The sequence below is a fragment of the Pseudomonas sp. SA233 genome (genome assembly GCF_054792385.1).
This window is the reverse complement of sequence record NZ_CP096449.1, coordinates 3943909-4058623: the sequence shown is the minus strand read 5'-3', so window position 1 is coordinate 4058623 and position 114715 is coordinate 3943909. Positions and strand designations below refer to the sequence as shown.

General features: G+C 63.1%; 98 protein-coding genes, 1 other RNA gene and 1 pseudogene (2 of these 100 running past the window's edge). 43 read left to right on the top strand and 57 right to left on the bottom strand.

Annotation, left to right across the window (positions count from 1 at the left end; genetic code table 11):
- From M1D87_RS18700 to M1D87_RS18630, 15 genes are all read left to right on the top strand, one after another.
- Positions 1 to 34, top strand: the end of a protein-coding gene (locus M1D87_RS18700; protein WP_012273476.1) for a heme ABC transporter permease. It extends 734 nt beyond the left edge of the window; the window shows 34 of its 768 coding nt (coding positions 735-768); its start codon lies off the left edge, out of view; it ends in the stop codon at positions 32 to 34.
- The gene (ccmD, locus tag M1D87_RS18695; protein ID WP_003257324.1) at positions 31 to 207 is read left to right on the top strand and encodes a heme exporter protein CcmD; all 177 of its coding nucleotides are present in this window, start codon (positions 31 to 33) and stop codon (positions 205 to 207) included. The genes M1D87_RS18700 and ccmD overlap by 4 nt, the downstream gene beginning before the upstream one ends.
- Positions 204 to 659, top strand: coding sequence for a cytochrome c maturation protein CcmE (gene ccmE, locus M1D87_RS18690; protein ID WP_123083718.1), 456 nt, complete (start codon positions 204 to 206; stop codon positions 657 to 659). Before ccmD ends, ccmE begins: the two co-directional genes overlap by 4 nt.
- A gap of 11 nt (positions 660 to 670) precedes the next feature.
- Entirely contained in the window at positions 671 to 2644 is a 1974-nt protein-coding gene (locus M1D87_RS18685; protein WP_015271186.1) for a heme lyase CcmF/NrfE family subunit, read from the top strand.
- Positions 2641 to 3177: a DsbE family thiol:disulfide interchange protein gene (locus tag M1D87_RS18680; RefSeq protein WP_013973559.1), complete on the top strand. Its 537-nt coding sequence runs from the start codon at positions 2641 to 2643 to the stop codon at positions 3175 to 3177. The genes M1D87_RS18685 and M1D87_RS18680 overlap by 4 nt, the downstream gene beginning before the upstream one ends.
- Positions 3174 to 3662: a cytochrome c-type biogenesis protein gene (locus tag M1D87_RS18675; RefSeq protein WP_003257333.1), complete on the top strand. Its 489-nt coding sequence runs from the start codon at positions 3174 to 3176 to the stop codon at positions 3660 to 3662. Before M1D87_RS18680 ends, M1D87_RS18675 begins: the two co-directional genes overlap by 4 nt.
- Positions 3655 to 4845, top strand: coding sequence for a c-type cytochrome biogenesis protein CcmI (gene ccmI, locus M1D87_RS18670; protein ID WP_123083717.1), 1191 nt, complete (start codon positions 3655 to 3657; stop codon positions 4843 to 4845). The genes M1D87_RS18675 and ccmI overlap by 8 nt, the downstream gene beginning before the upstream one ends.
- Positions 4846 to 4857: 12 nt before the next feature.
- Positions 4858 to 5274: a hypothetical protein gene (locus M1D87_RS18665; protein ID WP_013973557.1), complete on the top strand. Its 417-nt coding sequence runs from the start codon at positions 4858 to 4860 to the stop codon at positions 5272 to 5274.
- A gap of 640 nt (positions 5275 to 5914) precedes the next feature.
- Entirely contained in the window at positions 5915 to 6127 is a 213-nt protein-coding gene (locus tag M1D87_RS18660) for a hypothetical protein (protein WP_421091853.1), read from the top strand.
- A 38-nt stretch (positions 6128 to 6165) separates the two neighbouring features.
- On the top strand, positions 6166 to 7104 hold the full coding sequence (locus M1D87_RS18655) for a 2-hydroxyacid dehydrogenase (protein ID WP_123085405.1): 939 nt from the start codon (positions 6166 to 6168) through the stop codon (positions 7102 to 7104).
- A gap of 50 nt (positions 7105 to 7154) precedes the next feature.
- The gene (locus M1D87_RS18650; RefSeq protein WP_123085406.1) at positions 7155 to 7943 is read left to right on the top strand and encodes a PhzF family phenazine biosynthesis protein; all 789 of its coding nucleotides are present in this window, start codon (positions 7155 to 7157) and stop codon (positions 7941 to 7943) included.
- A 174-nt stretch (positions 7944 to 8117) separates the two neighbouring features.
- Positions 8118 to 8525 carry a GFA family protein gene (locus M1D87_RS18645; RefSeq protein ID WP_039614455.1) on the top strand — a complete coding sequence of 136 codons (408 nt, stop codon included), beginning with the start codon at positions 8118 to 8120 and terminating at the stop codon, positions 8523 to 8525.
- 112 nt (positions 8526 to 8637) lie between these two features.
- The gene (locus M1D87_RS18640) at positions 8638 to 8976 is read left to right on the top strand and encodes an FKBP-type peptidyl-prolyl cis-trans isomerase (protein ID WP_003254365.1); all 339 of its coding nucleotides are present in this window, start codon (positions 8638 to 8640) and stop codon (positions 8974 to 8976) included.
- 289 nt (positions 8977 to 9265) lie between these two features.
- Positions 9266 to 9772, top strand: a complete 507-nt coding sequence (locus M1D87_RS18635; RefSeq protein ID WP_061305962.1) for a hypothetical protein — start codon at positions 9266 to 9268, stop codon at positions 9770 to 9772.
- 238 nt (positions 9773 to 10010) lie between these two features.
- A complete protein-coding gene (locus M1D87_RS18630; protein WP_123085407.1) occupies positions 10011 to 10673 on the top strand; it encodes a histidine phosphatase family protein in 663 nt (220 codons plus the stop codon).
- Between the two features lie 203 nt (positions 10674 to 10876).
- Here the strand turns inward: M1D87_RS18630 and M1D87_RS18625 are convergent, their stop codons facing one another.
- The 3 genes from M1D87_RS18625 to M1D87_RS18615 form a co-directional block, all read right to left on the bottom strand.
- On the bottom strand, positions 10877 to 11605 hold the full coding sequence (locus M1D87_RS18625; protein WP_123085408.1) for an aspartate/glutamate racemase family protein: 729 nt from the start codon (positions 11603 to 11605) through the stop codon (positions 10877 to 10879).
- 16 nt (positions 11606 to 11621) lie between these two features.
- Positions 11622 to 13154: an NCS1 family nucleobase:cation symporter-1 gene (locus M1D87_RS18620; RefSeq protein WP_039614451.1), complete on the bottom strand. Its 1533-nt coding sequence runs from the start codon at positions 13152 to 13154 to the stop codon at positions 11622 to 11624.
- Between the two features lie 557 nt (positions 13155 to 13711).
- The gene (locus tag M1D87_RS18615) at positions 13712 to 14149 is read right to left on the bottom strand and encodes an Lrp/AsnC family transcriptional regulator (RefSeq protein ID WP_003260363.1); all 438 of its coding nucleotides are present in this window, start codon (positions 14147 to 14149) and stop codon (positions 13712 to 13714) included.
- Between the two features lie 134 nt (positions 14150 to 14283).
- On the opposite strand from M1D87_RS18615, the gene M1D87_RS18610 reads away from it, so the two are divergent.
- Complete coding sequence (locus M1D87_RS18610; protein WP_039614450.1) at positions 14284 to 15177, top strand: DMT family transporter; 894 nt, start codon at positions 14284 to 14286, stop codon at positions 15175 to 15177.
- A gap of 148 nt (positions 15178 to 15325) precedes the next feature.
- Positions 15326 to 16252, top strand: coding sequence for a class I SAM-dependent methyltransferase (locus tag M1D87_RS18605; protein WP_123085418.1), 927 nt, complete (start codon positions 15326 to 15328; stop codon positions 16250 to 16252).
- A gap of 124 nt (positions 16253 to 16376) precedes the next feature.
- Here the strand turns inward: M1D87_RS18605 and M1D87_RS18600 are convergent, their stop codons facing one another.
- Positions 16377 to 17378: a sulfate ABC transporter substrate-binding protein gene (locus tag M1D87_RS18600; protein WP_023661740.1), complete on the bottom strand. Its 1002-nt coding sequence runs from the start codon at positions 17376 to 17378 to the stop codon at positions 16377 to 16379.
- 362 nt (positions 17379 to 17740) lie between these two features.
- Between M1D87_RS18600 and M1D87_RS18595 the strand changes: the two genes are divergently transcribed.
- Positions 17741 to 18688 carry an RHS repeat-associated core domain-containing protein gene (locus M1D87_RS18595; protein WP_461241460.1) on the top strand — a complete coding sequence of 316 codons (948 nt, stop codon included), beginning with the start codon at positions 17741 to 17743 and terminating at the stop codon, positions 18686 to 18688.
- 48 nt (positions 18689 to 18736) lie between these two features.
- Here the strand turns inward: M1D87_RS18595 and M1D87_RS18590 are convergent, their stop codons facing one another.
- The 7 genes from M1D87_RS18590 to gcl all read right to left on the bottom strand — a co-directional run bounded on the left by M1D87_RS18590 (position 18737) and on the right by gcl (position 27285).
- Positions 18737 to 19585: an ion transporter gene (locus M1D87_RS18590; protein WP_421091855.1), complete on the bottom strand. Its 849-nt coding sequence runs from the start codon at positions 19583 to 19585 to the stop codon at positions 18737 to 18739.
- A gap of 45 nt (positions 19586 to 19630) precedes the next feature.
- Positions 19631 to 20503 (bottom strand): urea transporter, encoded by an 873-nt coding sequence (locus tag M1D87_RS18585; protein ID WP_123085409.1) that lies wholly within the window; start codon positions 20501 to 20503, stop codon positions 19631 to 19633.
- Positions 20504 to 20715: 212 nt separating this feature from the next.
- A complete protein-coding gene (gene pyk, locus M1D87_RS18580; RefSeq protein WP_013973542.1) occupies positions 20716 to 22131 on the bottom strand; it encodes a pyruvate kinase in 1416 nt (471 codons plus the stop codon).
- Positions 22128 to 23402: a glycerate kinase type-2 family protein gene (locus M1D87_RS18575; RefSeq protein WP_039614445.1), complete on the bottom strand. Its 1275-nt coding sequence runs from the start codon at positions 23400 to 23402 to the stop codon at positions 22128 to 22130. Before M1D87_RS18575 ends, pyk begins: the two co-directional genes overlap by 4 nt.
- Positions 23403 to 23583: 181 nt before the next feature.
- Entirely contained in the window at positions 23584 to 24477 is an 894-nt protein-coding gene (locus M1D87_RS18570; protein ID WP_003259509.1) for a 2-hydroxy-3-oxopropionate reductase, read from the bottom strand.
- Positions 24478 to 24658: 181 nt separating this feature from the next.
- Entirely contained in the window at positions 24659 to 25441 is a 783-nt protein-coding gene (gene hyi / locus M1D87_RS18565) for a hydroxypyruvate isomerase (RefSeq protein ID WP_003259508.1), read from the bottom strand.
- A gap of 68 nt (positions 25442 to 25509) precedes the next feature.
- Positions 25510 to 27285, bottom strand: coding sequence for a glyoxylate carboligase (gene gcl, locus M1D87_RS18560; RefSeq protein ID WP_015271168.1), 1776 nt, complete (start codon positions 27283 to 27285; stop codon positions 25510 to 25512).
- 257 nt (positions 27286 to 27542) lie between these two features.
- Here gcl and M1D87_RS18555 point away from each other — a divergent pair, with 257 nt between their 5' ends.
- Positions 27543 to 27983 (top strand): GlcG/HbpS family heme-binding protein, encoded by a 441-nt coding sequence (locus tag M1D87_RS18555; RefSeq protein ID WP_013973539.1) that lies wholly within the window; start codon positions 27543 to 27545, stop codon positions 27981 to 27983.
- Positions 27984 to 28105: 122 nt separating this feature from the next.
- Here M1D87_RS18555 and M1D87_RS18550 read toward each other — a convergent pair whose 3' ends face one another.
- Positions 28106 to 28717 (bottom strand): TetR/AcrR family transcriptional regulator, encoded by a 612-nt coding sequence (locus M1D87_RS18550; RefSeq protein WP_013973538.1) that lies wholly within the window; start codon positions 28715 to 28717, stop codon positions 28106 to 28108.
- Positions 28718 to 28849: 132 nt separating this feature from the next.
- Between M1D87_RS18550 and M1D87_RS18545 the strand changes: the two genes are divergently transcribed.
- On the top strand, positions 28850 to 29764 hold the full coding sequence (locus M1D87_RS18545; RefSeq protein ID WP_015271166.1) for a DUF808 domain-containing protein: 915 nt from the start codon (positions 28850 to 28852) through the stop codon (positions 29762 to 29764).
- 83 nt (positions 29765 to 29847) lie between these two features.
- On the opposite strand, the gene M1D87_RS18540 is transcribed toward M1D87_RS18545, so the two are convergent.
- From M1D87_RS18540 to puuE, 8 genes are all read right to left on the bottom strand, one after another.
- Entirely contained in the window at positions 29848 to 31176 is a 1329-nt protein-coding gene (locus tag M1D87_RS18540) for an IS110 family RNA-guided transposase (protein ID WP_461241459.1), read from the bottom strand.
- A gap of 423 nt (positions 31177 to 31599) precedes the next feature.
- Entirely contained in the window at positions 31600 to 32382 is a 783-nt protein-coding gene (locus M1D87_RS18535) for an outer membrane protein OmpK (protein ID WP_003259506.1), read from the bottom strand.
- A 351-nt stretch (positions 32383 to 32733) separates the two neighbouring features.
- Positions 32734 to 33519 carry an outer membrane protein OmpK gene (locus M1D87_RS18530; protein ID WP_015271165.1) on the bottom strand — a complete coding sequence of 262 codons (786 nt, stop codon included), beginning with the start codon at positions 33517 to 33519 and terminating at the stop codon, positions 32734 to 32736.
- Between the two features lie 140 nt (positions 33520 to 33659).
- Positions 33660 to 35015: a nucleobase:cation symporter-2 family protein gene (locus M1D87_RS18525; protein ID WP_123085411.1), complete on the bottom strand. Its 1356-nt coding sequence runs from the start codon at positions 35013 to 35015 to the stop codon at positions 33660 to 33662.
- 209 nt (positions 35016 to 35224) lie between these two features.
- Positions 35225 to 36553: a urate hydroxylase PuuD gene (locus M1D87_RS18520; protein WP_061551043.1), complete on the bottom strand. Its 1329-nt coding sequence runs from the start codon at positions 36551 to 36553 to the stop codon at positions 35225 to 35227.
- A gap of 59 nt (positions 36554 to 36612) precedes the next feature.
- The gene (locus M1D87_RS18515; RefSeq protein ID WP_003259500.1) at positions 36613 to 37116 is read right to left on the bottom strand and encodes an ureidoglycolate lyase; all 504 of its coding nucleotides are present in this window, start codon (positions 37114 to 37116) and stop codon (positions 36613 to 36615) included.
- 56 nt (positions 37117 to 37172) lie between these two features.
- Positions 37173 to 37688: a 2-oxo-4-hydroxy-4-carboxy-5-ureidoimidazoline decarboxylase gene (gene uraD / locus M1D87_RS18510; RefSeq protein WP_013973532.1), complete on the bottom strand. Its 516-nt coding sequence runs from the start codon at positions 37686 to 37688 to the stop codon at positions 37173 to 37175.
- Positions 37688 to 38614, bottom strand: a complete 927-nt coding sequence (gene puuE, locus M1D87_RS18505) for an allantoinase PuuE (RefSeq protein ID WP_013973531.1) — start codon at positions 38612 to 38614, stop codon at positions 37688 to 37690. Before puuE ends, uraD begins: the two co-directional genes overlap by 1 nt.
- Before the next feature lie 398 nt (positions 38615 to 39012).
- Between puuE and uraH the strand changes: the two genes are divergently transcribed.
- Positions 39013 to 39366: a hydroxyisourate hydrolase gene (uraH, locus tag M1D87_RS18500; protein WP_003259496.1), complete on the top strand. Its 354-nt coding sequence runs from the start codon at positions 39013 to 39015 to the stop codon at positions 39364 to 39366.
- A 60-nt stretch (positions 39367 to 39426) separates the two neighbouring features.
- Here the strand turns inward: uraH and M1D87_RS18495 are convergent, their stop codons facing one another.
- Both M1D87_RS18495 and M1D87_RS18490 read right to left on the bottom strand, forming a co-directional pair.
- Positions 39427 to 40170, bottom strand: coding sequence for an RHS repeat-associated core domain-containing protein (locus tag M1D87_RS18495; RefSeq protein ID WP_052261085.1), 744 nt, complete (start codon positions 40168 to 40170; stop codon positions 39427 to 39429).
- A gap of 166 nt (positions 40171 to 40336) precedes the next feature.
- A complete protein-coding gene (locus M1D87_RS18490) occupies positions 40337 to 41686 on the bottom strand; it encodes an NCS2 family permease (RefSeq protein ID WP_013973528.1) in 1350 nt (449 codons plus the stop codon).
- Positions 41687 to 41968: 282 nt separating this feature from the next.
- On the opposite strand from M1D87_RS18490, the gene M1D87_RS18485 reads away from it, so the two are divergent.
- The gene (locus M1D87_RS18485) at positions 41969 to 42724 is read left to right on the top strand and encodes a GntR family transcriptional regulator (protein WP_003259493.1); all 756 of its coding nucleotides are present in this window, start codon (positions 41969 to 41971) and stop codon (positions 42722 to 42724) included.
- Positions 42725 to 42960: 236 nt separating this feature from the next.
- Positions 42961 to 43659 (top strand): aquaporin Z, encoded by a 699-nt coding sequence (aqpZ, locus tag M1D87_RS18480; protein ID WP_013973527.1) that lies wholly within the window; start codon positions 42961 to 42963, stop codon positions 43657 to 43659.
- On the opposite strand, the gene guaD is transcribed toward aqpZ, so the two are convergent.
- From guaD to xdhA, 4 genes are all read right to left on the bottom strand, one after another.
- Complete coding sequence (guaD, locus tag M1D87_RS18475) at positions 43656 to 44960, bottom strand: guanine deaminase (protein ID WP_123085413.1); 1305 nt, start codon at positions 44958 to 44960, stop codon at positions 43656 to 43658. The two genes, aqpZ and guaD, sit on opposite strands and share 4 nt — an antisense overlap.
- Positions 44961 to 44970: 10 nt before the next feature.
- A complete protein-coding gene (gene xdhC, locus M1D87_RS18470) occupies positions 44971 to 45816 on the bottom strand; it encodes a xanthine dehydrogenase accessory protein XdhC (protein ID WP_039614440.1) in 846 nt (281 codons plus the stop codon).
- Positions 45817 to 45934: 118 nt separating this feature from the next.
- A complete protein-coding gene (gene xdhB / locus M1D87_RS18465; protein WP_123085414.1) occupies positions 45935 to 48334 on the bottom strand; it encodes a xanthine dehydrogenase molybdopterin binding subunit in 2400 nt (799 codons plus the stop codon).
- Positions 48327 to 49781, bottom strand: a complete 1455-nt coding sequence (gene xdhA, locus M1D87_RS18460; protein WP_123085415.1) for a xanthine dehydrogenase small subunit — start codon at positions 49779 to 49781, stop codon at positions 48327 to 48329. The genes xdhB and xdhA overlap by 8 nt, the downstream gene beginning before the upstream one ends.
- A 271-nt stretch (positions 49782 to 50052) precedes the next feature.
- Here xdhA and M1D87_RS18455 point away from each other — a divergent pair, with 271 nt between their 5' ends.
- From M1D87_RS18455 to ffs, 5 genes are all read left to right on the top strand, one after another.
- Positions 50053 to 50712: a GntR family transcriptional regulator gene (locus tag M1D87_RS18455; protein ID WP_013973522.1), complete on the top strand. Its 660-nt coding sequence runs from the start codon at positions 50053 to 50055 to the stop codon at positions 50710 to 50712.
- Positions 50713 to 50715: 3 nt separating this feature from the next.
- Positions 50716 to 54204: a chromosome segregation protein SMC gene (gene smc / locus M1D87_RS18450; RefSeq protein WP_322491997.1), complete on the top strand. Its 3489-nt coding sequence runs from the start codon at positions 50716 to 50718 to the stop codon at positions 54202 to 54204.
- Positions 54205 to 54409: 205 nt separating this feature from the next.
- Positions 54410 to 55300: a cell division protein ZipA gene (gene zipA / locus M1D87_RS18445; protein ID WP_015271153.1), complete on the top strand. Its 891-nt coding sequence runs from the start codon at positions 54410 to 54412 to the stop codon at positions 55298 to 55300.
- 238 nt (positions 55301 to 55538) lie between these two features.
- Positions 55539 to 57869: an NAD-dependent DNA ligase LigA gene (gene ligA / locus M1D87_RS18440; RefSeq protein ID WP_039614437.1), complete on the top strand. Its 2331-nt coding sequence runs from the start codon at positions 55539 to 55541 to the stop codon at positions 57867 to 57869.
- 329 nt (positions 57870 to 58198) lie between these two features.
- Positions 58199 to 58295: signal recognition particle sRNA small type (gene ffs, locus M1D87_RS18435), an RNA gene on the top strand.
- A gap of 154 nt (positions 58296 to 58449) precedes the next feature.
- On the opposite strand, the gene M1D87_RS18430 is transcribed toward ffs, so the two are convergent.
- The 3 genes from M1D87_RS18430 to M1D87_RS18420 all read right to left on the bottom strand — a co-directional run bounded on the left by M1D87_RS18430 (position 58450) and on the right by M1D87_RS18420 (position 60098).
- Positions 58450 to 59007, bottom strand: coding sequence for a hypothetical protein (locus M1D87_RS18430; RefSeq protein ID WP_259677116.1), 558 nt, complete (start codon positions 59005 to 59007; stop codon positions 58450 to 58452).
- 106 nt (positions 59008 to 59113) lie between these two features.
- Positions 59114 to 59539: a hypothetical protein gene (locus M1D87_RS18425; RefSeq protein WP_015271150.1), complete on the bottom strand. Its 426-nt coding sequence runs from the start codon at positions 59537 to 59539 to the stop codon at positions 59114 to 59116.
- 136 nt (positions 59540 to 59675) lie between these two features.
- Entirely contained in the window at positions 59676 to 60098 is a 423-nt protein-coding gene (locus M1D87_RS18420; protein ID WP_123085902.1) for a helix-turn-helix domain-containing protein, read from the bottom strand.
- Between the two features lie 82 nt (positions 60099 to 60180).
- On the opposite strand from M1D87_RS18420, the gene M1D87_RS18415 reads away from it, so the two are divergent.
- Together M1D87_RS18415 and M1D87_RS18410 are read left to right on the top strand one after the other, a co-directional pair.
- Positions 60181 to 60669: a DUF2938 domain-containing protein gene (locus M1D87_RS18415; protein ID WP_123085903.1), complete on the top strand. Its 489-nt coding sequence runs from the start codon at positions 60181 to 60183 to the stop codon at positions 60667 to 60669.
- Positions 60670 to 61037: 368 nt separating this feature from the next.
- Positions 61038 to 61313 (top strand): hypothetical protein, encoded by a 276-nt coding sequence (locus tag M1D87_RS18410; protein WP_013973508.1) that lies wholly within the window; start codon positions 61038 to 61040, stop codon positions 61311 to 61313.
- A 181-nt stretch (positions 61314 to 61494) separates the two neighbouring features.
- Here the strand turns inward: M1D87_RS18410 and M1D87_RS18405 are convergent, their stop codons facing one another.
- On the bottom strand, positions 61495 to 62262 hold the full coding sequence (locus M1D87_RS18405; protein ID WP_322491673.1) for a substrate-binding periplasmic protein: 768 nt from the start codon (positions 62260 to 62262) through the stop codon (positions 61495 to 61497).
- Positions 62263 to 62385: 123 nt separating this feature from the next.
- On the opposite strand from M1D87_RS18405, the gene dnaX reads away from it, so the two are divergent.
- The 3 genes from dnaX (at position 62386) to recR (ending at position 65752) form a co-directional block, all read left to right on the top strand.
- Positions 62386 to 64458 (top strand): DNA polymerase III subunit gamma/tau, encoded by a 2073-nt coding sequence (dnaX, locus tag M1D87_RS18400; protein ID WP_123085904.1) that lies wholly within the window; start codon positions 62386 to 62388, stop codon positions 64456 to 64458.
- Positions 64459 to 64522: 64 nt separating this feature from the next.
- Positions 64523 to 64858 (top strand): YbaB/EbfC family nucleoid-associated protein, encoded by a 336-nt coding sequence (locus M1D87_RS18395; RefSeq protein ID WP_003259671.1) that lies wholly within the window; start codon positions 64523 to 64525, stop codon positions 64856 to 64858.
- Between the two features lie 291 nt (positions 64859 to 65149).
- Positions 65150 to 65752 (top strand): recombination mediator RecR, encoded by a 603-nt coding sequence (gene recR, locus M1D87_RS18390; RefSeq protein ID WP_003259670.1) that lies wholly within the window; start codon positions 65150 to 65152, stop codon positions 65750 to 65752.
- Positions 65753 to 65893: 141 nt separating this feature from the next.
- Here the strand turns inward: recR and M1D87_RS18385 are convergent, their stop codons facing one another.
- The 16 genes from M1D87_RS18385 to ccoN (M1D87_RS18310) form a co-directional block, all read right to left on the bottom strand.
- Entirely contained in the window at positions 65894 to 66442 is a 549-nt protein-coding gene (locus tag M1D87_RS18385; RefSeq protein WP_009683910.1) for an adenine phosphoribosyltransferase, read from the bottom strand.
- Positions 66443 to 66497: 55 nt separating this feature from the next.
- Entirely contained in the window at positions 66498 to 67232 is a 735-nt protein-coding gene (gene fnrA, locus M1D87_RS18380; protein WP_015271145.1) for a Crp/Fnr family transcriptional regulator FnrA, read from the bottom strand.
- A gap of 184 nt (positions 67233 to 67416) precedes the next feature.
- The gene (hemN, locus tag M1D87_RS18375; RefSeq protein ID WP_015271144.1) at positions 67417 to 68799 is read right to left on the bottom strand and encodes an oxygen-independent coproporphyrinogen III oxidase; all 1383 of its coding nucleotides are present in this window, start codon (positions 68797 to 68799) and stop codon (positions 67417 to 67419) included.
- 157 nt (positions 68800 to 68956) lie between these two features.
- A complete protein-coding gene (locus M1D87_RS18370) occupies positions 68957 to 69640 on the bottom strand; it encodes a sulfite exporter TauE/SafE family protein (RefSeq protein ID WP_013973502.1) in 684 nt (227 codons plus the stop codon).
- On the bottom strand, positions 69633 to 69848 hold the full coding sequence (gene ccoS, locus M1D87_RS18365) for a cbb3-type cytochrome oxidase assembly protein CcoS (protein WP_013973501.1): 216 nt from the start codon (positions 69846 to 69848) through the stop codon (positions 69633 to 69635). Before ccoS ends, M1D87_RS18370 begins: the two co-directional genes overlap by 8 nt.
- Complete coding sequence (locus M1D87_RS18360; RefSeq protein ID WP_421091802.1) at positions 69827 to 72301, bottom strand: heavy metal translocating P-type ATPase; 2475 nt, start codon at positions 72299 to 72301, stop codon at positions 69827 to 69829. The genes ccoS and M1D87_RS18360 overlap by 22 nt, the downstream gene beginning before the upstream one ends.
- A gap of 150 nt (positions 72302 to 72451) precedes the next feature.
- Entirely contained in the window at positions 72452 to 72976 is a 525-nt protein-coding gene (locus tag M1D87_RS18355; protein WP_123085925.1) for a FixH family protein, read from the bottom strand.
- Positions 72977 to 72991: 15 nt separating this feature from the next.
- Positions 72992 to 74407, bottom strand: coding sequence for a cytochrome c oxidase accessory protein CcoG (gene ccoG, locus M1D87_RS18350; protein WP_015271140.1), 1416 nt, complete (start codon positions 74405 to 74407; stop codon positions 72992 to 72994).
- A gap of 321 nt (positions 74408 to 74728) precedes the next feature.
- A complete protein-coding gene (gene ccoP, locus M1D87_RS18345) occupies positions 74729 to 75709 on the bottom strand; it encodes a cytochrome-c oxidase, cbb3-type subunit III (RefSeq protein WP_038410021.1) in 981 nt (326 codons plus the stop codon).
- The gene (locus M1D87_RS18340) at positions 75706 to 75897 is read right to left on the bottom strand and encodes a cbb3-type cytochrome oxidase subunit 3 (protein WP_123085926.1); all 192 of its coding nucleotides are present in this window, start codon (positions 75895 to 75897) and stop codon (positions 75706 to 75708) included. The genes ccoP (M1D87_RS18345) and M1D87_RS18340 overlap by 4 nt, the downstream gene beginning before the upstream one ends.
- A 5-nt stretch (positions 75898 to 75902) precedes the next feature.
- Positions 75903 to 76511, bottom strand: a complete 609-nt coding sequence (gene ccoO / locus M1D87_RS18335) for a cytochrome-c oxidase, cbb3-type subunit II (protein ID WP_013973496.1) — start codon at positions 76509 to 76511, stop codon at positions 75903 to 75905.
- A complete protein-coding gene (gene ccoN / locus M1D87_RS18330) occupies positions 76511 to 77953 on the bottom strand; it encodes a cytochrome-c oxidase, cbb3-type subunit I (protein WP_015271137.1) in 1443 nt (480 codons plus the stop codon). The genes ccoO (M1D87_RS18335) and ccoN (M1D87_RS18330) overlap by 1 nt, the downstream gene beginning before the upstream one ends.
- Positions 77954 to 78413: 460 nt before the next feature.
- The gene (gene ccoP / locus M1D87_RS18325; RefSeq protein WP_015271136.1) at positions 78414 to 79355 is read right to left on the bottom strand and encodes a cytochrome-c oxidase, cbb3-type subunit III; all 942 of its coding nucleotides are present in this window, start codon (positions 79353 to 79355) and stop codon (positions 78414 to 78416) included.
- Positions 79352 to 79546, bottom strand: coding sequence for a cbb3-type cytochrome oxidase subunit 3 (locus M1D87_RS18320; protein WP_023661030.1), 195 nt, complete (start codon positions 79544 to 79546; stop codon positions 79352 to 79354). The genes ccoP (M1D87_RS18325) and M1D87_RS18320 overlap by 4 nt, the downstream gene beginning before the upstream one ends.
- A 5-nt stretch (positions 79547 to 79551) precedes the next feature.
- On the bottom strand, positions 79552 to 80160 hold the full coding sequence (gene ccoO / locus M1D87_RS18315) for a cytochrome-c oxidase, cbb3-type subunit II (protein WP_013973492.1): 609 nt from the start codon (positions 80158 to 80160) through the stop codon (positions 79552 to 79554).
- Between the two features lie 13 nt (positions 80161 to 80173).
- Positions 80174 to 81598 carry a cytochrome-c oxidase, cbb3-type subunit I gene (gene ccoN, locus M1D87_RS18310; protein ID WP_013973491.1) on the bottom strand — a complete coding sequence of 475 codons (1425 nt, stop codon included), beginning with the start codon at positions 81596 to 81598 and terminating at the stop codon, positions 80174 to 80176.
- 50 nt (positions 81599 to 81648) lie between these two features.
- On the opposite strand from ccoN (M1D87_RS18310), the gene M1D87_RS18305 reads away from it, so the two are divergent.
- The gene (locus M1D87_RS18305; protein WP_232881338.1) at positions 81649 to 82341 is read left to right on the top strand and encodes an alpha/beta family hydrolase; all 693 of its coding nucleotides are present in this window, start codon (positions 81649 to 81651) and stop codon (positions 82339 to 82341) included.
- Between the two features lie 112 nt (positions 82342 to 82453).
- Here M1D87_RS18305 and ppnP read toward each other — a convergent pair whose 3' ends face one another.
- Both ppnP and M1D87_RS18295 read right to left on the bottom strand, forming a co-directional pair.
- A complete protein-coding gene (gene ppnP / locus M1D87_RS18300) occupies positions 82454 to 82738 on the bottom strand; it encodes a pyrimidine/purine nucleoside phosphorylase (RefSeq protein ID WP_003259920.1) in 285 nt (94 codons plus the stop codon).
- 73 nt (positions 82739 to 82811) lie between these two features.
- Positions 82812 to 83363 carry a 3'-5' exonuclease gene (locus M1D87_RS18295; RefSeq protein ID WP_421091801.1) on the bottom strand — a complete coding sequence of 184 codons (552 nt, stop codon included), beginning with the start codon at positions 83361 to 83363 and terminating at the stop codon, positions 82812 to 82814.
- A gap of 172 nt (positions 83364 to 83535) precedes the next feature.
- On the opposite strand from M1D87_RS18295, the gene M1D87_RS18290 reads away from it, so the two are divergent.
- Positions 83536 to 84336, top strand: a complete 801-nt coding sequence (locus tag M1D87_RS18290) for a substrate-binding periplasmic protein (RefSeq protein WP_123085344.1) — start codon at positions 83536 to 83538, stop codon at positions 84334 to 84336.
- Between the two features lie 63 nt (positions 84337 to 84399).
- Positions 84400 to 85413 (top strand): GNAT family N-acetyltransferase, encoded by a 1014-nt coding sequence (locus tag M1D87_RS18285; protein ID WP_123085343.1) that lies wholly within the window; start codon positions 84400 to 84402, stop codon positions 85411 to 85413.
- 134 nt (positions 85414 to 85547) lie between these two features.
- Here M1D87_RS18285 and M1D87_RS18280 read toward each other — a convergent pair whose 3' ends face one another.
- The gene (locus M1D87_RS18280) at positions 85548 to 86078 is read right to left on the bottom strand and encodes an RNA polymerase factor sigma-70 (protein WP_015271130.1); all 531 of its coding nucleotides are present in this window, start codon (positions 86076 to 86078) and stop codon (positions 85548 to 85550) included.
- Between the two features lie 342 nt (positions 86079 to 86420).
- Here M1D87_RS18280 and M1D87_RS18275 point away from each other — a divergent pair, with 342 nt between their 5' ends.
- A complete protein-coding gene (locus M1D87_RS18275; protein ID WP_421091800.1) occupies positions 86421 to 99374 on the top strand; it encodes a non-ribosomal peptide synthetase in 12954 nt (4317 codons plus the stop codon).
- Between the two features lie 190 nt (positions 99375 to 99564).
- On the opposite strand, the gene M1D87_RS18270 is transcribed toward M1D87_RS18275, so the two are convergent.
- The 5 genes from M1D87_RS18270 to dsbD form a co-directional block, all read right to left on the bottom strand.
- Positions 99565 to 100293 carry an ATP-binding cassette domain-containing protein gene (locus tag M1D87_RS18270; protein WP_123085341.1) on the bottom strand — a complete coding sequence of 243 codons (729 nt, stop codon included), beginning with the start codon at positions 100291 to 100293 and terminating at the stop codon, positions 99565 to 99567.
- A 1-nt stretch (position 100294) separates the two neighbouring features.
- On the bottom strand, positions 100295 to 101047 hold the full coding sequence (locus M1D87_RS18265) for a hypothetical protein (RefSeq protein ID WP_232881335.1): 753 nt from the start codon (positions 101045 to 101047) through the stop codon (positions 100295 to 100297).
- 709 nt (positions 101048 to 101756) lie between these two features.
- Positions 101757 to 102515 (bottom strand): thiol:disulfide interchange protein DsbG, encoded by a 759-nt coding sequence (dsbG, locus tag M1D87_RS18260; protein ID WP_123085340.1) that lies wholly within the window; start codon positions 102513 to 102515, stop codon positions 101757 to 101759.
- A 1-nt stretch (position 102516) separates the two neighbouring features.
- Positions 102517 to 103353 (bottom strand): TlpA disulfide reductase family protein, encoded by an 837-nt coding sequence (locus tag M1D87_RS18255; protein ID WP_039614419.1) that lies wholly within the window; start codon positions 103351 to 103353, stop codon positions 102517 to 102519.
- The gene (dsbD, locus tag M1D87_RS18250) at positions 103353 to 105068 is read right to left on the bottom strand and encodes a protein-disulfide reductase DsbD (protein ID WP_123085339.1); all 1716 of its coding nucleotides are present in this window, start codon (positions 105066 to 105068) and stop codon (positions 103353 to 103355) included. Before dsbD ends, M1D87_RS18255 begins: the two co-directional genes overlap by 1 nt.
- 560 nt (positions 105069 to 105628) lie before the next feature.
- On the opposite strand from dsbD, the gene M1D87_RS18245 reads away from it, so the two are divergent.
- Genes M1D87_RS18245 through M1D87_RS18225 form a run of 5 tightly spaced genes read left to right on the top strand, consistent with a single transcriptional unit; the run spans position 105629 to position 111741 of the window.
- Entirely contained in the window at positions 105629 to 108460 is a 2832-nt protein-coding gene (locus M1D87_RS18245) for a xanthine dehydrogenase family protein molybdopterin-binding subunit (RefSeq protein WP_039615121.1), read from the top strand.
- A complete protein-coding gene (locus M1D87_RS18240) occupies positions 108453 to 108989 on the top strand; it encodes a (2Fe-2S)-binding protein (protein WP_123085338.1) in 537 nt (178 codons plus the stop codon). The genes M1D87_RS18245 and M1D87_RS18240 overlap by 8 nt, the downstream gene beginning before the upstream one ends.
- Positions 108990 to 108991: 2 nt before the next feature.
- The gene (locus M1D87_RS18235) at positions 108992 to 110203 is read left to right on the top strand and encodes a cytochrome c (protein WP_123085337.1); all 1212 of its coding nucleotides are present in this window, start codon (positions 108992 to 108994) and stop codon (positions 110201 to 110203) included.
- Positions 110204 to 110206: 3 nt separating this feature from the next.
- Positions 110207 to 111178: an XdhC family protein gene (locus tag M1D87_RS18230; protein WP_123085336.1), complete on the top strand. Its 972-nt coding sequence runs from the start codon at positions 110207 to 110209 to the stop codon at positions 111176 to 111178.
- Positions 111175 to 111741, top strand: a complete 567-nt coding sequence (locus M1D87_RS18225) for a nucleotidyltransferase family protein (RefSeq protein ID WP_013973474.1) — start codon at positions 111175 to 111177, stop codon at positions 111739 to 111741. Before M1D87_RS18230 ends, M1D87_RS18225 begins: the two co-directional genes overlap by 4 nt.
- Positions 111742 to 111757: 16 nt before the next feature.
- On the opposite strand, the gene M1D87_RS18220 is transcribed toward M1D87_RS18225, so the two are convergent.
- From M1D87_RS18220 to M1D87_RS18210, 3 genes and pseudogenes are all read right to left on the bottom strand, one after another.
- Positions 111758 to 112384 (bottom strand): GAD-like domain-containing protein, encoded by a 627-nt coding sequence (locus M1D87_RS18220; protein ID WP_123085335.1) that lies wholly within the window; start codon positions 112382 to 112384, stop codon positions 111758 to 111760.
- Positions 112385 to 112408: 24 nt separating this feature from the next.
- The gene (locus M1D87_RS18215) at positions 112409 to 113020 is read right to left on the bottom strand and encodes a GAD-like domain-containing protein (protein WP_123085346.1); all 612 of its coding nucleotides are present in this window, start codon (positions 113018 to 113020) and stop codon (positions 112409 to 112411) included.
- A gap of 19 nt (positions 113021 to 113039) precedes the next feature.
- Positions 113040 to 113749, bottom strand: a pseudogene (locus tag M1D87_RS18210) (polymorphic toxin type 15 domain-containing protein).
- A gap of 298 nt (positions 113750 to 114047) precedes the next feature.
- On the opposite strand from M1D87_RS18210, the gene M1D87_RS18205 reads away from it, so the two are divergent.
- Positions 114048 to 114715: the 5' portion of a response regulator gene (locus tag M1D87_RS18205; protein ID WP_123085906.1), read on the top strand. It continues 16 nt past the right edge of the window; the window shows 668 of its 684 coding nt (coding positions 1-668); its start codon is at positions 114048 to 114050; its stop codon lies beyond the right edge, outside the window.

Below are 114715 nucleotides of genomic sequence, written 5' to 3'. Positions count from 1 at the left end.
ATTGAACAGCCTGGGGCGGAGGGCCGCACAATGAGTTTCGCCACCTTCGGTGACTTTCTCGCCATGGGCCACCATGGCCTGTACGTGTGGACGGCCTATGGCATCTGCCTGGCGGTGCTGGCGCTGAATGTCGCCACGCCCGTGCTGGCCCGCCGTCGCTACCTGCAAGATGAGGCGCGCCGTTTGCGCCGGGAGAACAACCAGTGAATCCGCAGCGCAAGAAACGCCTGTTGCTCATCGTCGGCCTGCTGGGCGGCGTCGGGGTTGCCGTCGGCTTTGCCTTGAGCGCATTGCAGCAAAACATCAACCTGTTCTACACCCCGACCCAGATCGCCAACGGCGAAGCGCCGCTGGACACCCGCATCCGCGCCGGCGGCATGGTCGAGAAAGGTTCGGTACAGCGTTCGTCCGATTCGCTGGACGTGCGCTTCGTGGTCACCGACTTCAACAAGTCGGTGCCGATCACCTACCGTGGCATCCTCCCCGACCTGTTCCGCGAAGGGCAGGGCATCGTCGCCCTCGGCAAGCTCAACGCCGATGGCGTGGTGGTGGCCGATGAAGTACTGGCCAAGCACGACGAGAAGTACATGCCGCCCGAGGTTACCAAGGCCCTGAAGGAAAGCGGCCAGGCCGCCACCGGCGGGGAGGCCAGGCCATGAACGCGGCGCTGGTGATCCCCGAACTCGGCCAGCTGGCGATGATCCTGGCCATCTGCTTTGCTGCCGTGCAGGCCAGCGTGCCGCTGCTCGGCGCCTGGCGTGGCGACAGCCTGTGGATGAGCCTGGCGCGGCCGGCGGCCTGGGGGCAGTTCGCCTTCCTGGCCTTTGCCTTCGCCTGCCTGACCCATGCCTTCATGACCGACAACTTCTCGGTCGCCTATGTGGCCAGCAACTCCAACAGCGCCTTGCCCTGGTACTACAAGTTCAGTGCCGTGTGGGGGGCGCACGAAGGTTCGCTGCTGCTGTGGGCGCTGATCCTCGGCGGCTGGACCTTCGCCGTATCGGTGTTCTCGCGGCAGTTGCCGCAGGTGATGCTGGCCCGCGTGCTGGCGGTAATGGGCATGATCAGCGTGGGCTTCCTGAGCTTCCTGATCATCACTTCCAACCCGTTCCAGCGCCTGCTGCCGCAGGTGCCGACCGATGGCCGCGACCTCAACCCGCTGTTGCAGGACTTTGGCCTGATCGTCCACCCGCCGATGCTGTACATGGGCTACGTCGGGTTCTCGGTGGCCTTCGCCTTCGCCATCGCCGCCTTGCTCGGTGGCCGCCTGGACGCCGCCTGGGCGCGCTGGTCGCGGCCCTGGACCATCGTTGCCTGGGCCTTCCTCGGTGTCGGCATTACCCTGGGTTCGTGGTGGGCCTACTATGAACTGGGCTGGGGTGGCTGGTGGTTCTGGGACCCGGTGGAAAACGCCTCGTTCATGCCTTGGCTGGTGGGTACGGCGCTGATCCACTCGCTGGCGGTGACCGAAAAGCGCGGGGTATTCAAGAGCTGGACCGTGCTGCTGGCGATCGCCGCGTTCTCGCTGAGCCTGCTGGGTACCTTCCTGGTGCGCTCCGGTGTCCTGACCTCGGTGCATGCGTTTGCCGCCGACCCGTCGCGGGGTATTTTCATCCTGATCTTCCTGCTGTTCGTGGTCGGTGGTTCGCTCACTCTGTTCGCCCTGCGCGCACCGGTGGTAAAGAGCCAGGTCGGCTTTGCCCTGTGGTCGCGCGAGACCCTGCTGCTGGCCAACAACCTGGTGCTGGTAGTGGCGGCCTCGATGATTCTGCTCGGCACCCTCTACCCGCTGGTGCTCGATGCGTTGACCGGTGCCAAGCTGTCGGTCGGCCCACCGTATTTCGACGCCTTGTTCCTGCCGCTGATGGCGCTGCTGATGGTGGTGCTGGGCGTGGGCGTGGTGGTGCGCTGGAAAGACACCCCAGGCAAATGGCTGGCCAGCATGATGACCCCGGTGCTGCTCGGCAGCGCCATCCTTGCGCCGGTGGCAGGCTTTATCGTCGACGACTTCGACTGGCCGACCCTGACCGCCTTCGCCCTGGCCGCCTGGGTGGTGCTTGGCGGGCTGCGCGACATTCTCGACAAGACCCGCCACAAAGGCCTGCTCAAGGGCCTGCCTGGCCTGGGCCGCAGCTACTGGGGCATGCAGCTGGCGCACCTGGGCCTGGCGGTGTGCGCGCTGGGCGTGGTGCTGTCGAGCAACAACAGCGCCGAACGCGACCTGCGCATGGCACCGGGCGAGAGCGTGGAACTGGGCGGTTACCACTTCCTGTTCCAGGGGGCCCGGCACTTCGAAGGGCCGAACTTCATTTCCGACAAGGGCACCGTGGTGGTCAGTCGCGATGGCCGTGAAGTGACCACCCTGCACCCGGAGAAGCGCCTGTACACCGTGCAGCAGTCGATGATGACCGAAGCCGGCATCGACGCCGGCTTTACCCGCGACCTGTACGTCGCCCTCGGCGAGCCGCTGGAGAACGGCGCCTGGGCAGTACGCGTGCATATCAAGCCTTACGTCCGCTGGATCTGGCTGGGCGGTCTGCTGACCGGCCTGGGCGGGTTGCTGGCGGCCCTCGACCGGCGCTATCGCGTCAAGGTCAAGACCCGGGTGCGTGATGCCCTGGGCGTGTCTGGAGCAGCTGCATGAAGCGTTGGATCATGGTAGTCCCCCTGGCGGTATTCCTGCTGGTGGCGGTGTTCCTCTACAAAGGGCTGTTCCTCAAGCCCGACGAGCTGCCCTCGGCAATGATCGGCAAGCCGTTCCCGGCGTTTTCCCTGGCCTCGACCCAGGGCGACCGTACCCTGACCGAGGGCGACTTGCGTGGCCGCCCGGCACTGGTCAACGTGTGGGCCACCTGGTGCCCGTCGTGCAAGGTAGAGCACCCGTACCTGAACCAGCTGGCCCAGCAGGGCGTGGTGATCCACGGCGTCAACTACAAGGACGACAATGCGGCGGCCCTGAAGTGGCTGGCCGAGTTCCACAACCCGTACCAGCTGGACATTCGTGACGAGCAGGGCAGCCTGGGCCTGGACCTGGGCGTGTATGGCGCGCCGGAAACCTTCCTGATCGATGCCAAGGGCATCATCCGCTACAAGCACGTGGGCGTGGTCGATGCCACGGTCTGGCGTGAGCAGCTGGCGCCGCTGTACCAGGGCCTGGTCGACGAGGCCAGGCCATGAAGCGGGGGCTGGCAGCTGCCGTGCTGGGGCTCTTCATGGGGTTGAGCCTGGCAGGCGTGGCCAAGGCGGCCATCGACACCTACCAGTTCCGCGACGATGCCGAGCGTGAGCGCTACCAGCAGCTGACCAAAGAGCTGCGCTGCCCCAAGTGCCAGAACCAGGACATCGCCGACTCCAACGCGCCGATTGCCGCCGACCTGCGTCGGGAAATCTTCCGCATGCTCGGCGAGGGCAAGAGCAACCAGCAGATCGTCGACTTCATGGTCGACCGCTATGGCGACTTCGTGCGCTACAAGCCGGCGCTCAGCGGGCGTACCTGGCTGCTGTGGTTCGGCCCGGGGATTTTGCTGGCTGGTGGTTTCGTGGTGCTGGCGCTGATCGTGCGCCGGCGCCGCAGTGCGGCCGTGCAGGGCGCCAATGAGTTGTCCGCCGAAGAACGCGAGCGTCTCGCCAAATTGCTGGAAAAAGAACAGACCCATGATTGAATTCTGGCTTAGCGCGGGCCTGCTGCTGCTCGCTGCCCTCAGCTTCCTGCTGATCCCGATCCTGCGTGGCCGTGGCCGCCAGCAGGAAGAAGACCGCACCGCCCTGAACGTGGCCCTGTACCAGGAGCGCGTCGCCGAACTGGCTGCCCAGCAGGCCGCTGGCGTGCTCGACGAGGCGCAAATGGCCAAGGGCCGCGACGAGGCCGCCCGTGAGCTGCTGGCGGATACCGAAGGTGCCGAGGCCCCGCGTCAGGGCCACTTGGGCAAGGCCCTGCCGTTGCTGGCGGCGCTGCTGGTGCCGCTGCTGGCATTGGGGCTGTACCTGCATTTCGGCGCGGCCGACAAGGTTGAGCTGACCCAGGAGTTTGCCGAAGCGCCCAAGTCGATGGAAGAAATGACTGCCCGCCTGGAACGGGTGGTGCAGGCCCAGCCGGATTCGGCCGAGGCCATGTACTTCCTGGGCCGAGCCTACATGGCCGAGCAGCGCCCCGCCGATGCCGCGCATACCTTCGAGCGTGCCGTGGCCCTGGCCGGTCGCCAGCCCGAATTGCTCGGGCAGTGGGCACAGGCGCTGTACTTCGCTGCCGACAAGAAATGGAGCCCGCAGCTGCAGGCGCTGACTGACGAGGCGCTGAAAGCCGACCCCAACGAAGTGACCAGCCTGGGGCTGCGTGGTATCGCTGCCTTCGAGGGCGAGCGTTACCAGGAAGCCATCGAATACTGGAAGCGCCTGCTGGCGCAGCTGCCGGAAGGTGATGCCTCGCGTGCGGCGCTGCAGGGTGGTATCGACCGCGCTGCCGAGCGCCTGGGCGGTTCGCCGGGGCAGGCTGCGGCGCCCGTGGCGGCTCGCTTGAAGGTGCGCGTGGAACTGGCTGCGGCGTTGAAAGACAAGGTCAAGCCTGACGACACGGTGTTCATCTTCGCCCGCGCCAGCAATGGCCCACCCATGCCGCTGGCGGCCAAGCGGGTGACCGTGGCGCAGTTGCCCATCGAGGTGGAACTGTCCGATGCTGACGCCATGATGCCGCAGATGAAACTGTCGGACTTTGCCGAAGTCCAACTCGTTGCACGTGTATCACGCGCTGGCCAGCCAACCCATGGTGAGTGGATTGGCCAGGGCACGCCATTGCCCAGCGCCACCCAGGCCATCCAGCACCTGACCATCGACAGCCCCGACCCGTAAGAGAGCAATGCCATGCACAGCATCGTCCGCCTGACCCTGATCACCCTGGCCCTGGGTTTGTCTGCGTGTACGGTGCATGAGCCGTACGAGCAGCCCGAACCACCGATCGAGCGCCTGCCGCCGCCGGGGCCGGCGGTCAAGCCCTTGCCGGACAGGCAGCCGGCCCCCGCGCCGAGCAAGCCCGCGGCCACGCCCAAGCCGATGCCTCGCACCTCGGCCAGCTTCGCGCCGCCACCTGGCGGGGCGAGCCATTGGGACCCGAAGCTGGGTGTGTATGTGCTGGAGAAGAAGCCCAATACCTTCTACCGCCAGCGGACCTACTACCGCTTCAACAACGGCTGGAGCTGGTCGCTGAGCCCGGATGGACCGTGGCAGGAGACTGACAGCAGCGGTGTGCCGGGTGGGCTGGGGCGTGCGTTCGCCCAATAATTGCAACGTTGCCGTTGCCGTTGCTTTTGCTTTTGCTTTTAAGCGCGCGGTAGTCCAGGCGCCGCCGATTGCGACTTCAGGAGGCCGAGCGAAGGGACTGCGGAGGGAGGTGACGGGCATGGATGCCCGTCAAGCGCTGAGGCCCCATGGATGGGGCCTGCAGCGCGTACTCCCGGGAGCAGGCCCGTAGCGAGGGAACCCCGGAGCGCAGCGTAGGGGCCGGATGATGGGAGCGCAGCGTTTTTTGGTTACTTTTTGTCGCGTTTGACAAAAAGTGACCCGCCGTAAGGGCGGAAAGGTGAATAAGCGCCACCTTCGAAAATGAATGTTGACCTTGTTGTTGATGCCCACGCTTGAAAGCGAAGAGCGAAGAGCGAAGAGCGAAGAGCGAAGAGCGAAGAGCGGAAAAGTACCGGTCTTGATCTCGCGCATAGTCCATTTACGATGGCGACGCTTACTCACCTTTTCGCCCTTACGGCGAGTCACTTTTTGCCAAACGCGGCAAAAAGTAACCAAAAAACGCTGCGCTCCCATCATCCGGCCCCTGCGCTGCGCTCCGGGGTTCCCTCGCGCCGGTCTTGCTCCCGGGAGTACGCGCTGCAGGCCCCATCCATGGGGCCTCAGCGCTTGACGGGCATCCATGCCCGTCACCTCCCTCCGCAAGACCTCTGCTCGGCCTCCTGAAGTCGCGAAGATCAAGATCAAGATCAAGATCAAGATCAAGATCAAGATCAAGATCAAGATCAAGATCAAGATCAAGATCAAGATCAAGATCAAGATCAAGAGCAGAGCAGAGCAGAGCAGAACAGTGCAGTTTCACCTCTTTATTTCGGTTGACTGTACTGGCCGGTGACTCCGCATAATGTCGCCTCGAACTGACCCGGAGGTGGCATGCACAAGACAGTCCTGGTGCTGGTGGAAACCGTCGATGATTACCTGCCCATGCTGGAGCAGGCCGGCTACCGTTTGATCCGTGCCCCTTCGCCGCAACTGCGGGCCGAGGCCATCCAGCGCCATGGCCATGAAATCGATGCCGTGCTCACCCGCGGCCCGCTGGGCCTGACTGCCAGCGAAATCGACACGCTGTCCAAACTGCAGATCATCTGCGTGATCGGTGCCGGCTACGAGCAGGTCGACCTGGCCGCGGCCGCTGCGCGCGGCATCACTGTCACCAACGGCGCCGGGGCCAATGCCGAAGCGGTCGCCGACCACACCCTTGCCCTGCTGCTGGCGTTGTTGCGCGACATTCCCCGCGCCGATGCCAGTATCCGCCAGGGCGAATGGAACCGGGTGATCAACCCCTCGGTGAGTGGCAAGCGCCTGGGCATTCTCGGCCTTGGTGCGGTGGGCCTGGCCATTGCCAGGCGCGCCCATCTGGGCTTCGCCATGCCCGTCAGTTACCACAGCCGCACGCCGCGCCAGGATGTGCCCTACACCTGGTACGACAGCCCGCAGCACCTGGCCGACGCCGTCGACATCCTGGTGGTGGCAACCCCCGGGGGAGCCAACACTCGTCACCTGGTCGATGCACAGGTGCTCGAGGCGCTGGGGGCCGAGGGCTACCTGGTGAATATCGCCCGAGCCAGCGTGGTCGACACCCAGGCCCTGGTGGCCGCGCTGCAGCATGGCCAGCTGGCTGGTGCGGCACTGGATGTGTTCGACGACGAGCCGGCTGTACCCGATGCCCTCAAGGCCCTTGGCAACACCGTGCTCACCCCCCACGTGGCTGGCCAGTCGCCGGAGGCGGCGCGCGACACGGTGACCCTGGTGCTGCGCAACCTGCAGGCGTTCTTTGCCGGCGAAGCCGTGTTGACTCCGGTACGCCAGTAACCCTTTTCATACATCTGCCTGGCAGCGATCGGGCAACAAGGAGTGTGTGCATGCAACTTGAAATCTTCCAGGTCGATGCGTTTTCCGCCGAGCCGTTCGGGGGCAACCCGGCGGCAGTGATCCCACTGAAAAGCTGGCTGCCGGACGACGTGCTGCAGCGCATTGCCGAAGAGAACAACCTCTCGGAAACCGCCTACTTCGTGCGCAACGGCGAAACCTTCGACCTGCGCTGGTTCACCCCGACCGTGGAAGTCGACCTGTGCGGCCATGCCACCCTGGCCTCGGCCTATGTGCTGTTCGAACAGCTGGGCGAGCAGGCGCAGGTGCTGCGTTTCAACACCCGCAGTGGCGAGCTGCGGGTAAGCCGCAACGCTGACGGGCTGCTGGCCATGGACTTCCCGGCCAAGCATCCGGTCGCCGTGGACATGCTGCCGGGCCTGTTGCAGGCGCTGGGCCTGGGCCAGGCACAGGCGCTGTACCGCAGTGACGACTATGTGGTGGTGATCGATGACGCCCTGTTGCTCGACACCCTGAAGCCGGATTTCGTTGCGCTGTCGGCCTTCGATGTGCGCGGTATCGCCGTTACCGCGGCAGGCCGTGGCTTTGATTTCGTCACCCGCTGGTTCGGCCCGCGGGTCGGCGTGAACGAAGACCCGGTGACTGGCTCGGCGCACACCTCGCTGGCGCCGATATGGGCCGAGCGTCTGGGTAGGAACGTGCTGAGCTGCGAGCAGGGTGGGGTGCGCAAAGGGCAGCTGCAGTGCGAAGTGCCGGGTAATGGCCGGGTGATCATCAGCGGGCGGGCGGCGTTGTACCTGCGCGGTACGGTGTACATCTGACCTTGGGCAACTGTCTTGTGCTGCCTGTGCCGGCCTCATCGCCGGCAAGCCGACTCCCACCCCGACCGCGCCGTTCTCAGGCCAGTGCAGTACCTGTGGGAGCTGGCTTGCCGGCGATGAGGCCGGTACAGGCATCTATACTTGCTGGCCCATCTTCCGCTCAAGGAGCCAGCCATGGCCCTGGAAAAACACGGCACCTGCCTGTGCGGCGCCACCCGGCTCAAGGTCACCGTCGACAATACCCATATCAGCGCCTGCCACTGCAGCATGTGCCGCAAATGGACCGGCGGCCCATTGCTGGTGGTGCATTGCAGCCAGCCACCGGTGATCGAAGGGCGCGCACCCAGCGTCTATGAGTCTTCCGATTGGGCCCAGCGCGGCTTCTGCGGCCAGTGCGGCACGCACCTGTACTACCGGCTCAAGGCCAATGACTTCCACGCCGTGCCGGTCGGCCTGCTCGACGGCGACCAGGAATGGCATTTCGACTTGCAGATCTTCGTCGAACAGAAACCCGCCTGGTATTGCTTCGCCAACCAGACCAAGGAACTGACCGGCCAGGAAGCCTTCGAGCAGCTCGGCTGATTCAGGCGGCGTGCTGTGATCGATGCGCCAGCACGAAACGCCACGCGAACTTGCCAAACCGGTGCATTCCTGAGAAAAGGGCGGCTTTGTTTCCAGCGTTGGAGTATGCCCCGTGAGCCAAGAACTGCAGATCATCGACCTTGTGGAGGGGGATGGCAAAGCCGCCGTCAAAGGCGCCCTGATCACCACCCAGTACACCGGCTGGCTGGCCGACGGCAGTGAGTTCGACTCGTCCTGGTCGCGCGGCAAGCCGTTCCAGTGCGTAATCGGCACTGGTCGGGTAATCAAGGGGTGGGATCAAGGCCTGATGGGCATGCGCGTTGGCGGCAAGCGCAAGTTGCTGGTACCGGCGCACCTGGGCTATGGCGAACGCAGCGTGGGGGCGATTCCGCCGAATTCGGATTTGACCTTCGAGATCGAATTGCTGGAAGTGCTGACACGGGATGATTGAGGAAAAGGACTACACGCGCTGTCGGCCAGTGTCTGATTGAGGTGCCGCCCGGGTATGGCTAACCTTGCAGACTCACTGAGTGAAGAGGGTAGCCTATCCATGAAATCGCATTTTTCCTCACGGGTGGTACGCAAAGCGAACGCGCTGTTGGTGGCATCAGGCGCGCGAATGGAAATCTCGTTACCACGCGAACTGGCGAGTGTGGTTACCAACTCCCGAAAAACCCGTTCGGAACTGAAGGCAGCATTCGCGGCTGCGTATTCCCGCCTGCGCAAAGGGTAAGAGCCATATGGCCGATGGCTGTTACAACCACATATACTCGGTGCTTGTGGAGAATGAGCAAGATACACTCGGTATCATTGCCTATTCGTTGTACAAGAGGCAGAAAATCGAGTTTATCCAGGCTTTCAAGATAAAGCATGACCGGGAGCCGAAGGATGAAGACTTGGCCCCTTTCCATGATGTCAGCAACAGCCCCTCGCAGATCGAGAGCTACCGCAATCAGGCCAGCCAGCTTGCTCAAGGCTTTCTTGATGCCTCGATCGCGGCGCAAGCAGTGGAGCTTGAACAGTACTATTCCGATAAAGCAAGCAGCGAAGTCAGGCAGGCCAAGCCAGGATTTTGGTCGGGTGTGGCACAAAGTCTCGTGGGCTCGATTCTCTTCGTGTTCTTGCTGGGCTTTCTGGTGTTCTTCACCTGGAGCCTGAATCAAGGCCCCAAGCAGGTTATCGAGCAGGTATTTGATGTAACCATTCTCGACTCTGTCTCTATGGAACAAGCAGCCGGGCCACCGTAGCGGTAATCAGCGAGAGCAACGAGTAACGAACGGACACATTTCAGCAACACCCATCCTTTAATCTAAGCCTTGCCTAGGGAACGGCATCCACCTCCAGGGAGGAACCAAACGGGTTCAGGGCACTCTCACCCTGACTCGTTGCCAAGGACGGCATTCACTACAAGGATGCCCCGCGGTGCTGTTGGCGGGGTGATGTGGCGGGTCTACCCGATTCTTTCTGCCACATGGGCCTGTCTTGATGAAGTTGCCAACATTCTTCCGCCGTCGTCGTCACTGGTTGCTGAGCCTGACGCTTGCAGCCATAGCCGTGCCGCTGGCGCTGGAAGCTGTCGAAAGCCGGGCGCAACCGGTGGATGGCACCCAGACCCTTGTGTTCCTGCGCCACGCCGAGAAGCCGGGCGAGGGGCTGGGCCAGTTGAACTGCCAGGGCCTCAACCGTGCGCTGGACCTGGCGACCGTGCTGCCCGAGCGCTTTGGCAAGGCTGACTACGTGTTCGCTGCCAACCCCTCGCGGCATGTCGAGGAAGGCAGCAAGGACCAAAGCTACAGCTACATTCGCCCGCTGATGACCATCACCCCCAGCGCCATTCGCCTGGGCCTGCCGGTAAACATCGACTATGGCGCCAACGACACCGACGCGCTGGCCGAAGAGCTGCTGCGCGACAAGTACCGTAACGCGACCGTGTACACCGCCTGGTCGCATGGCTACCTCCCTGACCTGATCAATGCCGTGGCTGGCAAGGCCCTCGGTGAGGAGCGGGTGATCACCGACGACTGGAGCGGCGACGACTTCGACACCCTCTACGTCCTGACCCTGACCTGGCACGACGGCAAGGCCAGCCTGCTCAGCCGCAACGTGCGTCAAGGCTTGAATGATGGTGCGCATAGTTGCCCGACCTGATCCGCTGGTACTGTTCTGCCGGGAAGCCTGTACAGAGTGACGATGAAGTTGTGTACACAGCGGTTGACCAGAATGATGCTTCGACAGGACCGGCCTCTTCGCGGGTAAACCCGCTCCCACAAGTACTGCGCAGGCCTTGAGAGCAATGCGGTCCCTGTGGGAGCGGGTTTACCCGCGAAGAGGCCAGGACAGGCGAAAGACTCCTAACGCCCGAACCGCATCGGCCAACCCACCACTTTCTTCACCCGTGGCGTGGCAAAGGTACGGACCTTGGAGGTACTCAAGCCCATGCGCACCAGCGATTCGGCCATGGTCACCGCCGCGCTCACGCCATCGACTACTGGCACGCCGGTGCGCTGGCGGATCTGCTCGTCCAGCCCGGCCATGCCGCCGCAACCCAGGCAGATCACCTCGGCCTTGTCGTCACGCACGGCGCGTTCTGCCTGCTCGACAATCGCCTCCACGGCGCGCTGTGGGTCGGCTTCAAGCTCCAGCACCGCCAGCCCGCTGGCCCGCACCGATGCGCAGCGGTCATACAGGCCGGAGAGCTTCAGGCGGTCTTCGATCAGCGGCACGGTGCGGTCCAGGGTGGTCACCACCGAGTAGGCATGGCCCAGGTACATCGCCGTGCTGGCGGCTGCATCGGTGATGTCCACCACCGGTACGTTCAGCAGTTCCTGCAAGCCTTCGCGGCCATGTTCGCCGTAACCCGCCTGGATCACGGCGTCGTAAGGGCCTTCGTAGGCCAGCACCCGGTCCATCACCGCGATGGCGGCCAGGTAACTTTCGAAGTTGCCTTCCACCGACTCGGCACCGAACCATGGGGTGAGGCCGATGATTTCGGTGCCGGGCGCTGCCACCGCACGGGCCTGTTCGGCAATGGCTTCGGTGATGGCTTCGGTGGTGTTGACGTTGGCGATCAGAATGCGCATGGGTAGTCCTCCCTGGTCAATGGCTGCTGTGGTCCACGGCGATGCATTCGCCGCTGACGTCCTGGTATTGGTGTTTGCGTGGGGCGATCAGCAGGTAAAGTGCGGCGGCGATGCCGGCACCGATCAGCCAGGAGAATGGCGCCACGCCATGGAAGTTGGGCACCAGGGCCAGGACGATGGCCAGCAGGGCGGCCGGCACGAAGGCGGCCACGGCGCGCAGGTTGATGCCCTTGGTGTAGTGGTAGGCGCCAGCCGGGTCTTCGCTGTACAGCTGCGGCACGTTGATGCAGCCTTTGCGCAGCAACCAGTAGTCGGACATGATCACCCCGTACAGCGGGCCGAGCAGGGCACCCAGGCCGGACAGGAAGTACACGATCACCAGCGGGCTGTTGTACAGGTTCCACGGCAGGATCAGCACCGCCAGAGTGGCGCTGATCAGCCCGGCGCGGCGGAAGTTCAGGTGACGCGGTGCCAGGTTGCTGAGGACGAAGGCCGGGGCGACGAAGTTGGCCATGATGTTCACCGCCACCGTCACGATCAGGAAGGCCAGGCAGCCCAGTACCAGGAACGCTGTACTAGGGATGGCCGCGACGATCTGGGTCGGGCTGTCGATGATCTGGCCGTTGATCTGGAACTGCGCGCCGCACAGCACCACGGTGATCACGGCGAACACCAGGATGTTCACCGGCAGGCCCCAGAAGTTGCCGACGCGGATGGTCTTGCGGCATGGCGAGGAGCGGGCGAAGTCACAGAAGTTCAGCACCAGGGTGCCGTAGATCGCCAGCCACAGTGCGCCGCCGGCAAATATGTTGCGCCACATCTCGTAGCCGGTCAGCGGTTCGGCAACTGACCAGGCGATGCGGGCGTCGGCCTTGAAGTACATGAACACCGCCAGAGCGGCGACGGTCAGCAGGATCACCGGGCCGGCAAAGGCCTCGTAGCGGCGCACCATCTCCATGCCATAGGCCAGGATCACCAGCTGTACCAGCCAGATCGACACGAAGCACACCCAGCCCAGGCTCGACAGGCCGAGGATGCTGTCGTGGTCGTAGGCTGCCATCTGCGGCCATACAGCGGTGAGCAGCACGCGCAGCACCACCGAAGCCAGGTAGGTCTGGATGCCGAACCAGGCGATGGCGATGACCGCACGAATCAGCGCCGGAATCTGCGCACCATGGATGCCGAAGGCGATGCGGCTGATGACCGGGAACGGTACGCCGGTCTTCTGCCCCATGTAGCCGGACAGGTTCATGAAGAAGTACACCAGCGCCGCGCCGATGGCCAGCGACAGCAGGATCTGCCAGCCACCCAGGCCGAGGGCGAACAAGCCCATGGCGAACGAGTAGTTGGCGATGTTGTGCACATCGTTGGTCCACAGCGCAAAGATGCTGTAGCCGCCCCAGCGGCGGCCTTCGATGCGCGTCGGGGCGAGGTCGCGGTTATGCAGGCGCGGGCTCAGGGCAAGTTCCGGCTGGCTGCCGGCGAGAGTGGACGCGGGGTGGGTGCTGGCGACGGATAGTTCAGGGGCAAGGTCGAAGCTGGTACTCATTCCGGCGGGCTCCTGATGCACGTGGACTGCGATGAGCGGGCATGCGCACGGGCTCGCCATCTCGTCGGTGCAGCGTTGGCATCTCAGGGTTTGGGGCGCGGCGGCCGATGTTGGGTCGGCGTCGCGGGTTCTTGTGTATTTATGTTTTGTTTGGTTTGTATACAAAACACGAACACACAAAAGCGAGTTCCGTGCCAAGGAAAAAGCGAACTTCAGTTGGCCATCATTTCGAATCTATCTTGTTGAAATATAAGTTGATGAAATGAAGGGGATATAAGTTGACCAAATGAACAGGTTTAAATTTTTCGAAGATGATTTAGTTGATCATTTGGTCAGAATAAGTTGTGGGAAGTGTGTAACGTATTGGGGCGTGATCTTGGAAAGTGCACACAAAAACGGCACTTATGGTTACATTATTGTGTACAAAAAATAGTCAGCTTTTTCCTGTGCTGGCCTCTTCGCGGGTAAACCCGCTCCCACAAGTACCCCGTAGCATTCAGGTCGGTCGAAATCCTGTGGGAGCGGGTTTACCCGCGAAGAGGCCCGCACAGGCAGATTCAATCCATCGGCGGCAACCGCCGCTTGACCGGTGTCTTCTTGATGATCGCCGTATTGGTCTCGGCCACCGTATAGAGGCGGTCGAGCAGGGTGTCCAGTTGCTCCATCGAGCGAACATGCAGGCGGGCAATGAAGCAGTCTTCGCCAATTACCTTGTCGCACTCGGTGAATTCGGGAATGGCGATGATCTGCCGCTCCACCTCCTGCAGCTTCCCGGGTAGCGGACGGATGCGCACGATGGCCTGCAGCTGGTAGCCAAAGGCGCGTGGGTCGACCTCTACGGTGTAACCGCGCAACACGCCGCGTTCTTCCAGGCGGCGCAGGCGTTCGCTGACGCTGGGTGAAGACAGCCCGCTGATCTGCGCCAGGGCTTTGAGTGAGCGGCGCGAGTCTTCCATCAGCGCGTTGATCAGCAGTTGGTCGATGGCATCGGTCATGGTCACCTCAATCAGGTTATTCGCGTGATTTGCCTTGATAGTAAAGGCAAACTGGCCAATTTTCCTTCGTTATGCGCTGGAGGGCTCACCGACAACCTTTGCATACTGTCGCCATCGTCAACAGGAGGTTTGAGATGGACAGTTCATTGCGTCGTGGCTCGCTGGAAATGGTTGCCGCCATGCTGATTTCCGGGACCATCGGCTGGTTCGTGCTGGTGTCAGGCCAGCCGGTGCTCGAGGTGGTGTTCTGGCGCTGCGTGTTCGGTGCCGTGACCTTGCTGGCGATTTGCGCGGGGTTCGGCTTTCTGCGGCCGGGCGTGATCAGCCGCACGGCGTTCCTGCTGGCGATTGCCAGCGGTGTGGCCATTGTCGGCAACTGGGTGTTGCTGTTCGCCTCCTACTCGCGGGCGTCGATTGCCATCGGCACGGCGGTGTACAACGTGCAGCCGTTCATGCTGGTGGGGCTGGCGGCGGTGTTCCTGGGCGAGAAGATCACCCTGGCCAAAGTTACCTGGCTTAGCGTGGCGTTCCTCGGCATGCTGGCCATCGTCAGTGCCCATGGCGCGGGGCAGGGTGGCGGTGAGGACTATTTGCTGGGCATTGCGCTGGCGCTGGGGGCGGCCTTCCTGTATGCCATCGCGGCGTTGATCATCAAGCGCCTGAGTGGCACGCCACCGCACCTGATCGCGCTGATCCAGGTGGCCACGGGTGTGCTGTTGCTGGCGCCGTGGGTCAAGCTTGGCGGGTTGCCGGGTGAAGTGCCGGCGCTGGCCAGCCTGGTGACCTTGGGCATGGTGCACACCGGCTTGATGTATGTGTTGCTGTACAGCGCCATCCAGCGCTTGCCCACGGCGTTGACCGGCGCGCTGTCGTTCATCTACCCGATTGCGGCGATTCTTGTGGACTGGGTGGCGTTCGGGCACCGGCTGGCACCGTTGCAGTGGCTGGGGGTGGCGTTGATCCTGCTGGCGGCGGCGGGGATGCAGCAGGGGTGGTGGTTCCGGCCAGCGCGGGTTGTGGCCGAGTAAAGAGATGGTCTTGCGGGCCCTTTCGCGGGTAAACCCGCTCCCACAGGATCATTACAGGCCCGAACCGTGCGCAGCATCTGTGGGAGCGGGTTTACCCGCGAAAGGGCCCGCAAGGTAGAATGCCGCTTTTGCCAGCTTGCGACCCATGATGACTTCGCCGATCCAGACCCTGGAGCAACACCTGCTCGCCGCCCTCGACCCTGCCCCGCAGGAAACCCGCCGCCTGTTCCACGGCCGCGGCCGCTGCTGGGCGGGCCTGGAGCAGGTCACAGTCGACTGGCTGCAAGGCGTGCTGTCGGTCGCTCTGTTCCGCGAGCCGGCGGAAGGCCAGCTGGCCGAACTGGAGGCCATGCTGCGCACAATCGCCGAGCGCCCGCAGTGGACTGGTCAAGCCATCCTTCTCCAGCATCGCTACCTGCCCGACAGCCCCGGCCAGTGGCTGCTGGGCGAACCGTGCCAGCAGCGCGAGGTGGTCGAGGATGGGCTGACCTACCTGCTGGACCTGGGCGTGCGGCAGAACAATGGCCTGTTCCTCGACATGCGCTATGGTCGGCGCTGGGTTCGCGAGCAGGCGGCGGGCAAGCGCGTGCTGAACCTGTTCGCCTACACCTGCGGTTTCTCGGTGGCGGCGATTGCCGGTGGCGCCGAGCAGGTGGTTAACCTGGACATGGCCAAGTCGGCGTTGTCCCGGGGCCGCGACAACCACCGCCTCAATGGCCACGATGCGTCGCGGGTGGCCTACCTGGGGCACGAGCTGTTCAAGTCATGGGGCAAGGTGCGCAAGTACGGGCCTTACGACCTGATCATCATCGACCCGCCGACCTTCCAGCGCGGCAGCTTTGTGCTGACCCAGGATTACGCGAAGATCCTGCGGCGCCTGCCGGAGTTGTTGAGCGAGGGCGGAACGGTGCTGGCATGCGTGAACGATCCGGGCATCGGGCCAGAGTTTCTGATCGAGGGGATGGTGGAGCAGGCGCCGTCGCTGAAATTCGTCGAGCGGCTGGAGAACCCACCGGAGTTTCCTGACGTGGACCCGGCGGGGGGCTTGAAGGCTCTGGTGTTCCGTCAGGCCTGATGTTGCCCTTGCTGGCCTCTTCGCGGGTAAACCCGCTCCCACAAGTACAGTGCAAAACCTGAGGGCTGTGGGGTTCCTGTGGGAGCGGCTTTAGCCGCGAAGAGGCAGGTAAGGCTTACATCAATTACTGATTGTTGGTGTAGATCTGGTCAAACACCCCACCATCATTGAAGTGGGTCTTCTGCACGGTGCGCCAGTCACCAAAGGTCTTCTCCACCGACAGGAAGTCCACTTTCGGGAAGCGGTCGGTGTACTTGGCCAGTACCGTCGCATCACGCGGGCGCAGGTAGTTCTGTGCGGCGATTTCCTGGGCGGCTGGCGACCAAAGGTACTTCAGGTATTCCTCGGCCGCGGCCTGGGTGCCTTTCTTCGCCACTACCTTGTCGACCACGGTGACCGGTGGCTCGGCTTCGGCCGACACGCTCGGGTAGACCACTTCGAACTGGTCGCGGCCGAACTCGCGGGCGATCATTTCGGCTTCGTTCTCGAAGGTCACCAGCACGTCACCGATCTGGTTGGTCATGAAGGTGGTGGTGGCGGCGCGGCCACCGGTGTCCAGCACCGGCGCCTGCTTGAACAGCTTGCCGACAAAGTCCTTGGCCTTGTTTTCATCACCGCCTTGCTTGAGCACATAACCCCAGGCCGACAGGTAGGTGTAGCGGCCGTTACCCGAGGTCTTTGGGTTGGGCACGATTACCTGTACGCCATCCTTGAGCAGGTCGGGCCAGTCTTTCAGCGCCTTGGGGTTACCCTTGCGCACGATGAACACAGTGGCCGAGGTGAATGGCGCGCTGTTGTTCGGCAGGCGGCTGACCCAGTTGTCCGGCACCAGTTTGCCGTTGTCGGCCAGGGCGTTGATGTCGGTGGCCATGTTCATGGTGATGACATCGGCCGGCAGGCCATCGATCACCGCTCGCGCCTGCTTGCTCGAGCCGCCGAACGACATCTGCACGTTGACCTTCTCGTTGTGCTCGGCTTCCCAGTGCTTCTGGAAGGCCGGGTTGTAGTCCTTGTAGAAGTCGCGCATCACGTCGTAGGAAACGTTGAGCAGGGTGGGGGCAGCCTGGGCGAAATTGCCCAGGGCAAGGCCTGCGGCGAGCAGCGAGGCGGTGAAGAGTTTTTTCACGTTGCTTCCTTGTTATCGAGAAGGTGTTGGCAGTTTGCCTGCGACTATAGCGGGTGGAGTAGTGGTAGTTAAAGAACAAAAAATACTTTGTTTATGCCAACAGCAGCGCTGCTGTTGAGGTCAGTCACGTTGATCGCATGGAACTTAAACCATACGCGATCTTGGTAAGGATGGCGTGCTGGCGACAGGCGCTGGGCTGAGGGCTTTGGCATAAGACCTGATAAATTTACCAGTAGCCAGGTCAAATAAAAAGTGCCCAGAATAGGCCTGAAACTGCGATTGGAGTTAATGGGGCGGTTTGATGTCATTGCGACAATCAAGGCAGAATTATTGTGTAGAATTAAAGGCTTTAAGGGGGATTTGTGAGAAGGGTTCGATTTTTTTATTGTAAAAATAGGTTGGTAGTCGAAGAGGGTGAGAAAAACCTGAATTTTTTCTCTGTATCAAGATGGCCGCTTGCGTCGTTGGGGGCCAGCACCAAGCTGCTAATGAGTAGTGATACAGGGACAGTGTATGGGGAGGTTGCCAATGAAATTAATGAACTCTCATATACGCCCTACGGATTTGGCGCGTACAATGATATGGAGGGTAGGAAAGCTTTCAATGGTGAAAAACTGGATTTTGTAACAAGTGGTTATCTTCTAGGAAACGGGCATCGTCAGTTTGCGCCAAGACTTATGCGCTTCCTTTCCCCTGATAATTTAAGTCCTTTCAATAAAGGCGGTATCAATAGTTATGTCTACTGTGCCTCTGATCCGGTCAATGGTTTGGATCCTTCAGGTCGCGTAAATATTACAAAGCTTTTCATGCCGAGGCTTCGAACTGGTACAACCGGCTTCATGAAAGAAAAAAGTTTGCCGACGGGGCTTTTGAAAAAGCTGCTAAAAAAGAAATCTGCTGATGAACGTAGAAGTATTTATGTATATGAGGCTCAGGATGATGGTTACAAACACTACGGGTTGGCTCGGGGAGAGGCTCCGGAACTGTTGCCGAGGACAGCCACTCATGAGAACTTTGCCGGGCGCGAGATTTATGTTAAGGGTGGGTTGATAATTGATCTGAAAGGCGATTCAATGAAGGATTACAATTTTTCTGCCACTGATCGTGTTGCTGGGAATTATGGTTTCGTCAGAGTGCGCTCAAAGCCGATTGCAATAACTACTTTCGAACCCAATGAGGCTGGGGCTGCTGCGCTGGAAAAAGAGATGCAAAGTTGGTTTACAGCTGAAGAGTGGAATGGGAGCGGCGCTCCGGGTTTCAATAGCAATCAGGACGGACTGAATGCAGAAATTAGACAAATTCGTCGATAGTCAAAGCGTGCGATGGTCGGCTGCGGCTCACAGCCACAGCCGCCAACATCACAGCTTTGGAAACAGTCCGCTTCCGCACCGGGAACAGAACGCCGCGCCGTGCTCGTGAGTCTTCTTGCTGCAGTTCGGGCAGGAGTGCTGCAGCTGCTCCCCGCGCATGGCATTGGCCAGCTCGGCGGTAAAGATCCCGGTCGGCACGGCAATGATCGAATAACCGGTAATCATCACCAGCGACGACAGCACTTGCCCCAGCGGGGTCTTCGGCACGATGTCGCCAAAGCCTACCGTGGTCAGGGTAACGATGGCCCAGTAGATGCCCTTGGGAATGCTGGTAAAGCCATGCTCAGGCCCTTCGATCACATACATCAAGGTGCCGAACACCGTCACCAGGGTCGATACCGTCACCAGGAACACGATGATCTTCTGCTTGCTGCCGCGCAGCGCCTCCATCAGGTAATGGGCCTGCTTGAGGTACGGGCTGAGCTTGAGCACGCGGAAGATCCGCAGCATCCGTATCACGCGGAAGATCCGCAGCATCCGTATCACGCGGATTATCAGCAGGTACTGGGCGTCGCTGTAGTACAGCGCGATGATCCCCGGCACGATCGCCAGCAGATCGACCAGGCCATAAAAGCTGAAGGCATAGCGCAAAGGCTTGGGCGAGCAGTACAGGCGGGTGAGGTACTCGGCCAGGAAGATCGCGGTAAAGCCCCACTCGATGCCGGCCAGCAGGCCGGCGTAGCCCTGGTGCACCTCGTCGATGCTGTCGAGGATCACCGTCACCAGGCTGGCCAGGATGATCAGCAGGAGGATCTTGTCGAAGCGTCTTCCAGCCACGGTATCGGTCTGGAAGACGATGATGTAGAGCTGCTCGCGCAGGCTCGCAGGGTTGTTCATTGGCTCGTTCCACAAAAGCGATGGGCTGAGCCTAGGGGTTGCATTTCAGCTGTGCAAGCGGCTGACGTCACGCTGCCTGGGCTGGGCCAGATGATTACCCAGGTGCATCAGCCAGCAGGCGGCGACGAAGGGCGCGGTCAGGCCGGGCACCGGTAGCAGCTTGAACAGCGGTTGCAGTAGCAGGGCCAGGGCGATGGCCAGCACTGTCAGCCACGGCTTTTCACCTTGTCTACTGAACGCGAGTGCCGCCAGCGCAGCGTTGAAACCGTAAAGGCCCATCCACGCTGCCTGTGCCTGGTCCGCGAGCAGCGCTACACCGCCCCCAATGGCCGAGCCGATCACCGCCCAAATTGCGGCATAAGGGTTTGCGATGAACATGCCGATGACGATCAGCAGGCCGGCCAGGGGCTGGTCGAGCAGGAAGATCTGGCCCACGCCGCGCGCCAACGCGTACAGCGGCTGGGCTTCGACGAAGCCGCTGGGCGAGGGGCTGGCGATCAGCAATACGGCCCAGCCAAGCAGGACGAAGGGTGCGGTGTAGGCGATCAGCAGCTTGCCGCCGCGCTTGCGCCACTGGTGGGTGATGATGCTGGACAGGCCGCCAGCGGCGATGATCAGTGGCGGCAGGATGACCGACCAGGGCAGCACGGCGCTGATCAGGATGCCGATCAGCACGCCGTTGTAGCTGTACAGGCCGGCTTGGCGGTCGGCACGGTCGTAGCCGCGAGCCTGGGCGGTGAGCAGGCCGGCCAGGGCGCCGAGCAGGGCGCCACCGACCAGGCCGGGGGCGGTCAGCAGGATGGCCAGCAGGCAGCACAGGCCGCACAGGGGGTTGCGCAGCAGCAGCACCTGGCTGAAGCCGTTGAGTAACGCCGTGGCCCAGTCGGGGCACGGGTTGACGAAATTTTTGGTGTACATCGGGGCAGTCAGTGAGGTTGATGGGGCGCGGTGGGCCTCTTTGGGCCTCGGGTTTTCCGCAGTTGTGATGTTTCTGTGTACGAGGAGGGCTTTGCCCTCCATTCGCAGCACAAGGCTGCTCCTACAAAGGGACCGCGCAGCGGGAGGTTTTCGCGGTCCCTTTGTAGGAGCAGCCTTGTGCTGCGAATGGGGCGCAAGGCGCCCCCGAAATCTCAGATCAAGGTCTCGATCCGCAGCGTGTTAGTCGACCCCGGTTTGCCGAAAGGCACACCGGCAGTGATCAGTAGCGTGTCGCCACGGCTGGCCATGCCTTGTGCCTGGGCAATCTCCAGTGCGGTGGATACAACCTCGTCCACCTGGCGCAGGCGGTCGTTGACCACCGAGTGCACGCCCCACGCCACGCTCAGGCGACGCGCGGTGGCCAGGTTCGGGGTGAGGTTGAGGATCGGTGCCCGTGGCCGCTCGCGTGCCGCGCGCAGGGTCGAGGCGCCCGACTCGCTGTAGTTGACCAGCACCGCCACCGGCAGAATGCCGCTGATACGGCGGATGGCGCAGCTGATGGCGTCCGATACGGTGGCCTCGGCCTTCGGCCGACCAACGTCGAGCTGGGCCTGGTAGTCCGGGCCGTTCTCCACCTGGCGGATGATCTTGCTCATCATCTGCACGGCTTCCAGCGGGTACTCACCCGAGGCAGTCTCGGCCGACAGCATCACCGCATCGGCACCTTCGGCCACGGCGTTGGCCACGTCGGTGACTTCGGCGCGGGTCGGCGCTGGCGAGAAGCGCATGGATTCGAGCATCTGCGTGGCCACCACCACCGGTTTGCCCAGTTGGCGGCAGGTGCCGATGATGCGCTTCTGGATTTGCGGTACGCTTTCGGCCGGCACTTCCACGCCCAGGTCGCCACGGGCCACCATGATTGCATCCGCAAGTTCCGCGATGGCTTGCAACTGTTCGACCGCCGATGGCTTTTCGATCTTCGCCATCAGGTAGGCACGGTCACCGATCAGCTGGCGTGCTTCGGTGATGTCTTCGGGGCGCTGCACGAACGACAGGGCCACCCAGTCCACGCCCAGCTCCAGGCCGAAGGCCAGGTCGCGGCGGTCTTTCTCGGTGAGCGGGGAGAGGTCGAGCACCGCTTGCGGCACGTTGACACCCTTGCGATCGGACAGCTCGCCACCGGCCAGCACTTCGGTGTCGATGGCGTCGCTGTGCTTGGCGGTGACGCGCAGGCGCAACTTGCCGTCGTCCAGCAGCAGGTCCATGCCCGGCTCGAGGGCGGCGATGATCTCAGGGTGCGGCAGGTTGACCCGGCGGCTGTCGCCCGGGGTGTTGTCCAGGTCCAGGCGCAGGGCCTGGCCGCGTTGCAGCTGCACCTTGCCGTCGGCAAAGCGGCCGACGCGCAGCTTCGGCCCCTGCAGGTCCATGAGGATACCCAGCGGGTAGTTCAGTTGCTGCTCGACTTCGCGGATCCACTGGTAGCGCAGGGCGTGGTCGGCGTGCTCGCCGTGGCTGAAGTTGAGGCGGAAGATGTTCACCCCGGCTTCTACCAGTTGGCGGATGTCGTCGATGCCTTTGATCGCAGGGCCGAGGGTGGCGAGGATCTTTACTTTTTTATCAGGCGTCATGATTGGGCAGTCTCGAGGATCAGGATGGCGCGGAAATCGTTGACGTTGGTGCGGGTCGGCTCGGTGACGATCAGCGCATCCAGGGCGGCGAAATAGCCGTAGCCGTTGTTGTTGTCCAGCTCGTCGCTGGCCGACAGGCCCAGGGCTTCGGCACGGGCGTAGCTGGCCGGGGTCATGAAGGCGCCGGCGTTTTCTTCCGAGCCATCGATACCGTCGGTGTCACCGGCCAGGGCGTACACGCCCGGCAGGCCTTTCAGGCTTTCGGTGAGGCTGAGCAGGAATTCGGCGTTGCGCCCGCCACGGCCATTGCCGCGCACGGTCACGGTGGTTTCGCCGCCGGACAGGATCACGCAGGGTGCCTTCAGTGGCTGGCCGTGCTGGACGATCTGCCGGGCGATACCGGCGTGCACCTTGGCCACTTCGCGTGATTCGCCTTCCAGGTCGCCGAGGATCAGCGGGCTGAACCCGGCCTGGCGGGCTTTGACCGCGGCGGCTTCGAGCGACTGCTGGGGCTTGGCGATCAGCTGGAAGTGGCTGCGGGCCAGGGCCGGGTCGTCGGCCTTGACGGTTTCCGAGGCTGGGTTGTTGAGCCAGTCGATAACCGCCTTGGGTGCTTCGATGTTATAGCGTTTGAGGATGGCGAGGGCGTCGGCCGAGGTGCTCGGGTCGGCCACGGTAGGGCCGGAGGCGATCACCGTGGCGAGGTCGCCCGGGACATCGGAAATGGCATAGGTATACACCGTGGCCGGCCAGCAGGCCTTGGCCAGGCGGCCGCCCTTGATCGCCGAGAGGTGCTTGCGCACGCAGTTCATCTCGCCGATGGTGGCGCCGGATTTCAGCAGCGCCTTGTTGATCTGCTGCTTGTCGGCCAGGGTCAGGCCTTCGGCGGGCAGGGCCAGCAGCGCTGAGCCACCGCCGGACAGCAGGAAGATGACGCGGTCGTCTTCACTGAGGTTGCTGACCAGTTCCAGCACGCGTTTTGCCACGGCCAGGCCGGCGGCATCGGGGACCGGGTGGGCGGCTTCGACCACCTCGATCTTTTGGCAGTTGGCACCGTGACCGTACCGAGTGACAACAAGCCCGGAGACTTCGCCCTGCCAGCACTTCTCGACCACTTCGGCCATGGCGGCTGCGGCCTTGCCGGCACCGATGACGATGACCCGGCCGCTGCGGTCGGCGGGCAGGTAGGGTTCGAGGACTTGACGGGGGTGGGCGGCGGCGATGGCTGTGTCGAACAGCTCGCGGAGAAGGTTTTGCGGATCGACCGACATGGCAGGCTCCCAATTATTGTTGTTCTGCAGAATCAAAAACGCCCCTGGAACTGCCTCCGTGCAGGCCGAACCAGGGGCGGGTGTTGCTCGGTGCCACCGTTGAACCTGTGGTCGCAGGTTCAAAGGTGTTGGCTTCTTCGCGGGCTTGCCCGCGAACAGGCCGGTGAAGGCTAAAAATTACTTACTTGTCGTCGCGGATCGAGAAGTTGGCCATGTGCTCCAGGCCTTTGATCAGCGCCGAGTGGTCCCAGTTGCCGCCGCCCAGGGCCTGGCAGGTGTTGAACACTTGCTGTGCATTGGAGGTGTTGGGCAGGTTGATGCCCAGTTCCTTGGCGCCTTGCAGGGCCAGGTTCAGGTCCTTCTGGTGCAGGTTGATGCGGAAGCCTGGGTCGAAGGTGCCCTTGATCATGCGCTCGGCGTGCACTTCGAGGATCTTCGACGAGGCGAAGCCGCCCATCAGGGCTTCACGTACCTTGGCCGGGTCGGCACCATTCTTGGCGGCGAACAGCAGGGCTTCGGCAACGGCCTGGATGTTCAGGGCAACGATGATCTGGTTGGCCACCTTGGCGGTCTGGCCGTCGCCATTGCCACCGACGCGGGTGATGTTCTTGCCCATGGCTTCGAACAGCGGCAGGGTGCGCTCGAAGGCTTTCGGGCAGCCACCGACCATGATGCTCAGGGTCGCGGCTTTGGCACCGACTTCGCCGCCGGACACCGGGGCGTCCAGGTAGGCAGCGCCGGTAGCCTTGATCTTCTCGGCGAAGGCTTTGGTGGCGGTAGGGGAGATCGAGCTCATGTCGATCACGACCTTGTTCGGGCCCACGCCTTCGGCCACGCCGTTGTCACCGAACAGGACGCTCTCGACCTGCGGGGTGTCGGGGACCATGACGATGATGAACTCGGCTTCCTGGGCAACTTCCTTCGGGTTGGCCAGGGCCACGGCACCGGCGGCGATCAGGTCGGCCGGGGCAGCGTCGTGGTGGGTGGAAATGAAGATGCTGTGACCTGCTTTCTGCAGGTTCTGAGCCATGGGCTTGCCCATGATGCCGGTGCCGATGAAACCAATTTTAGCCATGAGAGATTACCTCGTTGTATTTGTTGAATCTCGATGGAGCAGGCTGCACAGGCCCCCCTTGTTGGACACAAAACTCTGTGGGAGCGGGTTTACCCGCGAAAGCGGCAGTGAAGCCAACATCGCATTCGCGGGTGAACCCGCTCCCACAGGGTCAGGCATGTGTCACGGGACCCGATCAGCCTTAGATTGCGTTATGGGTCTTCAGCCAGCCCAGGCCCGCTTCGGTGGTGGTCAGCGGCTTGTACTCCGCGCCCACCCAGCCCTGGTAGCCGATGCGGTCCAGGTGTTCGAACAGGAAGCGGTAGTTGATCTCGCCGGTACCTGGCTCGTTGCGGCCGGGGTTGTCGGCCAGCTGGATGTGGTTGATCAGTTTCAGGTTGGCTTCCATGGTGCGAGCCAGGTCACCTTCCATGATCTGCATGTGGTAGATGTCGTACTGCAGGAACAGGTTGTCGCTGCCAACCTCGGCCTGGATTTCCAGGGCCTGTTTGGTGGTGTTCAGGTAGAAGCCGGGGATGTCGCGGGTGTTGATCATTTCCATGACCAGGCGGATCCCGGCGGCTTTCAGCTTGTCGGCGGCGTAGCGCAGGTTTTCCACGAAGGTCTTGCGCACGGTGGCGCAGTCCGGGCCTTGTGGGCGAATGCCGGCCAGGGCGTTGACCTGGGTGTTGCCCAGCACCTTGGCGTATTCGATGGCCTTGTCGACACCGGCGCGGAATTCCTCGACGCGGTCAGGGTGGCAGGTGATACCGCGCTCCCCCTTGGCCCAATCGCCCGCCGGCAGGTTGAACAACACCTGGGTCAGGCCGTTGGCGTCCAGCTGCTGCTTGATCTCGGCAGCGCTGAAATCGTACGGGAAGAGGTACTCTACGCCGCTGAAACCAGCATCGGCGGCAGCCTTGAAGCGGGCCAGGAAGTCCTGTTCGGTAAACAGCATGGACAGGTTGGCAGCGAAGCGAGGCATGTTGTGTCTCCTTGCGATGAAGGCCCCCGGCGCCCTCAGGTAGGGGCCGGCACGGGGGCGTCAGGCGATCAGTCCAGCAGCGAGATGGCGGTTGGCGCGTCGTTGCCGACCAGAGCCAGGTCTTCGAACTCGTTGACCGCGTTGATCTCGGTGCCCATGGAAATGTTGGTCACACGTTCGAGAATCACTTCGACCACCACCGGTACGCGGAACTCTTCGGCCATCTTCTGTGCCTTGAGCAGGGCAGGGGCGATCTCGGCCGGCTCGAATACACGGATGGCCTTGCAGCCCAGGCCTTCGACCACGGCGACATGGTCGACACCGTAGGTGGCGGCGTCGGTCGAGTTGATGTTCTCGAACGCCAGTTGTACACAGTAATCCATGTCGAAGCCACGCTGTGCCTGACGGATCAGGCCCAGGTAGGCGTTGTTCACCAGCACGTGCACGTACGGCAGGTTGAACTGTGCGCCCACCGCCAGCTCTTCGATCATGAACTGGAAGTCGTAGTCACCCGACAGCGCGACCACCTTGCGCTTCGGATCGGCCTTGACCACACCGAGGGCGGCAGGGATGGTCCAGCCCAGCGGGCCGGCCTGGCCGCAGTTGATCCAGTGGCGTGGCTTGTACACGTGCAGGAACTGCGCGCCAGCGATCTGCGACAGGCCGATGGTGCTGACGTAGCAGGTGTCCTTGCCGAATACCTGGTTCATTTCTTCGTAGACGCGCTGCGGCTTGACTGGCACGTTGTCGAAGTGGGTCTTGCGCTGCAGGGTGGCCTTGCGCTCCTGGCAGTCTTCCAGCCAGGCCTTGCGGCACTTCAGCTTGCCAGCGGCTTTCCACTCGCGGGCCACTTCGAGGAACACGTCCAGTGCCTTGCCGGCGTCGGAAACGATACCCAGGTCCGGGGTGAACACGCGGCCGATCTGGGTCGGCTCGATGTCCACGTGCACGAACTTGCGGCCTTCGGTGTAAACGTCGACGGAACCGGTGTGGCGGTTGGCCCAACGGTTACCGATACCGAACACCAGGTCGGATTTCAGCAGGGTGGCGTTGCCATAGCGGTGCGAAGTCTGCAGGCCGACCATGCCGACCATCTGTGCGTGGTCGTCCGGGATGGTGCCCCAGCCCATCAGGGTTGGAATCACTGGTACACCGGTCAGTTCGGCGAACTCGACCAGCTTGTCGCTGGCGTCGGCGTTGATGATGCCGCCACCGGCTACCAGCAGCGGGCGTTCGGCGTCATTGAGCAGGGCCAGGGCTTTTTCGGCCTGTACGCGGGTAGCGGACGGCTTGTGCACTGGCAGCGGTTCGTAGGCGTCGATGTCGAATTCGATTTCGGCCATCTGCACGTCGAACGGCAGGTCGATCAGTACCGGGCCTGGGCGGCCGGTGCGCATTTCATAGAAGGCCTTCTGGAAGGCGTAAGGCACCTGGCCTGGCTCCAGAACGGTGGTGGCCCACTTGGTGACCGGCTTGACGATGTTGGTGATGTCGACGGCCTGGAAGTCTTCCTTGTGCAGGCGGGCACGTGGGGCCTGGCCGGTGATGCAGAGGATCGGGATGGAGTCGGCGGAGGCACTGTACAGGCCGGTGACCATGTCGGTGCCGGCTGGGCCGGAGGTGCCGATGCACACGCCGATGTTGCCTGGGTTGGCACGGGTGTAACCCTCGGCCATGTGCGAGGCGCCTTCGACGTGACGAGCGAGGACGTGATCGATGCCACCGACTTTCTTCAGGGCCGAGTACAACGGGTTGATGGCAGCCCCCGGGATGCCGAACGCGGTATCTACACCTTCACGGCGCATGACCAGAACGGCTGCATCGATTGCTCTCATTTTGCTCATGGTTTGTGCCTCATCGATTTTGTAATTGTATACAACTTGCTTTGTGCCAGAGTGTATTCACGGCTGGCCGCTCAGGTCAACGGGTTTTCGTCGGACGAGGTCGCTTTCGTTCAAGCGCCCGTGAAAACGGGTGTTTGCAATCTCGCATACGATCGTTCCAATATATTGTATACAAAAAAAGATTTAGTTGTGTTCTATTGGCTTATCGGTTTTTCACCTGCCCTCAGGGCTTCTCACAACAAGAAGAGGACCTTTCCATGAACGCTTTGAACCTGAAAGTCGCGGTCAGCCTGGTGAATGCCGCGCTGGCGGCGGGCCGCAAGATCAACGCCGCGCCACTGACCGTGGCGGTGCTGGATGCCGGCGGCCACTTGCTGGCGCTGCAGCGCGAGGATGGCGCCAGCCTGATCCGGCCGGAGGTGGCTACCGGCAAGGCCTGGGGGGCTATTGCCCTGGGCAAGGGGTCGCGCCTGCTGGCGCTGGACGCGCAGCAGCGGCCGGCATTTTTTGCCGCGCTGAACGGGTTGGGCGAGCGACCGGTGGTGCCGGCGCCGGGTGGTGTGCTGGTGCGTGATCAGGACGGCAAAGTGTTGGGTGCGGTAGGGATCAGCGGGGATACGTCGGATATCGACGAGCAGTGCGCGATCAGTGCGATCGAGGAGGTGGGGTTGAAGGCGGATGCGGGTGTAGCAGCCTAAATCTCTGTTGCCTGTTCCGGCCTATTCGCGGGTGAACCCGCTCCCACAGGATCATCACAGGCTTGAAGCTCGTGGTGTCCCTGTGGGAGCGGGTTCACCCGCGTAGAAGCCAGCGCCGGGGGTCAGGCTACCTCGGGCTCGCAGCCCTTGAGCACCATGCGGATGATGGTCTCGGCTGCGGCGTCATAATCGCTGTCGGCCAGCTTGGCCTTGCCGGTCACGGCAGAGATCTGCCAGTCGAAATCGGCATAAGTCTGGGTCGCTGCCCAGATGCTGAACATCAGGTGATGCGCATCCACATGGGCGATTTGCCCGCGGTCGATCCAGCGCTGGATGCACTCGATGTTATGGCGCGCCTGCTCGTTCAGCTGCGCTACCTGGTTCGGCGACAGGTGCGGGGCACCGTGCATGATCTCGCTGGCGAACACCTTGGACGCATGCGGCAGGTCGCGCGAAATGCGGATCTTCGAGCGGATGTACGCACTCAGCACTTCCTTCGGGTCACCGTCGGCATTGAACGGGGTCGACGCCTGCATGATCGGCGCGATGATACTCTCCAGGACCTCGCGGTAGAGGTTGTCCTTGGATTTGAAGTAGTAATACACGTTCGGCTTGGGCAGGCCGGCCTTGGCCGCGATATCGCTGGTCTTGGTGGCGGCGAAGCCCTTGTCGGCGAATTCCTCGCTGGCCGCGCGCAGGATCAGTTCCTTGTTGCGCTCGCGAATGGTGCTCATGGTCAGGGATCTTCCTCGTGTCTGGCCACCTCTAAGAGGGATCGGGCATGGTAGCACCGGGCTCGACGGGCGCTCAAGGCAGCGGCTTTGGGCTAGAATCCTGGACACTCACTCTTCTGGATGCAGGCAAACATGGCAGGAAGCAGTCTACTGGTACTGATCGACGACATCGCCACTGTGCTCGATGACGTCTCGGTGATGACCAAGGTGGCGGCAAAAAAGACCGCAGGCGTGCTGGGCGATGACCTGGCGCTGAATGCCCAGCAGGTCACCGGGGTACGTGCCGAGCGCGAGATCCCTGTGGTGTGGGCAGTAGCCAAGGGCTCGATGGTGAACAAGGCCATCCTGGTGCCGGCGGCGCTGCTGATCAGTGCGTTCATTCCCTGGGCGGTGACGCCGTTGCTGATGCTGGGCGGTGCCTACCTTTGCTTCGAGGGCTTCGAGAAGCTGGCGCACAAGTTCCTGCACAGCAAGGCCGAAACTGACGCCGAGCACGAAGCGCTCAAGGAGGCGGTGGCCGATGCCAATGTCGACCTGGTGGCGTTCGAGAAAGCCAAGATCAAGGGCGCGGTACGTACCGACTTCATCCTGTCGGCAGAGATCATCGCCATCACCCTGGGCATCGTTGCCGACTCGCCGTTGACCCAGCAGATCGTCGTGCTGTCGGGCATCGCGGTGGTCATGACCATCGGCGTGTACGGGCTGGTGGGCGGTATCGTCAAGCTCGATGACCTGGGGCTGTGGATGACGCGCAAGGCATCACGCCTGGCCAGGGCGGTGGGTAACGGCATTCTGCGTGCCGCGCCATACATGATGAAGAGCCTGTCGGTGATCGGCACGGCGGCCATGTTCCTGGTTGGTGGCGGGATCCTGGTGCATGGCATCGCACCTCTGCATCATGCGATCGAGGCATTTAGCGAAGGGCGTGGCGGGGCGTTGACCGTGGCACTGCTGAACGGCGGTGTTGGGGTTGTGGCCGGTGCCGTGGTGCTGGCCGTGGTGGGCATTGCGGGGAAATTGTGGCGGGCGGTTCGGCCGGCCACCTGATTTGCATGGCCGGGGCTTTGCCCCGGTTCGCAGGCAAGGCCGCTCTCATCAAACAAAATGCAACCCGCTGTTTTTTAAGCACCTTAGGCTGCCACCAATTGATATCCCAGCTTTCGGGCTTTGCGAAGCAAAGCCCGAAGCTGTCGGTCTTGGCTTTTGGCTTCGAATGCTTCGAGCCCCTGTTCAACATAAGTCTGTTTTTTTGTCAGCAGTGTGTAGACCAGTCGAGCCAGTTGGTGTGCAGTGGCTTTGATGGCGCAACTGGTGTCCATGCGAGTCAATCTGGCTCGATGCGATGCCCCGATGAAACCCTTGTCGTTGCGTGCATTTGAAGCGGCCTGCTTGAGCGCCTGTGCCGCTCGGTTAATGACCTTAGGACCGCCCCCTGATAGCTGGCGGCCGCCTGAGATACGAGTCGGCGGGGCCAACCCTAGCCAGGAGCAAAAGTGCTGGGATGATGGAAATCGTGAGAGATCAGAGCCGATCTCTCCCGCCAGCACCAGGGCGGTGTCCACGCCAATTGTTGGAATAGCGGTCAAATCGACCCCTAGCACCTGCCAGAGGGCTTGGTGTAGCGCTGCCTGTTGAGCGCTCGTCCGGTGTGGGCTTCGCAGCGCTTTCCTGGGTGGTTGTGGTTCATGCTCCAGTACGGGTAGTTGTTCCAATGCCTTTCCGATGACGGCATCGCATTCAGCGATCTGTTGCTCAAGAAAGTCATAGGCTGCGAGCTCCTGCGCCAATGCATGCAGGTGCTCTCGTCGCCAATTGCCATGCAGGCTACGCGCAATGGTGTCTTTACCTGCCTTGATGCGGCCATCGGTCAGCTCAGCCAATCGAGCAGGATCTCGCTCACCCGCGATGATTGCTCGCAAAATTCTCATGCCCGTCACGCCTGAAATATCACTGATGACATTGGCCAACTGCATGTTCATTTGGCTCAGTGCCTTCTGTATCCGGTTCAAGGTTTGAGCCTGGTCTTTCACTTTGAAAGCCCGTTGCCTGACCAGTGAGCGAACGCAGCATGTTGGGTCGCTTGGGCGAAAAGCGCCTCGCAAGAGACCATGAGTCATCAGTTGCCAGATCCATTGGCAATCCAGCACGTCAGACTTGCGTCCAGTTATTTGCCGGGTAGCTCGGGCATTAACAAGATAGACCTCGAATCCCCGTTCGCTGAGGATTTCGTAAATCGGAATCCAGTAAACGCCTGTGGACTCCATGGCTACGACCTTGATGGCCAAGCTATCGAGCCAATCGGCCAGCTTGTACAAGTCGTCGGTAAAGGACGTGAATGACTGAACGGCGTTCTCGTACTGGGGATCAACCGCGACAAAGTGTTCTCGACTACCTACATCAATCGCAGCGCAGTCGGGATGAACGATGGTGAAGCGTTGCTTGGAAGGCTTGCGCGCCATGGTGAATACTCGCAGGATAAAGGGCGCGCGGGGCACACGGTGGCGAAAGGGTTCACTCTCTCATACGTGGTCACAGCTGATTCAGCTGATGCCTACAGGGACTTCACGCCGATACCGTGCGGATCACTCTCCCACGCGGGTGTGCTGACACACACCAGTGCTGGCTACGATCTCTGTCCCGCGCGCTCAAACCCTAACAAAGCGAAAGGCGGCTGGCCCTAATAGGCCAGCCGCCTTTTCTTTTTCAAAATGTCAGCGCTGCCACAGATCTGAAGTCATGCGCCTCATGTTTGCTGCGCGACAGCGCAGCCCGGAAGGGCTGGGTGATCTCCCACAGGGAATACACAGTTTCTGAAACCTGTGCCGTACCTGTAGGAGCGGCCTTGTGCCGCGAAGGGCTGTGCAGCAGCCCCTATGCTCCGATCAGAAGTGAACCTTGAGCAGGAAGCTCATGGTGTTCTGGTCGGTGGTGAAGGCATCGGAATCCTTGATGCCGTACTTGTTCTTCCAGTAGTCGTACTCCACACCCACATACAGCTGCTTCTCGCCCAGGTGCAAGGCCTTGCCCAGGTCATACTTGATCTGCGGGTTGAAGTGCAGGTTGGCCTGGTAGGTGCCGCGGCGGTTCTCGTCGTTGTCCACCACCCAGTCCATGAAACCGTCGATCAGCACATCGGACGAACCGACCGGAATGGTGTACGACCACACCGGGGTGATCTGCCACACGTTGTCGCCGGCGCGGCTGCCGTCGGTGGTGCGGTTGTAGAAGTTCAACTGGAAGTAGTCGAAGCCAGGGATGTCCAGGTCGAAACCAGGGCCGATCAGGTACGACTCGGTATCACCTTCGCCGAACTCGTAGGTCATCGCCAGCAGTACGTCCTTGACCGGGCCAAACCCTATCTTCTGGTCGAAGATCTTGCCGAACGACAGGCGCGGGCTGATTTCGCCGTAGTAGGTGTTCGGGCCGTTGCCCTCATCTTTCTGGCCCTGGTAGAAGATCTTGTCGACAAAGATGAAGTTATCGCCGTACTTCCAGCCATCAGCGTGCTCGAAGGTCACGGTTTGCTGGATCGACGGGTTGACCTTGAAGTTCTTGCCCCACAGGTAGGTCAGGCTGTTGTTCTGCCATTGCAGCAGGTCGCCGCCGAAGGTGGTGCCACAGGCCAGCAGGCCGCCGGCGAGGATCAGGCTGTTGATGGTACGCATTGCGAGTGTCGCTCCCTTGATTGATCTGTTGTCAGCGCTCGTTATTGGCGCTTTTTGTCTTTTGAGTCAGCTTTTTTCGATAGGCCACAGCTGTTTGGCAAGGGTTGAGCCAACTTTCCTGGGCTGGCAAAACCTTCCTGCTCGACTTCGTTCTGAACGGATGAAAAGGGTCTTTCAGGCTGGCAACACGTTGGCCAACCGCCCGTATTCATTGACTGAGCGGTCAGTAAACGCAGGCAGAATCCGTTCTGCCCTGATCGAGGGGGCGCGCAGATTACTGGCTTGCGCGCCTTGCCTCAAGTGCTCCGTCCTGGAGCAGAGTGGAACAAACTTGTGCGTTTGGTCAGTTTTCTAGAAGTGCACTTTGATCAGCGCACTGGCGACACTCTGGTTGCTTTCCAGATTGCCGCGGCTGTCGATGCCGTACTTGTCCTTCCAGTAGCTGTACTCAAAGCCCACGTACAGCTGCTTGGCGCCCAGGTTCAGCGCTTTGCCCAGGTCGTACTTCACCTGCGGGTTGAAGTGCAGGTTGGCGTGGTAGGTGCCACGGCGGGTCTGGTCATTGTCGGTCACCCAGTCCATGTAGCCGTCGATCAGAATGTCGGACCTGCCCACGGGGATGGTGTACGACCAGCCGGGGGTGATCTGCCAGACGTTGTCACCCGGGCGGCTGCCCTCGGTGTTGCGCACGTAGAAATTCAGGGTGAAATAGTTGAAGCCGGGGACGTTCAGGTCGAAACCAGGGCCGATCAGGTAGGCCTCGTTGTCGCCTTCGCCGCGCTCGTAGGTCATGGCCAGCAGTACGTCCTTGATCGGGCCGAAGGCCAGCTTCTTGTCAAAGATCTTGCCGAATGACAGGCGTGGGCTGAACTCGCCGTAGTAGGTGGTGACGCCTTTGCTGGCGTCGGCCTTGCCGTTGTAGAAGATCTTGTCGACGAACATGAAGGTGTCGCCGTACTTCCATTTGTTGGCGTGCTCGAACGTGATGGTCTGCTGGATATCAGGGTTGACCTTGAAGTCCTTGCCGTACAGGTAGGTCAGGCTTTCGCCGTGCCATTGCAGCCATTCGCCTGCATGCGAGGGGAGGGTGGCCAGCAGGCTGCTGCCCAGCAACAGGGACGTGGTGATGCGCTTCATGTTGTGATTCCCGGACTTATTGTTTTTGTTGGCGGTTTATTTGGCGCGCAGGCGCCCCGGGCGGCCCATTCCGGCGGGCCGACGGTGTTGCGTTTACTGCCTGTGTGAATGCGGGGCGGCCATGCGCCGCCCCGTCTGGCTCAATGTTGGTGACAGGCTTCGTTGTGCACCGCGCGGTCGGCACCACCAAGGATGTTGAACAGCACGTTCAACACCAGGGCACTGACCGTGGCCATGGCGATGCCACTGTGGGTGATGGGCTCCATCCACTGGGGCATCTGGGCGAAGAACTCCGGACGTACCACGGGGATCAACCCGAAGCCGACGCTCACTGCAACCAGCAGCTGGTTGCGACGGTCGCCGATGTCCGCCTCCTGGAGAATCTTGATCCCGGTGGCGGTGACCATGCCGAACATGGCGATGGACGCGCCGCCCAGCACCGCAGGCGGGATCGAGGCGATCAGGAAGGCCGCCTTGGGCAGCAGGCTGAGCAGGATCAGCAGTGCACCGGCCACGATGGTGACATAGCGGCAGCGCACCCCGGTCATCTGCACCAGGCCGATGTTCTGGGCGAACGAGGAGTGGGTGAAGGTGTTGAAGAAGCCGGCGATGAACGACGCACCGGCATCGCACAGCAGGCCGCGACGCAGCATCCCTGGGGTAACTTCACGATCGGTCACCTTGCCCAGGGCCAGGAACATGCCGGTGGACTCGACGAAGATGATCACCACCACCAGGCACATGGACAGGATCGGCGCCAGGCTGAAGGTCGGCATGCCGAAGTGCAGTGGGGTGACCACTTGCAGCCACGGTGCGTCGTTCAGGCCCGACAGGTCGACCATGCCGATGGAGCCGGCCAGGATGTAGCCCAGGCCCATGCCCACCAGCACCGACACGTTGACCCAGAAACCGCGCATGAAGCGGTTGATCAGCAGGATTACCGCCAGTACCAGGCCGGCCACCAGCAGGTAGATCGGCGAGCCGAAGGTATCTGCCTGTTGGCCACCACCGGCCCAGTTGACTGCCACCGGGAACAGCGACAGGCCAATCGAGGTGATCACCGTGCCGGTAACCAGGGGTGGGAAGAAGCGTACGACCTTGGACATGAACGGCGCGATCAGCATGCCGAAGAACCCGGCGGCAATGGTCGCGCCGAAGATCCCCTGCAGGCCCACGCCGGGCATGCCGGCCATGGCCACCATGCTGCCGACGGCAGCGAAACTGGCACCCATCATCACCGGCATGCGGATGCCCACCGGGCCGATACCGAAGGACTGGATGATGGTGGCGACGCCAGCGACCAGCAGGTCGGCGTTGATCAGGAAAGCGACTTCTTCACGGGACAACCCGGCGGCCTGGCCGATGATCAATGGCACGGCGATGGCACCACCGTACATCAGCAGAACGTGTTGCAGGCCAACCAGGAACAGTTGGAACAGGGGCAAGGGCTCGCGCGGCGGCGCAACAGGGATGTACGCCTTGCGTGACTCGGACATGCAGCACCTCGAGTTTTGTTTTTATTCTCGGATCCAAGCGCCGGCCTCAGGCGGCAGGCTCGCTGTGAAGAGAGCCTGGGGTTCCCGCCTGACGCTGAACGCTCGATGCTTGCTTGTTGCATATGTCTTGAAACAGAGGCCGGGAGTGCCGGCCTCTTCGCGGGTGAACCCGCTCCCACAGGGGGCGGTGTTATCCCGACAATTGTGTTTCAGTTGACCGGGGCGCCTTTGGCGATCCAGTCACCGACGAGCTTGCGCTCTTCGGTGGTCATCTGGGTGATGTTGCCCAGCGGCATGATCTGGCTGGCGACCGCTTGCGCCTGGATGCGCGCGGCCTGGGCCTGGATCTGCTGCGGGGTGTCGAACATCACGCCGGCAGGGGCGGCGCTGAACAGTGGGCTGGTCGGCTTGGACGAGTGGCACACGGTGCAGCGTTCCTGAATGACATTGTGGATCTTGTCGAAGCTCTCGCCGCCGGCCTGGGCGGTGGCCTGGGCTGGGGCTTCGGCCGGCGCGGCAGGCGCTGCGGCAGCCTTGGCGGCGTCCTCGGCGCGTTGCTCGGCAGCGGTCTTGCCACCAACCGCAGTTGCAGGCAGAGGCTGGTATTCGATCTTCGCCGCAGCTTGCTCCGGGCTGACGGCCATCGGTTTCGGACCGGTGACATAGGCCAGGCAGATCATCGCCAGGGCGCCGACCGGCAGGGTCCAGGCGTACTTGTTGCTGTCGTGGCGGGTGTTGAAGTAGTGGCGGATCAGGACCGCGGCTACTGCGATACCGGCCAGGATCAGCCAGTTGTACTGGCTACCGTAGGTGCTCGGGAAGTGGTTGCTGATCATGATGAACAGCACCGGCAGGGTGAAGTAGTTGTTGTGGCGCGAGCGCAGCAGGCCCTTGGCCGGCAGTACCGGGTCTGGGGTCTGGTTGTTCTCGATCGCCGCAACCAGCTGGCGCTGGGCTGGCATGATGATGCGGAACACGTTGCCGACCATGATGGTGCCGATGATCGCGCCGGTGTGCAGGTACGCACCACGGCCGCTGAACACCAGGCTGAAGCCCCAGCATGCCGCGATGATCAGCACGAACAGTACCGCACCGAGCAGCGCTGGCTTCTTGCCCAGAGGCGAGTCGCACAGGAAGTCGTAGATGAACCAGCCTGCGATCAGCGAGCCGATACCGATGGCCACGCCTTCGGCACCGCTCAAGGTGCTGCCAGGGGCCAGCAGGTACAGGGTCGGGTTCCAGTAGAACACCACGCACAGCAGGGCAATACCGGACATCCAGGTGAAGTAGGCCTCCCATTTGAACCAGTGCAGGTTCTCGGGCATTTTCGGGGGGGCGAGCTTGTATTTCTCCAGGTGGTAGATACCACCGCCGTGAATTGCCCAGAGATCACCCGACAACCCATCGCGCGGGTTGCTTCGGTTCAGGTGGTTCTCCAGCCAGACGAAGTAGAACGATGCACCGATCCAGGCGACACCGGTGATCATGTGAACCCAGCGAATGCTCAGGTTCAGCCATTCGTGAAGGTGTGCTTCCACAGTATGTACCTCTTGCCGGTCACCCGCTCGGGCAATGCCCTTGAATGACCGACCTTTTCTTATTGGTGGGGATTGAGGACCAGCATCTGTTCCTCGGTGAAGTAATGCTCGTCGCAGTTGTTGCCGGAACCACTGCGATCAACCACCAGGAAGTCATCCCGCTTTTCGATCGTCAGCACCGGGTGGTGCCAGACGCCGCGATGGTAATTAACGCCCTGCCTGCCATTACTGCGGAAGGCTCGGACCAAACCTGATACAGGTGCATCGCCAACTGGCGCGACCACGATCAGAAAGGGGTTGCCGAGCAGCGGGATGAAAGCCTGGCTGCCCAGCGGATGGCGTTCCAGCATGCGCACGGTCAGCGGCATGTCCAGCGCGTCGGCGCGGAAGATGCTGATGATCGCCTTGTCTTCAGGCTCGGCGGTTTCGACCGTGGCGAGCTTGTGGAAGCGCATGGTCGAGCCGTTGTTGATCATGAAGTGGTCGCTGCCGTCGGTTTCGATCACGTCTCCGAAGGGGGCGAAGGCTTCTTTGGTCAGGGGCTCGATCATCAGGGTGCGCATGCGGATATCTCTTCTATGTTCGTTGTTCTGGATAAGGCTCAAGCGTTGCGGCGGCTTTACAGCTGCAGCAGGCGGAACAGGGCGATCAGGTTGATCTGCGCCAGGGCTTCCTTGAATTCGGCATCGGCATCGTTGTGGATGCGTTTTTCGAAGGAGGCGAGGATCTGGTGCCGGTTGCTGCCTTTTACCGCCATGATGAACGGGAACTGGAACTTGGCCTTGTAGGCGTCGTTCAGCTCGGTGAAACGGGCGAACTCTTCGGCGGTGCACTGGTGAATACCGGCGCCGGCCTGCTCGTTGGTGCTCGATTCGGTCAGCTCGCCCTGGATGGCGGCCTTGCCGGCCAGGTCCGGGTGAGCGTTGATCAGCGCCAACTGGTCGGCGTGGTTGGCGCTGAGCAGGATGTCGCTCATGCGCTGGTGCAGCGCCTCGATCTCGTCCAGTTCGCCCAGTTGACCCAGGTCATAGGCTTTTTCGGCTACCCACGGCGAGTGCTCGTAGATGTCGGCGAAGGCCTTGACGAAGGCGTCGCGGTCCAGGGCGGATGGCTTGAGGGTCTTGAAGGCGGTCATCAGGCGTTCTCTTTCTTGTACGGATGGGTGGCGTGCCAGTGGCGGGCGATGTCCACGCGACGGGCGAACCAGACCTGGTCATGGCTTTTTGCGTAATCGACGAAGCGCTTCAGTGCGGCCAGGCGCGCCGGGCGGCCGACCAGGCGGCAGTGCAGGCCGATGGACAGCATTTTCGGTGCTTCGGCGCCCTCGGCGTACAGCACATCGAAGGCGTCCTTCAGGTACTGGAAGAACTGCTCGCCGCAGTTGAAGCCCTGTACCTGGGTGAAGCGCATGTCGTTGGTGTCGAGGGTGTAGGGGATCACCAGGTGCGGCTTGCCGGTAGGGTTGTTCGGCTCCCAGTAGGGCAGGTCGTCGTCGTAGGTGTCGCTGTCATACAGGAAGCCGCCTTCCTCCATCACCAGTCGACGGGTGTTCGGGCCGGTGCGGCCGGTGTACCAGCCCAGCGGGCGCTCGCCGGTGATTTCGGTGAGGATGCGGATGGCTTCGAGCATGTGCTCGCGCTCCTGGGCCTCGTCCATGTACTGGTAGTCGATCCAGCGGTAGCCGTGGCTGCAGATTTCATGACCGGCCTCGGCCATGGCACGGATCACGTCGGGGTGGCGCTGGGCGGCCATGGCCACGGCGAAGATGGTCAACGGCACGCCGCTGTCCTTGAACAGTTTCAGCAGGCGCCACACGCCGGCACGGCTGCCGTACTCGTACAGCGATTCCATGCTCATGTTGCGCACGCCCTGCAGTGGCTGGGCGGCGACCATTTCCGAGAGGAACGCTTCGGACTCCTTGTCACCGTGCAGGATGTTGCGTTCGCCACCTTCCTCGTAGTTGAGGACGAAAGACAGCGCGATGCGAGCGTTGCCCGGCCATTGCGGGTGAGGAGGGTTGTTGCCGTAACCGATCAGGTCGCGAGGGTAGTCAGCGCTCACTGCAGTCTTCCTTCTTGTGCGTTTGTGCGGGGGTGGGCGGACCGCGTCGGGATGTCGCACCACCGGATGGGCTGATTGTATACAACTTCTGAAATCTTTTGTAAGCCTGTTTTTCCGCATTTCTTCCCTTTTGTCGCCTCGCAGCAACCTTGAAAAACAGTGCAAGAAACCTGCCTGATTGGTCAGCTAATGATGTTGGTGTCGTTACCAGGCCTGTCTTTGCGATCGGTGGGTCGCTCAGGGGCAAGATTCGCTGCGGGCGACAGATGGGTTGAAAAAATTGTGTACAATCTTGGCTCGGAATGTCTTAATGACGTCATTCCCGCCTGCCGCAGGCGCTATGCGGGTGCGACGGCTGAGTATTTTTTGCCCACAGATTGAACAAGAGGCGACAAGCAATGGGACGTTTGACCACACACGTACTGGATGCCGCGCATGGCTGCCCGGGCAGCTCGATCAAGGTCGAGCTGTACCGTGTCGAAGGCCAGCAGCTTGAGCTGGTGAACACCGCCCTGACCAACAGCGATGGCCGCGTCGATGCGCCGCTGCTGCAGGGTGACGACTACCGTACCGGCGTCTACCAGCTGCAGTTCAGCGCTGGTGACTACTACCGCGCTCGCGGTGTACAGCTGCCGGCCCAGGCGTTTCTGGATGTTGTCGTGCTGCGCTTTGGTATCGACGAGCAGCAGGAGCACTACCACGTGCCGCTGCTGATCTCGCCGTACAGCTATTCGACCTATCGTGGAAGCTAGTTGGTCGCTAGAAGAATCTTCGTAGGTCCTTTGGCCCGCTCTCACACTGGCGGGCTTTTTTTATTGGCGAATGGTGGTTTGTAGATTTGCAGGCGCGGACAGTATCCGGCCTGTTTTGTAGTTCGAATGAACTCCAGCACCTGCCATGATCCCACCTGCAAAGTTGAAGCTGAGCCCCACGGCTGCAGCCCCCGCCTGTTCATTGTTACTGCCTCGCAAGGCCTGTACGGCCACCTGGCCCCACTCGAAACTGGAACCGAAAAATAGCGTCGGCTCACTCAAGCTGTTTTTCTTGTTTGGGCTCAAACTTGCTGAAGCATTCTGTGATCGCAGGATGTACCTGTCAGCCTTCCAGTCAGGAATACTGGTATCCCTATTACTACCCATTGCCTTGTTGATGACCGCTGTCGCTTGTCCCCATTGCGAAGACGTGTCGACCTGTTCGTGCAAGCGTCGGCGGGTGGGGGAGAACTGTTCAATAGGAGCATCGCCTGGGATGAATATATTCTTGAGCGTTTTGGCGACGCCTTTAAAAAAACCATTGCTTCCCTTGGGGTCGATAAGGTTTACCGGGTCTCCTAGACAATATGCATAGGCATTCAAACCGCCTTCTAGAAATGGGCTGTAATCATCGGGACTCACGAACCTCATCAGCACGGGGCTGAATGCCCTGTGGCCGTTGCCGAGCGGGTAAGATCCGGAAACCGTATCCCGAAACTCTCCATTGAAACCAATCCGCCTTTTGTCTGCTCCGGTGAAGCCGTATGCGGTATAGGCCGATGGGAGGAGGGCGATGTTGAGCATTGGTAATGCCTATGGCGATAACGCTTGTGAGATTCCCCTGATTTTTAACCATTTCTGATATACCTTGCACCTGACAAAAATATCAGTACACCGGTATATGCGGTTGCTGCAAATGTGCCGAAAATGACAAAAGGCGCCTGAGCGCCCTTCGTCGATGCAGTGAAGGTCAGAGGAACACAAACTTGGCAATGAAAATCGCGCACAGCACCCACAGACTGGCGGAGATTTCCTTGTACTTGCCGGTACCTGCCTTCAGCGCGACGTAGCTGATGAAGCCCAGGGCAATACCATCGGCGACCGAGAAAGTCAGCGGCATCATGATCACCGTGACGATCGCCGGAATGCTGTCGGTAGCTTCGTCCCAGTGGATATGCGCCATGCTGCCCATCATCAGCATTGCCACGTAGATCAGTGCGCCCGCGGTGGCATAGGCCGGAATCATTCCGGCCAATGGCGCGAAGAACATGGCGGCAATGAACAGCAGGCCGACCACCACCGCCGTCAGGCCGGTACGGCCACCAGCGGCCACGCCGGCAGCACTTTCCACATAACTGGTCACCGGCGGCACACCGACCACGGCACCGAACACACTCGAAGCGCTGTCAGCCTTCAGCGCCTTCGATAAGTTCTCGATACGCCCGTCCGGTGCCACCAGGTTGGCTCGCTGCGCCACGCCCATTAGCGTGCCGGCGGTGTCGAACATGTGCACGAACAGGAACGCCAGCACCACGCTGATCATGCTGACGTTGAAAACGCCAGCCACATCCATGGCCATCCAGGTCGGAGCCAGGCTAGGCGGCATCGACATCACCCCGCCGAATTTCACCAGGCCCAGGCCCCAGCCGGCCAGGGTGACACCGATGATGCTGATCAGGATTGCACCGAACACTCGCTTGTAGCTGAGGATGGCGATCAGCAGGAAGCACACCGCCGCCAGCAGCGGCCCTGGCTCATGCAGCGAGCCCAGCTTGATCAGCGTGGCGGGGCTGTCGACGATGATGCCTGCCGTCTTCAGGCCGATCAGCCCGAGAAACAATCCGACGCCGGCCCCCATGGCATGGCGCAGGCTGACCGGGATGCTGTTGAGCAACCATTCGCGCACTTTCGACAAGGTCAGGAACATGAACAGCACGCCCGAGACGAATACTGCGCCCAGTGCCGTTTCCCAGTTGTAGCCCATGGTGCCGACCACGGTGTAGGTGAAGAAGGCGTTGAGCCCCATGCCCGGCGCCAGGCCCACCGGCCAGTTGGCGTACAGGCCCATCAGCAGGCAGCCCAGCGCGGCGGCGATGCAGGTGGCGACGAAGGCGGCACCGTGGTCGATGCCTGCGTCGGCCATGATGTTGGGGTTGACGAAGATGATGTAGGCCATGGTGATGAAGGTGGTCACGCCGGCGATCATTTCGGTTCTGACGGTGCTGCCGTGTTGCTTGAGTTTGAAAATCCGCTCCAGCCAGCTCGTTTCGAGCGGTGGGGCAAGATCCAGCGTAGGGGCTTCGGATTTGCGGCTTTCCACAGCGAGTACTCCTCAAGTCTTTCTTGTTGTTCTGGAACCATGGGCCTGCGCAATGCACTTGGCGGCTCCGCGAGGGAAGGCAGACGTCTGACCGGTTTGTTGACTTATGGGTCAAGAAGTTGCTCGGTGGATTATGCTTTTGTGTACAAATAAAGCAAATAATGTTTTATCTTTTGTGTGCGCAATACGTCATACAACGGCTATATAGGTAAAAGGCCACCTGCAGAAACGGCTCAGCCTGTGTACAATGGCGCCATACTTTCCTTCGTGCCTCGAGAGCCCATGAACGAACAGCTGCAACCTCTGAAGAAACCTGCGCGTACCGGCAAGGCTGGCCGCAGTGGTACCCAGGACGACATCGTCTACGCGCATATTTTCGAGGCAATCCTCGAGCAGCGTCTGGCACCGGGTACCAAGTTGAGCGAGGAAGCGCTGGGCGAGATCTTCGGCGTCAGCCGCACCATCATTCGCCGCGCGTTGTCGCGGCTGGCCCATGAAAGCGTGGTGCTGTTGCGGCCGAACCGCGGCGCAGTGGTGGCCAGCCCTACGGTGGAAGAAGCCCGTCAGGTGTTCTTCTCCAGGCGCATGGTCGAACGGGCCATTACCGAACTGGCCGTGCAGCACGCTACCCTCGAGCAGCTCAACGAGCTGCGGCAGATGGTGCGGGAGGAGCGCGACAGCTTCTCGCGTGGTGACCGTGGTGCCGGCATTCGTCTTTCCGGCGAATTCCACCTCAAGCTGGCCGAGGCTGCGGGCAATGCGCCGCTGGTCAGCTTCCAGCGCAGCCTGGTGTCGCAGACTTCGTTGATCATCGCCCAGTACGAAAGCGGCAACCGCTCGCATTGCTCGTATGACGAGCACATGCAGCTGATCGATGCCATCGAGGCGCGCGATGCCGAGCAGGCGGTGAGCCTGATGATGCACCACATGGACCACATCGACAGCAAGCTGAACCTGGACGAGGAGAGTGCCTCGGACGATCTGCATGCGGTGTTCTCGCACTTGCTGAAAAAGCCCAAGGTATCGGTCAAGGGTTGATCGTTTGCCTGGTTGACTAAAGGGGGCTGCTTTGCAGCCCATTCGCAGCACAAGGCTGCTCCTACAGGCATTGCATAACCCCTGTAGGAGCAGCCTTGTGCTGCGAATGGGGCGCGAAGCGGCCCCCAGCCATTTCTGGCCATTAGCCTGGTGTCTGCTAAATTCTTGTGAGCAAACCTTCATCAAGCAGTTGGGCTTGCGCATTCGTTGCGTTCAACTTCTTGAGGAATGGACTCATGAGCATGTCCCTCGGTAAACGCATGGGGGCCGAGCTGGTCGGCACCTTCTGGCTGGTGCTCGGCGGCTGCGGCAGTGCGGTACTCGCCGCCAGCTCGCCCATCGGCATCGGTGTACTTGGCGTCGCCTTCGCCTTCGGCCTCACCGTGCTGACCATGGCCTTCGCCATCGGCCATATCTCCGGCTGTCACCTCAACCCCGCCGTGTCGTTCGGGCTGGTGGTGGGCGGGCGCTTTCCGGCCAAAGAGCTGCTGCCCTATGTGATCGCCCAGGTGATCGGCGCCATTCTGGCGGCAGGTGTGATCTACCTCATCGCCAGCGGCAAGTCAGGTTTCGAGCTGTCTGCGGGATTGGCTTCGAACGGCTACGCCGACCACTCGCCTGGCGGCTACACGCTCGGGGCGGGCTTTGTCAGTGAAGTGGTGATGACGGCGATGTTCCTGGTGGTGATCATGGGCGCCACCGACGCCCGGGCGCCGGCGGGTTTTGCGCCGATCGCCATCGGTTTGGCTTTGACCCTGATCCACCTGATCTCGATCCCGGTGACCAATACCTCGGTCAACCCCGCGCGTAGCACGGGGCCGGCCTTGTTCGTCGGTGGCTGGGCCCTGCAACAGCTGTGGCTGTTCTGGGTGGCGCCGCTGATTGGTGCTGCGATCGGCGGCGCACTGTACCGGGGCCTGGCAAAAGAACCTTAGCGCTGGTGCACGCAACGCCCAGCGGCGTAGGTTTCACGCACGGTGCGGTCGTCGCCGAGGGTGGTCAGCACGAACAGGGTTTCCTCGATGCTGTTGGACTGCTGGATGCGGTAGTCCAGCAAAGGCGTGGCCTTGTAGTCCAGCACCACGAAGTCGGCATCGTTACCCGGGCGCAGGCTGCCGATGCGGTCGTCCAGGCGCAGCGCGCGGGCGCCGCCGAGGGTGGCCAGGTACAGTGACTTGTACGGGTGCAGGCGTGCGCCCTGCAGTTGCATCACCTTGTACGCTTCGTTCAGGGTGTTGAGCAGCGAGAAGCTGGTGCCGGCGCCAACGTCAGTGCCCAGGCCCACATTGACCTTGAAGCGCTCGGCCTGGGGCAGGTTGAACAGGCCGCTGCCGAGGAACAGGTTGGAGGTGGGGCAGAAGGCCACCGCCGAGCCGGTTTCGGCCAGGCGCTGGCATTCGTCATCGCACAGGTGCACGCCATGGGCGAATACCGAGCGTTCGCCCAGCAGCTCGAAGTGGTCGTAGACGTCGAGGTAACCCTTCTGCTCGGGGAACAGCGACTTGACCCACTCGATTTCCTTGAGGTTTTCCGACAGGTGCGTGTGCATGTACACGCCCGGGTGCTCCTTGAGCAGTTGGCCCGCCAGCGCCAGCTGTTCAGACGTACTGGTCGGGGCGAAGCGCGGGGTGACTGCATAATGCAGGCGGCCCTTGCCGTGCCAGCGCTCGATCAGCGCCTTGCTTTCGGCATAGCCGGACTCTGCGGTGTCGGTCAGGTAATCCGGGGCGTTGCGGTCCATCATCACCTTGCCGGCGATCAGGCGCAGGTCCAGGCGTTCGGCTTCTTCGAACAGGGCATTGACCGATTCCGGGTGCACGCTGCCGAACACCAGGGCGGTGGTGGTGCCGTTGCGCAGCAGTTCCTTGAGGAAGATTTTCGCCACTTGGTCGGCGTGTTCCTTGTCGGCGAACTGCTTTTCGCAGGGGAAGGTGTAGGTATTCAGCCAGTCCAGCAACTGTTCGCCGTAGGAGCCGATCATGCCGGTCTGCGGGAAATGGATATGGGTGTCGATGAAGCCTGGGGTGATCAGTGCGTCCTGGTAGTGCTCGACCGGGATATCGGCGTCCAGGGTCGGCAACAGTTCGGCGGCGTGGCCTACGGCGCTGATACGGCCATTGTCGACCACCAGCAGGCCGTCCTCGAAGTATTCATGGGAAGCCTCCAGACCCACCTCGGCCGGGTCGGCGATGCTGTGCAGGATGGCGGCACGGTAGGCTTTGCGGGTAACGGTCATAACACACTCGTCAAATGGCTTGGCTGCGCCGGGAGGGCGGCAGCAACTGGGCAATGGGGCCGGCATTGGCGGCAGCGTCGTGCTGGCCGAAGCAGGCGTTGTAGGTGGCGATGATTTCACCGGCGATGGACACGGCGATCTCGATGGGCAGCTTGCCCTTGACCTCGGCCAGGCCCATCGGGCAGCGCATGCGCGCCATCACGGCCTCGTCATAGCCGCGCTCGCGCAGGCGGTGTTCGAACTTGACCCGTTTGGTCTTCGAGCCGATCAGGCCGAACCAGGTGAAGTCGTTGCGCTTGAGAATGGCGGCGGTCAGTTCCAGGTCGAGCTGGTGGTTGTGGGTCATGACGATGCAGTAGCAGCCTGGCGGCAGGTCTGCCACTTCGTCGACCGGATCCTCGCTGACCACCTTGGTCACCCCGTCGGGGATCAGGGCAGGGAATTCCTGCTCGCGCGAATCGATCCAGCGCACCCGGCAGGGCAGCGCGGCGAGCAAGGGTACCAGAGCCCGGCCGACATGGCCCGCGCCGAACACCGCGATCTGCGCCTGCACCGCGGCCATGGGTTCGAACAGCAGCACAGTGACGCCGCCGCAGCACTGGCCAAGGCTGGCACCGAGGCTGAAGCGCTCCAGATGCGGGGTGGTGCGGTGCTCTTCGAGCATTTGCCGGGCGATGTGCAGGGCCTTGTATTCCAGGTGGCCGCCGCCGATGGTGTCGAACAGGCCGCTGGCGCTGACGACCATTTTCGAGCCGGCATTGCGCGGGGTCGAGCCGCGCTCCTCGATGATGGTAACCAGCACGCAGGCTTCGCCACGGGACTGATGGTCGGCGAGGGCGTTGATCCATTGGTGCATGATGCAACCTCTCTATAATCGCGTCGCGATCCCTGTGGGAGCGGGTTCACCCGCGAATGCGGCGGTGAAACCACTATCGCATTCGCGGGTAAACCCGCTCCCACAGGGCCCTGCATTGTCAGTGAGACACGGTTTCCAGCTCCGGCTCGGCAGGTTGCGCTGCAGCCACTGCCTTGCGCATCTGCTCGCAACCCCACAACACCCGCTCCGGCGTCGCCGGTGCATCCACCTGTGGCTGCACGCGGTAGTCGGCGATGCTGGCCACGGCGTCCTTGATCGCGCACCAGGCGGCGATGCCGAGCATGAACGGCGGTTCGCCCACGGCCTTGGAGTGGAACACGGTGTCCTCAGGGTTCTTGCGGTTTTCCACCAGCTTTACCCGCAAGTCCAGCGGCATGTCCGCCACTGCCGGGATCTTGTAGCTGGCCGGGCCGTTGGTCATCAGCTTGCCCTTGGCGTTCCACACCAGTTCTTCGGTGGTCAGCCAGCCCATGCCCTGGATGAAGCCGCCTTCCACCTGGCCGATGTCGATGGCCGGGTTCAGCGAATCACCCACATCGTGCAGGATGTCGGCGCGCAGCATCTTGTATTCGCCGGTCAGGGTGTCGACGATCACCTCCACGCAGGCGGCGCCGAAGGCGAAGTAGTAGAACGGCCGGCCACGTGCCTGGCTGCGGTCGTAGTAGATCTTTGGCGTGCGGTAGAAACCGGTGCTGGACAGCGACACCTGGGCAAAATAGGCCTGCTGCACCAGCTGCTCGAAGCTGACGATCTGGTCGCGCACGCGCACATGGCCGTTGCGGAACTCGACGTCTTCCTCGGTCACCTGGTAGTGCCGTGCGGCGAACTCGGTCAGGCGCTTTTTGAGGATCTCCGCAGCGTTCTGCGCTGCCTTGCCGTTCAGGTCGGCACCACTGGAGGCAGCGGTCGGTGAGGTGTTGGGCACCTTGTCAGTATTGGTGGCGGTGATCTGGATACGGCTGAAATCGACCTGGAAGATCTGCGCCACCACCTGTGCCACCTTGGTGTTCAGGCCCTGGCCCATCTCGGTGCCGCCATGGTTCAGGTGGATACTGCCGTCGGTGTAGATATGGATCAGCGCACCGGCCTGGTTGAGGAAGGTGGCGGTGAACGAAATACCGAACTTGACCGGTGTCAGTGCCAGGCCCTTCTTCAGGACCGGGCTGTTGGCGTTGAAGCGGCGGATCGACTCGCGGCGCTCGGCATAGTCACTGCTGGCTTCCAGTTCGGCGGTCATCTCTTCGAGCATGTTGTGCTCGACGGTCTGGTAGTAGTGGGTGACGTTGCGCTCGGTCTTGCCGTAGTAGTTGGCCTTGCGCACCGCCAGCGGGTCGCGGCCCAGGTGGCGAGCGATGTGGTCCATCACCTGCTCGATGGCGACCATCCCCTGCGGGCCGCCAAAGCCGCGATAGGCGGTGTTGGAGGCTGTGTTGGTCTTGCAGCGGTGGCCGTGCACGGTGGCATCGCCCAGGTAGTAGGCGTTGTCGGAGTGGAACATGGCGCGGTCGACGATCGAACCGGACAGGTCGGGCGAGTAGCCGCAGTTGCCGGCCAGGTCGAAGTTGATGCCGTGCAGGCGCCCGTCGTCGTCGAAGCCCACGTCGTACTCGACGTAGAACGGGTGGCGTTTGCCGGTCATGGTCATGTCTTCGACCCGTGGCAGGCGCATCTTGGTCGGCTGGCCGGTCAGGCGCGCCACCACGGCGCACAGGCACGCCGGGCTGGCGGCCTGGGTTTCCTTGCCGCCAAAACCGCCACCCATGCGGCGCATGTCCAGCACCACCTTGTTCATTGGCACGTCGAGTACTTCGGCGACCAGTTTCTGCACTTCGGTGGGGTTTTGCGTGGAGCAGTAGACGATCATGCCGCCGTCTTCGGTGGGCATCACCGAGGAAATCTGCGTTTCCAGGTAGAAGTGCTCCTGGCCACCGATGTGCAGGGTGCCCTGGATGCGGTGCGGTGCACTGGCCAGGGCAGCGGCGGAATCGCCACGCTGGTGGGTGTGGCTGTCGAGCACGAAGTGCTTCTTGCGCAGTGCTTCGACCACATCCAGCACCGGCTCCAGGTCTTCATACTCGACGATGGCGGCCATGGCCGCACGGCGCGCGGTATCGAGGTCGCGGGCGGCCACGGCGAGCACTGGCTGGCCGAAGAACTCGACCTTGTCGATGGCCAGCAGCGGGTCGCCGGCTACCACCGGGCCAATGTCCTTGAGGCCGGGGATGTCTTCGTGGGTGATGGCGATGCGCACGCCCTCGAAGGCATAGCACGGCGTGGTGTCGATGCGCAGGATGCGCGCGTGGGCGCGGTCGGCGGTGCGCGCATAGACGTGCAGCTGGTTGGGGAATTCCAGGCGGTCGTCGATGTACACGGCCTCGCCGGACACATGCTTGTCGGCGCTGTCGTGCTTGACGCTGCGGCCGACCCCGGTGGTCAGGTCCTGGCTGAACAGTTCGGCCATCTCGGCCTGGCTCTTGGCTACGTGATGGTTAGACATAAGCGGTCACCCGGGTTTCGATGTACGGCGTTTGCTGTTCGATGAAGTACTTGCGCAGCAGGTTCTGGGCGGTCAGCAGGCGGTATTCCTTGCTGGCGCGGAAGTCGCTGAGCGGGGTGAAGTCTTCCGCCAGGGCCTGGCAGGCGCGCTCGATGGCAGCCTGGTTCCACGGCTTGCCGCGCAGCGCCGCTTCGCAGGCACGGGCCCGTTTGGGGATCGCCGCCATGCCGCCGAAGGCGATGCGCACACCGCTGACCACGCCGTCTTCGATGCTCAGGTTGAAGGCGCCGCATACGGCAGAAATGTCATCGTCCAGGCGTTTGGACACTTTATAGGCGCGGAACGCCCAATCGCTGGTGGCGCGCGGCACGATGATCTTCTCGATGAACTCGCTGTCCTGGCGGGCGGTGATGCGGTAGTCGATGAAGTAGTCTTCCAGTGGCATCACCCGCTGGCGATCGCCCTGGCGCAGGACGATCTGTGCATCCAGGGCAATCAGCAGGGGTGGCGAGTCACCGATTGGCGAAGCGTTGCCGATATTGCCGCCCAGGGTGCCCTGGTTGCGGATCTGCAGCGAGGCGAAGCGGTGCAGCAGGGCACCGAAGTCCGGGTATTCCTCGTTCAGCGCACCGTAGCAGTCGGTGAGCGGTGTGGCGGCGCCGATTTCCAGATGGCTGGCGGTTTTCTCGATGCGCTTGAGCTCGGCCACATGGCCGACGTAGATCATCACCGGCAAGGTCTTGTGGAACTGGGTGACTTCCAGTGCCAGGTCGGTACCGCCGGCCAGCAGCCGCGCTTCGGGGTGCGAGCTGTACAGGTCGGCCAGGTCGGCCACGGTCAGTGGTACCAGGCAGCGCTTGTCGCCACTGTTCAGTTCGCCGGTCTGGGTTGGGGCAATGGCCTTAAGGCGGCTGATGGTCTGTGCCTGCTGGGCATCGAACTGGTCGCGGCAGGGCTGGCGGCAGCTCTGCTCGGCGGCGTCGAGGATCGGCCGGTAGCCGGTGCAGCGGCACAGGTTGCCGGCCAGGGCTTCCTGGGCCTGGTGCAGGTCGGGGCCGCTGCTGTTCTTCTGCAGGGCGAACAGCGACATGACGAAGCCGGGTGTACAGAAGCCGCACTGCGAGCCATGGCAATCGGCCATGGCCTGTTGCACGCTGTGCAGCTGGCCCTGGTACTTGAGACCCTCGACGCTGATCAGTTGCTTGCCGTGCAGCGACGAGACGAAGGTCAGGCACGAGTTGAGGCTACGGTAGCGGATGCTGTCGTTGCCCTGGTCGTCCTGGGTCAGTTCGCCGACCACCACGGTGCAGGCGCCGCAGTCACCACTGGCGCAGCCCTCCTTGGTGCCAGGTTTGCCCAGGTGCTCGCGCAGGTACTGCAGCACCGTCATGTTCGGGTCCAGGGCATGCTCACTACGCAGCTCCTGGTTTACGAGAAACTGGATCACGGGGATGGCCTCGCAATGGTTTTATTGTTGTTGGGCGGACTCTAAGCAAGAGCTGTCCAGCTGGTCAATATTTTTCTGACTCAAAGGTCAAGAAGAAATTGCTCATGTCCAAGCCCGGCCGCACACATTGCCCATATTCCAAGCATAGATCGCGCCGGGCGTATGGTTGCCTTGCAGGTCAAATAAACCGCCAGGCCCCTCTGCGCGATTACCGGCCAAGTACGCTACAATCCGCTCCTTGTGCCCAGTTCAATGATTTTGAAGGAAAACCATGACGTTCAAGGCCCCGGACAGCCTCTCCGAGCAGATTGCCGATTACCTGGCCGAACGCATCATCCGTGGCGAGCTGGCGCCAGGCGAGCGTATCCAGGAGCAGAAGGTCACCCAGGCACTCAACGTCAGCCGCGGCTCGGTGCGCGAGGCGCTGCTGATCCTCGAACGCCGCCACCTGGTGGCGATCCTGCCGCGCCGGGGTGCCCATGTGACCGAGCTCGACGAGCGCAGTGTGCGCAGCCTGTGCGCACTGATGGGCGAGTTCTACATCCTGTTGGGTAACGCGGTTGCGCAAAAATGGCGCACCGATGCCGACCTGCGCCCGTTCCTGGAAATCCAGCAGCGCCTGCAGCGAGCCCATGACCAGCTGGACATCAAGGCCTTCGTCGCCGACAGCTTCGCAGTCATGCGGGCGGCCTACCCGTTCGCCGACAACCCGTTCCTGCAGGAAACCGTGGAAAACCTGCAGCCGGCGATGAGCCGTGCCTACTACCTGTCGCTGGACCAGCGCCAGGCCAGCATGATCGACTATCTGGACCTGTTCGCCCGCCTGCTCGACGCCGTGATCGCCCGTGACCTGCCGCGCATTCGCGAGGTGCTCACCGCCTATGGCCAGCGCAGCTGCGAACTGGTGCTGGCGGCGTTGGCCCGAGGCTGACCGATGCGCCTGAAGTGCATTCGCCTGGCCGGGTTCAAGTCGTTCGTCGACCCGACCACGGTCAATTTCCCCAGCAACATGGCGGCCGTGGTCGGCCCCAACGGCTGTGGCAAGTCCAACATCATCGATGCCGTGCGCTGGGTGATGGGCGAGAGTTCGGCGAAGAACCTGCGCGGCGAGTCGATGACCGATGTCATCTTCAACGGCTCCAGTGGCCGCAAGCCGGTCAGCCAGGCCAGCATCGAGCTGGTGTTCGACAACAGCGAAACCACCCTGGTCGGCGAATACGCCGCCTACGCCGAGATCTCGATCCGCCGCAAGGTCACCCGCGACGGGCAGAACAGCTACTACCTCAACGGTACCAAGTGCCGCCGGCGCGATATCACCGACATCTTCCTCGGCACCGGCCTGGGGCCGCGCAGCTACTCGATCATCGAGCAAGGCATGATCTCCAAGCTGATCGAGGCCAAGCCCGAGGAGCTGCGCAACTTCATCGAGGAAGCCGCCGGTATTTCCAAGTACAAGGAACGCCGCCGGGAAACCGAGAGCCGCATCCGCCGCACCCAGGAAAACCTGGCGCGCCTGACCGACCTGCGCGAAGAGCTGGAACGCCAGCTGGAGCGCCTGCACCGCCAGGCCCAGGCGGCCGAGAAGTACCGGGAATACAAAGCCCAGGAACGCCAGTTGAAGGCGCGCCTGTCGGCCTTGCGCTGGCGTGATCTGGACGAACGGGTGCGCCAGCGCGAGGCGGTGATCGGCGACCAGGATGTGTCCCATGAGGCGCTGGTGGCCGAGCAGCGCAATGCCGATGCCAGCATCGAGCGCCTGCGCGATGGCCATCACGAATTGTCCGAACGCTTCAACCAGGTGCAGGGCCGCTTCTACTCGGTGGCCGGTGACATCGCCCGGGTCGAGCAGAGCATCCAGCACGGCCAGCAGCGCCTGCGCCAGTTGCAGGATGACCTCAAGGAAGCCGAGCGCACGCGCCTGGAAACCGAGTCGCACCTGGGCCACGACCGCACCCTGCTGGCTACCTTGGGCGAAGAGCTGGCAATGCTCGAACCCGAGCAGGAAATGACCCTGGCCGCTGCCGAAGAAGCCGCCGCTGCCCTTGAAGAGGCCGAGCTGGGTATGCACGGCTGGCAGGAACAGTGGGACAGCTTCAACAGCCGTTCCGCCGAGCCGCGCCGCCAGGCCGAAGTGCAGCAGGCGCGTCTGCAGCAGCTTGAAGCCAGCCTGGAACGCCAGGCCGAGCGCCAACGCAAGCTGGGCGAGGAGCGCGAGCTACTGGGCAGCGACCCGCAGGATGCGGCCATGCTCGAACTGGCCGAGCAGCTGGCCAGTAGCGAAATGTTGCTGGAAGAGTTGCAGTTGGCCGAAGAGCAGGTGGTCGAGCGCCTGGAAGGCGCGCGTGAACAACTGCAGCAGGCTACCCAGGCTCAACAGCAGGCGCAGGGCGACCTGCAACGCCTGGGTGGCCGCCTTGCCTCGCTCGAAGCCTTGCAGCAGGCGGCCCTGGAGCCGGGTGCAGGTGCTGCGGACTGGCTGCAGGACCAAGGCCTGGAGCAACGGCCGCGGCTGGCTGAAGGGTTGCGGGTTGAGCCGGGCTGGGAGCTTGCGGTAGAAACCGTGCTTGGCGCCGACCTGCAGGCTGTACTGGTGGACGACTTCAGTAACCTGGATTTTGCCGGTCTGGAGCAGGGCGAGTTGCGCTTGCTGCTGGCAAGCGGTACCGGCTCGTCGCTGCCTGGCAGCCTGCTGGAAAAGGTCGAAGGCCGCGTCGACCTGGCGCCCTGGCTGGGCCACGTCAAACCCGTGGAAAACCTTGCCCAGGCACTGGCGCAGCGCGCCTCGCTCGGCGAAGGCCAGAGCCTGGTCAGCCGCGATGGCTACTGGGTCGGCCGACACTTCCTACGGGTGCGCCGTGGCGGCGAAGCAGAAGGCGGCGTGCTGGCACGCGGCCAGGAGATCGAGCGCCTCGGCCAGGAGCAGCTGGAGCAGGATGCGGCGCTGGAGCAGTTGGAACAGCAACTGCAGGCCCTGCGCGAGCAGCAGCTGGACCTTGAAGAACAGCGTGAACAACTGCGCCGTCGCACCCAGGAAGAAAGCCGCCTGCATGGCGAACTGAAGGCCAACCTGTCGGCTGGCCGCGCACGTGCCGAGCAGGTCGAACTGCGCCGCCGGCGCCTGCAGGAAGAGCTGGCCGAACTGGAAGAGCAGCGCGCTCTGGAACATGAGCAACTGGGCGAAGCCCGCCTGCTGCTGCAGGAGGCCCTGGAGCTGATGGCCCAGGACACCGAGCAGCGTGAGCAGTTGATGGCCCGCCGCGACACTTTGCGCGAAAGCCTCGATCGCGTGCGCCAGGAGGCCCGTCAGCACAAGGATCACGCCCACCAGCTGGCTGTCCGCCTAGGCTCGCTGCGTGCCCAGCACGACTCGACCCGGCAGGCACTGGAGCGCCTGGAGCAGCAGGCCGCGCGCCTGATCGAGCGCCAGGAGCAACTGAGCCTGAACTTGGAAGAGGGCGAGGCCCCGCAGGAAGAACTGCGCCTGAAACTTGAAGAGCTGCTGGAGCGGCGCATGAGCGTCGACGAGGAAATGCGCCAGGCCCGCCTGCACATGGACGAAGCCGACCGCGAACTGCGTGACGCCGAAAAGCGCCGTACCCAGGCCGAGCAGCAAGCCCAATTGCTGCGCGGCCAGCTGGAGCAGCTGCGCCTGGAGTGCCAGGGCCTGGATGTGAGGCGCAAGACCTTGCAGGAGCAGTTGCTGGCCGATGGCTACGACCTGCAAGGTGTGCTCGCCACTCTCGAGGCCGAGGCCAGCGAGCAGGGTACCGAACAGGAGCTGGAGCAGCTCGAGGCGCGTATCCAGCGCCTGGGGGCGATCAACCTGGCGGCCATCGAAGAGTACGAGCAGCAGTCCGAGCGCAAGCGCTACCTGGACGCCCAGGACGCCGACCTGGTCGAAGCCCTGGAGACCCTGGAAAACGTCATTCGCAAGATCGACAAGGAAACCCGCAACCGCTTCAAGGATACCTTTGATCAGATAAATGCCGGATTACAGGCACTTTTCCCAAAAGTTTTCGGTGGTGGCAGCGCTTATCTGGAACTGACGGGCGAAGATCTACTCGATACAGGGGTAACGATCATGGCGCGACCACCGGGCAAGAAGAACAGCACCATCCATCTGCTGTCCGGCGGCGAGAAGGCACTGACCGCATTGGCGCTGGTGTTTGCCATCTTCAAGTTGAACCCCGCACCGTTCTGCATGCTCGACGAAGTCGACGCGCCGCTGGACGATGCCAACGTCGGGCGCTACGCCCGTCTGGTCAAGGAAATGAGTGAAAGCGTGCAGTTCATCTACATCACCCATAACAAGATTGCCATGGAGATGGCGGATCAATTGATGGGGGTGACCATGCATGAACCGGGCTGTTCACGTCTGGTTGCCGTCGACGTGGAGGAGGCCATGGCCATGGTCGATGCCTGATGCTCGACGATAAGGGCATATTCCGTAGCGAAATGCCCCCGCCATGTGCGACAGACGGTGTAAAGTTGTCTTTGGTCGTGCTAGCTTAATGTCACTCGTTTTTTGCGTGGGTAAAACGCCTGTCAGAACATAGAGTTGGCGCCACGTGTTAAAGGGCTTTGAACCCTTTGTTTTCAAGCATATTTTTATAGAGGCACGGGATTACATGGAAATCGGTCTGCGCGAGTGGCTGATCGTCATCGGCATCATTGTCATTGCCGGGATTCTTTTCGACGGCTGGCGCCGCATGCGCGGCGGGAAAGGCAAGTTGAAATTCCGTCTGGATCGCAGTTATTCCAACCTGCCGGACGAAGAGGGCAATGCCGAAGTGCTTGGCCCGTCGCGGGTGCTGGATACCCACAAGGAGCCTGAGCTGGATGAAAGCGACCTGCCGTCGCTCAGTGCTTCTGCGCGTGATCGCGAGCGCGAGCCCAAGCCGGCCAAGGCTGCCAAGCGCGGCAAGCGCGCCACCGCTGCCGCGGATGCACAGCAGGGCGACCTGAACCTGAGTGCCGAGCCACGCGAGCCCGACCTGTTTGCCGACAGCGATGACGACTTTGCTGCGGAAAATACCCGCAGCAACGGTGCGGCGCCTGCCAGCAGCAGCGTCAAGGAGTTGCCGCCGGCCGAGGAAGTGCTGGTGATCAGCGTCATCTCCCGCGACGAGGGTGGCTTCAAGGGCCCGGCGCTGCTGCAGAACATTCTGGAAAGCGGCCTGCGTTTCGGCGAAATGGACATCTTCCACCGTCACGAGAGCATGGCCGGTCACGGCGAGGTGCTGTTCTCCATGGCCAACGCCGTCAAGCCCGGCGTGTTCGACCTGGACGACATCGACCACTTCAGCACCCGCGCGGTGAGCTTCTTCCTCGGCCTGCCGGGCCCGCGTCATCCGAAGCAGGCCTTCGACGTGATGGTGGCTGCGGCGCGCAAGCTGGCGCACGAACTGAATGGTGAGCTCAAGGACGACCAGCGCAGCGTGCTGACCGCCCAGACCATCGAGCACTATCGCCAGCGCATCGTCGAGTTCGAGCGCCGTGCGCTGACCCAGAAGCGCTGACAGATCCAGACGAAAGAGCAGCCTCAGGGCGTGCTGGTCGGTTCGGGTGTTGTTATCGCCTGTTCCGGCCTCTTCGCGGGTAAACCCGCTCCTACAGGGACACCACAGCCCTTGAGGTTTGTGGTGTCCCTGTAGGAGCGGGTTTACCCGCGAAGAGGCCGGCACAGGCAATAAATACCTCAAACCCCCGGCACCACCCCCAGGCTGCTCTTTTGCTTTGCAAGAGAAGACAAATCCCATGACCGCCGAAACCCGTATCCACGAACTGCGTGCCGAGCTCGACCAGCACAACTACCGCTACTACGTGCTCGATGAGCCAAGCGTGCCCGATGCCGAATACGACCGCCTGTTCAACGAGCTCAAGGCGCTTGAAGCCGAATACCCACACTTGGTAACCCCCGACTCGCCCACCCAGCGCGTCGGTGGCGCAGCCTTGGCCGCGTTCAGCCAGGTCCGCCACGAAGTGCCCATGCTCAGCCTGGGCAACGCTTTTGAAGAAGCCGACCTGCGTGAGTTCGGCCGTCGCGTGGTAGACGGCCTCGACCAGCCCGGTGCGGTCGACTACAGCTGTGAGCCCAAGCTCGACGGCCTGGCCGTGAGCTTGTTGTACCGCGACGGTCTGCTCGTACAGGGCGCCACCCGTGGCGACGGCACCACCGGCGAAGACATCAGTGCCAACGTACGCACCGTGCGCAACATCCCGCTCAGGCTGCAAGGCGAGGGATGGCCTGCGGTGCTGGAGGTGCGCGGCGAGGTGTACATGAGCAAGGCCGGTTTCGACCGTCTCAACGCCGCCCAGGCTGAAGCCGGCGGCAAGACCTTCGCCAACCCGCGCAACGCCGCCGCCGGCAGCCTGCGTCAGCTGGACCCGAAAATCACCGCCAGCCGCCCGCTGGAATTCTGCTGCTATGGCGTCGGCCAGGTGTCCGCGAGCATCGGCGACAGCCACATCGGCATCCTCGAACAGCTCAAGGCCTGGGGGCTGCCGATCAGCCGCGAACTCAGGCATGCCGCCGGCATCGAAGAATGCCTGGCCTACTACCGCGACATCGGCGAGCGACGCAACAGCCTGCCCTACGAAATCGACGGCGTAGTGTTCAAGGTCAACAGCCTGGCCGCCCAGCGTGAACTGGGCTTCCGCGCCCGTGAGCCGCGCTGGGCGATTGCCCACAAGTTCCCGGCCATGGAGGAGCTGACCGAGGTGCTGGATGTCGAGTTTCAGGTCGGCCGCACCGGCGCGGTAACGCCCGTGGCACGCCTGAAACCGGTCAAGGTGGCCGGTGTGACCGTGTCCAACGCTACCCTGCACAACATGGACGAAATCGCCCGCCTGGGCCTGCGCGTTGGCGACACGGTGATCATCCGCCGCGCCGGTGACGTGATTCCGCAGGTGATGCAGGTGGTGCTGGAGCGCCGCCCGGAAGATGCGCGCCCGGTGCAGGTGCCGAGTGAGTGCCCGGTATGCGGCTCGCAGGTCGAGCGTACCCAGTTGGTCAAGCGTAGCAAGGGCAAGGAAACCACCAGCGAGGGGGCGGTGTACCGCTGCGTCGGTCGCCTGGCCTGTGGCGCCCAGCTCAAGCAGGCAATCATCCACTACGTGTCGCGCCGCGCCATGGACATCGAAGGCCTGGGCGAGAAGAGCGTCGAGCAACTGGTGGACGAAGGCCTGATCGGCTCGCCGGCCGACCTGTACAAGCTGGAATTCGACCAGATCGTCGGCCTGGAAGGCTTTGCCGAAGTGTCCAGCAAGAAGCTGCTGGATGCCATCGAAGCCAGCAAGCGCCCGGGCCTGGCGCGCTTCATCTACGCCCTGGGTATCCCGGACGTAGGCGAGGAGACGGCCAAGGTGCTGGCCCGTTCGCTGGGCAGCCTGGCGCGCGTGCAGCAAGCGCTGCCGCAAGTGCTCACCTACCTGCCGGACATCGGCCTGGAGGTGGCGTACGAGATCCACAACTTCTTCGAGGACGAGCACAACCGCAAGGTCATCAAGCAGTTGCTCGACAGCGGCATGCAACTGCAGGACGAAGGCGAGCTGGCTGCCGAGTTCGCCGCCAGCACCACCCTGGCCGGCATGATCGCCAAGCTCGACATCGCCTCGGTTGGCCCGACCGGTGCCGAGAAGCTGGTTGCCAAGCTAGACAGCCTGGACAAGATCATCGCCGCCGACGGTATCGACCTGCGCCAGGCCCTGGCGGCCAAGCAGGCCGAAGCCGTGCGCGAGTTCTTCAAGGATGAAGCCAACCAGAAGCTGGCCCGGGACATCGAGGCACAGTTGCTGGCGTTCGGCATGCACTGGAGCAGCGAGAAGAAAGTGGCCGAAGGCTTGCCGCTGGCCGGCCAGACCTGGGTGCTGACCGGCACCCTGGAGCGCATGAGCCGCGACATCGCCAAGGAAAAGCTGGAAAGCCTGGGGGCCAAGGTGGCCGGTTCGGTTTCCGGCAAGACCCACTGCGTGGTGGCGGGGCCGGGGGCGGGGTCCAAGCTGGCCAAGGCCAGTGAGTTGGGGGTGAAGGTGCTTGATGAAGATGCCTTCGTCACTTTCCTGGGCGAACAGGGCATCGCTGTCTGACGCCCTGCGCAATCCCCTGTGGCTTGCGCGGTCCTTGTGTGAGCGGGCATGCGCGCGAACACGGGCGAAGCCCGTGCCATCCACCGCGTTGCCTGCTTCGCGGCGGTTCGACGCCTCGACACGCCCGCTCTCACAAGTCCTGCGCTGGTCTTGCTGTCAGTGCTAACCCTGTAGGAGCGGGTTCACCCGCGAATTGCCAGCTCCAGGCCACCCTGGCCCGGACAAGTCATTGAGAAATGATGACTTTTTCTCCTCCAGAGGTTGTATCTGCCCCCAAGACCGGTACAATGGCGCCACTCGCTGTTCAGCGAGCCTTGTAGTGGTGGCCCCATCGGTCCCCCCGCATTGATTACCCGTTAACCTGGTCAGGCCCGGAAGGGAGCAGCCATAGCGGGAACATCGAGTGCCGGGGTGTGGCTGGTGGGGCCGCCTCCATTTCAGGTCCTTGAATTCTCAAGGATTTCTCGCATTACCCAACTTCGCTCTGGTTTGGCCGCCAGTCCTGCCGCGACCGCGCCGATGCAGCGGAGTAGGCGCTGTCGTCCTACCCGCATCGAAAGCCGCTATCAGCAGGCGTTCATTACTTCAAAGAAACCTGTCTGGTCTCAAGTTTGAGTTCCTTCAGGCGCTTCAGCAGCGTGTGGATATTTGTGCGTGCCGAACCTTCATTGGCCAGGCGCAGGCGCTTGATCGCGATAACGGAGTCGCCAACGCCAGCGGTAAAGGGCGTCCTGATGATCTCTCGGAAAATTACGGTGTTTGTAGCGGACTCGGTCAACGTATATTCAGCCTCGCAGGTAACTTCGAAGTCCAGGCCAAAAATGGGTTGGTCGACGCGTAGCAGGTTGGCGCGCAGGGTGTAGGCGGCAGGTGCTTCGCCAAGCAGGTCAGCACTGGCAAGTGATTGTTTGAGTGCAGCGCCAAAGTCCGGGCCGTCGATTTCCGAAGTCCAGAGCGGGTTGGTGGCGTCTCCGCCATTTACTTCGGATACCTGAATATTGCGATGCAGGCGTTGATCGTAAAACTGCGCATCGGTCTGGTCGGATGCCACGGACATTCCGGAGATTTGAGCAGGCGAAGCGCACCCTGTGCAAAGGGCAATAAATACCGAGACCAGAAACACACGGAAGTAGGTCACTTTAATAATCCTTGAGTGAGATGCCGGTAGTGCAAGACGAAAGCCATACATCGTGTATGGCTTCAACTATTGAAAGGCCGAGCGTCGCGCTGTGCGGCAGATGCCCTTACAGGTTGTATTTCTCATCGATTCTGCGTTTGTCGAGCGTGTAGCGCTTGAGGTCGATCGAGTCAGATTCCAGCTTGGCATCGAGCTCGTCCATGTCGTGCTTTTTCAGCGTTGCAACATGGGCTTTGGTGGCTTGGTAGTTGATCATCTCTGCAGCGTCATGCCCACTCACCGGGTCCCACAGAATGGAAAGCGGCCAGAACAGCAGGTTCACCACACCAAAGCCATATGCGCGACCGTAGAACGAACCGCCACCGGGAAGCAGGCCAAGGCCGGCAGCAAGCCCTGGGCTTTTTTCTTCAACCGCGAGGTTTCTGGCGCGATAGCTGGCAAGTTCCGACTCTTGGGCCGAATTGAGGCCGGTAGCACAACCAGTGGTCAGCGCTATCAGTGCGGCAGCGGTCAGATTTCGAATTGTGGACATGCAACATTTCCTGAGTGTGAGTACTGTTCTCGGCGCACGACTGGGCGCGGAGGCGCGTAACTCTACACTGAGTAGTGGCGTAATGATATCGTATTGCCATTACTCTATTCAGATGTTGATGCATCCAGATGATGGTTTATCCTGGCCGCTTAAAGGCAACTGTTGAACTGCCCTGTTTTTTTCCATGCCCCGCCGCCGACAGCTTCATCAGCCGCTGGAATTTCGGGCATTCCAGGTGATCTTCCTCAGGGCACTGCGCCGCATGCCGCAAGCCCTTGCTCATCGCCTGCAAGCGCCTGATTCGTGCATCCAGTTCGTCGGCCTTGGCGATCAGCATCTGCCGGTCGACTTGCAGGTCCACCAGCATCGTCCCCACTTCATCCAGCGAAAACCCCGCAGCCTGGCCCAGGGCGATCAGCGCCAGCCGGTCTGCAACATCGGCTGCGAACTGCCGCCGCTGGCCAGGCCCGGCGAGTGACTTGAGCAGGCCTTTCTTCTCGTAGTAGCGCAGCGTCGAGGCGGGTACGCCTGTGCGTTTGGCGACGTCGGCAATGTCCATTTCGGGCCCTTGACTTGAAGTTGACTTCAACTTCTATGCTGCGCGGCATGGTGATGACCGTCAATCTTCGAGGGCTTGTTCAATGACGTTTACTGCGATGTTGTCCGCTGCTTTGCCAATTGGTATCGGTGCCACGATGGTGATGGACCTGTGGGGGCTGCTGCTGAGGCGAATGGGTGTCGCCACGCTGAACTTCGCCATGGTCGGGCGTTGGGCGGGGCATTTGCTGCACGGGCGTGTGCGGCACCAGGCGATTGCCAAGGCGGAACCGGTGCGGCATGAGCTGGCGTTGGGGTGGGGGATTCATTACGCCATCGGCGTGCTGTTCGCGATGCTGCTGGTCATGATCGTGGGGGAGGGCTGGTTGCTGGCACCTACATTGTTGCCTGCGCTGGTTGTTGGTGTGGTCACGGTCGTGGCGCCTTTGTGCTTCATGCAGCCGGCGATGGGCGCGGGGTTCTTTGCGTCGAGGACGCCGACGCCTGCGCGCAACTGCTTGAAGAGCCTGGCCACGCATTCTGTGTTTGGCGTTGGGATGTTCTTGAGTGCGGGTTTGGTTGCGGCTGTGTGAGAGCGACATTCCTCAAGACGAGCAATCGGTAGCAGGAATGCGATCTGCTTTCAGGATGCTTCCTACAACGGTCAGGGCAATTTCCCGCTTTTTCTGTAGGAGGTGTCGAAATATCCTACGCACTCCGTCGACTCCCGTCTGATTGTCCCGGGAATCACCGCCCACTAGGCTTTTGCGGTCGCTGTCGGTTCAGCGATCGGGTGTGGAAGCCTGGGCAGTACACGGGACAGTTGTCATTTATGGCGGCTGTGCGCGGGAGGTATTCGTACCTGCCGGGTCTACCGTGTACCTGGTCTTCCACCCCGCGTACAGTTGCCACCCTAATGCGTGGAAGCGGAAGGGGACAACACAGCCAACACGGAGCTGTCATGAAAAAACTGGTCCCCGATCCACCCCACGTTTTCGAGCTTCCCCAAGGTAAATCCCTTTCCCGCGCCATCAGCGAAGGCATCGTGCCGATGGAGTTCGCGTTGATGAATGTCACCCACTACCTGATGTTTGCCTATAGCGACAGCCGGCGTGCGCTGGAGCGTATCCAGGACGAGGAGACGCGGCAGTTGCTGGAGCACGGGTTGCGGGCCATGCAGATTGCCTGGGGGCAGGCGGATGCTGTGGCACTGGCAGTTGAGCGTAGAAGCCAGTGAAGTCGGCCTTGGAGTAAGTAGAGATAGCAGGGATATCAATTAACCCTGTGGGAGCGGGTTGACCCGCGAAGAACGCGACGCGATGGATGGCACCGGCTTTGCCGGTGTTCGCGGGTGAGCCCGCTCCCACAGCGGGCGTGCAATTTTCGGGCGGGTTTGTCTTTCATCAGGTATGCGTGGCTCAGGGGCGAGCCACAGACATGGGTTCTTGGTTGCCCGTCCCCCCATACCGCTGCACAATCCGCTCGATCTCCCCCGACTGCTTCATTCGCACCAGCGCCCGCAGCAGCCCTTGGGTCGGTATCGACGGGTCATTGCGTACCATGCACCCCAGGTCCTGTTCTTCCAGTACTGCCAGCGCCTGCAATTGCTGTTCGGTGGGCAGGCCCTGGTTGAACCACTGCAACGACAGCTGGTTGCTTACCGCATGCCGATAGCGCCCGGCTTGCAGCTTCTGCAGTACCAGCAACTGGCTGCGGCTGTCCTCGCGGTGCAGGCGACCCTGGGCGAGCAGCGGTTGCAAGGTCGAATAGGTGTAGCCAAGCACCGTACCGATGGCCTGGGCAGGCAATTGCTCCGGGGGCAGCGGAGTACTATTGCCAGCGCGTCCTACCAGCAGGTCTCGCTGGTGCAGCAGTGGAATGCTCCAGACAAAATCCCCTGGCCGGTCATTGAACCACTGGGTGCTGACATAGCAGCGCACATCGATATCACCGCTGTTCATCGCCTCCTGCAGGCGCAGGCGGGCCATGATGTGGTATTCAGGGCGGATGCCCACTTCCTTGGCCAAGGCCTGCATCAGGTCGTACAGCATGCCTTCCACCGGCTGGTCGCCTTCGATGCGCACCAGCGGCATGCTCCAGCTCTCGGCGACAGAAAAACGCACCAGGGGCTGTTCAGCCTGGTTGTAGGTGCTCCACAGCAGCAACAGGGCCAGCAGTCTTCGCAAAGGCAATCCTCCCTGGATGGCGCGCCAGTTTCAAAGCTTAGACGACTTGCGCAGGGTGCAATTTTGCCCCCGCTCCGCTAGCATTAGCGATCTTCCGCTCGATCAGGCTGCGATGGTTTTTCGATGAGTTATCAGGTTCTTGCACGTAAATGGCGTCCGCGCTCGTTCCGCGAAATGGTCGGCCAGACCCATGTGCTCAAGGCCTTGATCAATGCCTTGGACAACCAGCGCCTGCACCATGCCTATCTGTTCACTGGTACCCGGGGTGTGGGCAAGACGACCATTGCCCGTATCATCGCCAAGTGCCTGAACTGCGAAACCGGCATCACCTCAACGCCCTGCGGTACCTGTTCGGTGTGCCGGGAGATTGACGAAGGCCGTTTCGTCGACCTGATCGAGATCGACGCCGCCAGCCGCACCAAGGTCGAGGACACCCGCGAACTGCTCGATAACGTGCAGTACGCGCCGAGCCGTGGGCGCTTCAAGGTCTACCTGATCGACGAAGTGCACATGCTCTCGACTCACTCGTTCAACGCCTTGCTCAAGACGCTGGAAGAGCCACCGCCCTACGTCAAGTTCATCCTCGCCACCACTGACCCGCAGAAACTGCCGGCCACCATCCTGTCGCGCTGTCTGCAGTTCTCGCTGAAGAACATGAGCCCGGAGCGGGTGGTCGAGCACCTCAGCCATGTTCTGGCCGCCGAGAACGTGCCGTTCGAGCCGGATGCCCTGTGGCTGCTGGGGCGCGCGGCCGATGGTTCGATGCGCGACGCCATGAGCCTGACCGACCAGGCCATCGCCTTTGGCGAAGGCAAGGTACTGGCCGCCGATGTGCGGGCCATGCTCGGCAGCCTTGATCATGGCCAAGTTTACGGGGTGCTGCAGGCGCTGCTCGAAGGCGATGCCCGGGCCTTGCTCGAGGCCGTGCGCAACCTGGCCGAGCAGGGCCCGGACTGGGCTGGCGTGCTGGCCGAGATGCTCAATGTGCTGCACCGCGTGGCCATTGCCCAGGCGCTGCCGGAAGCGGTGGACAACGGCCAGGGCGACCGTGAGCGGGTGCTGGCACTAGCCTCGGCATTGCCAGCCGAGGACGTGCAGTTCTATTACCAGATGGGCCTGATCGGCCGCCGTGACCTGCCACTTGCGCCGGACCCGCGCGGCGGCTTCGAAATGGTCCTGCTGCGCATGCTGGCGTTCCGCCCCGCTGACACCGACGACGCGCCGAAGCCGGTACTAAAGCCAGTGGGGATCAGCCAGGCCACAGCTGATCCTGCAACACCGGTGGCAGCGCCGGCGGTTGCCGTGGCGCCGCCGGCCGCTGCTGTCGTGGCGCCTGTTGCACCGGTTGCCGAGCAGCAAGTGCAGGCGCCCGCACCGGTCGAACCAGCGCCACAGCCGGTTGTCGAGCCTGTGGTGGCAGCTGAGCCTGCCCCGGTCAGTGAACCTGAGCCAGCACCAGAACCCGTGGCAGAGGTGGTTGACCTGCCATGGGAAGAGCCTGCGCCAACGCCCGCACCGGTAGTGGCCGAGCCTGCGCCGGCTCCTGCACCGGCCGCTGTGCCCACGCCGGCACCTGCCGCCCCGGCGCACGACGACGAGCCACCCTTCGACCCGTCCGCCTATGCCGCCGTGGGCATGGACCGCGACGATGAACCGCCCCTGGACGAAGACTATTACGGCGGCGAAAGCGACCCGGTCGGCTTCAGCTACCTGGACGAACTGGCCGAACACGTCCAGGAAGAAGCACCCAAGCCGGCAGCCGAACCGCTGCCCGCAGCCAAGCCGGCCACCGGCCTGGCCCTGCAATGGCTGGAATTATTCCCACAGTTGCCTGTATCCGGGATGACAGGCAACATCGCGGCAAACTGTACGTTGATTGCCGTCGATGGCGACGACTGGCTGCTGCACCTGGACCCTGGCCAGGGTGCGCTGTTCAACGCCACCCAGCAACGGCGCCTTAACGAAGCGCTCAACCAGCACCTGGGGCGCACGCTGAACCTGCGCATCGAGCTGATCCTGCCCGAGCAGGAAACCCCGGCCCAGGCGGCGGCGCGCAAACGCGCCGAGCGCCAGCAGGACGCAGTCACCTCGATCGAGCAGGATCCGTTGATCCAGCAGATGATCAAGTTGTTCGGCGCCAAGGTGCGGCAGGATACTATTGAGCCTGTAGAAGCCCTGGTTAATCAGGGCCAGTAACGGATAACCATGCGGCCGGCCCGGTGCCGGGCCGCATCACATGACCCAATCGAGGTATACCCCCATGATGAAAGGTGGCATGGCCGGCCTGATGAAGCAGGCCCAGCAGATGCAGGAAAAGATGCAGAAGATGCAGGAAGAGCTGGCCAACGCCGAAGTCACCGGCCAGTCCGGTGGTGGCCTGGTGAGCGTGGTGATGACCGGTCGTCACGACGTCAAGCGTGTCAGCATCGACCAGAGCCTGATGTCGACTGATGAAGACGACAAGGAAGTGCTGGAAGACCTGATCGCTGCGGCACTGAACGACGCGGTGCGCAAGGTCGAGCAGAACAGCCAGGACAAGATGGGCAGCATGACCGCCGGCATGCAGCTGCCGCCGGGCTTCAAGATGCCGTTCTAAGGGCATTTGCGTTACCGAAAACCGCCGCTGATACCAGCGGCGGTTTTTTTTGTGCGTTCCTGCAGCCTGCGCGGTCTTTGTAGGAGCGGCTTTGTGTCGCGAAAGGGCTGCGCAGCAGCCCCGGCAATCCATGCTGAGAAGCTGATAACCTGGGGCCGCTTCGCGCCCCATCGCGACACAAGGCCGCTCCTACAGGGACCGCGCAAGCCTTGCGATGTGCGCATGGCTGATTTGACGCCACTGCCCCCGCTGGGTATAAACCGCCTCTTATTGAATTGTCAGGCCTTTCCCATGAGCTTCAGCCCTCTCATCCGCCAACTGATCGATGCCCTGCGTATTCTCCCGGGTGTTGGCCAGAAAACCGCCCAGCGCATGGCCCTGCAACTGCTCGAGCGTGACCGCAGCGGCGGCCTGCGCCTGGCACAGGCCTTGACCCAGGCCATGGAAGGGGTTGGGCATTGCCGTCAGTGCCGTACCCTGACCGAGCAGGAGCTGTGCCCGCAATGCGCCGACACGCGCCGTGACGATACCCAGTTGTGTGTGGTCGAAGGGCCGACTGATGTGTATGCAGTGGAGCAGACCGGCTACCGTGGTCGCTACTTCGTGCTCAAGGGCCACTTGTCGCCGCTGGACGGGCTGGGGCCCGAGGCGATCGGGATTCCGCAGCTGATGGCGCGGATCGAGGAGCAGGGCACCTTCACCGAGGTGATCCTGGCGACCAACCCGACGGTGGAAGGGGAGGCGACGGCGCATTACATTGCCCAGTTGCTGAGCGAGAAGGGCCTGGTGGCGTCGCGGATTGCCCATGGTGTACCGCTGGGCGGCGAGCTTGAGCTGGTGGATGGTGGGACCTTGGCCCATGCCTTTGCGGGGCGTCGGCCGATTTCGCTCTGATTCAGAATTGTTGGGGCCGCTTTGCGGCCCATCGCGACACAAGGCCGCTCCTACAGGCACCGCGCAATATTCAGGTATTCGCGGTCTCTGTAGGAGCGGCCTTGTGTCGCGATGGGCTGCAAAGCAGCCCCAAAACCCAACTCAGTACTCGCTGAGCGAAAACTCGGTCAGGCAGAAAGTCGGTACCCCGGCCGCCTGCAGCCGGCGCGACCCGTCCAGCTCCGGCAGATCGATGATCGCCGCCGCCTCGAACACCTGCGCACCGGTCCGGCGCACCAGGTTGGCCGCTGCCAGCAGCGTACCGCCCGTAGCAATCAAGTCATCGAAGATCAGCACCGAATCCCCTTCGCACAGGCTGTCGGCGTGCACTTCCAGGAAGGCTTCGCCGTACTCGGTCTGGTAACCCTCGCTCAGCACATCAGCCGGCAGCTTGCCCTGCTTGCGGAACAGGATCAGCGGCTTGTTCAGTTGGTGCGCGATGATCGAGCCGATCAGGAAGCCCCGGGCATCCATGGCACCGATGTGGCTGAACTCGGCTTCGACATAGCGCTCGATGAACTGGTCGGCCACATAGCGCAGCCCGCGCGGCGACTGGAACAGCGGGGTGATATCGCGGAAGATCACACCCGGTTTGGGGAAGTCCACTACCGGGCGGATCAGGGCTTTGAGGTCGAAGGCGTCGCTGTGCATTGTTGCGGGTATCCTGGGAAAACGAATGCCCAAGTATACCCGCTAAACGCCGGCCTCAGGCCTCCATTGCTCCACCGGCCAGCGCGCACAGCTGGATCGGGTCGAGAATGTGCACTTCCTTGCCTTCGGCGCGGATCAGGCCATTCTGCTGGAAGCGGGTGAACACCCGCGACACGGTTTCCACCGCCAGGCCCAGGTAGTTGCCGATTTCGTTGCGCGACATGCTCAGGCGGAACTGGTTGGCCGAATAGCCGCGGGCGCGGAAGCGTGCCGACAGGTTGACCAGAAAGGTGGCAATGCGCTCGTCGGCGGTCTTTTTCGACAGCAGCAGCATCATCTGCTGGTCGTCGCGGATTTCCCGGCTCATTACCCGCATCAGTTGGCGGCGTAGCTGCGGCAGCTGCACCGACAGCTCGTCGAGGCGTTCGAACGGGATTTCGCACACCGAGGTAGTTTCCTGGGCCTGGGCCGACACCGGGTAGGCTTCGGTGTCCATGCCCGACAGGCCGACCAGCTCGCTGGGCAGGTGGAAGCCGGTGATCTGCTCTTCGCCGCTGTCGCTGAGGCTGAAGGTTTTCAGCGCGCCGGAACGTACCGCGTAGACCGAGCCGAAATTGTCGCCCTGGCGGAACAGGAACTCGCCTTTTTTCAACGGCCGCCCACGTTTGACGATTTCATCCAGTGCATCCATGTCTTCCAGGTTGAGCGACAGAGGCAGGCACAGGGGGGCCAGGCTGCAGTCCTTGCAATGGGCCTGGTTGTGTGGGCGCAGTTTGACTGGCTCGGACATTTTCATTCGATCCTTGTGGGAAAGCACACATAAGACGTAAGGGTAACTCACGGCATAGGTTGTAGGCCAGCGTGCGCTGTTGTGGTGCGAGCTGGCCCGGCCCCGGCGGGTGTGCGCCGGGGCCTTCGCTGTGCCCATGGTGTGCCTGGCAAGGAACTTTGTCCATGCGGTTGAACGACTCGGTTCAGATCACCCGCGAGAAGCGCTGGCGGTTGTGCATCGCCAGGTAGGCGTCGAACACCATGCATACCGAGCGCGCCAGCAGGCGGCCGGCCGGCAGGATGCGGATGCCTTTGTCATCCAGGCGGATCAGGCCGTCGCGCTGCAAGGTCAGCAGTTCTGGCCAGAGGTCGTTGAAGTAGCCGCGAAAATCAATGGTGAATGCCTGTTCGATCGGCTCGAAATCCAGTTCGAAATGGCAGATCAGTTGCTGGATCACTGCACGGCGGATGCGGTCGTCGTGGTTGCACAGCAGGCCGCGCTGGGTGGCCAGCTGGGCGTTGGACAGGCTGTCCTGGTAGGTGTTGAGGTCGCTGCTGTTCTGGCAGTACAGGTCGCCGATCTGGCTGATGGCCGACACGCCCAGGCCGATCAGGTCGCAGTGCCCATGGGTGGTGTAGCCCTGGAAGTTGCGCTGCAGGGTGCCTTCTTCCTGGGCGATGGCGAGCTCGTCGTCGGGCAGGGCGAAGTGGTCCATGCCGATGTAGCGGTAGCCGGCTGCGGTCAGCTGGTCGATCGTGGCGTGCAGCATCTCCAGCTTGGCGGCCGCGCTGGGCAGGTCATTGCTGTCGATGCGCCGTTGCGGCATGAAGCGCTCGGGCAGGTGGGCGTAATTGAACACCGACAGGCGGTCGGGTTGCAGGCGGATCACTTCTTCGACGGTGCGAGCAAAGCCTTCCGGGGTTTGCTTGGGCAGGCCGTAGATCAGGTCGAGGTTGATCGAGCGGAACTGCAGGGTGCGCGCGGCTTCGATCAGGGTGCGGGTCTGCTCCAGGCTCTGCAGGCGGTTGACCGCGCGCTGCACGGCTGGGTCGAGGTCCTGCACGCCCAGGCTGACGCGGTTGAAGCCCAGTTCGCGGAGCAGGCCCATGGTCGACCAGTCGGCTTCGCGCGGGTCGATCTCGATGCCGTAGTCGCCGGAGTCGTCGTCCAGCAGGTGGAAGTGCTGGCGCAGGGTGGCCATCAGCTGGCGCAGTTCCACATGGCTGAGGAAGGTTGGCGTGCCGCCGCCGAAGTGCAACTGCTCGACACGCTGCTTGGGATCGAGGTGGCAGGCGATCAGCTGGATTTCCTGCTCCAGGCGCTGCAGGTAGGGTGCAGCGCGGGCGCGGTCTTTGGTGATGACCTTGTTGCAGGCGCAGTAGTAGCAGATGTTGGCGCAGAACGGCACGTGCACGTACAGCGACAGCGGGCGCACGGCCCGACGGCTCTCGCGCAGGGCGTGGAGCAGGTCGAACGAGCCCACTTCGCTGTGCAGTTGCACGGCGGTCGGGTAGGAGGTGTAGCGTGGCCCGGCCAGGTCGTAGCGGCGGATCAGGTCGGTATCCCAACGTAGGTCGTCGAGCATGAGGGTGGTCCCCGGAAAGAGCAGCAGTGCCCCGGAGTCTATGGCTGTCTGCAGGAACCGGTGTTGATTTGTATCAAGGGCATAGGGGCTGCTATCAGCCGTTCGCAGGGCCCTGTGGGAGCGGGCATGCCCGCGAAGGGCCGCACGGCGGCCCCCATCAATGCCCCATCAACCAATGCTGATGCGGCCCGGGCAGGGTCCATACCCCAAACAGCATCACCAGCACCCCGCCAGCCACCCGCACACTGCGCCGTTTCAACAACCGGTTTACTCGCTCAGCCGCCAGTCCCGTGGCCAGTAGCACCGGCCAGGTTCCCACGCCGAACGCCAGCATCAGCGCCGCGCTGTACCCGGCATTGCCCTGGCTGGCCGCCCACAGCAAGGTGCTGTACACCAACCCGCATGGCAACCATCCCCACAAGGCCCCCAGCAGCAACGCCCGGGGCATGCTGGATACCGGTAGCAAGCGCGACGCCACTGGCTGAATATGCCGCCACAGTCCCCGGCCCAGCGCCTCAATGCGGGTCAGCCCGCTCCACCAGCCGGCCAGGTACAGCCCCATGGCGATCAATAGCAGCGCCGCCACCACCCGCAGTGCCAGCGCTGCCGGGCTGCTGGCCACGGCCCAGCCGGCCAGGCCCAGCAGCAGGCCGGCACAGGCATAACTGAGAATGCGGCCAAGGTTGTACGCGAGCAGCAGGCGCATGCGCCGACCACGTTGTTCAGGCGGGATGGCAAGGGTCAGCGCGCCCATCAGGCCGCCGCACATGCCCAGGCAGTGGCCGCCGCCGAGCAAACCGAGGATCAACGCCGAGCCCAGCAGGGGCAGCAGGTCAGGCACGGGGCGGGTTTTCCTTGTCGGTGTCGGCCTTGCTGTCGTCAGGCTTCACCGCCGCCTGATGGCGCGGGTCCTGGTCGTCGAACAGGATGCTGTGGGCAGGGCTTTCCAGGTCGTCGTACTGGCCGCTGTCCACCGCCCAGAAGAAGATGTACACGGCCACGCCGACCAGCAGCAGGGCCGCGGGAATCATGACATAGAGGGCGGGCATGGCGACTTCCTCCCAGGCAGGGGCGCTTCGGTCGATGACAAACCCGATGCCGGGGGCTGGCGGGTCAGGCGCAGGGCATTGAGCACCACGATCAGCGAACTGACCGACATGCCGATGGCTGCCCATACCGGGGTGATCCAGCCGAGCGCGGCGAACGGCAACATCAGGCCATTATACAGGGTCGCCCACAGCAGGTTCTCGAGGATGTTGCGGCGGGTGCGGCGGGCCAGCTCGAAGGCCTGTACCAGCGCCTGCAAGCGGTTGGACAGCAGCACGGCGTCGGCGCTGGTCTTGGCCAGGTCGGTGGCGCTGCCCATGGCGATGCTGATGTCCGCGGCGGCCAGTACCGGCACGTCGTTGACCCCGTCCCCCAGCATCAGCACCTTGCGCCCGGCCGCCTGCAGCGCCTTCAGCCGGTCCAGTTTGTCGTCCGGGCGCAGGCCGCCGATGGCCTGGTCGATGCCCAGCTGCGCGGCCACTTCGGCGACCATCGGCGAGCTGTCGCCCGACAGCAGCAGCGTGCGCCAGCCACGGGTCTTGCAGGCCGCCAGCAGGGCAGGGGCATCGTCGCGCAGGCGGTCGTCCAGGCCGAACCAGGCCAGTGGGCCCTGGCGGTCGCCCAGTAGCAGCCACTGGCCGCGCGGCTCTGGCACGCCAGGGATTTCCGCGCCGCTCAAGGCGCAGACGAAGGTGGCCTGGCCAATGCGCAGGCGCTGGCCGTCGACCAGCCCTTCCAGGCCCAGGCCCGGTACGCTCTGCACGTCGTCAGCAGGCGTGGCGGTGCGGCCGAAGGCACGGGCGATGGGGTGTTCGGAGCGGTTCTCCAGCGCTGCGGCCAGGGCCAGGCAGCGGTCGGCGGGCAGGCTGCCGAGCGGTCGAATGCTGCGCAAGGTCAGGCGGCCTTCGGTCAGCGTGCCGGTCTTGTCGAAAATCACCGTGTCGATCTGGTTCAGGCCTTCCAGCACATGGCCACGGGTCACCAGTAGGCCGAGCTTGTGCAGCGTGCCAGTGGCTGCGGTAAGCGCCGTTGGCGTGGCCAGGGACAGCGCGCAGGGGCAGGTCGCTACCAGCATGGCCAGCACGATCCAGAACGCCCGCGTCGGGTCAAGGTGCCACCACCACAGGCCGATGGCCGCGGCGGCCAGCAGCGAGAACAGCAGGAACCACTGCGAGGCCCGGTCGGCGATTTCGGCCAGGCGGGGTTTTTCGGTCTGGGCGCGTTCCAGCAGGCGGACGATGGCCGACAACCGCGAGTCTTGGCCGAGGGCTTCGACTTCCACGTTCAGGGTGCTTTCGACGTTCAGGGTACCGCCTGTGACCCGCTCGCCGACCCGCCGTGGTTGCGGCAGGTATTCACCGGTCAGCAACGATTCATCGACGCTGGAGCGGCCTTCGACGATGCGCCCGTCGGCGGGGATTACCGCGCCTGGCAGCACCTGTACCGTGTCACCGCGCTGCAGTTCGCTGAGCAGGATGCGTTCGCTGCGGCCGACGGCGTCCAGGCGCAGGCACGAGGCCGGCAGCAGGTTGACCAGCTGCGCAGTGGCCGCTGCGGTGCGTTCGCGGGCGCGGCGCTCCAGGTAACGGCCAGTGAGCAGGAACAGCGCGAACATGCCCACGGTGTCGAAATACAGCTCGCCGCTGCCGGTGATGGCGGTCCAGATGCCGGCGCCGAACGCCAGGCCAATGGCCAGCGACACCGAAACGTCCATGGTCAGGTGGCGGGTACGCAGGTCGCGTGCCGCGCCCTTGAAGAACGGTGCGCAGCTGTAGAACACGATGGGGATGGTGAGAAACAGCGCCACCCAGCGCAGAATGGTGTGCAGTTCGGGCGACAGGTCGATGTTGAATTCCGGCCAGGTGGCCATGGTTGCCATCATCGCCTGGAACCACAGCAGCCCGGCCACGCCCAGGCGGCGCAGGGCGCTGCGGTTCTCGCGGGCCAGTTGCTCGGCGGCCTGGTCGGGCTGATAGGGGTGGGCGGCGTAGCCGATCTGGCGCAGCTCGGCGAGCAGGCGCGAGAGCGGCAGTTGCTTGTTATCCCAGTTCAGCAGCAGGCGGTGGTTGGACAGGTTCAGGCGCGCCTCGGCGACGCCGGGCAGGTTGCGCAGGTGCTTTTCGATCAGCCAGCCGCAGGCGGCGCAGCTGATGCCTTCGACCAGCAGGGTGGTCTCGGCCAGGTCGCCAGCATGGCGAACGAAGGTTTGCTGAACGTCGCTGCGGTCGTAGAGGGCCAGTTCGTCCTGTAGCTGCCTGGGCAGGGCCTCGGGGTTGGCGCTGTTGTCGCTGCGGTGCTGGTAGTAGTGCTCCAGGCCACCGGCGACGATCGACTCGGCCACTGCCTGGCAGCCGGGGCAGCAGAACTGCCGGGGCTCACCGAGGACCACGGCGTTGAAGCGGCTGCCGGCGGGGACGGGCATTGCGCAGTGGTAGCAGGGGGTGGGCTGGGTCATCACATCATTGCCTTAAACAAATCGGCTGGGTTGGGCACGGCACCTGTGGGAGCGGGTTTACCCGCGAATGCGTCAGATCAGGCAATGATGTTTTCAGGTTTGACGCATTCGCGGGTAAACCCGCTCCTACAAGGAGCGGCGGAGGTGCGATTATTGGTGCTCGGCACCTTGCAGTGCTTCATCACCCAGCTGCAAGGTCACACCATGCTCGACCTTTTCCTCCTCGAACAAGCGCCACACCTGGCCACCTTCGCTACCCAGCAGCTCGACGAAGCGCCGCCCGTCGACCTTGTCCTCCAGCTGCCCAACATAGCGCCCAGCCTCGACCCGGCTCAACAGCACCTTGCGGTCTTTCACCGGCTGGGTTGGCGAGATCAGGTTCAGCTCCAGGCTCTGCGGGTCGCTGTTGCCGGTCAGGCGCACGTCCACTTCGCCGGTCAGCTCGTCCAGGTGCACGCCGGCCTTCAGGCCCAGCGTCTGCGCCAGCAGTTCTCGGTCCAGCGAGCGGTTGATGCCCTTGCCAGCCTCGTAGTAGTTGTCGTTCACCAGGTTGTCCGGGTTGTGCACGGCGATGCTGACCATGGTCAGGCTCAGGCACACCGAGGTGGCGAGAATGCCGATGATGATCCAGGGCCAGAGGTGCTTGTACCAGGGGCTGGCGGCGGTGGCAGGCATTGTGGGTTATCTCTCTTAGCGGATCTGTGGGCCGATGAAGCGGCTCTTGGCTTCAACCTGGGCGTCGCTGTCATCGGCGCTCTTGAGGATGAAGGTAATTTCGTTGGTGGTCGATGGCAGTTTCTCGGGCGCGATCGACAGCTGCACCGGCAGGCTGACGATATCACCAGCGTCCACGCGGATCTCGCGCTGGCCTTCAAGCTTCAGGTCCGGCAGGCCGGTGGCGTCCAGCACGTAGACGTGGTCACGCTGGTCCTTGTTCATCACCTTCAGGCTATACACGTTCTCGATCCGGCCCTGGGCGTTCTCGCGGTACAGCACGCGGTCCTTGCTGACGTCGAAACCGACCAGCGAACGGGTGGCGAAGGCGGTGGCCAGGCCGACCATCATCACCAGCAGTACCACGGCATAGCCGATCAGGCGCGGGCGCAGCATGTGGGTCTTCTGCCCGGACAGGTTGTGCTCGGTGGTGTAGCTGATCAGCCCCCTTGGGTAATTCATCTTGTCCATGATGTTGTCACAGGCATCGATGCACGCGGCGCAGCCGATGCACTCGATCTGCAGGCCGTCACGGATATCGATGCCGGTGGGGCAGACCTGCACGCACATGGTGCAGTCGATGCAGTCGCCCAGGCCCGCGGCCTTGTAGTCCAGGTCCTTTTTGCGCGGGCCGCGGGTTTCGCCACGACGCGGGTCGTAGGAAACAATCAGCGTGTCTTTGTCGAACATCACGCTCTGGAAGCGCGCGTAGGGGCACATGTACACGCACACCTGCTCGCGCAGCCAGCCGGCGTTGCCGTAGGTGGCGAGGGTGAAGAAGCCGACCCAGAAGTAGGCCCAGCCGTCGGCCTGGCCGGTAAAGAATTCGATGGCCAGTTCACGGATCGGCGAGAAATAGCCGACGAAGGTCATGCCGGTGACGAAACCGATCAGCAGCCACAGGCTGTGCTTGGCGAACTTGCGCAGGAACTTGTTGCCGCTCATGGGGGCTTTGTCGAGCTTCATGCGCTGGTTGCGGTCGCCCTCGGTGACCTTCTCGCACCACATGAAAATCCATGTCCACACGCTTTGCGGGCAGGTGTAGCCGCACCATACCCGGCCGGCGAACACGGTGATGAAGAACAGGCCGAAGGCGGCAACGATGAGGATGCCCGAGAGCAATATGAAGTCTTGCGGCCAGATGGTGGCGCCGAAGATGTAGAACTTGCGCTCGGGCAGGTTCCACCACACGGCCTGGTGGCCGCCCCAGTTCAACCACACCGTGCCGAAGTACAGCAGGAACAGCACAGCCCCGCCGACCATGCGCAGGCGTCGGAACAGGCCGGTGAAAGCGCGGGTGTAGATCTTTTCCCGGGAGGCGTAGAGGTCGACGGAATCCTTCCCTTTGTTGGCAGGCGGGGTGACGTCATGTACCGGAATTTGCTTGCTCATCATCAAGTCCCACGGCAGTGGAGAAGTGCCGCAGCCAGTGCATGCCGGCCGCAGTCTCGCGCAATCTGCTAGCGCTCTGCGGCCCATGATACGCCGCTGATGGCAGTATGGGGCTGCACTGCGACCTTTAGTCGCGTTGGGTTCGTGGTATGAATCGTGTTATGGCAGGTGTCAATTGATCCAGGTCATGGGGCCTGCAACAAATGTGTTTTCAGTACCGGCCTCTTCGCGGGTGAACCCGCTCCCACAGGGATCGCACAGATCCTGACGCGAGCGCAGTACCTGTGGGAGCGGGTTTACCCGCGAAGAGGCCTGGCCTGCTTACTCGGCCTTGGCCGGTGCCTGGTCCTGGTGCGACAGGCTGTACACATAAGCCGCCAGCAAGTGCACCTTGTCATTCCCTTGCAGCTGCTCCTGGGCCGGCATCTGCCCCTGGCGACCGTAGCGGATGGTCTGTTGCAACTGGGCAAAGCTCGAGCCGTAGATGAACGCCTGCGGATGGGTCAGGTTCGGCGCGCCCATGGCTGGCGTGCCCTTGCCCTCGGGCCCGTGGCAGGCCACGCAGTTGGCGGCGAAGATCTTCTGACCGTTTTCGGCATCGGCTTTCACGCCCTCTGGCAGGGTGCGGCCATCGAGCTTGCTGACCACGAACGCAGCCACGTCGGCCACGCCCTGCTCGCCGATCACTTCGGCCCAGGCCGGCATCACGCCGTGGCGGCCGCCCATGATGGTTGCCTTGATGGTGTCCGGCTCGCCGCCCCAGCGCCAGTCGTTGTCGGTAAGATTGGGGAAACCATAGGCACCCTTGGCGTCGGAGCCGTGGCATACCGAGCAGTTGGAGGCGAACAGCCGCGCGCCCATCTTCAGGGCCTGCGGGTCCTTGGCCACCTCGGTGATGGGCATGGCGGCGAACTTGGCGAAGATCGGCCCGAAGCGGGCGTCGGCCTTGGCCATTTCCTTTTCCCACTCGTGCACGCCGGTCCAGCCCGGCTGGCCGTTGGAAAACTCGGTCTGCTTGTCGTTATCCAGGTATGAGTAGCCTGGCAGGACGCCTTTCCAGTTGCCCAGGCCCGGGTACAGCACCAGGTAGCCGAGGGCGAAGATGATGGTGCCGACGAACAGCCAGAACCACCATTTCGGCAGTGGGTTGTCGTACTCCTCGATGCCATCGAAGGCATGCCCGACGGTTTCGTCGGTGACCTCTTCGCGCTGGCCCTTGCGGGTCGACAGCAGCAGCCAGGTCAACGAGAAGATGGTGCCCAGGGTCAGGACGGTAACGTACAGACTCCAGAAGGTTGTCATTGTTTTTTGCTCCCAGAAGCTTTTGCTTGCTCGACGAGCCGGCTGGCTTCGGGGTCATCCGCGAAGGGCAGTTGGGTCGCTTCGTCGAAGTCCTTCTTGCGCCGTGGGTTGAACACCCACAGCGCCAGGCCCACGAAGGCCACCATCACCACGACGGTGCCCAGGCCGCGAATCATCCCGATATCCATCAGCGTCACCGTTTGCTCTTGATGATGGTGCCAAGACCCTGCAGGTACGCGACGATGGCGTCCATTTCGGTCTTGCCCTTGACCGCGTCGCGGGCCCCGGCGATGTCGGCGTCGGTGTATGGCACGCCGAGGGTGCGCAGCACTTCCATCTTCTTCGCGGTGTCCTTGCCGTCGAGCTTGTGCTCGACCAGCCACGGGTACGACGGCATCTTCGATTCCGGTACCACGTTGCGCGGGTTGTACAGGTGCGCACGGTGCCAGTCATCGGAGTAGCGGCCACCGACCCGCGCCAGGTCCGGCCCGGTACGCTTGGAGCCCCACAGGAACGGGTGGTCCCACACGCTCTCGCCGGCCACCGAGTAATGGCCGTAGCGCTCGGTTTCGGCACGGAACGGGCGGATCATCTGCGAGTGGCAACCCACGCAGCCTTCGCGGATATAGATATCGCGGCCTTCAAGCTCCAGCGCGGTGCGCGGCTTCATGCCTTCCACGGGTTTGTTGGTGACGTCCTGAAAAAACAGCGGGACGATCTGGGTCAGGCCACCGACGCTCACGGCGATGACCATGAAGAAGGCCAGCAGGCCTATGTTCTTCTCGACGGCTTCATGCTTCATCAGTGCGCTCCCACGACGACGATCTTGGCGGCTTCCTCAGCCTGTGCCGGGTTGGCGGCACGTACGGTACGGAACACGTTGTAGGCCATCAGCAGCATGCCGGTGGCGAAGAACGCACCGCCCAGGGCGCGGACGATATAGCCAGGGTGGCTGGCCTGCAGGGCTTCGACGAAGGAGTAGGTGAGGGTGCCGTCGTCGTTGATGGCGCGCCACATCAGGCCCTGGGTGATGCCGTTTACCCACATCGAGGCGATGTACAGCACGGTACCGATGGTAGCCAGCCAGAAGTGCGCGTTGATCAGGCCGACGCTGTGCATCTGCTCGCGGCCATACAGGCGCGGGATCATGTGGTACACGGCGCCGATCGAGATCATCGCTACCCAGCCGAGGGCGCCGGCGTGGACGTGGCCGATGGTCCAGTCGGTGTAGTGCGACAGCGAGTTCACGGTCTTGATGGCCATCATCGGGCCTTCGAAGGTGGACATGCCGTAGAACGCCAGCGACACCACCAGGAAGCGCAGGATCGGGTCGGTGCGCAGTTTGTGCCAGGCACCGGACAGGGTCATCATGCCGTTGATCATGCCGCCCCAGCTTGGCGCCAGCAGGATGATCGACATCACCATGCCCAGCGACTGTGCCCAGTCTGGCAGGGCGGTGTAGTGCAGGTGGTGCGGGCCGGCCCAGATGTACAGGGTGATCAGGGCCCAGAAGTGCACGATAGACAGGCGATACGAGTAGATCGGGCGTTCGGCCTGCTTCGGTACGAAGTAGTACATCATCCCCAGGAAGCCGGTGGTGAGGAAGAAGCCCACGGCGTTGTGGCCGTACCACCACTGGATCATCGCGTCGGTGGCGCCGGAGTAGGCCGAGTACGACTTGAACAGGCTTACCGGCAGCGAGATGTGGTTGACGATGTGCAGCATCGCGGTAACCACGATGAAGGCGCCGTAGAACCAGTTGCCGACATAGATATGCTTGGTCTTGCGCTTGACGATGGTGCCGAAGAACACCAACCCGTAGGTGACCCAGACGATGGCCAGCAGGATCGCCAGCGGCCACTCGAGCTCGGCGTACTCCTTGGTGGTGGTGTAGCCCATCGGCAGGGTGATCAGCGCCCCGACGATCACCGCCTGCCAACCCCAGAAGGTGAAGGCGGCCATGCTGTCGGAGATCAGCCGGGTCTGGCAGGTGCGCTGCACCACGTAGTAGCTGGTGCCGAACAGCGCACAGCCCCCGAAGGCGAAGATCACCAGGTTGGTGTGCAGCGGGCGCAGGCGGCCGAAGCTGGTCCAGGGCAGGTCCAGGTTCAGTTGCGGCCATACCAGCTGCGAGGCGATGAAGACGCCGAGGCCCATGCCAAGGATCCCCCAGACCACCGTCATGATGGCGAACTGGCGGACGACCTTATAGTTATAAGCAGTCGGACTGATTGCTGTGCTCATTGCTAAGGTTCCACGGTTTTGATGTTCTTGTTGGTCGAAAAATCGGCGCCAGTATTGATAACCACCGGGGTTACTGCAACGCAACTTTGGTACGCCGACCCGTGCCCGAGCCCGTTCACTGATGTCCCGCAGCGATCGGGTCTGGACGATTGTACACAAATAAATATTTGTAATGTGTACCGTTTTTCGCCTTTTTCTGATCGATCGGTCAAGCTTTTTATCGGGACGGCGACAGGCTACGCGCCGCGTCTGCTTCGGTCCTTTCGGAGCGAGGCCCACTGAGGCAACAAGCTTAGTTGTGTTCGGAGGGGGTGCAAGGGAGGGTAGAGCGGGGGCAAGGTGGGAATGGGGCTGCTTTGCAGCCCGTCGCGACACAAGGCCGCTCCTACAGGAAGTACGCAATCCCTTGTAGGAGCGGCCTTGTGTCGCGATAGGGCCGCAAAGCGGCCCCTGGGCGGTATTACTTGGCAGTCACGGTTTCAGCAGCACCATCCTGCGACAGGCTATACACATAAGCCGCCAGCAGGTGCACCTTGTCGTTGCCCTGGATCTCCGCCTGCGCCGGCATCTGCCCCTGCCGACCATAGCGAATGGTCTGCTGCAGCTGGGCAAAGCTCGAACCGTAGATGAACGCCTGCGGGTGAGTCAGGTCTGGTGCGCCCATGGCCGGGGTGCCTTTGCCTTCAGGTCCGTGGCAGGCCACGCAGTTGCCGGCAAAGATCTCCTTGCCCTTGGCGGCGTCAGCCTTGACCCCTTCCGGCAGGCTGCGGCCATCGAGGTTGGTGAGCACGAACGCGGCCACATCCGCCACGCCCTGCTCGCCGATCACTTCGGCCCAGGCCGGCATCACGCCATGGCGACCGTTCATGATCGACGCCTTGATGGTTTCCGCCTCGCCGCCCCAGCGCCAGTCCTTGTCGGTGAGGTTGGGGAAGCCATAGGCACCCTTGGCGTCCGAGCCGTGGCACACCGAGCAGTTGGAGGCGAACAGGCGGCTGCCCATTTTCAGCGCCTGCGGGTCCTTGGCCACTTCTTCCACGGGCATGGCGGCGTACTTGGCAAAGATCGGGCCGAATTTTGCGTCGGCCTTGTCCATTTCCTTCTGCCATTCGTTGGCGCCGGTCCAGCCATTTTCATAGCCCGGCAGGATGCCCTTCCAGTTGCCCAGGCCCGGATAGAGGATCAGGTAGCCGACCGAGAACACCAGGGTGCCGACGAACAGCCAGAACCACCACTTGGGCAGCGGGTTGTCGTACTCCTCGATGCCGTCGAAGCTGTGGCCCATGGTCTGGTCGGTGGTGTTGTTGCTCTGGCCCTTGCGGGTGGCGAGCAGCAGCCAGGTCAGGCCAATCAGGCTACCGATGGTCAGTACGCAGATGTACGTACTCCAGAAGGTGGTCATTGCCCGTTACTCCTTTTTGCAGCAGGTTCCTGTCCGGCAGAGGGCAGGCGGTCGTCGACGAAGGGCAGCAGGCGCGCTTCGGCGAAATCACGGTCGCGGCGGCGGTTGAATACCCACAGGGTGAGGCCGATGAAGGCGATCATCACCACCAGTGTGCCCAGGCCGCGGATCATGCCGATGTCCATTCCCATCGCATTCACCTCTTGTTCTTGATCGCGGTGCCTAGCACCTGCAGGTAGGCGACCAGGGCATCCATTTCGGTCTTGCCCTTGACCGCGTCGCGGGCCCCGGCGATGTCATCGTCGGTGTACGGCACGCCCAGGGTGCGCAGGGTGCGCATCTTGGTGTCGGTATGGCTGTTGTCGACCTGCTGGGCTACCAGCCATGGGTACGACGGCATCTTCGACTCCGGTACCACGTTGCGCGGGTTGTACAGGTGCGCACGGTGCCAGTCGTCCGAGTAGCGGCCACCGACCCGGGCCAGGTCCGGCCCGGTGCGCTTGGAGCCCCACAGGAACGGATGGTCCCACACGCTTTCACCAGCCACCGAATAGTGGCCATAGCGCTCGGTTTCGGCACGGAACGGGCGGATCATCTGCGAATGGCAGCCCACGCAGCCTTCGCGGATGTAGATATCGCGGCCTTCCAGCTGCAGCGCGGTGTAGGGCTTCATGCCTTCCACCGGCTTGTTGGTGACGTCCTGGAAGAACAACGGGACGATCTGGGTCAGGCCGCCGATGCTGACGGCGAACACCATCAGCAGGGCCAGCAGGCCGACGTTTTTCTCGATGACTTCATGTTTCATCAGGCAGGTCTCCTCAAGCCAGCTGGGCGTTCGCAGGGGCGACATCGAGCGCCGGCGAACGCACGGTGCGCCAGGTGTTCCAGGCCATCAGGAACATGCCGCTGAGGAAGATCGCACCGCCGACGAAGCGCACGATGAAGCCTGGGTGGCTGGCCACCAGGGTTTCCACGAACGAGTAGGTGAGCGTGCCGTCGCTGTTGACCGCGCGCCACATCAGGCCCTGGGCGATGCCGTTGACCCACATCGAGGCGATGTACAGCACGGTGCCGATGGTGGCCAGCCAGAAGTGCGCGTTGATCAGGCCGATGCTGTACATGCGCTCCTTGCCGAACACTTTCGGGATGGTGTGGTACAGCGCGCCGATCGAGATCATCGCCACCCAGCCGAGGGCGCCGGCGTGCACGTGGCCGATGGTCCAGTCGGTGTAGTGGGACAGGGCGTTGACCGTCTTGATGGCCATCATCGGGCCTTCGAAGGTGGACATGCCGTAGAACGCCAGCGACACCACCAGGAAACGCAGGATCGGGTCGCTGCGCAGTTTGTGCCAGGCGCCGGACAGGGTCATCATGCCGTTGATCATGCCGCCCCAGCTTGGTGCCAGCAGGATCAGCGACATCACCATGCCCAACGACTGCGCCCAGTCGGGCAGGGCGGTGTAGTGCAGGTGGTGCGGGCCGGCCCAGATGTACAGGGTGATCAGCGCCCAGAAGTGCACGATCGACAGGCGATAGGAATACACCGGGCGTTCGGCCTGCTTGGGCACGTAGTAGTACATCATCCCCAGGAAGCCTGCGGTCAGGAAGAAGCCCACGGCGTTGTGGCCATACCACCACTGCACCATGGCATCGGTGGCACCGGCATAGACCGAGTAGGACTTGGTCAGGCTGACCGGCAGTTCCAGGTTGTTGACGACGTGCAGCATCGCCACGGTGAGGATGAAGCCGCCGAAGAACCAGTTACCGACGTAGATGTGCTTGGTGTTGCGCTTCATCAGCGTGCCGAAGAACACGATGGCGTAGCTCACCCAGACGATGGTGATCAGGATGTCGATCGGCCATTCCAGTTCGGCGTATTCCTTGGAGCTGGTGTAACCCAGCGGCAGGCTGATGGCCGCCAGCAGGATCACCAGTTGCCAGCCCCAGAAGGTGAACGCGGCCAGGCCTGGTGCGAACAGGGTGGTCTGGCAGGTGCGTTGCACCGAATAATAGGAGGTGGCGAACAGCGCGCAGCCGCCGAAGGCGAAGATCACCGCATTGGTATGCAGGGGGCGCAGGCGGCCGAAGCTGGTCCAGGGGAGGTCGAAGTTGAGGGAGGGCCAGGCGAGCTGGGCGGCGATGAAGACGCCGAGCCCCATCCCGACGATTCCCCACACCACCGTCATGATGGCGAATTGGCGGACCACCTTGTAGTTATAGGCGGTACTGCTGGTTGTGTTCATGTATGGGTTCCCATCCACGGTTATTTGGCAGGCTTTACAGCGAGGCAAGCATGATTAATGGGCAAAGTGCCGGTATTGACGGGGATCAATGGGCGAAGGTCGGAAATGTCCCAGGCTTGCGCTGCGATCCCCCGCACATTCGGGGCAAGGACGGCTACAAGGGCTGCCTGATCCTGGCCCATGGCGCAGGTGCGCCGATGGACAGCGGGTTCATGGACGAAATGGCGCAAAGGCTTGCGGCGCTTGGGGTAGCGGTAGTGCGCTTCGAGTTCCCGTACATGGCCGAGCGCAGGGTTGCCGGCGGCAAGCGGCCGCCGAACCCGCAGAAGGTGTTGCTGGAATGCTGGCGCGAGGTGTACAGGCAGGTGCGACCTTTGGTCGCGGGCAAGTTGGCGGTGGGTGGCAAGTCCATGGGCGGGCGCATGGCCAGCCTGCTGGCCGATGAACTGGAAGCGGATGCACTGGTGTGCCTGGGCTATCCGTTCTATGCAGTGGGCAAACCGGAAAAGCCACGGGTCGAACACCTGGCCGAATTGAAGACGCCGACGTTGATCGTGCAGGGCGAGCGGGATGCACTGGGTAACCGCGAGGCGGTGGCAGGGTATGCGTTATCGCCGGCGATCGAGGTGAGCTGGCTGGTGGCGGGGGACCATGACCTGAAGCCGCTGAAGGCCTCGGGGTTCAGCCATGAGCAGCACTTGCAGGCGGCGGCTGAGAAGGTTGCGGCATTCCTGTCGCAATAGTGCTGGATTCTTCGCGGGCTTGCCCGCTCCCACAGGTTCACTACAGGTCTGAAACTTGTGCAGCACCTGTGGGAGCGGGTTTACCCGCGAAGAGGCCGGACCAGGCTGACGCTTAGTCGCGGTACTCGCACAGGTAAGCGGTATCCACCTTCACCTGCAGCTGGAACTTGCTGTCAGCCGGCACGTTGAACTTGTCGCCCGCCTTGAAGGTTTCCCAGTTGTCGCTACCTGGCAGCTTCACGGTCAGCGCACCCGAAACCACGTGCATGATTTCGCGCTTGGCAGTGCCGAATTCGTATTCGCCCGGGGCCATCACACCGACAGTGGCCGGGCCTTCTTCGCCCGCGAATGCGATCGACTTGACGGTGCCGTTGAAGTACTCGTTGACCTGGAACATGGGCGACTCCTGAAAGGGGGGATGAAAAAGGGCTGGCCAGTATGCCCAAGCCCACCGGCCCCGTCATCTGCTTTCAGGTAGCGTCTGCCGGCAGGCTCAACGGCAGCAGCCGCGCGGTATTGCGTGCATCTTCCAGGGCCCGGTGCTGCTGCCCGCAAAAGTGCATGCCGGCCAGCTGCAGTGCACCATTCAGGCCAGCGGGGCGCTGCAGGTGGCGGGCCTTGGCGAAGCGTTGCTTGAGGTTGATGTGCGGCAGGGTCCGCATCAGGCTGTCCAGCCCATGCTGCTGCCACTCCTGGTGCAACTGCTGGCGGTCGTAGTCGCCCCAGCTGACCCAGGCCTGAAGCTGCCCGCGGTGGTGCCCGAGCCAGCGCTCGAAGCTTGCCCATACCTCGCGGAACGACGCGGCACTGTCCACGCTGGCCTGGCTGATGTGGGTCAGCTCACGGCAGAACGGGGTCAGCTGCGGTCGCCGCCGAGGCTTCACGAAGCGCTGGAAGTGGTCGACCTCGCGGCCATCGCGGGTAACCAGGCTTGCGCCGATTTCAATGACTTCCATCTCTGTGACCGGCCACCCACCATCGTCGGTGGTGGCTTCCAGGTCGATCACCAACCAGTGGCCCATACCAGGCTCCCTTGCAGATCCTGCTAGAGCGTAGCGAAACTCCGGGCATCCGGCATCCCCTGGCAGTTTGCCCGCAGCTTTGGCGCAAAGTGCCACTAACCGGCAGTTGTGTCCGGCCCGGAAAACGCCTAGCTTAGGCGGACCCCGGCATGAACCGTGATGAGTGTCCGTCTTGACTCCAGCGACCGGCCTGAAGGCCCTGTCTTCCCTGATGCTGCTAGCCGTGTTCTGGCTGGCGGCGCCGGCATGGGCTGCCGATGCCGTCGAGGTAAAGATTGGCGCTGCGCATTTCCCTCCGTACACGGTACGCCCGGAGCAGGGCGCCGACAGCGGCCTGCTGCGGCAGTTGGTCGACGCGCTCAATCGCGCGCAGCAGCGCTACCACTTCGTTGTGGTGCCCACCTCCATCCAGCGGCGTTTTGGTGACCTCCAGCAAGGCCGCACCGACATGGCCATTTTCGAGAACCCGGCATGGGGCTGGCAGCAGATTGCCCACCAGAGCGTGGACATGGGCCTGGAAGATGCCGAGGTGTTCGTCGCCCGCAAGGCCAATGGCCGTGACCCGCATTACTTCGACGACCTGCGCGGCAAGCGCCTGGCGCTGTTCAACGGCTACCACTATGCGTTCGCCGGCTTCAACTCCGACCCCGACTACCTGCGCAATGCCTACAACGCGACCCTGACGTATTCCCATGACAGCAACCTGCTGATGGTGCAGGCTGGCCGCGCCGACATCGCCCTGGTCACCCGTTCCTACCTCAGCGATTTCCTGAAGCGCAACCCGGCCAGCCAGGATCAGTTGGTGCCCTCGCAGCGCATTGACCAGGTCTACCACCACTACGCCTTGCTGCGCCCGGGGGCGCCGATCGGCGAGCAGTCGTTCGCGACGCTGCTGCGGGACCTGCGCGACAGTGGCGAGCTGGCGCGCATCTTCGAGCCCTACCACATCACGGTGGCGGCCCCACACGACTAAATTCCCGTGATGCGGCAACGTTCTCAGCAGTGAGCCTTTTCTTCATTGCCGCGAGTCAAGCCCATGCCGTTCGATGCCGCATCACAGCCCCAGTCAGCGCCACGCTGGCGCAGCCTCAGTGCCGAGGAGGGTGAAAGCTGGCTGAGCCTGTCCCTCGAAGGCCGCGCGTTGGTCCAGTTGCGCCTGGAGATGGGTGCTTCTCTGCATGTCCACCTCGAGCGGCTGTGCCCCGAGCGCCCCTATGTGGCCTTGTGGGCCGCCTGTTATTGGCTGCTGGCCCGCGATGCGGCCTGCCAGCGTCTTGCCTGGCACCTGCCCGAGCCGTTGCCTCAGGCATTGACCAGTGGCCTGCTGCTGGCCGGCGAGCAGCCTGGCCAATACCTGTGCGAGCGGGCGCTGTTCTGGCAGCTGCCACAGCCGTGGCTGGGCGAGTCGGCCAGCGTCGCCTACCCACAGCAGATGCAGATCAGCAACGGCAAGCGCCACCCACGCCGCGCGCCCAAGCCTCGTGGCGAGGTGTACCGGCGCTTCGATACGCGCCTGGGCAGTTGGGTATCGCTGCGTACCTTGGAGATCGAGCATGACCTGGAGCGCTTCAACCGCTGGCAGAACAACCCGCGGGTGGAGGCGTTCTGGCAGGAGGGTGGCACCCTTGCGCAGCATCGCGAATACTTGGGCAAGCTCGAGGCCGACCCGCATGCCCTGACGCTGATCGGTTGCTTCGATGACCAGCCGTTTGCCTACTTCGAGGCGTACTGGGCCAAGGAGGATCGCATTGCGCCGTTCTACCCGGCCGATGATTACGACCGTGGCATCCACATGCTGGTGGGGGAGGAGAGCCACCGCGGGCCGCACAAGGTGGCCAGCTGGCTATCGGCGCTGGTGCACTACCTGTTCCTGGATGACCCACGCACCCAGCGGGTGGTGGCCGAGCCGCGTGCCGACAACGGCAAGATGATCGGCTACATGCACGACCAGTGCTTCCATTGCGACAAGGAGTTCGACTTCCCGCACAAGCGTGCGGCGTTGATGATTCTGGGGCGGGAACGGTTTTTCGATAAGTGTAAATTGGCTTGAGTGCCAGGGGGCCGCTGTGCGGCCCTGTGGGAGCGGGTTTACCCGCGAAGAATGCGACATGGTGCATGGCACCGGCTATGCCGGTGTTCGCGGGTAAACCCGCTCCCACACGTGCCCTCAGCAACCTTGAAGGTTCAGGCCTGCCGACTGGCCGTCTTGCGGCAATGCACCAGCGCATCGCGGATCATGAAGTTGACCAGCGTCGGCGACACTCCCAGCTCCTTGGCAATGTCCTTCTGCGGCACGCCATGCAGGCGGTACATCTCGAAGGCATAGCGGGTGCGCTGGGGCAGTTCGTTCAGCGCCTCGGCAATGTCATCCAGCGCGGCAAGGTTGATGTGGGTGGCTTCGGGGGAGGCGTTTTGCACGACCACGTTCAGGCCTTCCTCCTCGCTGCCGGAGTATTTCAGCTCCATGGCCTGCTTGCGGTAGTGGTCGATGGCCAGGTTGCGCACGATCTGGAACAGGTAGCTCAGCTGCGCCTTGAACGACGATGTGATCTGCGGGGCCGCGCTGAGCCGGAAAAAGGCGTCCTGCACCACATCTTCGGCGCGCGATCGGCAGCCGGTGATGCGGGCAGCGATCTTGACCAGAATGCTGCGGTTGTCGACGAAGGCCTGCAGTAATGGTGAATCGCACTTACTTGTGGATAGTTGTTCCGCCATGGAAATCACCTTGTCACAGAGGGGAAAGGACGCACCCAAATTTGGGAAGCTTCCTACGACGGGCGACAAGCTATTCAGAATGATAATGATTGTCAAATGCGAAATGTAATTGGTTTCATGTGGTTTCAGTTCTAAAGCGCAGAGATGGCTGGGTGCATGTCAGGCGCAACATTTCTCAAGGCAAATACCTGGCAACCCTCACGTGCCCCCAAAGCCTCACCACCGCTAATTTCTCCCCCCGCCCATCCGTCCCCTGTGTACACCTCAGGCCGCCACATGCCGCTGCGCCCACGTTCGCGCAGCAGCCGGCCCGACCCAACCAGAAACTGGCAGGAACACCCCATGACGGACGCCTTCGAACTCCCGCTCTCGCTGGTCCAGGCCCTGGCGCAGCGCGCCGTGCAGACCCCGGACAAAGTCGCCTTGCGCTTTCTGGCCGACGCTCCCGGCGAGCAGGCCGTGCTCAGCTACCGGGACCTCGACCAGCGCGCACGCACCATCGCTGCTGCCTTGCAAAGCCGGGCCGGTTTCGGCGACCGCGCAGTGCTGTTGTTCCCCAGCGGGCCAGACTATGTGGCGGCATTCTTCGGCTGCCTGTATGCCGGTGTGATTGCGGTGCCGGCCTACCCGCCGGAGTCCGCGCGCCAGCACCACCAGCAGCGCTTGCTGTCGATCATCGACGACGCCGAGCCGCGCCTGCTGCTGACCGTCGCGGCCCTGCGCGACAGCCTGCAAGGCCTGGAAGCCCTGACAGCGGCCAACGCCCCCGAACTGCTGGCGGTGGATGGCCTGGACCCGGCACTGGCTGCAAACTGGCGCGAACCCGCGCTCAAGGGTGATGACATCGCCTTCCTGCAATACACCTCCGGCTCCACAGCACTGCCCAAGGGCGTGCAGGTCAGCCATGGCAACCTGGTGGCCAACGAACAACTGATCCGCCAAGGCTTTGGCATCGACCTCAACCCCGACGATGTGATCGTCAGCTGGCTGCCGCTGTACCACGACATGGGCCTGATCGGCGGCCTGCTGCAGCCGATCTTCAGCGGCGTGCCCTGTGTGCTGATGTCGCCGGGCTACTTCCTGGCCCGGCCGCTGCGCTGGTTGCAGGCCATCAGCGAATACGGCGGCACCATCAGCGGCGGCCCCGACTTTGCCTACCGGTTGTGCAGCGAGCGGGTCAGCGAGGCCTCCCTGGCCGGGCTCGACCTCAGCCGCTGGCGGGTGGCCTATTCCGGCTCCGAGCCGATCCGCCAGGACAGCCTGGCGGCCTTTGCCGACAAGTTCCAGGCCTGCGGCTTCGACCCGCAGAGCTTCTTCGCCAGCTACGGCCTGGCCGAGGCGACCCTGTTCGTCAGCGGCAGCCGCCGTGGCCAGGGCATCGCCGCGCTGGAGCTGGACGCCGAAGCCTTCGCCGCCAACCGTGCGGAGCCAGGCAAGGGCAGTGTGCTGATGAGCTGTGGCTACCCGCAGCCCGGGCATGCCGTGCGCATTGTCGAACCACAACGCCTGCAGGTGCTGGGCGACAACCAGGTGGGCGAGATCTGGGCCGCCGGCCCGAGCATCGCCCTGGGCTACTGGCGCAACCCCGAGGCCAGCGCCCGCACCTTCGTCGAGATGGGCGGCCAGACCTGGCTGCGTACCGGCGACCTGGGCTTCATGCGCGAAGGTGAAGTGTTCGTCACCGGCCGCCTGAAGGACATGCTCATCGTGCGCGGGCAGAACCTGTACCCGCAGGACCTGGAAAAAACCCTCGAGCGCGAAGTGGAGGTTCTGCGCAAAGGCCGGGTGGCAGTGTTCGCCGTCGAGCAGCAAGGCGAGGAGGGCATTGGCGTGGCGGTGGAAATCAGCCGCAACGTGCAAAAGACGATCAAGCCCCAGGCGCTGATCAAGACCCTGCGCCAGGTGATCGCCGACGCCTGCCGCCAGGCCCCGGCCGTGGTCCTGCTGCTGAACCCGGGGGCGCTACCCAAGACCTCCAGCGGCAAGCTGCAGCGTTCGGCCTGCCGCCTGCGCATGGACGATGGCAGCCTGGACTGCTATGCCCGCTTCCCTGAGGTGGGCGAGCCCGTTGCCACGGATGCCGCCGGCAATGAACTGCAGGCGCGCATCGCCGGTGTGTGGCGCGACATCCTCAAGGTCGAGGCGGTGGCGGCGGACGACCACTTCCTGCTGCTGGGCGGCAACTCCATCGCCGCCACCCACGCCACCGCACGCCTGGCCGATGAACTGGGCATCGAGCTGGGCCTGCGCACCCTGTTCGAAGCGCCGATACTGGCTGACTACGCCAAGGCCGTGGCCGCGATCATCGCCGAAGGCGGTGGCCGGGTCGGTGCCATCGCCACAGTGAAACGCACCCAGGCGCTGCCCCAGTCGCTGGCGCAAAACCGTCTGTGGTTGCTGTGGCAGTTGGACCCGCAGTCGGCCGCCTACAACATTCCGGCCGGCCTGCAGTTGCGCGGTGAGCTGGACGAAAACGCACTGGAAGCAGCCTTCCAGGCGCTGGTGGCGCGCCATGAATCGCTGCGCACCCTGTTTGCCGAAGAGAACGGCCAGGCCCTGCAGCGCATCCAGGCGCAGCAGCCGTTCGACCTTCGCCGCCTGGACCTCGAAGGCCAGGCCGCCGAACAGGTCGCCGCCCAACGTGAAACCGAAGCTCGCCAGCCGTTTGACCTGACCCGGGGGCCGTTGCTGCGGGTGACCCTGGCGCGCCTGGACGATGAGCACCATCAACTGTGGGTGACCCTGCACCATATCGTCGCCGACGGCTGGTCGCTGAACATCCTGCTCGACGAATTCGCCAAACTGTACGCAGCCCATTGCCAGGGCCTTGAGGCCAACCTGGCACCGCTGACCCTGGGTTATGCCGACTACGGCACCTGGCAGCGACAGTGGCTGGCCGCAGGCGAAGCCGAGCGTCAGCTGCAGTACTGGCAGGCGCGTCTGGGGGATGAACTGCCGGTGCTCGACCTGTGTACCGACCACCCGCGCGCCAGCCAGCGCGACCACCGCGCCACTCGCTTCAACCTCAAGGTACCGGCCAGGCTCACCGAAGCGCTCAAGGGCCTGGCCCGCGAACAGCAGGCCAGCCTGTTCATGGTACTGCTGGCCGGCTGGCAGGCGCTGTTGCACCGCTACAGTGGCCAGGCCGATATTCGTGTCGGCGTGCCCAACGCCAACCGCCCGCGCCTGGAAACCCAAGGCATGGTCGGCTTCTTCATCAACACCCAGGTGCTGCGTGCGCAGCTCGACGGCCACCTGCCGTTCGACCAGTTGCTGGCCCAGGTGCGCCAGGCCACCCTTGATGCCCAGGCCAACCAGGACCTGCCGTTCGAGCAACTGCTCGAAGCCCTGCCCGAGGCTCGCGAGCAAGGCCTGTTCCAGGTCATGTTCAACTACCAGCAACGTGACCTGTCTGCGCTGCGCCGCCTGCCGGGCCTGCTGGCCGAAGAGCTGCCGTGGCACAGTCGCGAAGCCAAGTTCGACTTGCAGCTGCACAGTGAAGAAGACCACCAGGGCCGCCTGAGCCTGGCCTTCGACTATGCCGCCGAATTGTTCGATGCCAGTACCGTCAAGCGCCTGGCCCAGCACCTGTTGGCCCTGCTCGAGCAGGTGTGTGCCGGGCCGCAGCGGGCGCTGGGCGAGGTGCAACTGCTCGACGAGCCTGGCCGCGCGCAACTGCTGAGCTGGGGCGAGGCACCCGCTGCGCCGCCGCAGCGCCTGCTGGTCGAGCAGCTCAATGAGCAGGCACGCCTGACCCCGCAGCGCACCGCCCTGGTGTGGGGCGGTGGCAGCCTGGATTACGCCGAGTTGCACCAGCAAGCCAACCGTCTGGCCCACTACCTGCGTGACAAAGGCGTGGGCCCAGACACTTGCGTGGCCATCGCCATCGAGCGTTCGCCGCAGCTGCTGGTGGGCCTGCTGGCCATTCTCAAGGCCGGTGGTGCCTATGTGCCGCTGGACGTCGATTACCCGGCCGAGCGCCTGGCCTACATGCTCGCCGACTGCAACGCTGGCCTGTTGCTGAGCCACAGCAGCCTGCTGGGCAAGCTGCCACAGGTTGATGGCGTCAGCGCCATCGCCCTCGACCAGCTGCACCTGGACAGCTGGCCAAGCCATGCCCCCGGGTTGCATCTGCATGGCGACAACCTGGCCTATGTGATCTACACCTCCGGCTCCACCGGCCAGCCCAAGGGCGTGGGCAATACCCACGCGGCACTGGCCGAGCGCCTGCAATGGATGCAGGCCAGCTATGTGCTGGACGACAGCGACGTGCTGATGCAGAAGGCGCCGATCAGCTTCGACGTTTCGGTGTGGGAATGCTTCTGGCCACTGGTGACCGGTTGCAAGCTGGTGCTCGCCGGCCCTGGCGAGCACCGCGACCCGCAGCGCATCGCCGCGTTGGTGCAGGCCCATGGCGTGACCACGCTGCACTTCGTGCCGCCGCTGTTGCAGGTGTTCGTCCAGGAGCCGCAGGCGGGTGCCTGCGGCAGCCTGCGCCGGCTGTTCTCCGGTGGCGAAGCGCTGTCCGCGGCACTGCGTGACCGCGTGCTGCAGGTGCTGCCACAGGTGCAGTTGCACAACCGCTATGGCCCGACCGAAACCGCCATCAACGTCACTCACTGGCACTGCCAGGCCACCGATGGCGAACGCTCGCCGATCGGCCGCCCGCTGGGCAATGTGCTGTGCCGTGTGCTGGACGACGAGCTGGAACTGACCGCCCCCGGTGTGCCGGGCGAGCTGTACCTCGGCGGTGCAGGCCTGGCCCGTGGCTACCTGGGCCGCCCGGGCCTCACCGCCGAGCGCTTCGTGCCCCAGGCTGACGGCAATGGCGAGCGCCTGTACCGCAGTGGCGACCGCGCCCGCTGGCAGGTGCAGACCGAGGCGCTGGAATACCTTGGCCGCCTCGATCAGCAGGTCAAGGTGCGTGGCTTCCGTGTCGAACCCGAGGAAGTCCAGGCCTGCCTGCTGGCGCAGCCGGGGGTCGAACAGGCGCTGGTGCTGATTCACAAGGATGCCGTAGGTGCGCAACTGGTCGGCTACTACAGTGGCAGCGCCCAGCCTGATGCATTGCTGACGGTGGTGGCTGAACAACTACCGGCCTACATGGTGCCGGCACAACTCATCCCGCTGGCGCAGATGCCACTGGGCCCCAGCGGCAAGGTCGACCGCAAGGCATTGCCCGCCCCGGTGTGGCAGCAGCGGCAGCACGTGGAGCCGCAAACCGAGTTGCAGCAGCAGGTCGCCGCCATCTGGCGCGAGGTGCTGAACCTGCCGCGCATCGGCCTGCAGGATGACTTCTTCGCCCTCGGCGGCCATTCGCTGCTGGCCACTCAAATTGTCTCGCGCACGCGTCAGGCTTGCGATGTCGAGCTGCCGCTCAAGGCCCTGTTCGACGCCAGCGAGCTGGGCGCCTTCTGTGCCGAGATCACGCGTATTCGTGCTGCCGGTGAGCGCAACCTGCAAGGCGTAATCACCCGCGTCGACCGCCGCCAGGCGGTGCCGCTGTCGTACTCGCAGCAGCGCATGTGGTTCCTCTGGCAAATGGAGCCGGGCAGCCCGGCGTACAACGTCGGCGGCATGGCGCGCTTGCGCGGCACCCTGCATGTGGATGCCTTCGAGCGTGCGCTGCAGGCGCTGGTGGTGCGCCACGAAACCCTGCGCACCACCTTCCCCAGCATCGATGGCGTGCCGTATCAGTGCGTGGCCGAAGACAGCAGCCTGCACCTCGACTGGCAAGACTTCAGCGCCTTGCCCGCAGATGCCCGCCAACAACGCCTGCAGCAACTGGCCGACGACCAGGCGCACCAGCCGTTCGACCTGGAGCGCGGCCCGCTGCTGCGTGCCTGCCTGGTCAAAGCCGAAGAGCGCGAGCATTTCTTCGTGCTGACCCTGCACCATATCGTCACCGAGGGCTGGGCCATGGACATCTTCGCCCGCGAACTGGGCGAGCTGTACGAGGCCTTCGTCGATGACCGCGAATCGCCGCTGGCGCCGCTGCCGGTGCAGTACCTGGACTACAGCGTGTGGCAACGGCAATGGCTGGAAAGCGGCGAGGGCGCCCGCCAGCTGGCCTACTGGCAGGCCCGCCTGGGCGATGAGCACCCGGTGCTGGCGTTGCCTGCCGACCGCCCGCGCCCGGCAGTGCAGAGCCACCGTGGCGAGCTGTACCGCTTCGAGCTCGACCCGGCGCTGGTTGCCCGCGTGCATGCCTTCAACAGCCAGCGCGGCCTGACCCTGTTCATGACCATGACTGCCACCCTGGCCGCCTTGCTGCACCGCTACAGCGGCCAGCGTGACCTGCGCATTGGCGCGCCGGTGGCCAACCGCATCCGCCCGGAAAGCGAAGGGCTGATTGGCGCGTTCCTCAACACCCAGGTGCTGCGTTGCGAGCTGGACGGCCAGATGAGCGCCGCACAGTTGCTGGAGCAGGTACGCCAGGTTGCCATCGAAGGCCAGTCGCACCAGGACCTGCCGTTCGACCAACTGGTGGAAGCCCTGCAGCCACCGCGCAGCAGCGCCTACAACCCGCTGTTCCAGGTGATGTGCAACGTTCAGCGCTGGGCCTTCCAGCAAAGCCGCCAGCTTGCCGGCATGCAGGTGGATTACCTGGTCAACGACGCCAGCGCCACCAAGTTCGACCTGTACCTGGAGGTGACCGACCTCGACGGCCGCCTGGGTTGCTGTCTGACCTATAGCCGTGACCTGTTCGACGAACCACGCATCGCACACATGGCCGAGCACTGGCAGCAATTGCTGGCGGGCCTGCTCGACAACCCGCAACAGCGCCTGTGCGAGCTGCCGATGCTGAGCAGCGCCGAGCAGCAGGTGCTGGCGGGCCAGTTGCAGGGCGAGCAGGGTCTCGCTCTCGACCAGACCGTGCACGGCCTGTTCACCGCCCAGGCTGCGCGCACGCCACACGCTGGCGCGTTGACCTTCGCCGGCCGGCACATGACCTATGCCGAACTCGACCAGCAGGCCAACCGCCTGGCCCGCGCCCTGCGCGAGCGTGGCGTCGGCCCGCAGGTGCGTGTGGGCCTGGCGCTGGAGCGTTCGCTGGAAATGGTCGTCGGCCTGCTGGCCATCCTCAAGGCCGGTGGCGCCTACGTGCCGCTCGACCCCGAATACCCGCTCGACCGCCTGCGCTACATGATCGAGGACAGCCGCATTGGCGTGCTGCTCAGCCAGCGCGCGTTGCTGCAAACCCTGGGCGAGCTGCCCGAGGGTGTGGCGCGCTGGAGCCTGGAGGACGACAGCGCGAGCCTGTCGGCCTACAGTGATGCGCCGCTGGACAACCTCAACCTGCCGCAGCACCAGGCCTACCTGATCTACACCTCTGGCTCCACCGGCAAGCCCAAGGGCGTGGTAGTCAGCCACGGCGAGTTCGCCATGCATTGCCAGGCGGTGATCGACGCGTTCGGTATGCGCGGCGATGACTGCGAGCTGCACTTCTATTCGATCAATTTCGACGCCGCCAGCGAACGCCTGTGGGTGCCGCTGCTGTGTGGCGCCCGCGTGGTGCTGCGCGCCCAGGGGCAGTGGGGTGCCGAAGACATCTGCCAGCTGGTGCGCGAGCAGCAGGTGAGCATCCTCGGCTTCACGCCAAGCTACGGCAGCCAGTTGGCGCAGTACCTGGCCGGGCAGGGCGAGCAGTTGCCAGTGCGCCTGGTCATTACCGGTGGTGAGGCGCTGACCGGCGAACACTTGCAGCGCATCCGCCAGGCCTTTGCGCCGCAGCAGTTCTTCAACGCCTACGGACCGACCGAAACCGTGGTCATGCCGCTGGCCTGCCTGGCACCACAGACACTGCCGGCGGAGCTGGGCAGCGTGCCGATCGGCCGTGTCATCGGTAGCCGCACGGCCTACATCCTCGACGAAGACCTTGCCCTGTTGCCGCAAGGCGGTGTTGGCGAGCTGTATGTCGGCGGTGCCGGCCTGGCCCAGGGTTACCACGACCGCCCGGGCCTAAGCGCCGAGCGCTTCGTCGCCGACCCGTTCGGCAGCGAAGGCGGGCGCCTGTATCGCACCGGTGACCTGGTGCGCCTGGGCAGCGATGGCCTGGTCGAGTACGTCGGTCGCGCCGACCAGCAGGTGAAGATTCGCGGTTTCCGTATCGAGCTGGGCGAAATCGAAAGCCGCCTGCAGGCGCATGCCGATGTCGACGAAGCTGTGGTGCTGGCCCTCGACCTGCCGGGCGGCAAGCAACTGGTGGGTTACCTGGTGTGCAGGCAGGCCGCTGCCGACAGCGAGGCCCAGGGCCTGCTGCGCGACGCGGTGAAAGCCGATGCCCGCCAGCACCTGCCGGACTACATGGTGCCGGCGCACTTGGTGCTGCTCGACAGCCTGCCGCTGATGGGCAACGGCAAGCTCGACCGTCGTGCGCTGCCGCTGCCGGACCTGGAACAGGCACGCCAGCAGTACCAGGCGCCTGGCAACGAGCTGGAAGCGCAACTGGCGCAGATCTGGCGCGACGTGCTCAACATTGCCCGGGTCGGCGTGCAGGACAACTTCTTCGAACTGGGCGGCGACTCGATCCTGTCGATCCAGGTGGTCAGCCGTGCTCGTCAGGCCGGCTTGCAGTTCACCCCGCGCGACCTGTTCCAGCATCAGACCATCCAGACCCTGGCCGCCATCGTTCAGCGCAGCGAAGCCGCCAGCAGCATCGAACAGGGCCTGCGCCAGGGCCAGGCCGGCCTCACGCCGATCCAGCACTGGTTCTTCGACAGTGAAGTGCCACAGCCGCAGCACTGGAACCAGGCTGTTCTGCTGGAGGCACGCAAGCCGCTGGATGAGGGGGTACTGAAGCGAGCCTTGGCCGACCTGGTGCAGCACCACGACAGCCTGCGCCTGCGCTTTGGCCAGGCCCAGGGCCGCTGGCAGGCCGAATATGCTTCGCCTGCCACCGGGCAGTTACTGTGGACAGCCACGATCGCCGACTTCGCCGATTGCCAACCGCTGTACACCGACCTGCAACGCAGCCTCGACCTGGAACAGGGCCCACTGTTGCGCGCCTTGCTGGTAAATGACGGCCAGGGCGGCCAGCGCCTGTTGCTAGCTATCCATCACTTGGTGGTCGATGGCGTGTCGTGGCGCGTGCTGCTGGAAGACCTTCAGGCGCTGTACCGAGGCCAGCCGCTGCCGGCCAAGACCCACGCCATGGGCGACTGGGCCGCACGCCTGGCCAGCTATGCCGGCAGTGATTCGCTGCGCGACGAGCTGGGCTGGTGGCAAGGCCAGTTGGGTGGTGTGCGCCGTGAACTGCCATGTGATCACCCGCAGGGCGGCAACCTGCACCGCCACGCCCGTACCCTGGCCATCGGCCTGGATGTGGCGCAGACCCGGCAGTTGCTGCAGCAGGCCCCGGCGGCCTATCACACCCAGGTCAACGACCTGCTGCTGACCGCGCTGGCGCGTGCCCTGTGCCGCTGGAGCGGTGATGAAGAAGTGCTGGTACAGCTTGAAGGCCATGGCCGTGACGGGCTGTTCGAAGACATGGACCTGACCCGCAGCGTCGGCTGGTTCACCAACGCCTACCCGCTGAGCCTGCGCCCGCTGCCAGGCGAGGACGATGCAGCGCGGGCAGGCTCGATCAAGCGCATCAAGGAGCAACTGCGCCAGGTGCCGCACAAAGGGCTGGGTTATGGCGTGTTGCGCTACCTGGCCGATACGGCAGTGCGTGAGCAGATGGCGGCCCTGCCGCAGGCACGCATCACCTTCAACTACCTGGGCCAGTTCGACCAGCAGTTCGACAGCACAGCCCTGTTCCAGCCGCTGGACGCCCCGGCCGGCCTGGCCCACGACCTCGATGCACCGCTGCCCAACTGGCTGAGTGTCGATGGCCAGGTGTACGGCGGCGCCCTGCAACTGCGCTGGACCTTCAGTGCCGAACGCTACGACGAGCGGACCATCGCCTGCCTGGCCGAGGCCTATCGTCAGGAGCTGCTGGCGCTGGTCGAGCATTGCCTGGCTGATGGCAACGGCAGTTTCACGCCATCGGACTTCCCGCTGGCGCACCTGACCCAGGCGCAGATCGACGCGCTGCCGGTACCGGCCGCGCAGATCGAGGACGTCTACCCGCTGACGCCGATGCAGGAGGGCATGTTGCTGCACACCCTGCTGGAGCCGGGTACTGGCCTCTACTACATGCAGGACCGCTACCGCATCAACAGCGCGCTCGACCCCGAACGCTTCGCCCAGGCGTGGCAGGCGGTGGTGGCACGCCACGAGGCGCTACGCGCATCGTTCAGCTGGAACACCGGCGAGGCGATGCTGCAGATCATCCACAAACCGGGCAACATGCCGGTGGACTATCAGGACTGGCGTGGCCTCGACGATGACGCCCAGGAGCAGCGCCTGCAGGCCCTGCACAAGCAGGAACGCGAGGCTGGTTTCGCCCTGCTCAGCGAGGCGCCGTTCCACCTGCGCCTGGTGCGTGTGGCCGACGAGCGCTACTGGTTCATGATGAGCAACCACCACATCCTCATCGATGCCTGGTGCCGTTCGCTGTTGATGAACGATTTCTTCGAGATCTACCAGGCCCTCGGGGAGGGGCGCCAGGCCCGCTTGCCGGTGCCACCGCGCTACCGCGACTACATCGGCTGGCTGCAACGCCAGGGCCTGGACGACGCGCGAACCTGGTGGCAGGCCAACCTGGCCGGCTTCGAACGCGCCACCACCATCCCCAGCGACCGCCCGCTGCGCCACGATCATGCCGGTAGCGGCATGATCGTCGGCGACTGTTACACCCGCCTGGCGGTGAGCGACGGCGTGCGCCTGCGCGAACTGGCCCAGGCCCACAAGCTCACCGTCAACACCTTCGCCCAGGCGGCCTGGGCACTGGTGCTGGCGCGCTACAGTGGCGACCGCGACGTGGCCTTTGGCGTGACCGTGGCCGGGCGCCCGGTGAGCATGCCGCAGATGCAGCGTACCGTCGGCCTGTTCATCAACAGCGTCGCCCTGCGCGTGCAATTGCCGGTGGCGGGTGAGCGCTGCAGTGTGCGGCAGTGGTTGCAAGGCCTGTTGGAGCACAACATGGAGCTGCGCGAGTATGAATACCTGCCGCTGGTGGCCATCCAGGAATGCAGCGAACTACCCAAGGGCCAGCCGCTGTTCGACAGCCTGTTCGTGTTCGAGAACGCGCCGGTGGAAACCGCCGTGCTCGACCACGCCCAGCACCTGAATGCCAGCTCCGACTCGGGCCGTACCCACACCAACTTCCCACTGACCGCAGTGTGCTACCCGGGCGATGACCTTGGCCTGCACCTGTCGTTCGACCAGAGGTACTTCGACTACCCGACCGTCGAGCGCCTGCTGGCCGAGTTCAAGCGCCTGCTGCTGGCGCTGGTGCAAGGCTTTGAAGGGGAGATGAGCGCACTGCCGTTGCTGGGCGCCGAGGAGCAGCGTTTCCTGTTAGAGGACTGCAACCGTACCGCGCGCGCCTATCCGCTGGAAGACAGCTACATCGCGCAGTTCGAGGCGCAGGTGGCCGCGCATCCGCAACGTACCGTGGCCCGCTGCCTGGACGCGTCCTACGACTACGCCGGCTTGAACCTGGCGGCCAACCGTCTGGGCCATGCCTTGATCGCGGCGGGTGTGAGCGTGGACCAGCCGGTGGCACTGCTGGCCGAGCGTGGGCTACCGCTGCTGGGCATGATTGTCGGCAGTTTCAAGGCCGGTGCCGGCTACCTGCCACTGGACCCGGGCCTGCCGGCGGCGCGCCTGCAAAGCATCATCGAGCTCAGCCGTACACCCGTGCTGGTGTGCAGCGCGGCCTGTGCCGGGCAAGGGCGGCAGTTGCTGGGCGAGCTGGAGGCGGCGGTGCGGCCGCAGCTGCTGGTCTGGGAAGACATTCAGGCCAGCCCGGTGGCCAGCCACAACCCCGGCATTCACAGCGGGCCGGATAACCTCGCCTATGTGATCTACACCTCAGGCTCCACCGGCCTGCCGAAGGGGGTGATGGTCGAGCAGCGCGGCATGCTCAACAACCAGCTGAGCAAGGTGCCTTACCTGGCGCTCGGCGAGCACGACGTGATCGCCCAGACGGCCTCGCAGAGCTTCGACATTTCGGTGTGGCAGTTCCTTGCCGCACCGCTGTTCGGCGCCAGGGTAGAGATCGTGCCGAACGCCATCGCCCATGACCCGCAGGGCCTGCTGGCGCATGTGCAGGCCACCGGCATCAGCGTGCTGGAAAGCGTGCCGTCGCTGATCCAGGGCATGTTGGCCAACGACCACCAGGCCCTCGATGGCCTGCGCTGGATGCTGCCGACCGGCGAAGCCATGCCTCCGGTGCTGGCGGCGCAGTGGCTGCAGCGCTACCCGCAGATCGGCCTGGTCAACGCCTACGGCCCGGCGGAGTGCTCCGATGACGTGGCGTTCTTCCGCGTCGATGCAGCCTCGACCCGTGGCAGCTACCTGCCGATCGGCACGCCGACCGACAATAACCGCCTGTATCTGTACGGCGAGGACCAGACGCTGGTACCACTGGGTGCGACAGGTGAGTTGTGCGTGGCCGGCACCGGCGTGGGCCGTGGCTATGTCGGCGACCCGGTGCGCACAGCGCTGGCGTTCATTCCCCATCCTCATGGTGCACCGGGCGAACGCCTGTACCGCACCGGAGACCTGGCGCGGCAGCGCCCGGACGGGGTGCTGGAGTATGTCGGACGCATCGACCATCAGGTGAAGATTCGCGGCTACCGCATCGAACTGGGCGAAATCGAAGCCCGCCTGCACGAACAGCCGGAAATCCGCGACGCTGCCGTTGGCGTGCAGGAGAGCGTCAATGGCAAGCACCTGGTGGGTTACCTGGTGGCGCATCAGGGTGTTGCAGCCGACGCTGCGTTGCTGGAACAGCTCAAGCTGCGCCTGCGTGCCGAGTTGCCGGAGTACATGGTGCCACTGCACTGGGGCTGGTTCGACAGCCTGCCGCACAACGCCAACGGCAAGCTCGACCGCAAGGCCTTGCCGGCCATCGACATCGGTGGCCAGCACAGCCAGGCCTACCAGGCGCCGCGCAATGAGCTGGAAGAGGTACTGGCCGGTATCTGGGCGGATGTGCTCAAGGCCGAGCGGGTCGGGGTGCACGACAACTTCTTCGAGCTGGGCGGGCATTCGCTGCTGGCCACGCAAATCGCCTCGCGGGTGCAGAAGCAGCTGCAACTGAACGTGCCGCTGCGGGCGATGTTCGAGTGCAGCACGGTGGAGGAGCTGGCGGTTTATGTGCAGGGGCTGCTGGGCAGTGTGCTGGATGACGACAAGGTCGACCGGCTCAGTGACCTGATGGCCGAGCTGGAGGGGTTGTGACCTGAGCAGGTGCACAAACGTTGAAATTGTTGGGGCCGCTATGCGGCCCTTTCGCGACACAAGGCCGCTCCTACAGGTGCGGCGTTGTTCTCGAGGTTTGGCGCTGTATCTGTGGGAGCGGGCATGCCCGCGAACACCGGCGCAGCCGGTGCCATACCTGCAACCCCACCTTTCCCATGGTTCTTCGCCGTCATGATGCAGCCCCGATTTCTTCCTGCGACATCGACGCATTGATGAATGCTTCATCATAAGAGTTCGCATGGTAGCGAGCGAGAAACTCATGAGCATTCTCAAATGGCTCGAGGTGTTGATGAGCGAGCATGTAGAAACGATGGCAGTTTGTGGCAATTTCCTCGGTGTAGTGGGATGAAATCAAAACACCAGCGCCGTTTTTGCACGCGTTCTTTATACCTAGCCATATGTGGTGTCTGAATTCTGGGTCTACCCCCGCAGTAGGCTCGTCGAGGATGATCAGGTCGCTGCCCATTAGCAGTAGCGTCAGTGTGACAAAACTCCGGACTTCGCCATAGCTGCAAGTAGATGCCTTCTTCTTGTAGATTTCAGCATACCGTTTCGACAGGGAAGGTGACCATTCAGAGAGGCGTGAAAGCACCTCGCAGTGATCCGGTGCTGATCTGGAGTTTAAATGTGTAATCAGTTGGTAGACTTCGCTCATCCTGAGCAAGGGCGGTGGTGTCAGTACTTGAGTCAGATAAGCCTGCTGTCTGGATGAATTTATGATTGTGCCGTTGCTTGGTTTTCTGATGTTGCAGATCAGGTCGAAAAGCGTGGTCTTTCCTGCTCCGTTACTGCCCAGTACGCCAACGGTTTCTCCTTTTTTCAACTGTAGCGTGATGTTCTGTAGTAGAGGGCTGCTGTTGTATGAAAAGTCCAGGTTTTTGATGGTGAGAAGGTGCATTTTAATAGCGGCTCCATATGGGGTGGATTCTGAATAGCTTTCCTGTTGCATAGAGTCCCGCTGTTGAAATGACAAAGGCTGTCAGAAAACTAATGGTGAGAGGTATCTCTCCGGTAATTATTCTTGTGCTCAGGTGCAAGGGGTTGATCAACGTTGACCAGTGGGTCAGTTCGTCTTGCGTGGTACCCAAATAGCCGGAAAGTAACATCAGGAATGAAAGAAGCGAAAATAGCGTGCCGGCTGTGCTGAATTTGATGGGCATCGCTGCGATCGCCAAGCCGATGCAGGAGAATATCAGGTAACTCGTATAGAACGCGGCTGTAAGGTACAGGAGTTCTGATAGCGAGTAGGAACCGTATAGAGGCTTGGAGATGAAGTAGAAAAAGCTAGAGTACACGACACTGACCAATGTGTAGCTGACGGCGTGCGATGTGAGGAAAAGTGCAATTGCCTCGCGTTGGTAAATGAATGACCGGACGAAGCCACTTTCTCGTCGCCCGATTAGATAAAAGCCGAGGCCGAAGAAGGCAACGTTTGCAGCGATGTAGGCGTAGAACCACGCGGCAGAGGATATATAGAGAGAGTCTGGTGGCGCTGCAAGGGAACGGCTTTGCCTCAGTAGTATGAACATCAAGCAAGGCGCCGCCGCTGTCCACAGCAACGCAGTGGGTTCTCGCAGGTGTTCCAGGATCAACACCTTGGTGATCATGAGGATCTGTTTTGTTCGCGTTATGGGGCATGGCTTTTTGTTCATTTTTCTCGCCTTTAGTGTCTTCGCGAATGCAGGGGGTAAGGTTTTATATTCACGCTGCATGTACGTCAAGTTTGATGGAGGCGATGTATTGGCGGGGTGTAATCTAGTTGTTTGAATTGCAGTTGGTATTGTGGGATCTATCTGAGGGGTATGTCTGATCGCGATCTGTTCACTGATCATGGGAGTGAAAAAGACTTCTGTTTTTTGTAGGGCGGATCTGAAGTTGTTGTGGGATTGTTATATGTTTTATTGCCGGGCGTTGTTTCCCGATGATCGGTTCGGAAAAGTGTTTGTCGCCTTAGGTGGTATAACTTAGTGTTGCCAAATGTAAACTTGGCCATTGGCTGGCATCTGGGCCGATGTGCTCAAGGACGAGCTGGAGGGGTTGTGACATGAGCGGGTGAGGCCTGCACGCCCCTTGTAGGAGCGGCCTTGTGTCGCGAAAGGGCTGCACAGCAGCCCCAGCAATTTCAGCTTTTATGCAGCAATTCTGGGGCCGCTATGCGGCCCTTTCGCGACACAAGGCCGCTCCTACAGATATGGCGTTGTTCTCGAGGTTTGGCGCTGCACCTGTGGGAGCGGGCATGCCCGCGAACACCGGCGCAGCCGGTGCCATAACACCGCGTTGAGTTCTTCGCGGGCTTGCCCCACAGGTCCGCCACAGCCTTGTGCTACGAATGGGCTGCAAGGCAACCCCGGCGATTTCACATCAGCGCTTGCCGAGAATCTTTCCAAGCAACTCCGGCCGCGGTGCGCCTTGCTGGCTTTGCAGGTTGCCCTGTTCATCCTGATAGAAGATCGCCGGGGTCGCCTGCAAGCCCATTTCTTCCATCAGCGCCATGTTCGCCGCCAGCTTTTGCTGCACCGCCTCCGGCACCTGCTCCAGCGCCTTCAACTTGCTGGCCTTGCCGGCCTTTTCATGTTCCTGCAGTGCCTTGGCCGGGTCTTTCGCCGCCAGCAGTGCCGCCGATTTGCCCGGGCTGTCCTCGCGGATGATGCCGACCATGATATGGCGCAACTGCACCTTGCCCGACTCCACCCATGGCCGCGCCTGTTCCCAGAACATGTTGCAGTACGGGCAGTTGGGGTCGCTGAACAGGTACACCTTGCGCGGTGCATCGTCCTTGCCGTCGGCGATCCAGGAGGTTTTCTCCATCTTCGCCCAGATTTCCTTGCTCATCGGCGCATACACCAGCTTTTTCAGCGGCTCGGCACTGAGGTCGTTGCCCTGTTCGTCGAACAGGCTGCCGACCAGTACATGCTTGCCGTCAGGGGTGAGGTACAGCGCCAGGCCGTTGTTCTGGTATTCGGCGGCATACCCGCGCAGGCCGTTGGGGGCGTCGAAGCTGCCTTTGATCACGGCGCCCTTGGCTTGCAGTTGCGCAATCGCCTTGGGCAGCTCTTCGGCCTGCAGGGGAGGGGCAGCTAGCAGAGCCAGGGACAGGGGCAGCAGTGCAGTCAGTCGCATGTCAGTTTCCTTGTGCGGCAGGGGCGGGCGCGGTGGCCCGGTCGAAAGGCTCCAGGGCGTGGCGCAGGCTGGCCCGGGACAGCTCGCCCAGATGGCTGCCGACCAGGCGCCCGTCGGCGTCGTAGAACAGGGTGGTGGGCAGGGCCATGGAGCCGACGCGCTGGGCCAGCAGGCCGGTGCCGTCGAACAGCACGTGGGTCAGGCTCAGGCCGGTGGTGGCGAGGAAGGTGCTGACGTTTTCCGGGGTCTCTCCCTGGTTGACGAACAGGAAGGTCACGTGCGGGTAAGCGCTTTGCGCCTGTTGCAGCACCGGCATTTCGCGTCGGCAGGGTGGGCACCAGGTGGCCCAGATGTTGATGACCAGCGGTTTGCCGCGGTAGCTGTGCAACGCCACGGATTGGCCGTTGGCCTTGCGCAGGCTCAAATCGGGCAGTTCGGTGCCCTTGCTGTACAGGTGGCCCCCGAGGCTGGCCAGGCCCCAGAACAGCGCGCCGCTGAACAGCGCCCAGCCCAGCGGGCGGCGCAGGCCCGGATGGCGCCAGCCTTGCCACAGGGCGCCGAGCACGATGCCGGCAAGGCCCGACCAGAACAGGAAGCCGCCATCACGGATATCGATGATCTGCAGCGGGTCGTCCTGGTACATCGGCCAGTACGCCAGCACGAAGCCGGCGCGTGCGCACAGCAGGCCGATCAGGAACAGGTTGAACAGTGCCGATTCCGGGCTCTCGCCGCCACGCCGGGCGACCCACCAGCCGACCATGCTGGCGATCACCAGGGCGGTGAGCATCAGCAGGTGGTTGAGGGCCATGGTCAGTGGCCCGAGGGTTACGGTCAGCATCAGCCTTGGCTCCTGGTCTGGGTCCAGTGTTGCAGGAAGGCGGCTGCATCCACCTCACCAGTGATGCGCCGCGCGCGGCGTTCGTCGCCTTCCGGGCCGACCCAGATGATGCTGGGCGGGCCAGGTACCTGGTAGCGCTGCAGCAGGGCCTGGCTGGCCGGGGTGTCGGCGGTCACGTCCAGGCGCAGCAGGTGCACACCGGCCAGGCCGGCCTGCACGTCGCTGCGGGCGAACACCTGTTTTTCCATGACCTTGCACGACACGCACCAATCGGCATAGTAGTCGAGCATCACCCACTGGCCACGGGCCTTGGCCGTATCCAGTTCGCGTTGCAGGTCTTCGGGGCGGCTGACGGTGACGAAAGCGTCCTTGATGTGCTGGCCGGTGGCCGGCGCAGCGCCGCTACCGGCGAACGGGCGCAGCGGCTGCCAGAGGTCGTCGCCACCGGCTGCCGCCCCCACCAGCAGCAGGCCGCCCCACAGGGCACCCAGCAGTGGCAAGGCGCGCAACGCCGGCAACCGCTGCAGGGCCGGCCAGGCAGCCCAGGCCAGGGCAATCAGCAAGGCGCCGCTCAGGGCCAGCAGCAATGCTGCGGGCAGCAGGCTGCGCAAGGTGTATAGCGCCATGCCCAGGAACACGAAGCCGAACACGCCCTTGACCCGGTTCATCCAGGCGCCCGGGCGGGGCAGGTAGCGGTTGCCCAGGGTTACCAGCAACAGCAGCGGCACGCCCATGCCCAGGCCGAGGCTGAACAGCACCAGCGCCCCCTGCAATACGTCGCCGCTCTGGGCGATGTACAGCAGCGCGCCGGCCAACGGCGCGGTCATGCACGGGCCCATCAGCAGGCCGGACAGCGCGCCCAGCAGCGCCGCGCCATACAGGTTGCCGCCACGGGTGCCTTGCCCGGCGCGGTCGAGGCGGTCACGCACGGCGGCGGGCAGTTGCAGTTCGAAGGCGCCGAACATCGGCAGGGCCAGCAGCACGAACAGCCCCGCCAGGCTGCCCAGCAGCCAGGGTTGCTGCAGCCAGGCCTGCAGGCTGGCACCCAGCAGTGCGGCGACCACGCCCAGGGCGGCATACACCAGGGCCATGCTCAGTACATAGACCCCGGCCAGTATCCAGCCGCGCCGGGCACTGGCGCCATTGCCCAGCACCAGCCCGGCGAGGATCGGCAGCATCGGCAGCGAGCAGGGGGTAAAGGCCAGCAACAGGCCCAGGCCGAAGAACGCGAGCAGGCTCCAGGCCAGGTGGCCTTGTTGCAGGTCGCTGGCCAGGGCCTGGTCACTGGCTTGTTCGGCTGCCGGCGCCACACTGCCACCCAGGTCGACCAACGTGGTTTGCGGGGGGTAGCACAGGCCGGCGTCGGCACAGCCCTGCCAGCCCAGGCGCAGCTGGCCCTGGGCATCGGCCGGGAGCAGCAGTTCGAGCTGGTCGCGGTACACCGCACTGTCGCCGAAGAACTCGTCGTGGTGGTTGAGAGCGGCCGGCAGTTGCGGGTGCTGTTCGGCAGGCAGGCCGTCGAATTTCAGGCGCTTCTGATACAGGTAGTAGCCAGGCTGGATCTGGAAGAACAGGCGCATCTGGCCGTCTGCCTGGCGGTCGTGGGTAAGCACGAAGGCCTGGTTGACCGGCAGGAAGTCCGGTTTGACATCGAACGGGTTGGCCTGCAACGGGCCGGCCAGCAGCAGTGTCAGGAAGAGCAGGAGGACGCGCATGTCTTCGCCTTGGCAGTACGTTGAAAGGGGTCATGCTGGCTTGGGTCGATTAACCCAAGGTTAACTCTGGTTCTTGGTCAGGGGGGCGCATCAGGGCTTGCAGGTGTTTGCCGCGGGATTGTCTGCGCCTGGGAGATCGAGCGCCGCCCGCGCGGCGCTTCGCAGCACAAGGCTGCTCCTACATCTGTTTCGGGCCAGTCACGCCTGTGCCAGTGCACGCGACCGCCTTGTTCGTACAACGCGATATCGAGACATGCGCCAAAGCGTTCGCGCACAGACCTCACAGGAATAATTGGCCCGAAATAGATGTAGGAGCAGCCTTGTGCTGCGAAGCGCCGCGCGGGCGGCGCTCGATCTCCCAGGCGCCGAAGATCCTAAGACAAACACCTACCAGCCCCAGAGCAAATTCCGCCCCAGATCCCAGGCATGTCGCGACATATTGTCGACTTGACTTTGCCTGCGCCAACACAATTGCTGTAAAGTTGACGCAAGGGTCAGCTTTTCGGGCTAGTACCAGAATCAAAAAAAGGGCAGTACCCCTGCTGCCCAGAGGATCAAGCATGTCCAACCGTGATATTTCCCGGCGCGCCTTCCTGCAAGGCGGCCTGATCGCTGGTGTCGGCGTGACCATGGCGCCGCTCGGCAGCCAGGCATTCGCCGCGCTGATGGAGGAACGCGTCACCACCTCGCCGCAGAAGTGGATGAACCATGATGGCAAGGCACGTTTCCGTAACGATGCCTTGTCCAAGGTGTGCGGCGACAAGGTGTTCGCTCGCGACATCCGTGCCAAGGACATGCCCGGCTGGCCCGCACAGCAGGGCCATGCGCTGCTGCTCAAGGCGACCAAGGCCGACCGTATCTATGCCGGCCATGACCTCAGCCTGCTTGGTGCCGACCTGCAGCCGGACCGCATCGTCACCGCTGCCGACCTGGAAAAGGACGGTATCGCCTGGCCAGAGGCCCACTCGCCCGACCCGCTGCTGCCGCCCGGCAAGGTGCCTATGTTCATCGGCCACCCGGTGGCGATCCTGATCTGGCACGACTTCGAGCGCTTCCGTCAGGCCAAGCGCAAGCTGCAGTTCAATGACCAGGCGATCCGCTATGGCGCCCAGGCGCCGCTGTACCAGCGCGACCCTTACGGCAGCTTCCGCTTCGTGCGCGTGGGCGGTGCCACACCGTTCGACGACGATGAATTCTCCAGCCTGAAGAATTCCATGCTGTTCCCCACCATCCTCAACCGCAAGCCGGTGTGGTCGAAGCAGCCCAACCAGCATGGCGACCTGACCGAGCAGGGCCTGTTCCATGCCAAGCGCATGGCCGAGCAGCTGGACAACCCACCCGAGGACTGGCTGGTGTTCGACGAGCGCTACAAGACGCCGTCCATCGAGCCGGCCGCCCTGGAGCCGGACAACGGCAACGGCTGGTACGACCCGGCCAGCGGCACGCTGCACTTCGTGGTCGCGACCCAGTGCCCGTTCGAAGTGGCGCAGGAATGCGTGCACATGATCAAGCCGTCGCGCTTCGCCCTGAACACGCTGAACATGCACCCGGGCTATACCGTGGGCTACGGCTCGAAAGACAACAACATCTTCGTCTTCTACGCCGCCGTGGCCGCGCTGTATGGCGCCGGTGTGCCGATCCGCCTGGCCAATGACCGCTACGAGCAGTTCCAGAGCGGCATCAAGCGCCATGCCTTCGATATCCGCTACCAGTTGGCGGTGGACAAGAAGGACAACAGCTTCAAGATCTTCCGCGCCGACATGAGCTGCGACGGCGGCGGGCGTATCAACTACAGCCCGTCGGTGGCAGCGGTGGGTGCCACGGCAGCGCAGTCGATCTACTACATGCCGCAGAACGACCTGTCTGTCACTGCCTATCATTCCCGTGGCGTCGAGGCCGGCTCCATGCGCGGCTACGGCACCCTGCAGACCATGGCCGCCACCGAAATGATGGTGGATGAGATCGCCGGGCGCCTGGGCGTCGATGCCATCGACCTGCGCCGAGCCAACGCGCTGAAATCGGGCATGAAGAACACCCAGGGCGCGGTCCCGGCCGGCGCCCTGCGCCTGTACGAGATTCTCGACAAGGCCGCCGTGCACGACTGGTGGCGCAACCGCGACACGCGCAAGCAGCAGATGGATGCCAAGGACCCGGACCACTGGTATGGCGTGGGCTTTGCCATCTGCCAGAAAGACTTCGGCACCGGCTCCGAAGCCCCCATGGCCAGCATCGAGTTCAGCCGCGACGGGCGCATCAGCCTGCGCCACATCGGCACCGAGCTGGGTACCGGCATGTCCACCTCCCAGGCCCTGGTTGTCAGCGATTTCCTCGGCCGCTCGGCCGACGAGGTGAAGACCGCGGTCACCGAATGGCCGGAGCTGCAGCTGACCACCAGCGGCAACCCCTACCTGATCAGCCAGCCCGAGCAGGACGCCGCGCTGCGCAACCCGCGCTGGGTCGGCAAGCTTGCTTCGCCGTCGTCGGCGACCAACTCGGCCTTCTACTTCAGCCATGCCACCCGCGAAGCGGCACGCGTGCTGTTCAACCACGGTCTGTGGCCGGCGGCCATGGCCATCTGGCGCCAGGGCCCGTACGGCGGCCAGGCCAACCCGCTGGTGGTGCGCCGCGAGAATGCGGTATGGGTCAACGGTGAGCTGACCGGCAACGGCCTGTCACCGATCCCGTTCGCCCAGCTGGCCCAAAAGGCCCATGACATGGGCCTGGTCACCGGCGTCAGCGTGCACGGCTTCAACCGCTGGAGCTGGGCCGAGGCCGACTTCGTCATCGATGGCGTGCGCGAACGCTTCCCGCTCGATGCGGTGGCAGTCAAATACGGCGATGGCGCGGTGAGCGCCAAGAAGGCGCAGATGAGCAGCCACGGCTATCACCTGCTCGACCGGCAGAACGCCGCCTACCCCGACACTCAGCTGAACAACGCCATGGTCACCTACTACAGCCCGGTGGCGACCATTGTCGAAGTCAAGGTGAACAAGGGCACTCACGAAGTGCAGGTACTCAACCACCACAGCTGGGTCGAGTGCGGCCGGGTGCTGGTGCCGGAACTGGTCAAGGGCCAGCTCGAGGGCGGTATCGCCATGGGCATCGGCCATGCCTTGACCGAAGAAATGCCGTTGTACGAGGGCGGGCCCGGGGAGGGCGACTGGAACTTCAACCGCTACCGCCTGCCGCATGCGCGCGACGTGGCGGTCTGGCAGCAGACCAGCGAAATCCTCCCGCCGCTGTCACCGACCGACCCGTCCAAGGGCATCGCCGAGGTGGTGATGATCCCGGTCGTCGGTGCCATCGGCAATGCTGTCGCGCATGCCATCGGCAAGCGCGTTCGCGATCTCCCCATCACCCCAGCCCGTATCAAGGAGGCCCTCAATGGCTAACCGTCCACTGCAACTGACCCTCAACGGTCAACCGGTCGGCCCGGTCGAGGTCCCCGACGACCTGGCGATGATCGACTACCTGCACGAACACCAGAACCTCACCGGCTCGCGCCTGGGCTGCGGCCAGGGCATCTGCCACGCCTGCGTGGTGATCGTCGACAACCCCGACGGCACCAGCGAGGAGGTGCGTACCTGCATTACCGGCGCGCATTACTTCGAGGGCAAGAAGGTCCGCACCATCGAGGGCCATGCCAAACAGGACGAGACCGGCAACCTCACGCTGAACCCGATCCAGCAGAAGTTCGTCGACCTGTTCGCCTTCCAGTGCAGCTACTGCGCGCCGGGCTTCGTCAATGCCGCCACGGTGCTGGTGGAAACTGCCCAGCGCCAGCCGCTGAAGAAGAGCGAGGTGGAAGACCGCATCGAGGCGAGCCTGGGCCACCACATCTGCCGCTGCACCGGCTACGTGCGTTACTACGACGCCACCCGTACGGTGCTCAACGACCTCGGCCTGGTCAAGGAGGGTTGAGCATGGGTCTTGTTCGTAGCGCAATGGCGCTGGCTCTCGGGCTTGCCGTTACCTCGGTTGCCCAGGCAGCCGACCAGGCGCAGGTCAAGCGCGGTGAATACCTGGCCCGCGCGGCCGACTGCATGGCCTGCCACACCGCTGAAGGCGGTGCGCCGTATGCTGGCGGCCTGCCGATCCATTCGCCGTTCGGCACCATTTACGGCAGCAACATCACCCCGGACAAGCAGTACGGCATCGGCAACTACAGCGCCGACGAATTCTTCGCCGCGGTAACCGAGGGCAAGCGCAAGGACGGCGCCAACCTCTACCCGGCGATGCCGTACACCTCGTACCACCTGATCAAGCGCGAAGATTCGGACGCGATCCTCGCCTACCTGATGACCGTGCCACCAATCAACCGCCCGGCACCGCAGACTGCGTTGCGCTTTCCGTTCAACGTGCGCCAGGGGCTGAGCGGCTGGAACATGCTGTACGGTAAAAGCGTGCAGTTGCAGCCGACCGAGGGCAAAAGCCCGGCCTGGCAGCGTGGGCAGTACATGGTCGAAGTCATGGGCCATTGCGGCGAGTGCCATACCCCGCGCAACCCGATCGGTGCATTGCAGCAAGACCAGCGCCTGAGCGGCGGCCTGCTGGGTGGCTACCTGGCCCCGAGCCTGCTGGCCCAGGACCTGGCCGAGCGCGGCTGGACCCAGCCGGACCTGACCACCTTCCTCAAGCACGGCATCAGTGCCCAGGGCAGCATGTTCAACGAAATGTTCCCGGTGGTGCACCACAGCACCCAGCACCTGGAGGATGCCGACCTGGCGGCCATGGCCACTTACCTGCTTGGCGACCAGCCACCGCCGGCCAAGGCCATCCAGACGGTGGCACTGGAGCAGATGAGCGACAGCGCCAGGCGCGGCCGCCAGCAGTACCTGAACGTCTGCGCCGGCTGCCATGGGGTGGACGGCGAGGGCAAGCCGCACATCGCCGTGGCCATGCGCGGCAACACGGTGCTACGTCAGGCCGACTCGCGCAACCTGGTCAAGGTGGTCCTCGAAGGCATCCGTGAGCAGCAGTTCACCGGCTTCGAGCGCATGCAGCCGATGCCGGGCTTTGCCGACAAGCTCGATGACCAGCAGGTGGCGGATATGGTCAACTACCTGCGCCAGGCCTGGGGTGGATTGCCCGGTGACCTGAGCGTACAGCAGCTCGCCGAGCTGAAGGCGGAATAAAGGGTGCAGCATCTCGATCTACAGGTGGTTCGCCAGGCGTTGCAGTGGTCGCGCGGCGGCCAGCGGGTGTGGTTGTGCACGGTGCTCGCCACCTATGGCTCGGCGCCCCGTGCACCGGGCTCGCTGCTGGCGGTGAACGCCAGCGGGCAGTGGCTGGGTTCGCTGTCCGGTGGTTGCGTCGAGGACGACTTTCTCGAGCGCGTGGGTCGGGGGGAGTTTCCCGAGCCAGTGGCCATCGTGCGTTATGGCGATGGCAGCGACTCGCGTTCGAGCATCCGCCTGCCGTGTGGCGGCGTTCTGGAAGTGCTGGTTGAGAACCTGCCGGCCGAATGCGAGGTGCAGGCGCACCTGCGTGAGCTGGAAAGCGCATTGCAGGGCCAGCGCCGTGTGCTGCGTGAAGTGAGCCTGCCCGAGGGCAGGCGCCTGCTTGCCGATGACCACAGCCAGGGGCCGCGTGTGCAGCGTGAAAGTGCCTGTGTACGCTTGCGTGTGGGGGCCGCCCAGCGTCTGCTGCTGGCCGGGTACTCCAGCGTCGCGCATTTCTGTGCCGAGTTCGGCAAGGGCATGGGCTTCGAAGTCATCCTCTGCGAGCCGCGTGACGAAGTGCTCTATGGCGTGCGGCTGGATGGCATCGAGGTGCGCCGCGAGCTGCCATCGGAGTTCATCGCCCATGGCGGTTGCCATGCCGACACCGCGGTGGTGGCGCTGACCCACGACCCGAAGATCGATGACCTGGCCATGCTCGAAGCGGTGCGCACCGAGGCGTTCTATATCGGTGTGATGGGCTCCCGGGCCACCTCCGACAAGCGCCGCGAACGCCTGCGGCGGATCGGTGGCCTGGGCGAGGTCGAACTGGGCCGCATCCACGCCCCGATCGGCCTCAACCTGGGCAGCAAGACCCCGGCCGAGATCGCTTTGGCGGTGCTGGCCGATATCCTTCGCGTGCGCAATGGTATCGAGCGGGAGGCGCTGTGAGCGTGGTTGCACTGATATTGGCTGCTGGCAGCAGCGTGCGTTTCGGGGCTGACAAGCGTCGGGCGCTGTTGGTTGATGGTCGCAGCTTGCTGGTGCACAGCGTGGAGCGGGCCTGTGCAGTGTTCGACGATGTACGGGTGGTGTTGCGCGAGGGGGAGCGGGGCGTGGATCTGGGGCTGCCTGCGGGGTGCCGGGTCGTCTCCAGCCCGGACTTTGCGTTGGGCATGGGCCATAGCCTGGCGGCCGGCGCCGCCTCGCTGGCCGACAGTGAGGCGCAGGCAGTAGCGATTCTGTTGGGTGACATGCCCTGGCTGGAGCAGGCAACCCTTGCCCGGCTGGCTTCCAGGGCCAGCGCGTCGACCATCGTGTTGCCTTGCCATGAAGGGCAGCAAGGGCACCCTGTGCTGTTCGGGCGCGATTTCTGGCCGGCGCTTGCGCGCCTGACCGGCGATGAAGGAGCGCGTTCGGTGGTCAAGGCCAACCCGGCGAGTTGTGTCAGGGTAGAAGTGCCGGATACCGGTGTGCTGCTGGATGTCGACAAGCCTGATGCGGTTCACCGGTGAACGCACTTGTCAGGGCCTATTCATCTTCTTCGTCAGCCAGCTCATAGGGTTGAAGCTCGCTCAGTTGGGCGAGCAGTACCAGATGCTCGACTGCTTTGAGCTTTTCAAGCCGCTCGAGGCTGTCTGACCCTCCCAGCATCAAGGCAGGAACAAAGCCATACATTTCGTCTGCGGCCAACGTGCCGAGCCGTTCCCTGGCGGGTTCGAACAGGTCGTCGAAATAGATGCATTCGGTCATCAGCCACATGAGCAGGCCGTGGATCTTGTTGTCCCGCTCTTCGTCGCCTGAGCTGTGGGCGCCATCGAGGTAACGGGAATGGTACGCCGCAATGGTCAGCACCGAGCCGGTGTTCTCACCCCACAGGTACAGGTCGCCAAAAGCGCTACGGGCGATGAGGTGATAAGTGTCGCGTGCTTCGAAGAGCGTGCCTGACAGCCAATACGCTACTACGTCTTCGTAATCCTGAGGGTTTACCAGCCAGAATAGGCCACCGCCGTAGCCGCACCAGCCGTGCTCTTGCCAGTAATCCAGGAGACGATTGGGGAGTTTGCCTTGGTAATGATCGAGGGCAGAGGGCGGTACTGGTTGGTGGCCGACGGGGTCGCCGAAGGTTTCGAGGAAGATGCTGAAGATGACGTCCATTTGATTAAGTCCTTTTTTAAGTGTTTAGAAGTCGGAGAAGCTGTAGGGTTCGAGTGCCGAAAGTTGTGAAAGCATAATCAAGTGTTCAATTGTTTTTACTTTTTCAATTCGCTCCAGTCTTGCTTTTCCGCCGAAGACGAGTGCGGGGACGAAACCATACATTTCATCGTGATTGAGTGGGCCTAGATTGTTTCTTGACGGTTCAAATAAATCCTCGAAGTCATTGCTGTCCTTTTTAACCTGTAGAAAGAAAGATTGAATGTGCCTGTCAATGTTTGCTATTCGGCGGTTGTTGCCGCAACAGTGTGAGATATGGCTCGCAATGCATAGTGAGAAACCGGTTCTCTCTCCGTATAAGTAGAGGTCGCCAAACGCCCCGCGCGCGATCACATGGTAGGTGTCGTGTTCGGCCAGGGACGTGCCGTCAATCCAAGATGCAACGACGCCTTCATACTCTTGGGGGTCGACGGTCCAAAAAATACCATCACCATATCCACACCAGCCATGTGTCGTCCAATGTTCCAATAATTTCTTCGGCAGCTTTCTCCTGTAACGCTCGATGGTTGAAGGAGGAACCTCTTGCCTGTGAATAGGTGGTCCAATTGTATCGATAAAGACGGAATAGACGTCATCCATCATTTGGCTCCATATCAATCTAGCACTTGATCAGTTTGATGTTCATGAAGGAGGCATCTCTGCCTGATTTCAATGCTTCTTCGGCAGCTTGCTGCATACCCTTGATCTTGCTTTTCCACTGTGGGCCAATGGTGGAGTTGACTTGTTTGTCACCGAAATCGGCAATGACATCTCTTCCTCCAGCGGCCAGGTCCGGGTTGTGCAATGCCGCGAGCGTTGCCATCGTCTCCTTCGCTAATTTTGCAGCCGTCCTTTGGGCTTCACGTGGGCTCAAATCGTCTGGCAAGTCGTCCAGTATCCGTTGCTCTAACTTGTCTTGCATCTGTTTACGAGCTTTGCGCGCTACAATTGGGTTTCGCTTTACGGGATTGGCAACGTTTTCTAAAAACTCCTCAACCGTCAGCCGATTCAACCCATCCTGCTGCCCCTTCAACTGCCGTTCAAACTGCCGGCGACGATCATCGCCATCTGCCGCACGACCATCAGCAGTTCGTCGAAGATGCTGTTGATGTCGAGGTCGGCGAAGCGCTGGCGCAGCATGTGCGCCGCCTGCCATTCGGCGTGGTAGAAGGCTGTGCGGACGGCTTCGATCCGGCGCAGGTTGAGGCCCAGCGAGGCGACCTCTTCATTGAGGCTGGTGCCGAACTGGCCACCGCTTTGGTAGCCCACCATGGCGATGACACGTGACTCGATCTCGTGCCAGGAGGGCACGAGGTAATCCAGGTACATGAGGTGTCTCCCTGACAGCGTGTGCAGGGGGGAAATCCCATCATGGATTCGGATCGGAAGTTTCTGAATCAGTTGTAGGAAAATACGACTTCGTTTCCGGCGTGTTCGGCGGAGTTAGGCTGTCGGGGTGGGCCTTGGGTGGGGCTTCAAATGTTTGTCGCTCCCGGGAGCATGTGGCAGTTGCGCGGCGCTCGTTGCCGCAGGCGCCACACATCCCCAATCCCCCACAAAAGGTCCATAATCCCCCCTTAATCCGCCCAAGGTGCAATGCCAGCTACACCATTCCGGGAGCCCCACCATGCACGTTCTGCTCTGCGAGGACGACGACCTGATTGCCGCCGGCATCTGCGCCGGCCTTACTGCCCAGGGCCTGACCGTGGACCGTGTGGGCAACGCCGCCGATGCACGGGCAATGCTGCAGGCCGCGCAGTTCGACGTGATGATCCTCGACCTTGGCCTGCCCGACGAAGACGGCCTGAAGCTGTTGCGCCGCCTGCGCGAGAAAGGCGAGACGCTGCCAGTGCTGGTGCTCACCGCCCGTGATGCGGTCACCGACCGGGTCGATGGCCTGCAGGCCGGCGCCGACGACTACCTGCTCAAACCGTTCGACCTGCGCGAGCTGGCTGCTCGCCTGCACACCCTGCTGCGGCGCGTAGCCGGGCGGGCGGTGAATGTGATCGAACACGGCCCGCTGCGCTACGACCCGAGCAGCTGCGAGGCAACCCTGGCCGGCCTGCCGGTCGACCTGTCCCGGCGTGAACAGGCATTGCTCCAGGCGCTGCTGCAGAACCCCGGGCGGGTGCTGTCCAGCGAGCAGCTCAAAGACTGCGTGTACGGCTTCAGCGACGAAGTCGAGAGCAATGCCCTGAACGTGCATATCCATCATCTGCGGCGCAAGCTGGGCAACGGCATCGTCGAGACCGTGCGCGGCCTGGGCTACCGCCTTGGCCCGGCACAGTCGCCGGG

What these genes read in the sequence shown, in the direction of transcription:
- ccmD (WP_003257324.1), top strand. Translation starts at nt 31, where the DNA reads ATGAGTTTCGCCACCTTCGGTGACTTTCTCGCCATGGGCCACCATGGC.
- M1D87_RS18680 (WP_013973559.1), top strand. Translation starts at nt 2,641, where the DNA reads ATGAAGCGTTGGATCATGGTAGTCCCCCTGGCGGTATTCCTGCTGGTG.
- M1D87_RS18675 (WP_003257333.1), top strand. Translation starts at nt 3,174, where the DNA reads ATGAAGCGGGGGCTGGCAGCTGCCGTGCTGGGGCTCTTCATGGGGTTG.
- ccmI (WP_123083717.1), top strand. Translation starts at nt 3,655, where the DNA reads ATGATTGAATTCTGGCTTAGCGCGGGCCTGCTGCTGCTCGCTGCCCTC.
- M1D87_RS18665 (WP_013973557.1), top strand. Translation starts at nt 4,858, where the DNA reads ATGCACAGCATCGTCCGCCTGACCCTGATCACCCTGGCCCTGGGTTTG.
- M1D87_RS18660 (WP_421091853.1), top strand. Translation starts at nt 5,915, where the DNA reads ATGCCCGTCACCTCCCTCCGCAAGACCTCTGCTCGGCCTCCTGAAGTC.
- M1D87_RS18655 (WP_123085405.1), top strand. Translation starts at nt 6,166, where the DNA reads ATGCACAAGACAGTCCTGGTGCTGGTGGAAACCGTCGATGATTACCTG.
- M1D87_RS18650 (WP_123085406.1), top strand. Translation starts at nt 7,155, where the DNA reads ATGCAACTTGAAATCTTCCAGGTCGATGCGTTTTCCGCCGAGCCGTTC.
- M1D87_RS18645 (WP_039614455.1), top strand. Translation starts at nt 8,118, where the DNA reads ATGGCCCTGGAAAAACACGGCACCTGCCTGTGCGGCGCCACCCGGCTC.
- M1D87_RS18635 (WP_061305962.1), top strand. Translation starts at nt 9,266, where the DNA reads ATGGCCGATGGCTGTTACAACCACATATACTCGGTGCTTGTGGAGAAT.
- M1D87_RS18630 (WP_123085407.1), top strand. Translation starts at nt 10,011, where the DNA reads ATGAAGTTGCCAACATTCTTCCGCCGTCGTCGTCACTGGTTGCTGAGC.
- M1D87_RS18625 (WP_123085408.1), bottom strand. Translation starts at nt 11,605, where the DNA reads ATGCGCATTCTGATCGCCAACGTCAACACCACCGAAGCCATCACCGAA.
- M1D87_RS18620 (WP_039614451.1), bottom strand. Translation starts at nt 13,154, where the DNA reads ATGAGTACCAGCTTCGACCTTGCCCCTGAACTATCCGTCGCCAGCACC.
- M1D87_RS18615 (WP_003260363.1), bottom strand. Translation starts at nt 14,149, where the DNA reads ATGACCGATGCCATCGACCAACTGCTGATCAACGCGCTGATGGAAGAC.
- M1D87_RS18610 (WP_039614450.1), top strand. Translation starts at nt 14,284, where the DNA reads ATGGACAGTTCATTGCGTCGTGGCTCGCTGGAAATGGTTGCCGCCATG.
- M1D87_RS18605 (WP_123085418.1), top strand. Translation starts at nt 15,326, where the DNA reads ATGACTTCGCCGATCCAGACCCTGGAGCAACACCTGCTCGCCGCCCTC.
- M1D87_RS18590 (WP_421091855.1), bottom strand. Translation starts at nt 19,585, where the DNA reads ATGAACAACCCTGCGAGCCTGCGCGAGCAGCTCTACATCATCGTCTTC.
- M1D87_RS18585 (WP_123085409.1), bottom strand. Translation starts at nt 20,503, where the DNA reads ATGTACACCAAAAATTTCGTCAACCCGTGCCCCGACTGGGCCACGGCG.
- pyk (WP_013973542.1), bottom strand. Translation starts at nt 22,131, where the DNA reads ATGACGCCTGATAAAAAAGTAAAGATCCTCGCCACCCTCGGCCCTGCG.
- M1D87_RS18575 (WP_039614445.1), bottom strand. Translation starts at nt 23,402, where the DNA reads ATGTCGGTCGATCCGCAAAACCTTCTCCGCGAGCTGTTCGACACAGCC.
- M1D87_RS18570 (WP_003259509.1), bottom strand. Translation starts at nt 24,477, where the DNA reads ATGGCTAAAATTGGTTTCATCGGCACCGGCATCATGGGCAAGCCCATG.
- hyi (WP_003259508.1), bottom strand. Translation starts at nt 25,441, where the DNA reads ATGCCTCGCTTCGCTGCCAACCTGTCCATGCTGTTTACCGAACAGGAC.
- gcl (WP_015271168.1), bottom strand. Translation starts at nt 27,285, where the DNA reads ATGAGCAAAATGAGAGCAATCGATGCAGCCGTTCTGGTCATGCGCCGT.
- M1D87_RS18555 (WP_013973539.1), top strand. Translation starts at nt 27,543, where the DNA reads ATGAACGCTTTGAACCTGAAAGTCGCGGTCAGCCTGGTGAATGCCGCG.
- M1D87_RS18550 (WP_013973538.1), bottom strand. Translation starts at nt 28,717, where the DNA reads ATGAGCACCATTCGCGAGCGCAACAAGGAACTGATCCTGCGCGCGGCC.
- M1D87_RS18545 (WP_015271166.1), top strand. Translation starts at nt 28,850, where the DNA reads ATGGCAGGAAGCAGTCTACTGGTACTGATCGACGACATCGCCACTGTG.
- M1D87_RS18540 (WP_461241459.1), bottom strand. Translation starts at nt 31,176, where the DNA reads ATGGCGCGCAAGCCTTCCAAGCAACGCTTCACCATCGTTCATCCCGAC.
- M1D87_RS18535 (WP_003259506.1), bottom strand. Translation starts at nt 32,382, where the DNA reads ATGCGTACCATCAACAGCCTGATCCTCGCCGGCGGCCTGCTGGCCTGT.
- M1D87_RS18530 (WP_015271165.1), bottom strand. Translation starts at nt 33,519, where the DNA reads ATGAAGCGCATCACCACGTCCCTGTTGCTGGGCAGCAGCCTGCTGGCC.
- M1D87_RS18525 (WP_123085411.1), bottom strand. Translation starts at nt 35,015, where the DNA reads ATGTCCGAGTCACGCAAGGCGTACATCCCTGTTGCGCCGCCGCGCGAG.
- M1D87_RS18515 (WP_003259500.1), bottom strand. Translation starts at nt 37,116, where the DNA reads ATGCGCACCCTGATGATCGAGCCCCTGACCAAAGAAGCCTTCGCCCCC.
- uraD (WP_013973532.1), bottom strand. Translation starts at nt 37,688, where the DNA reads ATGACCGCCTTCAAGACCCTCAAGCCATCCGCCCTGGACCGCGACGCC.
- uraH (WP_003259496.1), top strand. Translation starts at nt 39,013, where the DNA reads ATGGGACGTTTGACCACACACGTACTGGATGCCGCGCATGGCTGCCCG.
- M1D87_RS18495 (WP_052261085.1), bottom strand. Translation starts at nt 40,170, where the DNA reads ATGCTCAACATCGCCCTCCTCCCATCGGCCTATACCGCATACGGCTTC.
- M1D87_RS18485 (WP_003259493.1), top strand. Translation starts at nt 41,969, where the DNA reads ATGAACGAACAGCTGCAACCTCTGAAGAAACCTGCGCGTACCGGCAAG.
- aqpZ (WP_013973527.1), top strand. Translation starts at nt 42,961, where the DNA reads ATGAGCATGTCCCTCGGTAAACGCATGGGGGCCGAGCTGGTCGGCACC.
- guaD (WP_123085413.1), bottom strand. Translation starts at nt 44,960, where the DNA reads ATGACCGTTACCCGCAAAGCCTACCGTGCCGCCATCCTGCACAGCATC.
- xdhC (WP_039614440.1), bottom strand. Translation starts at nt 45,816, where the DNA reads ATGCACCAATGGATCAACGCCCTCGCCGACCATCAGTCCCGTGGCGAA.
- xdhB (WP_123085414.1), bottom strand. Translation starts at nt 48,334, where the DNA reads ATGTCTAACCATCACGTAGCCAAGAGCCAGGCCGAGATGGCCGAACTG.
- M1D87_RS18455 (WP_013973522.1), top strand. Translation starts at nt 50,053, where the DNA reads ATGACGTTCAAGGCCCCGGACAGCCTCTCCGAGCAGATTGCCGATTAC.
- smc (WP_322491997.1), top strand. Translation starts at nt 50,716, where the DNA reads ATGCGCCTGAAGTGCATTCGCCTGGCCGGGTTCAAGTCGTTCGTCGAC.
- zipA (WP_015271153.1), top strand. Translation starts at nt 54,410, where the DNA reads ATGGAAATCGGTCTGCGCGAGTGGCTGATCGTCATCGGCATCATTGTC.
- ligA (WP_039614437.1), top strand. Translation starts at nt 55,539, where the DNA reads ATGACCGCCGAAACCCGTATCCACGAACTGCGTGCCGAGCTCGACCAG.
- M1D87_RS18425 (WP_015271150.1), bottom strand. Translation starts at nt 59,539, where the DNA reads ATGTCCACAATTCGAAATCTGACCGCTGCCGCACTGATAGCGCTGACC.
- M1D87_RS18420 (WP_123085902.1), bottom strand. Translation starts at nt 60,098, where the DNA reads ATGGACATTGCCGACGTCGCCAAACGCACAGGCGTACCCGCCTCGACG.
- M1D87_RS18415 (WP_123085903.1), top strand. Translation starts at nt 60,181, where the DNA reads ATGACGTTTACTGCGATGTTGTCCGCTGCTTTGCCAATTGGTATCGGT.
- M1D87_RS18410 (WP_013973508.1), top strand. Translation starts at nt 61,038, where the DNA reads ATGAAAAAACTGGTCCCCGATCCACCCCACGTTTTCGAGCTTCCCCAA.
- dnaX (WP_123085904.1), top strand. Translation starts at nt 62,386, where the DNA reads ATGAGTTATCAGGTTCTTGCACGTAAATGGCGTCCGCGCTCGTTCCGC.
- M1D87_RS18395 (WP_003259671.1), top strand. Translation starts at nt 64,523, where the DNA reads ATGATGAAAGGTGGCATGGCCGGCCTGATGAAGCAGGCCCAGCAGATG.
- recR (WP_003259670.1), top strand. Translation starts at nt 65,150, where the DNA reads ATGAGCTTCAGCCCTCTCATCCGCCAACTGATCGATGCCCTGCGTATT.
- M1D87_RS18385 (WP_009683910.1), bottom strand. Translation starts at nt 66,442, where the DNA reads ATGCACAGCGACGCCTTCGACCTCAAAGCCCTGATCCGCCCGGTAGTG.
- fnrA (WP_015271145.1), bottom strand. Translation starts at nt 67,232, where the DNA reads ATGTCCGAGCCAGTCAAACTGCGCCCACACAACCAGGCCCATTGCAAG.
- hemN (WP_015271144.1), bottom strand. Translation starts at nt 68,799, where the DNA reads ATGCTCGACGACCTACGTTGGGATACCGACCTGATCCGCCGCTACGAC.
- ccoS (WP_013973501.1), bottom strand. Translation starts at nt 69,848, where the DNA reads ATGCCCGCCCTCTATGTCATGATTCCCGCGGCCCTGCTGCTGGTCGGC.
- M1D87_RS18360 (WP_421091802.1), bottom strand. Translation starts at nt 72,301, where the DNA reads ATGACCCAGCCCACCCCCTGCTACCACTGCGCAATGCCCGTCCCCGCC.
- M1D87_RS18355 (WP_123085925.1), bottom strand. Translation starts at nt 72,976, where the DNA reads ATGCCTGCCACCGCCGCCAGCCCCTGGTACAAGCACCTCTGGCCCTGG.
- ccoG (WP_015271140.1), bottom strand. Translation starts at nt 74,407, where the DNA reads ATGAGCAAGCAAATTCCGGTACATGACGTCACCCCGCCTGCCAACAAA.
- ccoP (WP_038410021.1), bottom strand. Translation starts at nt 75,709, where the DNA reads ATGACAACCTTCTGGAGTCTGTACGTTACCGTCCTGACCCTGGGCACC.
- M1D87_RS18340 (WP_123085926.1), bottom strand. Translation starts at nt 75,897, where the DNA reads ATGGATATCGGGATGATTCGCGGCCTGGGCACCGTCGTGGTGATGGTG.
- ccoO (WP_013973496.1), bottom strand. Translation starts at nt 76,511, where the DNA reads ATGAAGCATGAAGCCGTCGAGAAGAACATAGGCCTGCTGGCCTTCTTC.
- ccoN (WP_015271137.1), bottom strand. Translation starts at nt 77,953, where the DNA reads ATGAGCACAGCAATCAGTCCGACTGCTTATAACTATAAGGTCGTCCGC.
- ccoP (WP_015271136.1), bottom strand. Translation starts at nt 79,355, where the DNA reads ATGACCACCTTCTGGAGTACGTACATCTGCGTACTGACCATCGGTAGC.
- M1D87_RS18320 (WP_023661030.1), bottom strand. Translation starts at nt 79,546, where the DNA reads ATGGGAATGGACATCGGCATGATCCGCGGCCTGGGCACACTGGTGGTG.
- ccoO (WP_013973492.1), bottom strand. Translation starts at nt 80,160, where the DNA reads ATGAAACATGAAGTCATCGAGAAAAACGTCGGCCTGCTGGCCCTGCTG.
- ccoN (WP_013973491.1), bottom strand. Translation starts at nt 81,598, where the DNA reads ATGAACACAACCAGCAGTACCGCCTATAACTACAAGGTGGTCCGCCAA.
- M1D87_RS18305 (WP_232881338.1), top strand. Translation starts at nt 81,649, where the DNA reads ATGATTAATGGGCAAAGTGCCGGTATTGACGGGGATCAATGGGCGAAG.
- ppnP (WP_003259920.1), bottom strand. Translation starts at nt 82,738, where the DNA reads ATGTTCCAGGTCAACGAGTACTTCAACGGCACCGTCAAGTCGATCGCA.
- M1D87_RS18295 (WP_421091801.1), bottom strand. Translation starts at nt 83,363, where the DNA reads ATGGGCCACTGGTTGGTGATCGACCTGGAAGCCACCACCGACGATGGT.
- M1D87_RS18285 (WP_123085343.1), top strand. Translation starts at nt 84,400, where the DNA reads ATGCCGTTCGATGCCGCATCACAGCCCCAGTCAGCGCCACGCTGGCGC.
- M1D87_RS18280 (WP_015271130.1), bottom strand. Translation starts at nt 86,078, where the DNA reads ATGGCGGAACAACTATCCACAAGTAAGTGCGATTCACCATTACTGCAG.
- M1D87_RS18275 (WP_421091800.1), top strand. Translation starts at nt 86,421, where the DNA reads ATGACGGACGCCTTCGAACTCCCGCTCTCGCTGGTCCAGGCCCTGGCG.
- M1D87_RS18270 (WP_123085341.1), bottom strand. Translation starts at nt 100,293, where the DNA reads ATGCACCTTCTCACCATCAAAAACCTGGACTTTTCATACAACAGCAGC.
- M1D87_RS18265 (WP_232881335.1), bottom strand. Translation starts at nt 101,047, where the DNA reads ATGAACAAAAAGCCATGCCCCATAACGCGAACAAAACAGATCCTCATG.
- dsbG (WP_123085340.1), bottom strand. Translation starts at nt 102,515, where the DNA reads ATGCGACTGACTGCACTGCTGCCCCTGTCCCTGGCTCTGCTAGCTGCC.
- M1D87_RS18255 (WP_039614419.1), bottom strand. Translation starts at nt 103,353, where the DNA reads ATGCTGACCGTAACCCTCGGGCCACTGACCATGGCCCTCAACCACCTG.
- dsbD (WP_123085339.1), bottom strand. Translation starts at nt 105,068, where the DNA reads ATGCGCGTCCTCCTGCTCTTCCTGACACTGCTGCTGGCCGGCCCGTTG.
- M1D87_RS18245 (WP_039615121.1), top strand. Translation starts at nt 105,629, where the DNA reads ATGTCCAACCGTGATATTTCCCGGCGCGCCTTCCTGCAAGGCGGCCTG.
- M1D87_RS18240 (WP_123085338.1), top strand. Translation starts at nt 108,453, where the DNA reads ATGGCTAACCGTCCACTGCAACTGACCCTCAACGGTCAACCGGTCGGC.
- M1D87_RS18235 (WP_123085337.1), top strand. Translation starts at nt 108,992, where the DNA reads ATGGGTCTTGTTCGTAGCGCAATGGCGCTGGCTCTCGGGCTTGCCGTT.
- M1D87_RS18220 (WP_123085335.1), bottom strand. Translation starts at nt 112,384, where the DNA reads ATGGACGTCATCTTCAGCATCTTCCTCGAAACCTTCGGCGACCCCGTC.
- M1D87_RS18215 (WP_123085346.1), bottom strand. Translation starts at nt 113,020, where the DNA reads ATGGATGACGTCTATTCCGTCTTTATCGATACAATTGGACCACCTATT.